Genomic DNA, 115,343 nt, shown 5'->3' on the forward strand with positions numbered 1-115,343 from the left:
ATACCTGGTCTACTACAACTGGGAACGGCCTCACCAGGGAATCAATGGCAAAAAACCTATCGATATGGTCACCTTAAACAACAAATAAAAACACCTGATTCTGTTACCGAATTACTAAACCCTTACAATTGCGAGGAGTGAAACGACAAAGCAATCCCGTAGCCAATGCATTACCGCTTATCATGCGACGAGATTGCCATGCTATCGCTCGCAATGACAGTTATAAAAATGAGTTACTTACTTCTTTAAAAAACTATTTAACGCATGCTGCGTAAACTCAGATAGTACTAATTCGCCGCTTGTAGCAGCACGTTCCGTTAATAGCTGGTCCCAATTCCCGGTACCCTCCCAAAGTATTTGTTTGAGGCCAACTAAAGCCTGCGGATGATAGGAGGCAAGCTTTTGAGTAAGCGACGTTAACTCTTTATCCATTGATAAAATATCAGCATAAACCTCATTATATAAACCCTTTTCTTTAGCCCATTGCGCGGTTTGGAAATCAACTGCGCGGATGGTAAGCTGCGAAAATGCCGGCAAACCTATCTTACGTATCACCGCCGGAGATATTACAAACGGGCCTATCCCTATGGCCAGTTCACTTAATTTAATGGATGCGGCTTCTGTAGCCAGGCAATAATCAGCTGCTGCGGCTAAACCTACACCGCCGCCTACTGCCTTACCCTGTATGCGGGCTATTATTATTTTTGGCGATTTACGGCACGCGTTAATTACATTGGCAAAGCCCGAAAAAAATTCGGCACCGGCTTGCTTATCTTTTATCAGCAGCAGTTCGTCAAAACTTGCACCGGCGCAAAAAGTACGGTCGCCCTCGCTCTTTAATACGATAATACGGGTTTCGGTGTTGTAACCAGCGGTCTCAATAGTGTCGGTAAGCTTGCGCAGTAAACCTGCCGGTAATGAATTTTGTGCAGGATGATAAAAACTGATGGTAGCAATGCCATCGGCACTGGTTGTAAGCGTTACATTTCCGTTTGATGTATCGGTCATAATTTGTTAAGCTGAATATTGCCAATATCAGCACTATTTAATTTACCTGCAAGGTTAAACGGTAATACTTCAATTAGGGGGCTGTAACCCGCCTGGTTATTTCCGCGTCATAACCACCAAAGCCTCTAATAAACCCAAGCCGTAATGGAAAAGAAACTATACATAACATCGCTGATACTTGGCCCGCTGTTTTATACGTTGTCGAGTTTTTTTTGGCTGGATAATGGCCGGTATAATGCAACCGGCGGCACATTGATTGTAATTGGCAGTGTTTTTTGGATATTTGTATTCAACGGATTGTTTGATGCCATTAAGGCTAAAACACCGGCCTATGCAGCCTGGGGGAAATTTTTGGCGGTTTATGGCTGCGCATGCGGAGGCGTGGCTTTTGGCTTACAAGATCTGTTTGCCGATATGTTTCAAATTTCGCATCAGCGTATGTTGCAGGAACTGGGCCGGCACCCAATAATAGCCAACCTTATTTTCTGGATAGGGGGGCCGCTGTTCCCGCTGAGCATTTTTGTACTGGGGATTGTACTGGTTCGTACCAAAGCGGCAGCCTTATGGGCCGGTGTATTATTATCACTCGGCGGAATTTTATTCCCTGTATCACGAATATTAAGAATTGAACTGATAGCTCACGCTGTAGACCTGTTAATGCTGATACCTCTTTATTACATTGCATGGCAAACGTTAGCCCAGCAAAACACCGATAAAAAGGAGTTGGGTATAAAATTATCTGCCTAAAGGCAACTCGAAGTAAAAGGTAGAACCTTGCCCCATTTCGCTTTCAACACCAATAATGCCATCATGATTATTGATGATCTCTTTAGATATGTATAAGCCCATGCCCAGCCCGCTGGTCATGTTCAGTTTATCTGCAACTCGGTAAAAACGATCAAAAATTTTATCTTTTTGATCGGGTGATAAGCCAATGCCGCTGTCAATAACCTCAACACGTACATAGTTACCAACTTGTTGGGAAGTTATAATAACCGTTTTATTAACCGGCGAATATTTTACCGCATTGTTAATAAGGTTCATTAAAACCTGTTCTAAGCGTTCATGATTGCCTTTAATAATGTAGTCGTTATCCAGCTTACTATCAAAAATATATGCCGGGTTTATATGCCGGGCATTTTCAATACACTGGTTCAAAAGGTCTGATATATTTACACTGCCCAGGGCGTACTCTAAACGGCCCGCTTTTATCTTGCTAACATCAAGCAGGTCATTAATTAAACTTTGCAGCCTGTTAATTGATGTACTCGCTTTGGTTACATATTGCCTAACTATGGGAGGGAGCTCTTCCTTTTTATAGCCGGCTATTAATTGCAAATAACCTTTTAAACTGGTTAGGGGAGTTTTTAATTCATGGCTGGCAATACCAATGAATTCGTCCTTACGTTCCATTTCCTGTTTCTGGTCTTCAATGTCAGTAGCGGTGCCTACCCAAAAAATAATATCGCCCGCGTCATTTTTTAACGGTTTTGAACGGTTAAGGTGCCAGCGGTAAACGCCGTCATAGCGCTTGTAGCGGTTCTCTATCTCAAACAATTCACCGGTTAGCAGGGATTTGTTGTACAGCTCAAGCGTTTTTTTCAGGTCATCCGGGTGAACTACCATTTCCCATACAATTTCATGGTCATCATCAAGTGTAAGGCCTGTATAATCATACCAGCGCTGGTTGTACGAAGTGAACTCGCCTGTTGGCAGGTTGGTCCACGTCATTTGTACAATGTTGTTGGTAAGCAGCCTGAAATGCTCGCGGCTTATTACCAGGTCATGTGTGCGTTGCCTTACGGTAGCTTCTAAATTGTTATTAAGTTTTTCGGTAGCCGCTTGTGCTTCTTCCAACTGGTAATTCCTTACCTGCAGCTCTTGTTCTGTATTTTTTAAAACAGTTAAATCTGTAATAATTATACTGAGGGCAAGGCCGCCGTCTAACTCAATAGTATTGCAGGAGAACAGGCAATGCATATCCCTGCCGCCACCATCTTTTAACATGATCTCTTCACGGCAATCTTGATTCCAGCTACTATTAATAATTTTCTCAAGCTTGCTTTTTGATGCATCAGGCACAAAAAATGATAATGGCTGCCCAATGGTTTTTTCGAGCGGGGTAGCAGCCATATGGGCAAAGCGGGTATTACAATATAAAATTATGCCTTCGCGATTAATAGTGACCGCGCCCTCACTCATCTTCTCAATAAAGACACGATAGGTTTGGTCGGCAGTTTTTAGTGTATAAAGCTGGTGCCCGTTATCATCCTTAACAACAAGGGCATCAACCTGCCCGGTTCTGATGGCATTGATGGTATCACGAGCCTCCTCCAGTTGGTACCGCAGTTCTTCAATCTCGCTAATTAAGCTATTATTTGAATTTTGCTGTTCCATTTTTAATTATTAGTCAGCCCTAAGCCTTTTAAGACCCTCGCGGTATCAGACATATCACCAATCATGCGCCTTTCGGGGCCGGGATATTTCTTGATCAGTAATGGCAGGGCAATAACATTTTCGTTTTCGGCAAGCTCTCTTTGCTGATGGATGTCAATTATTTCTAATTTGTACCTGCCGGCCAAATGTTTTTCACAAAGGGCTTTTAAATTTTCAACGGCGCGGATAGAGTTGGGTGAAGCTCCGGTAATAAATAAGCGCAGTATGTATTCTGTTGCCATTGCATCACTCTTGTAACCTTTTAAAAACCCTTCCTGATCGGCCATATCTACTTTATTATACAATTAAGCAGGGCGAATGTTCAGACCAACCAGTACCTTTTCTTCGTTAGAGAGGTCGCCAATGATCTTTCTGATAGGTTCAGGCACCTTGCGCACAAGGGTTGGAATAGCAAGTATCTGGTCACCCTCAGCCAGTTGCGGCTGCTCAAGCAGGTCAATTACCTCAATGCGGTATTGTCCTTTTAAATGTTCTTCGCAATATTTTTTAAGGTTTGTTAATGCGGTAACTGATTTTGGGGTTTTGCCGGCTACATACAGCCTCAATTCCCATTTTTTATCAACTCTTTTCATTTGGATCCTTTATCGCCTTTCTTATCATCCTCAGTCACTTCGCCCTTTCTCAACCTGATCACTTCAGCACGGCTTTTGGCTAATATTTGTTTTTTAAGTTCCTCTTCCAGGTAAAATTTATTCAGTTCTTCTTCAACAGATTCATACTCGCTGTTTAGGGTGGCAATTTTAGCTTCCAGCATCTTGCGTTTACGCATAATTTCGCGGTCTTTACGGCCTATTGCCTGCGAATGTATAGCGGCGCCGGTTTCTTCAAGCAGCATTTGTTGCTGCCTTGCAGAGCCGGTAAGTACGCCATCAGGGCCTAAGTACACCTCTATCAGGTTTAATCCGCTGTCGGTTATTACAAATTCGCGTACCTGGTTAGAGTGCTTCATTCCGCGGGATTTCATTACATACAGGCCGCGGTTACGTTCGCCGTTAAATTCAATATCGCGTACCAGGAGCCAGGCATCAACCAATGATGAAACGCCTTCATCTGTTTGTTCGTTAACGATAGTATTGAGGGATAACGCGGTAAACATTACAGAAATTTGCTCTTCCTGCAAGAAATCTATCATCCGCACCAGCATGTTCTTCACCTCACTTACAGACCCGATATTAATGAAATTAGTAATAGGGTCAATAACCACAACGCTTGGCTTGTATTTTTTGATGCATTTGTGCATGGCTACCAGGTGCATTTCAAGCCCGTATAAATTTGGCCTCGACGCGTTAAAGTATAGCAGGCCGCTATCTATATGCTTTTTCAGGTCAATACCTATAGAGCGCATGTTACGAATGATCTGGTTAGGCGATTCTTCCATTGCGAAGTACACGCACCTTTCACCACGGTTACAGGTTTCATTGGCAAAGGATGCCGATAAACTGGTTTTACCCGTACCAGCGGTACCTGATACCAAAACGCTGCCGCCACGGTACAGGCCTTTGCCACCCAGCATATCATCTAAAGCCGGTATACCGGTTGAGATCCGCTCTGAAGAAACGCTGTTAGCCATTTTAAGTGAAGTAACCGGTAATACCGATATACCGTCCTCATCTATCAGAAAAGGATATTCGTTAGTGCCATGAACTGTACCACGGTATTTGATAATGCGCAGCCTGCGCGTTGATATTTGGTTGATAACGCGGTGGTCAAGCAAAATAACACAGTCTGATACGTATTCTTCCAACCCCTGGCGGGTGAGGGAAGCGCCTTCGCCGCGTTCGCCGGTAATAATGGCGGTAACACCTTTATCTTTTAAAAAGGTAAATAACCGGCGGATCTCTGCACGCAGAACACCCTGGTTGCTTAAACCCGCGAACAGGTTTTCAAGTGTATCAAGCACCACGCGTTTAGCGCCAATGCTGTCAATGGCATACCCCAGGCGTATAAATAATCCTTCAAGGTCGTACTCGCCGGTTTCTTCTATCTCGCTGCGGTCAACATGTACATGATCTATCTTTAAAAGATTCTCCTTTTGCAGTTTTTTAAGGTCGAAACCAAGCGACGCCACATTCATGGCCAGTTCATCGCTCTTTTCTTCAAAGGCTATAAAAACACCGGGCTCATTAAACTCAACCGCGCCCCTTACAATAAATTCTATTGCCATTAGGGTTTTACCGCAACCTGCTTCACCGCAAATAAGGGTGGGCCTGCCGGTTGGCAATCCTCCTTCAGTTATTTCATCCAGTCCGTTTATCCCTGTTAAGGTTTTTGGCAAACTTGGATGAGTTATTTTATTTGGTTTTTTTTGAAATTTGCTCATTTAATTAGGTCGTTAATCAATAAGTTTTCTTATTAAAATTATCTTCCAATAACTAAGCAGTATTGTATTTGTTTGATTTGTAATAATTTATTATAAAAAAATTACAAACACTTTTTAAGCATTAATTTGTTGCAGCGGCAGGGATACAAAGAAAGAAGTTCCCATATTTTTCCCTTCACTTTCGGCCCATATTTTGCCGTTGTGCAGTTCTACCAGGATCTTGGCTATAGATAGGCCCAGCCCGTTACTGGTTTCTTTATTGGTGGGTATAGCGCTTAGGCGCGCAAATTTTGTAAAAAGCTTTTGCATATCATCGGCAGTAAGGCCTTGTCCCTCATCGCGAAATTCAACTATCAGGTTGCCGTCCTGCTCGTTAGTAAGAATATTGATCCAGGTGTTATGGTTGGAGTATTTAATAGCGTTGCTCAGCAGGTTCTCAAAAACCTCCAGTATGCGGCTGCTATCAAATTTGGCGGTTTTTAAACAGTTTAGCTGTAATAATATTCTTTGATTTTTTTGGTTAGCCAGTACCTGCAAATTGTTAACCGCTTTAGTGATCAGTTTTGCAGTATCGACCTCCTCAAATTCAAGCATCATATTACCATTATCGGTTTGTGCATGGCTGAGTAAATCGTCCAGATCGCCCATTATTCGTTTAGCGGCATTAGATATTTTACCAGCCATTGACTTAACCGGCTCCTCGGTTGACCGCTGTTCTATCAAGGTTGAATAAAGGGAGATAGCCGTAAGCGGATTTTTAATGTCATGTACCGCAATGTTCATCAAATCGGTTTGTACGCGTACAATATTGCGGGTGGTTTGACGCAGTTCAAGCTCGTCAACAATAATTTCTGACAAGTTCTTAAGCATTTCCAATTGTTTTTCTGTAGCGGTACGCGGTATAGCATCAACAACGCTAACAGTACCTAAATGGTAACCATCTAAAGTTTTAATGGGCGCACCGGCATAAAACCTTACGGCATTATCAGGCACCACCAATGGGGTGTTCTGCAAAGTTGGTACCTGGTGTATATCATGAAAAACGGTAGTATCGGCACTTAAAACAGCAAGTGCGGCAATAGTGTCTTCGGGCAGTTCATCAAGGCCGTCAACAGTGCCTATTTTGGCTTTAAAAAATACACGGTCATGGTCAACAAAACTTACAAAAGCGCTGGGAGTATCAAATATTTGCGCGGCCAGTATGGCTATTTTGTCAAATGTTTTATCGGCAGGTGTATCAAGTATTTCGTACTTATATAATTTCCTTAGGCGCTCTTCGTCATTTAGCGGAATAAGGGATACCTGTTTAAAAAAAGGTTCCATATTATTATTAATCAAGAGTAACTAAGTTGTATAAAAAAAGGTAGATAAATGTACTATTAATAACGATGCAAATATTATTTTAAAAATTGTTTTAATAATTTATAATTAATGTTTGTTGCGGTATACGAATTAATGAGTTAGTAATGTTAATTTCGCATATACATAACAGCATGCCCCTGATGCTGCTACCTGAACATTAAAGTTTTTTGCCCCCAAATGGATAACCACAGTTACCAGAATTACCTACAAAACAATACTATTTTCCAGGTGCTTATAGAGGAGTCTGTTTGGCCGGTGGGCCTTTACATTGGCCGCGAAATGGTAATTAAACTGGCTAACCAGGCAATGTTAAATGTTTGGGGTAAGGATAATTCCATAATAGGCAAAACGTTGAAGGATGCACTGGCCGAGCGGGACGGCCAGCTTTTTTATACGCTTTTAGATAATGTATACACCACTGGTATTGCTTATGAGACGTATGGCGAAAGGGTTGACCTTTTGGTTGATGGCCACATGCAAGCCTTTTATTTTAATTTAACCTATAAGCCGCTTAAAGATGATGAGGGCGAAGTTTGGGGCATATTAAATACAGCTTTAGATGTTACCGAACTGGTGCTTACCCGCCAAAAGCTTGCAGAGACTGAAGAACGGTCGGATTCTGCCCGGATAGATGCATTACTGCAAAACATTACAAGCGCATCGCCAACGGCATTGTGGATGTCTGACGATAAGGGGCTGATTATTTATACCAACCAAACCTGGCAGGATTGGACGGGGCAAACATTTGAGGAAACACTTGGCACCGGCTGGCTGGAATGTATTTTGCCCGAAGACCAGGAACGTGCAGCAGAGACATTTTTGAATGCTTTAAATAAAAGGCTCCCATATGAGGTTGACTTTAGGCTGAGGCGTAAAGATGGGGGTATTCGCTGGTGCATAGCAACGGGTAACCCCCAACATATAAATGGTGTTTTTACCGGTTACGTGGGTGCCTGCACTGATGTTACCGAAACCATTAAAACTGATATTAAACTGCAATTAAAAAATGCGGAGTTAAATGACCAGATAAGACAGTTTGAATTTGTGACCGATTTTATGCCGGTACAACTATGGACCGCTAAGCCAACCGGCGAACTGGATTATGTGAATAAACAAACCACAGATTTTTTTGGCCTGCCTGTTAATGAGATCATTGGCCCTAAATGGCTGGATCTGGTTCATCCTGATGACAGGGAAGGATGCATTACCAAGTGGGCGCGATCATTACAAACAGGAGAACTGTATCAATTTGAGTTTAGGCTGAAAGATAAAAACGATGACTATAAATGGCATTTGGCGCGTGCCCTGCCCTTTATGAGTGATGGCACTATTGCAAAGTGGTTTGGTATTAATACCGATATTGACGAGCAAAAGCAAATGCAGCGGCAAAAAGACGACTTTTTGGGTATTGCAAGCCATGAGTTGAAAACACCTGTAACCAGTATAAAAGCTTACGCCCAGGTACTGGGTGCTATGCTAAGCAAAGAGGGCGAGGAGAAAAAGGCCGAAATGGTTATGAAGATGGATTCACAACTGAACAGGCTTACCAACTTAATAGGCGATCTGCTGGATGTGACCAAGATAAACTCGGGCAAGATACTGTTTAACAAAACCTGGTTTGATTTTAATAAAGCCATACAAGAAAACATTATGGATCTGCAGCACACTACCAATAAGCATATTTTGGTGATGGATTTTGAGGATACAGGAAAAATTTATTCTGATAAAGACCGTATTGGCCAGGTAATAACCAACCTGATAACCAATGCTGTAAAATATTCGCCACACTCCAACCGTATTATTATCAGCACAAAAAAGGAGAGTAATGAAGTTATCGTTTGTGTGCAGGATTTTGGTATTGGCATACCCGATGATAAGAAGAGCAAGGTGTTTGAACAGTTTTATCGCGTTAGCGGAAACAAACAGCATACTTTCCCGGGTTTAGGGTTAGGATTATACATTTCAAATGAAATAATAAGGCGCGAAGGCGGCAAAATGTGGGTAAACAGTATTGAGGGGAAAGGATCTACCTTTTGCTTTACGTTACCGGTTAATAATGACAACATACCAGAAACAAATGTTAAAAATTAATTATCAGTTAAACCTGCCCGCGGTTTTAGTATCCAAACTGTTATAATGATGAAGCGAAAAAAAATAATGATAGCGGACGATGATCCGGGAATTGTGGATGCTGTGGGAATGCTGCTTGAATTTGAGGGCTATGCAGTTACCACTACAGTTGATGGATCAACCGTGCTGGATATGCAGGAAGAACTGCCTGATCTGCTTCTGCTTGATATATGGATGAGCGGTGAAGATGGCAGGGATATTTGCAAAAGGTTAAAAAGCGGAGATATCACCAAAAATATCCCTGTAATAATGATATCGGCCAGTCGGGATATCAAAGAATCGGCCCTGGCCGCCGGTGCCGACGATTTTTTGGCAAAACCCTTTGAAATGGATGAACTGCTGAAGAAGATAGAATTGCTGACGCAGAAATAAGCCGCTTGTTGCTGTTATTTCAAGCACGCTATCTTTACGGATGCTGCCATCATCTTTTGTGAATTGAAGAAAATAGCCTTATCGCCTTATTTTCATATACCGGGAGAATTAAGGGCGAATATAAACTATGGTATCAGACAGTTTTTTGTTAATGAGCACCATGCGGGTGGCGGTAATTTCCAAAACAGAATCTTTGCGTAATTTACCGTCAGTGGAGATTATTCGCAGTTCATGCCCGTTATTAATAAAGTTCCACTTACCGCTTTGTTTACGTTCTTTTGATTGCATATTGAAAGTATGATCGGCCTTGAAGTTCATTCTTAAAGCTTGCACCATCTCCACTACCACTTCTTTATTATTATCTACTTGTGATGCCATGGCCGGGTTTGCCTTATCCACCCGCTCTATAGCCCCCTTCACCGTTTTATCAACCGTCTTTTGGTCAAGTTTCCACTCGCCAATAATATCTGTATCTGGTGTAAATGAGGATAGTACAACTACTATCGCCAATGATAAAATAGTTTTAACGCTCATGCTTTGTTTTTTTGGCAAGATAGGTTTTGAGAAGGTTTTTCTCACCAAAGGCTCGTAAAATGTTTATTACTCAACTCAAAAAAGCTTTCATTTCGTGCGGCAAGGGGTAGGTACCAGCCATGCGTCGCATTAAAATTACTTCGCCAACGTGGAAGGATAAATGTACCGACTGGATAGTGATTTTTTGAACACAAAGCAAAATAAGTTTCTATTATTGTAGCATTATAATAAGCCTGAAATAAGATGGGTAATTGACATATAATCCACTACGCTTAATGAATGCCCGTTTACCCGATATGATGGTGATTTTTGATTATATTTTTTACAGAATAGCTAAACGTTTTTATAAAAAAGATGGCATAGATGCGGAGAGAGCTTTGGTAATTCTTGCAGTGATTCATAGTTTATTAGTAGCCACTATTTTGATCATACCTTATAAACTTTTTATTTCCTACAATGAATTTAAAATACCTAAAAATATCCTTCGAATTGAATGTGCTTCAATATTTATTATATGTTATATTTTTAATAGATATCGATATAAAGGAATGTACTGGAGTTTTTCTGAACGATGGAAAGATCGGGAGTCGTACAATCAATATGTATTGAATGGGTATTTAGTAATTGTTTCTATTTTTATACCGTTTATTATACTGGCTGCAACTTTGCATTTTCTTTATGCAAAATAATTGCGGTGGTTTAACTCAAAAAAGCTTTCATTTCATGTGGCAAGGGGTAGGTACCAGCCATGCGTCGCATCAAAATTACTTCGCCTATATGGAAGGATAAATGTACCGACAGATCCTGAATCAACTTTAATTTTAACACAATATCATTATCGGCTATATCAAACTTCTCTATTCCGCTTTTTAATTGGGATAGCTGCTCTTTAAAAAGAACAACTTCACTGTTAAGCTCATCCTGATTAGTAGCGTTACCAGCGTTTACCCAGGTCGCTTCTTCATCTATATCAGTTACCTGGCCAATATCTTTTATCTGGTTAAGTTGATGGCCTTGCCAGGCGGTTAAGTGGTTAAGTATTTGCCAGATGGTTTTAGGAGCATTTGAAAGGGTATTGCCCGTTTCGTTAACGTTCAGGTTGTCAAATACCTTAAAAGTATCAAATGAGTTATGAAAAAGCGTTTTAAAATAGCTTTGCTGCATCTGCGTTTTGCTGGCTTGTGATCTGACAAAGTATTATATCATCCCCAGGTAAATCTGCTAAAACTAATGCTGGCCTTCTTTTTGAACCTGACAGATCAGAAAATGGAAAAGGAATTACAACTACGTCTCCTTTTATAAATTTTGCCATGCAATATCCTCGTCAGGGGTAAGCCAATCTTTAGCTAAAGTTTTTTCACTTGCGTGGTGGGTTTGTATTTCATCTAAAACCACTTCTTTAGTTTCGGTCTCGTCAATAGTAAAAGCGATAATTTCTACCCGTTTACCTATAAAGTTTTTAGGCACTTTGAGTAAAACACTTTGATTATCTGGTTTTAAAATTGTTCTTACCATATATCAAATATACAAATTATTTAAAATCTCTATCACATCGCTAAAACCTCGTTCTCTTTTTTGATGCGCACGGTAAGCATTATAGCGTTAAGTATGGTGAACGCAACAGCCGTATAATACAGGTGAAAAGCCAGCGGGATAATAGCTATTTCACAAATAACAATAATGTAGTTTGGATGCTTTACGTATTTGTAAATGCCGGTAGCAACAGGGCGTGTACCCGGCACTTTATAAATTTTAGTATTCCAATAATGGCCCAGGGTTGATATTACAATAACTTTAATAACAATGAGGACGAAAAATAGTATGATAAAAAAATAGTTCACCCCGGCATCTGTGCGCCAAATATATTCTGTTATCAGCGATATAATAAAAAGCGTATGCAGCAGCACAATGTAGGGGTAATGTTCTTTCCCATATTCAATAGCGCCGTTTTTGAGCAGCCATTTTTCGTTTTTTGATGATACGTATAACTCAGATAAACGCTGAATGATCAGGAAGCTGATAAAAAATATAAAGGTCATCGGTTTAGTTTTGCATTTTTAAAAGGATCATTTCACTGCTAAAGCCCGGCCCCATGGCCAGCATTAATCCGTAACCGTCATTATAACCTTCGGTCATGAATTTTTCAAGCACATATAAAACCGTTACGCTGCTCATATTGCCATTATCATTCATAACCTCGCGGGTGTACTTTAAAAAATCACCATCAACCTGCAGGGCATCCACATAAGCATCCAATACTTTTTTCCCTCCGGGATGAAAGATAAAGTTCTTAATGTCGCTCAGTTCCAAGCCATGCTTGCCCAGGAACTCGCTTATATCCGCCTTAATATTGGTATGAATAAATGTAGGAATGTCTTTTGAGAAAACTACCTTAAAACCATCCTCTTGAAATTGCCAGCCCATTACCTCAAGCGAATCAAAATACAGCTTACTGCTTGCCGCCTCAAAAGTTATTTGTTTTGCGGGTGCAGCATGGTTATCGCCTTTAACAATACAGGCCGCTATCCCATCAGAGAACAAACTGGAACCAATGAAATTACTTTTGCTGTAATCACTTTTTATGAGTGTTAATGAGCACAGTTCTACCGCTACCAGCAGCACAACAGCATTGGGGTTAGCCTTTGCAGCCATGTTTGCCTTAGCCATGCCTGATACCCCGCCTGCGCAGCCTAAGCCCCAAACAGGTGTGCGGTTAATATGCGGACTTAATTGTAGCTGGTTTATAATAAGCGCATCCATACTTGGCGTAGCCAGCCCTGTTGTTGACACGAAAAGAATATCGGTTATATCGTTTTTATCAACCCCGGCCTTCGCAATAACCTCATTAACAGCATCTACAGAATATTGTAATGCCAGCCTTATGTATTCATCATTACGCTGCTTAAACGTGGTGGTTTCGGCGTAATAACTTAAGGGTTTAACAAAGTTACGGGTAACTATGCCGGTGTTGTCAAAAGCTTGTATCAGCCTGTCAACCTGCGGAAAATCTACCGAGAACATTGCGCGGGCCTGTTCCTTTACTTCTTGTTGCACAACCCTGTCGGGAAGGTCAATTTTAGATATTGATGCTATAAATGGCATTTAATTAATTTTTGGTTCGGCAATAAATACTCCGTTTAAACTATACGGGGGAAAGTATCAATTGGTTGATAACTTTTATTAATTACTATTGTTTGATATGCACTAAGCTTTTACATTCGACAATATAAAAATTATACACCATGCCCGAACTACCCGACCTGCAAGTATTTAGCCGCAACCTTGATAAAAGGCTGAGCGGTAAAACCGTCAAAGAAGTTATCGTGCATAAAGCACCCAAATTAAATGTTACACATGCAGTGCTGCAGGATACGTTGCAAGGTCAAAAACTCAGTTCTGTTTATCGTGATGGGAAGGAGCTTTACTTTAAATTTAGCAAGGGTGATATTTTAGCATTGCACCTGATGCTGCATGGCAAACTTTTTTTGTTTGAAGGCAAAAACGAAAACAAGTACAGTATTATTGAAATACTTTTTACTGATGATACCGGCCTTGTGTTAACAGATTTTCAGGGGATTGCCAACCCAACCCTTAACCCGGCCGATAAAGACGCGCCCGATGCCGACGCGGCAGATCTGGAGTATTTGAAGCAAAAGCTGGGCAAAACAAAAACAAATGTTAAAACCGTTCTGCTCGATCAAAAGATAATTCGGGGTATTGGTAACGCTTATGCCGATGAAATTTTATGGGATGCCCGTATATCGCCATTTTCGGCGAGTAATAAAATACCTGATGATAAGGTTAAGGAGCTGCTGAAATCTATCCACTCTGTATTGAAACATGCCGAAGAACAGATCATCAAATCAAACCCTGATATTATTGCCGGGGAGGTACGCGATTTTATGCTGATCCATAACTCCAAAAAGAAACAAAGCCCAACCGGCGCGGAGATCCTGGTAAAAGAAGCCGGACGAAAAACCTATTATACCGAAGAGCAGGAGTTGTATAGTTAACGGTCATACTGAACGGGGTAGGTATAAAATCCGAGGCCTCTGAAGGGGAAATGACATTTGCGGGGTCATCCTGAGCTTGTCGAAGGACGTGCGCAAAGGCCCTGCCCGCAATGTGGTTCGACAGGCTCACCATGACAAGACAAGCTCAGCATGCCCCAAATCCTCAAATATGTCATAGGTAATAGGGGAGGTCAAGAATTGCCGAACTATAGCGGGTTAGGTCGTAACCTCCTTGCCGGTAACTCACCCCGACTACGCTACGCTGGTCTCCCCCTCTCTCCGCAATCGGAAAGAGGGGAAAAGTTAATGGAGCTAAAACCCTCTTTGCGCGCAGCGCAGAGAGGGTGGTCGAGCGAAGCAAAGACCGGGTGAGTCTATTTTGCTAACTGCCTCGGCATACCCTTGAAACAAGCCTATTTTCCCTGAAATTAAAACATTTAACTACAATATCTTGTTTCTGATAGAAAATAAACAAGATATTGCCATGGGAACACTACAGCACATACAACACCAGATCTCGGCTTTGAACGATCTGATAAAAATAAATAATGATCGTATTACCGGCTATCAGAAAGCCCTTGAAGGCACAGAAGACCAGTCTCTGAAAGACATTTTTGAAGGTTATATTGATCAAAGCAAAGGGTATGTTAACGAATTGAACGACTATATTCACTTATTGGGCGGTTCGCCGGCTGATGGTACCACGCTTTCGGGTAAGTTTTACCATGCCTGGATGGATGTTAAATCAGCCTTTACTAAAAAAGATGCTCATTCTGTATTAGCCGACTGTGAATATGGTGAAGATGTTGCCAAGAGTGCTTACCGTAAGGCTTTGGATGATAAAGAATTGATTTGGGAGGACGAAAAAGTTGTTAACCTGTTAACCAACCACATGAACGGGTTAAAAATGGCACATGATTCTATTAAATCCCTGCGCGATTCAAGTAAACAAACAGCATAATTATGGATAATCCGGATCAGGATTTTTTAGACGAATATAAGCCCCTGCACGTACCGCATAAGTACGATGCAGCGGCTTCATTGCAAGATAATGTAGTATACGCGCTTGCCCAGCTGGAGTATGCTACCACCCCGGAAGTGGCCGCCAAACTAGCCGAATTTGACCCGCAAACCGCTGTGGAGACCCATCAGCAGAATGCGAGGAATATTTTAGAAGGCCTGTTTAATAAAGGCCTCATAAAAGGCGATGACGAGCAGGAAAGACAATATAACCTGAGCAAGATATTGGTACCAAACTCCGGCAAAACTGATAAGTAGTTATAAACCGTCGCAGTATTCCGTTAAGTGAAGCCAACTGATCAAGTTAGGATAAACCCCATCGGGGTTAAAGCTTTGTAGAAAAATAATCAGGTACGCCAGGTAGCGTACCGATGGCACGCTAAAATGTTTAATTAATGATTTCTACAAAGCTTTAGCACCTAACGGCGCTATTTATAAAATATTCTCTTCTCAAGAGGGATATAAGGATGTGTTCTTTGTGCGCGAATACCCCCTGCAGCCCAACGTCGTTATTTAAGATAAACCCCATCGGGGTTAAAGCTTTGTAGAAAAATAATCAGGTAACAATACCGTGCCATCGGTACGGAACCACGCCAGGTAGCGTACCGATGGCACGCTAAAATGTTTAATTAATGATTTCTACAAAGCTTTAGCACCTAACGGCGCTATTATAAAATATTTTCTTCTCAAGAGGGATATAAGGATGTGTCCATTGTGCGAATAGCCCAATGTCGTTATTTAATAATAAACCCCAGCGGGGTTAAAGCTTTGTAGAAAAATAAAGTAAATAGAGATACCGTGCCATCGGTACGGTACCATGTTATGTTGCGTACCGATGGCACGCTAAAATGTTTAACTAATGATTTCTACAAAGCTTTAGCACCTAACGGCGCTATTATAGAATGCTTCTTAAGTTTTCCACAACGCTTTTGCTCTTTAAAGAACGGCATAGTCCTTTGTCTTTACTCTTTCTATCCTTACTCCATTAAGGGGCCATGGGCGATACCGGCCTTACTGACATTACACTATCCACCACAAAGTTGCTTACTCCGCGCCATGGCAGGGTATGCAGGTACTCTTTATAATGCAGTTCAAGCATGGCCCCGGCGCTGTGGTTAAGTTTATCGGCCACCTTCTCATCAGTTACCGAAAACATAAACTCGTTTGATGATATATTTCCCTGCGTTTGCGAACGGATCCCACTTTGTATCAGCCTGCCTTCGTAGGTTTTAAACATGTAGCCTTTTTTAACAAAATAGTTCATGGTACCGGCCTTGGTGCCTTCGCCAAAAACAAAATAATACCGGTAATAAACTACACCGGTTATTACCAGTATTAATACAATTGCTAAAATGGTTAAAATGCGGCCTTTCATATGTTTTGATTGTGTTAAACAAAGCTAACACATTGGCTGCCTATAAGTTTAAAAAATAATTGGTAAGCGACGTAAAATCGTCAAACTTTAAATCATAATCATCAGTTGTGCCAAAACCGTAGCTTACAAATACAAAAGGGATGCCTGCCAGGCGGCTTTGTTCGCCATCACCCGCTGTATCGCCTACGTAAACCGGGTTTTTTAAACCGTGCTTATCCATCAACAGTTTAATGTTATGCTGTTTAGGCATAAAGTTAATACCGTAAGCAATTTCATCAGTAATATGGTCGTCAATACCGGCCCAGTCAATAAACTGGCGTATAATGCCTTTGGCGCAATTGCTTAGAATAAACAACGGATATTTTTGGGCTAACAGTTTCAGCCCGTCTTTTACGCCATCATACAATATACCACCCTTTTCGGTGATAAGGGTATGGCGTTTCTCGTTCACCATGGCATAGATCTCAAAACGCCTGTCAGATTCAAACTCGGGCATTAAAACTTCTATAACTTTTTTGCCTTCCCAGCCTATCATACCGGCCAGTTGGGTGCGTTCAATGGTTTTATCAATACCTAAACTTTCAAATACCACATTCCATGAATGTGCGTAGGTGTCAACGGCATCCCATAGGGTACCATCCATGTCAAAGATCAGGCTGTCGGGCTTTTGCATATTATCTATCATTGTAGCGGTGAAATTAAATATTTCTGCATAAAATCTTTAAATAATTAAAATCAGTAAAAAATACCATAACAACACCATTCCGTACCATTGCCGCAGGTAATTGTTAAGTATCTTTGTTGTGTAATGAAAAAGGCATTTCCTATATATGATATCTGCGCATTGTCTGACCATCAGCATGAAGATCTGCTGGTGAGCCGTTTTGCCCCTTATCTGCAAAAACACCAAAACCTTAGCCTGCCGCATAAGCACACTTTTTACCATGTGGTGCTATTTACCAAAGGTGGCGGCACGCATGCTATTGATTTTAAAAGTTTCTTGGTTAAACCTTATCAAATTTATTTTATGGCGCCGGGGCAAGTGCACCGCTGGAACTTTGAAGGGCCGGTAGATGGGTATATTATCAACTTTTCGGCATCGTTCTTTCAATCGTTTTTATTGAGACCGGATTACCTGGATAGCTTTCCCTTCTTTACCGGGAACATTGATGATGAAGTGGTAAATTTACCACAGCAGGCACAATCAAAAGTGGTGGATTTATTTGAGCAACTGATACAGGAAAGTGCCCAACTCAATAAAATGGGGATGGATATTATAAGGGTGTTAATGTTGCAGCTGTTTATTTTAGTAGCAAGAGAAAGCCCTAACAGCAGCCTTACAACAGCGCCTAATTATAATTATACGCTGCTGCAAAGTTTCAGAAAATTAACAGATATGAACTTTGCCACGCTAAAGCTGCCAAAAGATTATGCGGCCTTGCTGTATATTACCCCTAACCATTTAAACGCGCTTTGTAATGATCTGCTGGGGATATCGGCAGGGGAGGTGATACGCAACCGGGTGATACTGGAAGCCAAACGACTGCTGGTTAACCTTGAGCTAACCATTACCGCCATAGCCAACAAGCTCAATTTTACCGACAACTCTTATTTTACCAAATTTTTTAAAAAATATACCGGGCTTACCCCCGAAGAATTCAGAAAAAACACATTAAGCCATGACAACATCAGATAATATAAAACCCGCCAAACCGCTGTCAGCATTGCAAGGTATAGTATTGGCCAAGTGCCCGCGCTGCCGCAGGGGCGATATCTATTCAACCCCAACCTATAGTTTTAGCGGGCAAAAAATGCATGAGCGATGCTCGCATTGCGGCTTAACCTATGAGCGCGAGCCGGGTTACTGGTATGTGGCCATGTTTGTTAGCTACGCCTTTAACGTGGCCGAAATGGTAACTTTTGCAGTGGCTACCCACGTGTTAACCGGCTCAAACTCGCCCTGGGTATATGTAGGGGTGTTAATGGCTGTGGTGTTTCTGTTAGCTCCGTTTAATTACAGATATTCAAGGGTGATACTGCTTTATTGGCTTACACCGGGTTTAAATTACGAGCCATGGCGGGGCGAGGACCGTAATAAGGTGGTTTTTAAAGAGCCAAATCCGCCGGTACAATAAATTTTGTTTCACTTATCTGATATTCCCCTCTTGAGAGGGGGCGCGTCGGTGGTGCGGCTGTAGGGGTGTGTTAACCGCTTACAAAGGACACACCCCTCCACCCCTCTCAAGAGGGGAATCGCGCGTCCCGCCGCTTCTTTTTAACACCAACAACGGCGAAGCGGGATGAGTTAAACAAAAAAGCCACTCAGCATTTACACTGAGTGGCTTTTTTGTTGGATAGCTACTTTTTATTGCCTTCCTAAAACAGGGGCGAATTTGGTTGCGTAATCTTTTAGTTGTACAGAAAACTTGTTGCTCAATGCATCCTGGTGGCCTGCTTTACTAAATTCGGTAATACCGTTTAATACCTGCAAACCTATTTGTACATCGCGCACATTTATGTTGCCGCCGCCATTTTGCAGCTGGTAGTAGTTGTAATTTAACTGATCTACCAGGAAGCCGTCAATAGCGTTAACTATTTTATTACCCAATTTATGGTCGCCCAGGCGGTAAGCAATTTGGGCCATAAATAGTTTACGCCCGGCCACATCAATGTACGGGTTAAGATCAGGCAGTTCGTCATCATATTTGTGCAATACCTTTAGTGCCAGGTCTGGGTGGCCTTCCTGTTCCAGGTTACGGGCAAGGTCTAAAAACGTGGTAAGCAGCACCGGGTAAAACATGTTGGTAGATTCATGATCTAAATATTTAGCTGTTTTAAAATTGCCATATTTAAACTTATTCATCATGTTATTATACATTACCAGGCTGTTGGTTTTGCTCAGCTGATCCTGGTTGGCAGTATCGGCTTTAAACGGTATCAGGCGGTAAGTAAAGCCTTCTTTGTACAAGTATGGCTGTAAACCTATAAGGTTGCTGCTGCCAATGGTTGTGGTAAAGCAAATAGGCCTTTTCCAGTTATTATGGGCCAGTATATCTAATATGGCCAGGTTTTCTTTGGTTACATAGTTTGATGTGTAGGTCCACTGCATGGCGGTATCCAGCTTACTTTTTTGATCGGCCGTTATTACGCCATTTTTAAGCACATCATCAGCATTTATTTTTAGTTTGAACTTTTTAGTTGGCAGGTAGTTAACGCTTTCGCCGCCCTGGCTTTGGCCCTGCATGCTCTTATCATCAGAAGTAATAAAGTCAAAAACCTCTTTCACATCGGTATAACCGGGAATTTTGGCATCATTATAATAAATTACATCCCTAACACCTTCCTTATACTTATCATAAGGCATGGTAATAGGCAGCGGCGCGCTCTGGTTCATCGGTTTCTGCATCTGGCGGATATACCAGTCGCCGGTAAACAAGCTCAGGTTAACAATGCGCACATCAGGGCGAATACCTTCCACCTCCTGGTCATACCACAAGGAGTAGGTATCATTATCACCATAAGTAAACAAGATAGCGTTTGGCGGGCACGACATCAGGTAATTATAAGCCATATCGTGCGCGGTCATTTTGGTAGAGCGGTCATGCGCCTTCCATTCTTTAGAGGCCATTAAAACCGGCGCGGCAAGCAGGCAAACACCTGTTGCAATGTAGCCCGCTGTTTTAGCGTTGATCTTTTTGCTCAGCAGATCGGCAATGGCAATAACGGCCAAACCTATCCAAATAGCAAATGCATAAAAGGAGCCTACGTACGAGTAATCACGTTCGCGAGGCTGTACGTTGGCCTGGTTAACATATAATACCACCGCAATACCGGTAAAAAACCACAGCATCAACACAATCAAGGCGTCACGTTTTTTGCTGTTGAAATGGTATATCATCCCAATTAAACCTAAAATTAAAGGCAGGGCATATAGCGGGGTATAAGTTGTACCGTGTATTACACTGTTAGGCAGGTGCTTGCCGCCATCAAATATTCCGCTGGTCCAGTTACCATCATAACCTTCGGTGCTGTTTTGTCCGTCCTGGTCGTTGTAACGGCCAACAAAGTTCCACAGAAAATAGCGGCCGTACATTTGATAGATCTGCCAGCTAAACATCCAGCGCATATTATCGGCAAAAGTAGGTGATTGCCCTTCAGGCAGCTGCAGCCAATCGCGGTAAAACTGTACATCCTGTCCGTCGGTGCTGTACATACGCGGCAATATGGTGGTGCGGTCATAAACATAGTTAGGCCTTTTGCCGGCCACCTCATATTTTTTATCGCCCTTGCGGTAAATGGTGCTGCCCTCTGTTTGGTCAACAATTTTTGAGTCGAAATACGGCCCGGTAAATAAGGGGTTCTCGCCATACTGGATACGGTTTAAGTAACCGTACATAATAAAGGCATTATCGGGATGTGAGTTATTTAAGTTGGTATTTGCCGTTGCGCGGATAGGGATGTAAGCGAACGAACCGTAGCCAAAGTAAATGAAAGTGATACACAAAAATGCCAGGTTAAGCGTTGGCATGTTCTTTTTAATACTGTATTGGATACCGAAAATAAGTACGCCCACTAATAGCAGCAGGAAGAACAAAGCACCGGTACCAAAACCCATTCCAAGCGTGTTAACAAAGAACAGATCAAAGAAAGCGGCAAATTTAACCGTGTATCCCCTGATGCCGTATTGTACAAAAGCCAGTATTGCAACGCTAATTAAAAAGGCGATAAAAGCGCTTTTAATGTTGATGTTTTTATGCCTGCGGAAGTAATAAACCAGCGCAAGGGCCGGGATAGTTAACAGGTTTAACAGGTGGATGCCTATAGAAAGGCCTATTACATAGGCGATGAAAATGATCCATTTATCGGCACGGGGCTCATCTGCATGGGCTTCCCATTTTAATATCGCCCAAAATATAATAGCGATACATAATGATGATAACGCGAATACGATGGTTTCAACAGCCGAAAACCAGAAGGTATCGGTATAGGTAAATGCAAGCGCGCCAACTAAACCGGCACCCATTATGAGTGTGGTTTGTGCCTGGCCAAAATCTTTCTCTCGCCCAACAAGCAGCTTTTTAGCGATGGCTGTAATAGTCCAGAACAGGAACATAACGGTAGCGCCGCTTGCTATAGCCGAGCCCATATTGGTAAAGTATGGCACTTTAGTATTATCGCCCAATGATAAGAGTGAAAAAACCTTGCCCAGCATGGCAAAAACAGGATAACCCGGCTGGTGCGATACCTGTAACCTGTAGGCACATGATATAAATTCACCGCAATCCCAGAAGCTTACAGATGGTTCTAACGTTAAAATATAAGTTGCTGAGGCTATTATAAAGCATAACCAGCCTAAAAGATTGTTAATTTTATTGTATTGCATGTATCTAAGATAATAAGCGGGGCAAATATCAGTAATTTTATAACTTAATTGTAAAAAACACAAATTCGTTGCTGAAAATTAACAGAATTTAACGATTTGAATAGCAGGGCGGGGGACTCACCCCGCCTTCGCTGCGCCGGGTACCCCTCTCTGCTGCGCAAAGAGGGGGTATCAACAAAAGAACTTTGCTAATATTATAAAACCTCTGGCCGCTTCCAAAAGTCAATAAAACATATTTATAATATTTAGGGTTAATGTAGCGCTATGCAATACTTTTACCGTATATGTTTATATGATACTATAATGAGAATATCTATTAAATGTTACAATAATAAATACTTATTTTGCAGAGTATGCGAATGAACTGCTCCCAGGTTGCGGGTAAATATATATTAGTACTAATAATTGTTGTTTTTGTTACCTCCCTTGCGAAAGCGCAATCGGTATATCTGCCGCAATCCTATCAGTTTTATCAAAAGTTTAATGCCGATATCTACTCAAAAAGTAATTCGCTGCATACTTCACTAAGGCCGTTTTTAATAGACAGCTCAATTAATACAAGGTATAATCAGCTTATGAATTTGGGGGTTGATACCAATCGTAAAAGTTGGGTGTCGCGCAAATTGTTTAATGAGCATTTGTTTCAGGTAAATGCTAAAGAATATACATTTTATGCCGATTTCCTGTCTGAGAATATCTGGGCACATGATTTTGACGATCCCAATAAAAAACCCGCTTATTTTAAACCGATAGGCGTTGGCATAAAATCAAAACTTGGCTTAAATACCCGGGGTTTTCAGTTTGGCGGTACCGTTGGCGATAAATTTTCCTTTTATACCAGCGGATATGAGAACCAGGCCGTTCTGCCATCGTATTACAACTACCATGTTGATAGTTTGGGCTTTGTACCCGGCCAGAGTTACGACCGCAGCTTTGGTAAAACCACAAAAGATTATTCGTACGTAACAGCTATACTTTCCTATACGCCCATTAAACAATTGAATATTACTTTGGGGCAGGATAAAACTTTTATTGGCGATGGTTACCGTTCGCTTTTACTGTCAGATTATTCTGCTAATTACCCTTTACTGCGTTTAACGGCCAATGTGGGCAAAGTGCAGTATATGATGATGTGGACCTATCTGCAGGATCTTAACGAAAAAAAGTTTGATAGTTTTGGCAGCAACCGCCGTAAATGGGGCCTGTTCCATTACCTTGATTATAACGTAAATAACAGCCTCTCATTCGGGTTTTTTGATGCAGTGATCATACCGGAGGCCGATGCAAATGGTAACCGCCGCGGCTTTGATATCAACTTTATAAACCCTTTGATATTTATACCGGGTTCGGGCTCATCAGAGCAGCCCGCTAATACATTGGTAGGCTTTACGGGTAAATATAAAGTGTTTGATAAAAATGCGGTATATGGCCAGTTAATGATAGACCAGCTCAAATCAGAGAATGCCGGAGGGAACCGAACCGGTTTTCAATTAGGTGTTCGCGGGGCGGATATTTTTGGTGTAAAAAACCTGAACTATATTTTTGAATACAACACCGTAAAACCCGATACCTATTCCAGCGACCAAACGCTTACCTACTATACTTACTATGGCGAACCATTGGGGCATCCGCTGGGTGCAAACTTTAAGGAGTGGACAGGCATAATGAATTATTCGGCCGGCAGGTTTGATTTTCAGGGGCAACTAAATTATTCTAAATATGGATATGACGGCCGCGTTTTTGATTATGGCAATAACGTAGCTTTACCACCAAAACCAATATCCGGCAAAACACCTTTGGGGCCGGGTGTTACCACCAGTGTAAAATATGCCGAGGGTACTGTATCGTTTATTGTAAACCCAAAATACAATTTCCGCTTTGAGCTGGCCGGCCTTTACCGCGACCAAAAAACAGCGCTCGGCAGCAAAAAAACTGTCATGCTCTCTTTCGGTTTGCGTACAACTTTCAGGAATTTATATCATGATTTTTAATGAGTTGAATTCCGGCGAAAGGGCTTGATCTGATTGAAAATTATTAGCGTTTTTTAGTGAAAATTAGAGCAAAAATGTAAGAAACCGGCATCAATCGGTATCTTTTCATTAACCGGAATTTCCTATTAGTTAATAGCACCCAAACTACATTTCCCAAAAAACTATTTATCTTTGATTTTTGCATTTGGTTAAAAATGCGATCTCTCAATTACAATTATGGCTACAGAAGTTAAGTGCCCAAGCTGCGGCCATTCCTTCCCCATTGAGGAAGTTATGGCCGAGGAATATAAACAGCAGCTCAGGCTGAAAATGCAGGATTATACCCGCCAGAAAGAAGATGAATACCGCAAAAAGGATGAAGATTTTGCCGCTAAAGAACGGCAGCAGCTACAGGCTTTTGAGCAGCGCCTTGCCGGTGAGAAAAAGGCCTTGCAGCTAACGCTGGAAGAAAATCTGCGCAAATCTATCGCTTCAGACTTTGAAAATCAGCTGCTTATGCTGCAAAACTCGGTAAATGCCAGTGCCGAAAAACTAAAAGAATCCCGCCAGAAAGAGCTTGAATTTATGCAGCGCGAGCAATCGCTAAAGCAAAAAGAAGAAGAGCTTGAAATTGCCCTGCAGCGCAAACTACAGGAGCAGCGCGCCGAGCTTACCGAGCAGATCCGTAAACAGGAAACCGAAAAACACAGCATAAAAGATACCGAGCACCAGCTAAAGGTGAAAGAAATGGAAAAGCAGCTTGAAGATCAGAAAAAACTGGTTGACGAGATGAAACGCCGGGCCGAGCAGGGATCAATGCAGTTACAGGGTGAGGCCCAGGAACTTATACTTGAAGAACAGTTACGCAGCTATTTCCCTTTTGATGTGATCAGCGAAGTAGGTAAAGGTGTACGCGGGGCAGATTGTGTACAAACTGTACGTAACCAGTTTGGGCAGGAATGCGGCCGTATTATTTATGAAAGCAAGCGTACATCAGCTTTCGGTGGCGACTGGATAGAAAAGCTGAAAAAAGATATGCGCGCATCAAATGTTGATGTTGCCGTAATTGTAACCCAATGCTATCCGAAAGGAATGGATTGCTTTGGCGAAAAAGACGGGGTATGGATCTGCAGTTTTGATGAATTAAAGGCCGTGTCTTACATACTGCGTGATGGTGTGCTAAAGCTGGCTGCTTTGGCAAAATCACAGGATAACAAGGGCGACAAAATGCACCTGCTGTATGATTACCTTACAAGCAGCGAGTTTTCTGAGCAGTGGAAAGCCATCCGTGAAGGGTATATGAGCATGCGGATCTCTATACAAAAAGAACGCGATGCCATGGAGAAAATGTGGAAAGCCCGCGAAAAACAACTGGAAAAGGTATTGCTGAACGCTGCTCATATTAAGGGATCAATTGAAGGTATTGCAGGAAATGATATGATACAACTGAGTTTGGGTGATGAGGATGATGCATTACTATTAGAATAATTTTTATCTCAATAATTTATTATATTTACTTTTATAGCCGTTTTCCCTTAGATTGTTCCGTTCCTTTTTTTATTTCTTCAATTGGTTTGTTGTAAAATGATTAAAATTATACTTGCCGAAGATCATAACGTGGTACGTAACGGCATTCGCTCGCTTTTAGATAAAGAAGAGGATATACAGGTTATAGCCGAAGCCATTAATGGTAAAATGGCCTTGCAGCTATTAAAGGACGGCAATATTCCGGATATTATACTCGCAGATATTAACATGCCTGAAATGGGCGGCATGGAAATGGTAATGCAAATATCACAGTCTCATCCTAAAATAAAGGTGATCATGCTATCAATGCTTGATCATGAAAAGTATATTATGCAGGCGTTTAAGGCAGGCGCTACAGGCTACATTTTAAAAAATGTTAACGCTATAGAGCTGGTATTTGCTATCAGGCATGTATGTACATCTAACGAAAAATATATCTGTAATGAGCTTTCATTGAGGTTGCTTGAAAAATTGATGCACACGCCTGACAATAGCTTTGAAGTTGAGGTTGAGGATCTTGATATTACCAAGCGCGAAGTTGAAGTGTTAGCACTTATAGCAGAAGGCTACACCAATCAGGAAATTGCCGATAAACTTTTTACCAGTAAGCGTACTATTGAGGGTAACCGCCAAATGCTTATTGAAAAAACAGGTACACGTAATACGGCGGCACTCATCCGCTATGCAATACTGAATAACATCATCAGCTGATTTCCCCAAAAAATCATTACTACATCTTTAATATAACCCTTTGCTGAATAATAAGCACATAATGCGTATTTGTTCGGATGCAATAGGGTACTTATACTTAGTTAATATCAAAACCCTTTATTCAGCTTTGTATACAATCGTCATCCAATGTTAGCTATTCTTACCCCCTCTGTAATGAAATTTTTGGTGTTGCAGGGTTATAGGTATTGCTTATCAAAAACCACAAGCGTTCAAAAAAACGATGCATCGGTGTGCATTACCCTAAAGCCCATAAAATCAAGGCCTGCAACACGTTTTTTGCCGCAAGGATATGATACCTATTTCAGCATTATGCACGAGCCATTGCAAATGGCCCAGGGAATTAATGATACTGAGGTGTTAGTGAAACTGGATGATTATGATCTTAAAAAGTATAAGGGCAGTATAAGTATTGTTTAAAAAAGCTTAAATATATTATGACAAAGCGTTTGCTCATTTTAGATGATGACAAGGATATCCTTGATGTTATGAAAGAGATATTCATTGATGAAGGGTATGAAGTAAAAACAATTGAAAATGGAGATAACATACTCAGTGATGTAATAAGTTACCGCCCTGATATTATTTTGCTCGACTATATTTTACATGGTATAAATGGCGGCGAGTTATGCCACCAAATAAAAACAAATGAGGCAACCTGTACAATACCAATAATTATAGTTACAGCGTATTCAAAAGTGATTAACTCTTTAGGGCACTACGGTTGCGATAGTTTTGTATCTAAACCATTTGACATTACCGAATTGGTTCAGCAGGTAAATGAATTGCTTAATTGTCCAAAAATAGCGTAAAAGGGGTATTTATACCATTGCTAAACTGTATTAATACGGTAAGCAATTCAAAATTATAATTCAAAATTGCAGGGTGCTATTTCACAAAAAAAATATTTACAGATGCTAAGTAATACCGGAATAAACAAGATCATATTATTAGGGCAAATATATCAGGAACCGCAAATGAGTGCGGATGTCAACAGGAATAAATTTTTATACTTCACCCTTGTAACTAATGAAGTAATTAAAAAGGGCCAGGATAGTGTTGAACATAACGAATATCATAATATAAAAATCCCCGAAAAACTCATTACCCAGGATGCATTGTGCCTTGAATTTGGGCAAACACTTTACATTGAAGGGAAAATTCAAACCACATCATTTATGGATGATCTGCATGTAAAAAGGTATAATTTAGAAATAGTGGTTAATAAAGTAGAGGTAGTTAAACCGGTACCATCAATTGTCTGATATTTAATTATAAATTAAATGAATTTATAATTAAATTTGGCCAGAATATGCCGAGACTTTAAGAAAAAACAATTACCAAAGCCGGGTTTAGCCCGGCTTATTTTTTTGGACGGTAATTTAAAAAGCAGCGCCATCTTAATTTATTCGGCACCTCTCAATTAATTGTATCAGATCTATGTTACCCTTATATAAATTAAGGATGAACTTATATTACTCAAATTGCTACCTTTCATAAAAAACCTTACTTTTACCGCTTTACCATCGGGATAGATCCCCGTAACCTATGGCAGATATAACAGCATTGTCGCAACTGGCTTTACAGCTTTTACAACAACTAATTTCTATACCATCTTTCAGTAAGGAAGAAGACCGCACTGCCGATCTGATAGACCAGGTTTTGCAGCAGCACGGTGTTACCACGCATCGTAAACTCAACAATATTTGGGCCTGGAACAAATATTTCGATGCAGCCAAACCCACTATACTGCTTAACTCACATCATGATACCGTTAAGCCCAACTCCGGCTACACCCGGGACCCATTTGATGCCAAAATTGAGGATGGCAAACTTTACGGGTTAGGAAGCAATGACGCCGGCGGTTGCCTGGTATCACTTATTGCGGTATTTCTTTATTTTCATGAAAAAGAGAATTTAAAGTATAACTTTTGCCTCGCTACCACTGCCGAGGAAGAAATTTCGGGCGTGAACGGTCTGGAACTGATCATCCCTGATCTGGGTAAGCTTGATTTTGGTATAGTGGGCGAACCCACCCAAATGGATCTTGCCATTGCAGAGCGTGGCCTGATGGTGCTTGATTGCGTTGCACACGGCAGGGCAGGGCATGCCGCCCGCGAAGAAGGAGATAACGCTATTTACAAAGCACTGGCAGATATTGAATGGTTCCGCAACTTTAAGTTCCCTAAAGAATCGGAAGTATTTGGCCCTATAAAAATGTCGGTAACCATTATTAATGCAGGCTCGCAGCATAATGTAGTACCTGCAACCTGTACTTTTACGGTTGATGTAAGGGTTACCGATGCTTACCGTAATGAAGAAGTACTGGAGATAATTCGCCAGCATGTAAGCTGTGATGTAAAACCACGCAGTATTCGCTTAAAACCATCATCAATAGATAAGAACCACCCTTTTGTACAGGCAGGCGTATTACTTGGCCGTGCCACTTATGGTTCACCAACAACATCAGATCAATCCCTGCTTGATATTCCGTCCATCAAAGTTGGCCCCGGTGATTCAGCACGTTCTCACATGGCCGATGAATTTATTTATGTAGATGAAATAGGCGAAGGGATTGAGCTGTATATTCGGATGCTTAGCGAAATCATTTGATTCGTTTAAAAAGCCCTCCTAGAATATTTACAAGAAAAATCAATTGTGCAATAACCAGCATAATAACCATTCCGGCATACATGAATTTCCAATTTTTCGCATTTTCAGGTTCTACAAACGCGTAATACCTTGTAGGTGGTGTTGAGTATGGTATATTAAAAGTTATTGCTACTACCAAAATAACTAAAGCCAGGGTAGACATAATTATATGAGCCCAGGTAAGCTGTAAAGAAAGCAACATGCCATTTGTGAATATATAAATTAGCCAAATAGCCAATAAACACATAGCCAGTGGTTTAAAAATTCCATTAATTGAAACAATATAATAGGTATCCAGGAGATTAATGTCGACGCTTTTGCTGGATGGAACAAATGATACTATAAAAAATAAAACAGCCATTAATGCAAATATTTCAAATGGCCTCTTTTCTAAGTTTAAAAACGTCAGGTATTTATTTTGCATGCTGTTTAAACAATTTAGTTTAGGTGAGATAAATATAAACGATTGCCATTAATCTTCCCTACTTTGCAACTGTAATAAACCCTGATTTTTGCCCCGGCAGGTGCTACCCATCTACACCATTTAATTTTATATTTGCACCATGAGTAAATTATGGCAAAAAACCACAAACGTTAATAAGCTGGTTGAAAACTTTACTGTTGGCCGCGATCGTGAGCTGGACAGGCAAATGGCCGCTTTTGATGTGTTGGGTTCACTGGCCCATACCACTATGCTGCAATCAATAGGTTTGATGGATGCTGATGATCTTGCACTGGTTCAACGCGAGTTGAAAGCCATATATGCCGATATTGAACAAGATAACTTTACAATAGAAGATGGCGTTGAGGATGTGCATTCGCAGGTAGAAATGCTGCTTACCCAGCGCATTGGGGATGCCGGTAAAAAGATACACAGCGGCCGTTCACGGAATGACCAGGTATTGGTAGATCTGAAACTATTCTTCCGCCATCAGTTACAACAAGTAGTTACCGAAACTGATACATTATTTCGCCAGTTAATAGCACTGAGCGAACAGCATAAAGACGTTTTATTACCCGGCTATACACATTTACAGGTAGCCATGCCATCGTCATTTGGCCTATGGTTTGGCGCTTACGCCGAAGGCTTGGTTGATGACCTGGAGATGGTTTTAGCCGCCTGGAAGATCACCAATAAAAACCCATTAGGTTCGGCTGCGGGCTATGGTTCGTCGTTCCCGCTAAACCGCAGCATGACAACCCAGTTACTTGGGTTCGAGAGCTTAAACTATAATGTGGTTTACGCGCAAATGGGCAGGGGTAAAACCGAAAGGATAATTGCACAGGCATTATCGTCTATTGCAGCCACACTGGCTAAAATGGCAATGGATCAGTGCCTGTATCTGAGCCAGAACTTTGCATTTGTGAGTTATCCTGAAAACCTCACCACCGGCAGCAGCATTATGCCGCATAAAAAGAACCCGGATGTTTGGGAAATTATGCGCGGCAAGTGTAACCGCCTGCAGGCACTGCCAAATGATGTAGCTATGATGACCACCAACCTGCCATCAGGCTATCACCGGGAGCTGCAATTGCTAAAGGAGTTATTGTTCCCGGCCTTTGCAGACCTTATCGACTGCCTGCAAATGGCAACCTTTATGCTGCAGAACATCACTGTAAATAAAAATATTTTAGACGATCCTAAGTATGCCTATCTTTTTAGTGTAGAGGAAGTGAACAAATCTGTACTGAACGGTACACCATTCCGTGATGCTTATAAGCAGGTGGGGCTGGCTATTGAACAAGGTAACTTTAACCCGGATAAAAGCATCAATCACACCCATGAAGGCAGCATAGGCAATTTGCAAAATGAGCAGATAAGCGAAGCAATGGACAAGATGCTGGAAAGCTTCGACTTTAAAAAGGTGGAGAACGCGATAAGCTGGCTGGTGAAGTAACCGGTATAATTGGTATAAAACATGAACGGACAAAATAGGGCGGATATATATCCGGGATTAGAAGTAGACATCATCCTTAAAAAAGATCAGCGCAGCGGCAAGCTTACACGTGGTATAGTTAAAGATCTGCTTACCAGCTCATCTTTCCATTCCCGTGGTATAAAGGTGCGTTTAGAGGATGGCCAGGTTGGCCGGGTTGCTAATATTGTGGAAGAGGATTGATATATTTATAAAATATGCCTCACGTAACCGAACCAAAGAAAAATTTCCTCCTCCGTTTAGATGCGCATTACAGGTTATACCTGTCGTTACTCATAGGGGCGGTTACATTCTTTTTTGCGAGGCATATGCCATCGGTCCCCGAGGTTACCCTTATCACCTGGATAGCCATTGCATTAAGTATTATTATTCTGGACTGGGTAACCATTCTTTGGGCTCACCCAAGAGAGATCCGCAAAATTGCCAGCCTGGAAGACTCCAGCCGGGTTCTGATTTTCTTTTTCGTATTGACAGCATCAATGGTGAGTTTAGTAGCTATTTATCTGCTGCTGAAATCATCAAAAGGCGAGCCGGAAGCTACGGTTACCGGGTACATCTTTTTAGCCATGGCGGCGGTTTTTGTGTCATGGTGGATGGTGCATACCGTGTTTACTATGCGCTATGCCCATTTGTATTACAATACTGATGATGGTAAGAAAACCCCCAGTGGAGGCCTTGAATTCCCCGGAGATGAGAAAGACCCGGACTATCTTGATTTTGTGTATTTTTCCTTCGTCGTCGGCATGACTTTCCAGGTATCTGACGTAGAGATCTCTTCCAAACACATCCGCCGCCTTGCCTGGGCACATGGGCTAATCGCATTCGCTTTTAATACCGCTATAGTAGCGTTAAGTATTAACGTAATATCTGGCCTGGTATCAAAGTAAAAGATGGAACCATCAGCACTTACACTCAGCAGTAATGACCCAAAGGTAATTAACGCATGTTATGCTGAGCATCAGCTGTTTGATTTTTACGGGTTACAGGCAAAAGACCACTATGTTTTTTTACCTGGGCAGGGCATCAAAGTGAGGGTTTCAGAAATTGGTAAAGGAGAACCATTGATAATTGTTCCGGGTAATACCGGCGACGTGTTTCCACTCGCCTCACTACTTGCCGAATTTGGGGACAGGCGCATTATAGCGATCAACCGCCCCGGTGGAGGATTAAGTGAGGGTATGGATCATAACAGCGTTGACATTCGCAGGTTCGCGGTGACAACGCTTGAGACGGTCCTGAATTATTTCGACCTTAAAAATATTGATATCGTGGCTCATTCAATGGGGGCGCATTGGAGCTTATGGTTAGCTATGGACCGCCCTAAATTGGTGCGCAGTTTAACTTTATTGGGTAATCCCGGTAATGTTATGAAAGGCCGGCCACCACTGCTCTTGAGGTTAATTGGTAAGCCTCCGTTAAATAAATTGTTTTTTAAGCTTTTGATGCCCGCAGACAAAAGCAACGCACTCAGGTCACTCAAATTCATTGGGCATAGCAGGCAAACGCTAAGTGAGCTTCCGGAGGAGTTGAGCAGTTGCTATTATACTTTCGGATTGTTGCCACATTACCTTATATCGCTCACAAGCCTTATGGAAAACGCAGCGCCTAAAATTGACGAAGAGCAACTGAAATATCTTAAGCAACCTACGCTGTTTATCCTGGGTACAAAAGATACATTTTGCAGCATTGAAACGGGTAAGCAAATTGCGGCCGCCATCCCCGATTGCCGGTTTAAAGTTATTGAGGGAGCCGGGCATTTGCCGTGGTTAGAAAGTCCCGCTAATTGCGGCTATCTCATTAAAGAATTTCTTGCAGAACGTTAATCGCGCTTGTTGGGATTATTCGCCATCTATCTTAGAATGTTTCTGTGTGTCAATCATGGTAACATAAACAAGGAGAGACATAACAATACAACCTGTAACATACCAGTAAAACCATTCTTCGTGGCCGTTTTGTTTAAACAGCAGGGCAAGATACTCTGCCGAACCTCCAAATGCCGAGACCGCGATAGCATACGGAAAGCCAACGCCCAAAGCACGGATATGTGCGGGGAATAGCTCTGCCTTTACCACAGCGTTTATGGCTGTGTAATTACTCACAATAAGCAGGGCAAGCATTATCAGTCCAAACGCTACCCAAAAGTTGTTGGTATGGCTTAAAAAGGTGAGTATAGGTATGGTGGTGATAGTGCCTAACACCCCAAAAGCTTTTAGCAACGGTTTACGGCCGATCTTGTCAGAGAGTAGGCCATACAGCGGCTGTATCAGCATAAAAACAATAAGGGTAAGGGTTGATATTAAAGTAGCGGTGTTTTTACTGAACCCGTTAGTGTTCACCAGAAATTTTTGCATGTAGGTGGTAAAAGTGTAAAATGCCACTGTGCCGCCTATAGTTAAGCCAATAACGGTAAGCACAGCACGCGGGTGTTGTGCCAGTGCCCTGAGCGAACCACGAGCATCCCTGTTTACATCTTCCTTTTTATCAAGTGTTACAGATTCCTGCAGGCTGCGCCTTAAATACATTACAATAATGGCCAGCATGGCGCCAATTGCAAATGGTATACGCCACCCCCATGAGTGTAATTGATCTTCGGTCAGAAAAACCCGTTGCAATAATATCAGCACCGCCAATGCCAGTAGTTGCCCCATTATCAGCGTTACATACTGAAAGCTTGAATAAAATCCCCGGTGCTTTTTGGTAGCCATTTCACTGAGGTAAGTGGCGCTGGTGCCATATTCGCCGCCAACGCTTAAGCCTTGTATAATGCGTGCAAATACCAATAGGATAGGGGCGGCAATGCCAATATGATCAAAGTTGGGTGTTAAAGCTATGATCAATGACCCGGCACTCATGAGTAATACCGAAAACGTTAACGCGGTTTTACGGCCGTGTTTATCGGCGAAGGTGCCCATTAACCAGCCGCCTATAGGGCGCATTAAAAAGCCAATGGCAAAAATACCTGCCGTATTTAACAACTGCGCATTCTGGTTCCCCTTTGGAAAAAATGCCGCTGCAAAGTATAACGAAAATGCCGAGTAAACATACCAATCGTACCACTCTACCAGGTTCCCTAATGAGCCGCCAATAATTGACCGTACACGGCTCTGGGTGGTTTGAGGCAATGCGGATGTGGCTATGTCCATATGGGTAGATCAGTTTTACCCGCAAGATAAAAAATACATTTGTTTTCCTCTCTTTCTTAATTAACTTGCCTGATGCTTTTCACTGAAGATTTTTTGCATTATGTATGGAAGTTTCGCTTGTTTGATCGTATAAACCTGCAAACAACTGAGGGTGAGGAACTGGAGGTTTACGCTACCGGATTGCATAATACCCATGCCGGGCCCGATTTTCAGAACGCACGTATCCGAATAAATGAAACCACTTGGGCCGGTAATGCGGAGCTGCACCTTTCCTCATCAGACTGGAAACGTCATGGGCATACTGCCGATAATGCTTATGATAATGTGATACTGCATGTAGTTTATCGTGATGATGAACCTTTGATTAGAACAGATGGCCGGCGTGTGCCAACGCTTGAACTGAAAGACCGCATTTCATCAGACCTGTATAACAGGTATCATAACCTTATTTTTGGTGCAAAAACCATTATTCCCTGTGAGGCAAGCATTGCCTCTGTTGATGGGCTGACGATGGAAAACTGGCTTACCCGTATTTTGGTTGAGCGGTTAGAGAAAAAGTCTGAAACGGTAATAACCGCCCTCAACCTAAACCGCGGCGACTGGGAAGAAACCTTTTACCAGTTTTTGGCAGCAAACTTTGGGTTTAAAAATAATGCGCTGCCGTTTGAACTGATGGCGAAATCGCTGCCGCAAAATATACTCGCGAAGCATAAGAACAACCCCATGCAAATTGAGGCCCTGATATTTGGGCAGGCAGGCTTTTTGAATGATGATTTTACAGATGAATATCCGCGAAGCCTAAAAAAAGAGTATGAGTTTCTAAAAAAGAAGTTCAATCTTACGCCAATAGAAAACCACTTGTGGAAGTTCTTACGAATGCGGCCGCAAAACTTCCCTACTATCAGGCTGGCACAGTTTGCCGCGTTGGTGGTGCAGTCTAATCACTTGTTTAGTAAGGTATTAGAAACAAAGGAAATGAAGGCCCTGCGTGATCTGTTTAGCAATATTCAAATAAATAATTATTGGGAAACACATTACCGGTTTGATAAGGAATCAAAACCGGTTGGCAAACATTTGGGAGCGGCATCTGTTGATACCATATTGCTAAATACAGTAGCTTTGTTTTTATTTAGCTATGGCAGGCACTTACAGCAGCAATATTATATCAGTCGTAGTTTAAAGTTGTTGGAAAATATACCCGGTGAGCAGAATAGTATTATGACAGATTTTGCTAACTTAGGACTGAAAATAAATACTGCCTTTGAATCGCAGGCACTACTTGAATTAAAGAATAATTATTGCGATTATAAGAAATGCCTGCAATGTGGCGTTGGAATTAAAATATTAAAACCAGCCTGATATGTTACAACGGATATTTACATTTTTTGAGCGCTACTCCTTTGGGGTATGTACTTACCTGGGCGAACGTTTTAACATTTCTATCTCTAAGATCCGCCTTTTCTTTATCTACACATCTTTTTTGGCTGTGGGTTTCCCGCTTATATTTTACTTTTTTGCAGGTATAGTGCTTGATATCCGCAATTACATTAAGCGCCAGCATACCTATTACAGGTAAACTAAGAATCCCGGTCATGCCGAATTTATTTCGGCATCTCTCTTGCAATATATAAAAGCGCACAGTAGTCAAACTATCCCGAGAGATCCTGAAACAAGTTCAGGACGACAAACACTTATTATTTTTACCCAAACAATCCCTTATCCCTGTCAATAAACTGCGGGCGGTGTACATTGATACTTAACTTTTTGTTCAGTTGCTCAATCACGTAATCGCAAAGTTCGGGCGAATAGCGTTCGTCATGCTGGTGCATAAAAAACCATACGGATTGCAGTCCCATTTGTTTCCATTGAACTATCCTGTCCACCCATTCATCGCAACGGAGATAATCAGTAGGGTGCAGGCTATTACCCACAAAACGGATAAAGGCATGAGGCGTTGGCAACGTCATGTGTACACAATCTCTGCGGCCCGAAGCATCTGTTATCACAGCGCCAATATTTAAACGCCTAAACAGGCTAAACGCAGCTTGTTTGTTTTCGGGAATGGCAAACCAGTCTTTATGCCTTAGCTCTACAAACACGGGTACATCTGTTGGTAATTGTTCCAGGTAAGCGGTTAGCTCAGGAAGGCTTTTAGGGGTAAAATTATCGCTCAGCTGCAAAAATAAAGGGCCCAGCTTATCGCCAAAGGCTAAAATACCCTCGTAGTAACTGGTGGTAATATCTTCCGCGTTTTTTAAGCGCCGTATATGGCTAATGCTTTGCGAAAATTTGGGACAAAATTTAAAATCCGGATTAACATCTGCCTTTTGTTTCCATTTGGCAATGGTATCCGGGCCGTAAACCTGATAAAAGGTAGCGTTTAACTCAATACAGTTAAAATGTTTAACGTACTCATCTAAAAAATTGGCGTCTTTAGTTTTAGGCGGATAGATCTTGCCCACCCATTCCTTGCGGCCCCATTTTGCGCAGCCGGCGTATACCTGTAAAGGCTGGCTTTTATCTTCGAATGCAAGCGTTTCAATAGTAAAGGCAGGATCGGCGGGCAGGGTAAAATCTACTGCTGCTAATTCATCATCGGTTACGCGGCCAAATTCCATAGTAATAGTATTGCTTTATGCCCGAAGATACAGCGATTGTACCAACAAAAAAAGGGAACGCTTAACGCTATCCCCTTTTTTCTTTATGATTTGACAGGCAACTATTCACCACTCACTAATTACAAGAACATGCCGCCCGAGGCTTCTATCCGTTGCGCGTTTATCCAACGGGCATCTTCTGTACATAAGAACGCGATAACGCCGCCAATATCATCGGGCTGGCCGGGCCTGCCCAGTGCAGTGATTGATGATATAAAATCGTGCATCTGCGGGTGACTATCAAAGGCTCTTTTTGTAAAATCCGTTTCTATAATCCCTGGTGCAACCAAATTGGCAGCTATACCGCGGCTGCCCAATTCTTTAGCCAAATATTTGGTAAACACCTCAATAGCGCCTTTCATAGAAGCGTAAGCGGCGTAACCCGGTGTTGCAAATCGGGTTAAGCCGGTTGAGATATTAATGATGCGGCCACCATCGGCAATGGTAGTTAACAATGTTTGTGTTAAAAAGTAAACACCTTTAAAGTGCACATTGAACAGGTTGTCAAAATCTTCTTCAGTAGTTTGCGCAAATGGCGATGCGGCGTCAATACCGGCGTTGTTTATCAGGAAATCGAAGCTATCCCTGTTCCATTTTTGTTGTAATGTAGTAGTTAGTTGCTCGTTAAAACCGGCAAAGGTTGATGCTTTAGAAGTATCCAGTTGCAGGGCAGCTGCTTTTAGCCCCAATGCTTCAATTTCTTTTACAACCTCGTCTGCTTCTTCTTTTTTACTGCGATAGGTAACGATAACATCATTTCCCTTTTGCGCTATTTTTAAAGCAGCGTTTTTACCGAGGCCTCTGCTGCCGCCTGTTATAAGTGCAATTTTGTTTGTGGGTTCCATTTTCTTTTCATTTAAATTGATGGAACAAAGGTGCAGCAAAAACCACCCCAAAAAATGGTGTCAGCAACGGATAAAATGGTGTTACCTTCGGAATATTTAATAATGACGCGTCATAGCTGGTTTTGTCCAACAATATTTAGGATAGTAAAAACTTTTAAGGGAGGGATACATGGCAACTTATTGGTGACAACACCAACAAGGGCAGAGTTTCCATTATAATTTCCTATTTTTTCCTTTTTTTAATAAAATTTTGCCATTATCTTCTATTTCAACGGTATATGCTTTTTCCATCGCACTGTCAAGTTCACCTTCAGCGCCTTCATAAATTTGAATACTTTTATTTGTATCAATATAAAAAAGTCTCAATTCACCTGATGTTGGTTCTTTAAAAGAGTATGAGTGGTATATATTCAAAATAGTAGCTCTTTGTATTTGTACATCGTATAAAACCAAATTTGCATACTCGTAATATAATTTATCAAATGAATTCGCCGTATCCATTAGTTTATATATGTAATCCATTGGCACTCTTTCATATTCAAAATAAACCTGATAACGCCCCATATCAGGTAATTTATATTTAAACTTAGCTTTAAATTTCTTCTCATATTTTAATAAATCTGCATCCTCGCCAATATGAAAATATTTGATGCTTTTTATCGTAGGCGCTTTAACAATTGCTTTCGCGTCGACAAGTTTCCTGTAATAATTTTCGCATTTTTTGAATGCCTTATGAGGATTTGTAAGAAAGTCTCGTTTATCATCATTCTGAAAGTTTTTCCAATTTTTTGGAAATTTATATGAAACCAATAACGGACTACCAAAAGGCAATGATGTGATGGGGGTGCGATTAATTATTGAATCTGATACACTTATATTTTTAATTGCTTGTTTTTGGACAACTTTTCCATCATTAAGATTGTTTTTATTCTCATTCCCCGCTTTGATGGGATAAGAAGAGAATACACACCAGACAAGGCCGGATATGGTAAAAGCTATTTTGTTCATTTTTTTAAATTTTATGCCTTTGTTGGTGTTGTTCCCAACAATATTCAGGACAGTAAAAAACTTTCAAGTGCTATGCAACCTACGGAGTAAGGTTACGCAAATAACCCCGTTTTAAACTTAGGCGCGGCCCTTTTCTTTGATGCCTGCTCGTAAGCATATGCCATTTTTATCAGTTCGCCCTCGCTCCAGGCGGTGCCGAAAAATGATAGCCCCATCGGCAGATCATGCCAGGCACCCATGGGTACAGTAATGTGCGGATAACCCGACATGGCAGCAGGCGAGGAGAACGAAAAGCCGTTATCATAATCGCCATTAATGAGGTCTATGCATACCGCAAAACCATTTGTTGGCCCGGCAATAGCATCCAGCTTATTGTCTTTCAAGATCTTATCAATAGCAGTACTGCTTATCCCGGTTGATTTTTTTAAAGCCTCCAGATACTCTTTACTATTTAAATCGCCTTTGCTTTGTGCCAGTTCAAGTGTTTCTTGTTTAAAGAATGGCATCGCCTTATTTTCATAGGCTTTGTTGTAGGCAATAACATCTTCCAGCGTTTTTACTTTGGCGTTTGCTGCGCTTAAATATTGGTTAAGTCCATCTTTAAACTCGTAAAGTAGCACCGTATACTCGGCGTTGCCAATTTTTTTAAGCTGTTTACCTAATTCTACCTCAACAATTTCGGCGCCTTGTTTTTTAAGTACGGCAATGGCATCCTGTAAAAGCTTTTGCATCCCGGCATTTGGCTTATCCAGTTTTTCAACACCTATTCGCTTGCCTTTTAAGCCCCCCGCATCTAAAAACTTGGTGTAGTCTTTTTCAATTTTGCTTTTTAGCGTATAGCTGTCTTTTGGGTCGATGCCTGCCAGGGCGCTTAATAATAGGGCTGCATCTTTCACTGTCCGCGCCATTGGCCCGGCAGTATCTTGTGTTTTTGATATGGGGATGATGCCTGTACGGCTCAATAAACCAACAGTAGGCTTAATGCCTACCAGGCCGTTCACTGATGATGGCGATACAATAGAGCCATCTGTTTCGGTGCCAATGCCTATGGCGCATAAATTGGCTGCAATAGCCGATCCTGTACCGGCGCTTGACCCGCTTGGGTTTCTGTCAAGCACATAAGGGTTTTTGGTTTGCAAACCGCGACTGCTCCAACCGCTTGTTGAGCGCGATGAACGAAAGTTTGCCCACTCGCTTAAGTTGGTTTTGCCCAATATTACTGCACCCGCCTCCCGTAATTTATGGGCTATAAAGGCATCCTGCCTGGCAAAATGATCTGCCAGTGCCAATGAGCCTGCTGTGGTATGCATGTTATCGCCGGTATCAATGTTGTCTTTTATTAAAACTGGTATGCCATGCAGCGGGCCGCGCATTTTACCTGCTTTGCGTTCCTTATCCATAGCATCGGCCATGTCTAAAGCGCTTTTATTTAGTTCGATAACCGAATTAAGCTTTGGCCCGGCCTTATCAATTGCATCTATCCTTTTTAAATACAGTTCTGTAATGGCGCGGGATGTATGTGTGCCGCTTTTCATCTTTTTCTGCAGGTCATCAATGGTGGTTTCATTAAGCTCAAAATCATCTGCAAACTCAGCACTTCCCTCAGTTTTTTTATCGGCTGATGGCTGGCTGCATGATGCTGTTACTAATGTGGTTAAGGCTAACCCGGCTAATGATCCTGTTTTTAAAAAGTTTCTTCGTTGCATGATAGGGAGGGTGTAAAATCATCCCAATTTAAAAATTTAAAGCTGATTTGGAAAGCTAATCCACGAAATATACCGGCTTGCCTGATTGGGGGATAACCAGTTCGTTGTTAAAGTTGGGGAGTAGCTTATGCAGTATGGCAGGTGGCATGCTGCCTACATCTAAAAACTTCCAGTTTTTACCCTTGTCGTCACTCACGCCTAACAGGTAAGATTCACCTGCATAATGCCCTTTAGGCATTTTGAATACAATATATTCGGGTATAAGGCAGTGTATTTGCGTGCCGGCTTTGTAGAATTTACCGGGCGAACCAACAGAACCATCAAACTTAGTGATGCCCCGTTTTCTTATGGATTCTATTTTGTCGGTGATGAGTTTTTGCATCATTTCCCGGCCGCCTGATAGCTCAATTAAAGCAGGATAGGTGAGGTCAATAACCGTTTTATGATCGCCATTAAAAGTAGCGGCGGCAAAACGTGCAGCTTGTTTTTTAAAAACAGTAGTATCCTGCGCAAGTAATTGAAAAGGCAGGAGTAGCAATACCAGTAATTTGTAATACTTAGAAAAGGACATTATACTTTGCAGCTAAAACCATATGCAATGTTAATTATTATTTATAACGATTGACAGTCAATTTCATTGCCGCCGACTAAAGCAAGGGCAATGGCTCATTGTAATCCTGGTGCTGTAGGCTCAGGTATTTTAAGGTCCTTATTAAAATTGGGGAACAGCTTGGGGATAGAAGCAATGGTGCCTTTATTTAAATCTAAAAAAGTCCAGTTCTTACCGCCATCCTGGCTTATTGCTAACAAATTACTATGAGTAACTATACTGCTATTGGGTGTTTTAATTCTTATGTTATCTGGTACCAGGCAATGGATCTCGGTACCGGCCTTGTAAAATTTACCCGGCTCACCAACCGTAGCGCTTTGGAATGAAAAGCCTTGCGCTTTTATTTGGGCCATGCCCGCATTCATCATTTGCAGCATTTTTTGCTTACCCCCGCCAAATTGTAAAACTTTTGGGTGCGTATACTTCAAAACAGTAACACAGTCGCCGTTAACCATGGCTTTGGCAACAATGTCGGCTTGTTTTTTGAGCGTAACTGTGCTCTGCGCGAATAGTGTTGCCGGGAATAACAGGAGAATGATTAATTTGAAATATAACCTCATTTTTTAACAGCTTTCTTCACTAATATCTTATCTGCAAGTTGTTTGGTGCCATCTACCTTTTCGGTGATCTTTAAGCCCAGGATCTGGCTTATCATATTGTAAACATCAACATTCTGGAATGACGGAATGTTCAGGTTCTTTTTAAATGCCGGCCCCCATGCATAAAATGTAGCGTGCATATCTTTAATCACGGTAGGGTCGTACCCATGCCAGCCCATGTTAATGTTTTTGCGGTTTGCAAGATTAAATACCCTAGGCCACTCGGGTATCAGTAAAATATCGCCAATACGATTATGCCAGTCATCGGTAACGCCATAATGTAGTTTTGCCGGTACATTTGTTTTCAGGTAAACCTGGTAGTCTTTGGCCTCGGCTTTCAGCGCATCATAAGTGGCCTGAATGTATTGCTTATCCTTCGCGTAAAGCTCAACCAAAATTCCATCACCCGAGATCACAAATTTTGAAGTATCAATAGCAGCAGGGATCTTTATTGGGTTTTGCGTATCAACTTTGGTCATACCGTGGTCTGATACAAACACAAAGTTTACATCCAGTCCGGTGGGTTTAACGGCCTTGTAAAGCTCGTTCACTGCCGAATCTACATAATGTACCTCGTGCCCGGTTTGCGGTGCATCGGGGCTGTAAACATGCCCGGCATGATCAACCTGCGGGAAGTAAAAAGTAATTAGATGCGGGCGCTCTTCAGGTGGCAGCTTAAGCCATTTTACTATGGCGCCTATACGGTCATGAATATCAATTTTCTCGTTATAAATATAATAATAGCTTGGGCGGGTATCCTTAATTGCTGCCTCTGATGCTACCCAGTAAAAACTGGCCGATAGCATGTTTTGCTGCTCGGCCAACACCCAAAGCGGGGTGCCGCCATACCAGGTACCATCTGCAACTTTTTTCTTGTTACCCATCGAGTAAAAATCCTTACGATCGCGGTCAAAGAATGTGTTGTTAACCAGGCCGGAGTGTGACGGGTACAAGCCGGTAACCATTGCATAATGATTTGGGAAAGTAACAGATGGGTAAGATGGCACCATTGATGCCGCGTTTACGCCTTCTTTTCTCAGTCTTATCAGGTTCTCCGCATGATATTTATCAGCATAATCCCAACGGAAACCATCTGCAGAGATCAATATAACGTATGGTTTTTTTTGTTGCTCCGCGCTGTTTTTGCGGCCGGTAATTATTTTTTGTGTAGTGTCAATAACCGGCGCTGCTATCTGGCTAAAGCCGCTAAGGCAAAACAAAGTAAGAATAAGGAATAAGCTATATTTTTTCATGCCGATTTTTATAGGGCGTAAAAATATACAATCTAAGGTTAAGCGTGGGATAGCATATTGTAAAATGTTACACGTATATAGCAAGAAACTTACAAATAAGTGTCATTTAACCACGCTGATAATGGCTATCTTGTGTCAGCATAAAATTCAAAAAGTGATGTTAGCCGGCAGGTGGGTACTTATTCCTTTAACCGTTACGTTGTTGTTGCATGCCTGCAGTCAGCGTAAAAACATTTATACCAGTGAATGTTCTGAAGGGATCATATATAAGCGTGTTAACTTTTCTCACCTGGTAGATAGCATTAAATATTACGATAAGCAATATGTAGAAGTGACGGGCAAATATGTTGAAGGGAAAAACCTTTCTGCTTTGCTCAACGATAGTAATGTTATTGACCGGGGTAACAGCCATGCCCTGTGGGTAAATTTCTCGCAGGATTGCCCATTAATTTTAACAGGTACGCATACCGGCTTATTTGAATATGGCGACGGTAACTTTTCAAAGATCAACAATCACATCATGACCGTTCGGGGCAAGGTTGATAGACACCAAAAAGGTCATTTAAAATCATACAGGGGCGCTATTGATATAGTAAGCTATGTAGAGCTGCGCTGATGCTATATTTCAAGCATTAAACCATCATAGGCCAACTCAATTCCGGGAGGAAGTTCTTTCATAATATCGGCATGCTTACCCAGACGGTGACTTATATGGGTGAAATAAGTTCTTTCGGCATTGATATCTTGTGCAAAGGCAATGGCTTCATTCAGCGTAAGGTGCGAAATGTGCATTTCTTTCTGCAAAGCGTTTATCACCAGTATTTTTGACCCGCGGATCTTTTCTTTTTCAGCGTCTGATACCGTTTTGGCATCAGTGATGTAAGTAAAATCATTTATCCTGAACCCCAGTACCGGTAGTTTGTAATGCATCACCTCAATTGGGATAAAGTGCACGCTGCCAATATCAAACGGGGTTAGGTCAATATTGTGCAGGTTTATCTGCGGGATACCCGGATAACCTTTATCTACAAAAATATATGGGAATTCCCTGCGGAGCGCCAATTGTACACGTGCATCAGCATAAACTTCAACCGGGCCATGCTGTTTAAAGTTAAACGCGCGGATATCATCCATCCCTGCTACATGATCCTTATGTTCATGCGTAAAAACAATGGCGTCCAGGTGTTTTACTTTAGCACGCAGCATCTGGTATCTGAAATCGGGCCCGGAGTCTACAACTATGGTCTTATCAGTCGATTCTATTAAGATAGAAGTGCGCAGGCGGTTGTCGTGCTTATCTGTTGATGTGCATACTTCACAATCGCAGGCAATTACGGGCACACCCTGCGAGGTTCCGGTTCCTAAAAAAGTAATGATCACAGCTGCAGTTGGGTTTGTTTAATCTGATGCAAAAATGCAGCTTGTTTTTCATCAAGCAATTTATAATCTATCTCTAAGGTGCGCGCCAGATCGGCAACTGATGCTATTTTACTTTCAAGGTTAGCAAACTTATTCACTACAATAACGCGGCTGTTTTGCAGCAGGCATGCACCGGTTTTGAAATTTCCTTTCTCATATCTAACGCGGTAACCGGCTGTTTTTAAGAGCAGTTCCAGTTTTTCAAGCGTATGGTTAGTTATGGTAAGCATTCAATCTCAAAAATAATAACATTTAAGCATTTGAAAAGCCTATTCTGCTAACTGATTTTAATTAATTTACATTAATTAAACTTTTTAAAATATTTTAAAAACATTTGACAGGTTAATACTTACATTTAAAATAATTTATATCTTGTACCTGTATTCCTAATTATTATTAACCTTCTTATTGACTATGACCCAAAAGCCCGACAGGTTTCTTTCGCTGGATGTTTTTCGCGGAATGACCATTTGTTTTATGATCATTGTAAACACACCCGGAAGCGGGGCACACCCGTTTGCACCGCTTGAGCATGCCGCCTGGTTTGGCTTTACCCCAACAGACCTTGTATTTCCGTCTTTTTTGTTCGCGGTAGGTAATGCTATGAGCTTTACCACGCGTAAGTTTGATAGCCTGAGCACCGGGGCTGTACTTTTAAAGATCTTTAAAAGGGCGATACTCATATTTTTAATAGGGTACCTGATGTATTGGTTCCCGTTTGTAGAATCTCATAATGGTGTTTGGTCAATTAAACCATTTAGCGGAACACGTGTAATGGGTGTTTTGCAACGCATTGCGCTTTGCTACCTGTTTGCATCATTACTGGTTTACTTTATCAAATCTAAAACCACAATTATTGTCATCAGCATACTGCTTTTAATTGGTTATCAGGTAATACTGCTGATGTACGGCGACCCTGCCGCACCTTATGGTATGTTGACCAATGCCGGTACTTATTTTGATAAGTATGTTTTAGGCGACGCGCATTTATACCACGGCGAAGGGATGGCATTTGACCCGGAAGGTATTTTAAGCACTTTACCTGCTATAGTTAATGTTATCTGCGGATACTTTGCCGGTAAGTTCATACAGGAAAAAGGCAAGGGTTACGAAACTATATCTAAGCTGCTTTTAACCGGCTGTTTGTTCCTGTTTATTGCCTGGTCATGGAATATGTTTTTCCCGATAGGAAAAAAATTATGGTCGAGCCCCTTCACGTTGTTAACTGTTGGTTTGGATTTGATCATTATATCGGCCCTGATCTACGCGCTAGAGATCCGCTCGTGGAACGGTGCTAACTGGACATCATTCTTCACCACGGTAGGCAAAAACCCATTGGCAATTTATATTCTTTCAGAGATTTTGATCATAGCCTTCTGGATGATCCATATTACCAAAGAAAAAAATCTTTTCGACTGGTTAAACAGTACCATATTCCAGGTAGTTGCCCCAGGTGCCATCGGCTCACTGCTTTTTGCTATTAGCTACATGCTGCTTTGCTGGACGGTAGGGAAGATATTAGATAAGAACAAGATTTATATAAGGGTATAGTACCCGTTGACTCACCCGGTCTTTGCTTCGCTCGACCACCCTCTCTACGCGTTGCGTAAAGAGGGTTTAGCCACATTGTTTTTTACCCTCTTTCCGCTTGCGGAGAGAGGGTCGACCAGTGTAGCGTAGTCGGGGTGAGTCCGGAGCTATATTTAAAAAATCACATCATGAAAAAACTAACCTTATTCTTTATCACACTTGGTTTTACGCTAACCGCTGCCGCCCAGCCATCTCAAACCTATGCCGAAAAATTGGGCTGGCCTAAGGGTGCCCGGGTGATCATTCTGCATGTTGATGATGCGGGCATGTCGCATGAGTCAAACCTGGGGGTGGAGAAGGCTACAAGTGCCGGGGTGGCTAATTCAACCAGTGTGATGATGCCCTGCCCGTGGGTGCCGGAGTTTAAAGCCTATTTAGATAAACACCCCGCGTTGGATGCCGGTTTGCATTTAACCCTAACATCTGAATGGGATAATTACCGTTGGGGGCCGCTGGCCGGTAAAGCTGCCGTACCGGGCTTGGTAGATAAGCAGGGTGCCATGTATTCATCGGTACAGGCTGTTTATTTTACGGCCAAAGCTGATGAAATTGACCAGGAGATCCGTGCACAATATGACCGGGCTATTACTATGGGTTTTGTGCCAACCCATCTGGATTCGCATATGGGGACATTATTTGCTAAGGATGCTTTTATGGAAAAGTATCTTCAATTGGGTATTGAGAAGAAAGTACCTGTAATGTTTCCGGGTGGCGATGACCTGTTCTTTCGTGCCGAAGCAAAAGCAGCGACCATAGCCGAACTAAAGAAACAAGGGAAATATCAAGAAGGAATGGCTATACCCGAAGTTGCTGCATTAGGTAAAGCCAAAGAAATAGGGGAGATGCTTTGGAAAAACGGATTACCTGTATTGGACGACCTGCACAACAGCAGCTATGACTGGAATATGCCCGATATTGATCATAAAACAGATAAACAAATCCAGAAATTTTACACCGATCATTATATTGAAAGCATTGGCCGCCTGTCGCCGGGGCTTACTATGGTTATTATGCACTGCACCGATCCATCGCCTAATTTTGACCGCATATCTGACACCGGCAAAAAGCGCAAAGGCGATCTGCTTGCCATGACTGATCCGCGCCTAAGAGCGTTCCTGAAACAGAAAGGCTTTATTTTAACTACCTGGAGAGAAGTTATGGAGCGGAGAATGAAGGTTCAGTAAAGTGGGTCATGCCGAATTTATTCGGCACCTCTCGGGACAAGTAATAAAGAAGTAAGTAATCCTAAACAAACCAGTCATGCCGAATTTATTTCGGCGTCTCTCGGGACAAGTAATAAAGAAAGCAACCCTAAACAAACCAGTCATGCCGAATTTATTTCGGCATCTCTCGGGACAAGTAATTAACAAGTAATAAAGAGGCAAGTAATCAACTAAAATGCTGTACAAACAGGGCCATGTGTACATCATGTCCAATAAATTCCGCACAACATTCTATATCGGCGTAACATCAGACTTAAAAACAAGGGTGTGGCAACACATTAATAATCAAGGCTCAGCATTTGTGAAGAAATATCACTTATACGATTTAGTTTTTTATGAATATTTTGAACGCATTACAGATGCAATAGATCGTGAAAAGCAGTTGAAGAACTGGCATAAAGACTGGAAGGTAAACCTAATTCAATCTGTAAACCCCGAAATGAAAGATCTGAAAGATGAATTGGAGCTCCCCAATTAAAAGCGGGCTATATTGCATGAGGGATGCTGAAATAAATTCAGCATGACATTCTCATTCCTCCCTGATTAATGTTGGCTACATTGCATGAGAGGTGCTGAAATAAATTCAGCATGACATTCTCATTCCTCCCTGATTAATGTTGGCTACATTGCATGAGAGGTGCTGAAATAAATTCAGCATGACATTCTAATTGTACAGACTTCTCACACCTTCGCTTTTAGCAGCAACCGCCATGCCCAGCGGGTGGCTGTATTGAAACCGCCCCAGCTATCAACAAATTCAATAATAAGGCCCAGGCAGTTTTGGGTGAATTTATCGCGGAAATTTTTGGCCGCGTCTTTATAAACAGCATCCGGGTTGGGTACGCCAATGCGTTCATAGATCTCTTTTCGTACGTACATGGTACGCACAAAGTAAATATTCATTAGTATTACAAAGCTGTAAAGGGTCTTTTTGATATAGCCGGCTTTAGCTGTATAACGTTCTAATAAGCCTTTAGTGAAATGGATATGCCTGCCCTCCTCAATGTTATGCAGCTCAAATACCTTTCTTAAAACATTATAAATTTCAGGTGCACGGCGACTGTAGTTACCATACATATCAGTTATCAGCTCAACAGAGAGGCTGCCCATAAACAGATAATCGGCAGGCAGATATTTGGTGCTCACGTGCCCGCTAAACCTGTGCATAGGCGTTTGTTTAAGCGGCTGGCCCTGCAGTAATGTTATAGTTTGCGCAAACATTTCCTGGTGGCGGTACTCTTCAATTATCTCCCTTATCAAAAAACGGTGTTCGGGGCTATCAGGCGGCAGCTCAAGGATAAACTTAGACATGAATACACAGAACATAGCTTCGCCCCAACCATAAGAATACAATACCTGTACAACCTCGTGGCGGCCTAAATCTGTTTTTTGTTGTTGTGTTAATGTATCATAAACAGGCAGGCCTTGTAAAGAAGTAAGAACTTCGGGCAGGTACAAGTCGTCAGCAGCGGGCATTTCATGCCAGGGCACATAAGTTTCGGGCATAAGAGGCCTTTCTTTACTTATCTTTATTAAGCGCTCAATCTCTTCCGCCTGCATAACATATTCACTGTGACATTGAACAACATATATTGTTGCAATTAAGTTTTAATAGTAACGTTGCATATTAGATTGAGGTTGCCTTGTGGCGTTCCCATCGGCAGTCAGAAGGGTTGATAATTGATTTTATTGTTCAGTTTCCAGCGTAAGTTCTTCATTTGTAGCCTGAATATTATTGTTAACTGATGTATACTTGCCACTTTTTAGTTTAATTAAAACAATGATTGCTCCTATTGGTACACCGAATATCCAAAAGGAATCAAGATAGTCTGAGATAGCAAAGCTGAATCCTAACATGATCTGAAAGTTCAGGTACTTAATAAAAAGACCTGTTACAGCATTGTAGCCAATTGCCGGTACATTTAAAAATACAATAAAAAGGTATTTTTGCCACTTGCGTCGCATATCACTTCGTTTAACTTGCACTAACATATAGATATTAAATATCGGGATGCAAATGGCAAGTAATCCAAATAACCAAAATGGCAACATGTTAGGGATATTCTCTTTTACATTTAATGTTTTAATGTCAAGTATCTTTCCGGATTTATCATCAAACAAAGCCTGGATAATTCCAAATTGCTTTTTATTAGAAAATTGTACATATACAAGTGTAGTATTAGGCGGAGTATTGTTTTCAGCAATCGTGGAATAATTTTTTTCGGATTTAATGAATGAATATTCAAGTTTATTGCCAAAGTTACGGATTACTATATCACTGAATTTAGCTAAAGTAGCTTTTACCGTATCTTGGTTAACATTGTTATCAATTTTTAATAGACTAATACATTTTGCGTAATTTTTTTCCACCAAACTGGTTGTAAATTCTTTTGTGATATCACCATATTTAAAACTATTAGTCAGAAGGTTACAGCTACTTAAAACAACTATTGCGATGAATGTGAAACTGATCAGTAAATATTTTTTCATTTATGCTAAGGATTGGTAAAGCCAATATAAGCAATTGCCATAAGCAACCACAATTAAGTAAAACAAAAAGGCGATAAGTTAAAACCCATCACCTCTCTATCGTCCTATAATTCCCTTTAATTTCTACCTCAGATCCACAACCTCAACACCCGGGTGTGATTTTTTATCGAAAGCGAATGTAGTTTCCGGGGCTTTAAAGTTGGGGGTAAATGTGCGTAGCGTATAATTTAGCCTGCCTCCGTTCTTGTCAAATATTTGGGCGCTGTACAGTTGGTTCTTCACCTTGTCAATCATCAGCCTCACTTTAAAAAAGCTTTTCTTACTATCTTCGGGGGTAAGGTCAACCACCTGGTAAACTTTGCCTGCAATTTTCTGCTGACCGGTATACAGATATTTGTATCCCTTTTCATACATGGTAAATATCTGCGCCGGATTAAAACCTTCGTCGCTGTTATCGGCATCGCTTAGCTGCACTTCGTTGGCGTCTTTTAAGAAGGTCCACTGGCTTTTACCATCGCTTATAATTTCTTGTGTAAGCGTTGGTTTTGCCTGGGCTGCAGCATATAAGGTCACTTTGTATTTGTTGGTTTTTGACCTGGCTATTAAAGTACCTGTTTGCTTTTCCTGTATGCCGGCCTGCTGGTTATCAATTGTTAAATTGAAATCGGTTTTTATGGCATCATAGCTACGGTATTGCTTGCTCAGCTTGTTTAATATAACCTTGGCATCGGCATCTTTTTGGGCAGAAGCACTTGTAATGGCTAACGCCGATGTTAGTATCAGTAAAAATAATTTCTTCATTTTGTTAGATGTTTTAAGTCCCAAAGCAATTAACTATTGCGGCTTGTAATAGTTTAGAGCAATTTTACTTAAATAAGTTTAATCGCGGGGTTTTTGAAGGCTTTCCAGATGGCGTTCCAGGCTGTATTCGTCGGGATAAAGCACGTCGCGGGCTTTGCTGCCTTCAAACGGGCCAACAATGCCAGCTGCTTCCAGCTGATCAATGATACGCCCTGCGCGGTTATAACCCAATTTCATTTTACGCTGAATGAGCGATGTTGAACCTTGCTGATGGAGCACAATTAAACGGGCTGCATCCTCAAACATCGGGTCGCGGTCATCCGGGTCAAACTCTTTGGCACTGCTGCCTGCTTCGCCTTCGCCTACATATTCCGGCAGGTACATGGCGGTAGGGTAGCCGCGCTGGTTACCAATAAAGTCTGATATTTTTTCAACCTCAGGCGTGTCTACAAACGCGCACTGCAGGCGTATCAGGTCGCTGCCTGTTGATAACAACATATCTCCGCGCCCGATCAACTGATCGGCACCGCCGGCATCCAATATGGTGCGCGAATCTATTTTAGACAGTACCCTAAAGGCAAGCCTTGCCGGGAAGTTGGCCTTAATAGTACCTGTAATAACGTTAACCGATGGCCTTTGCGTTGCTATAACCAAATGGATACCCACCGCACGTGCCAGCTGCGCTATACGGGCAATAGGCTGTTCCACCTCTTTACCTGCGGTCATCATTAAATCGGCAAACTCATCAATTACCAGTACAATAAATGGCAGGTAACGGTGCTTTTCGGGGTCGCTGATCTTGCGGCTTACATACTTCGCATTGTATTCCTTTAAGTTACGTACCTGCGCGTCTTTCAGCAAGTCATACCGCTGGTCCATCTCTATACAAAGCGAGTTAAGCGTGTTTACCACCTTCTTGGTGTCGGTGATAATAGCATCGGCCTCATCAGGTAGCTTGGCTAAAAAGTGCCTTTCTATTTTGCGGAAAAGCGTCAGCTCCACCTTTTTAGGATCCACCAAAACAAACTTCAGTTCTGACGGATGTTTTTTGTACAGTAAGGATACCAATATGGCGTTTATACCAACCGATTTACCCTGGCCTGTAGCACCTGCAACCAGTAAATGGGGCATTTTGGCCAGGTCGGCAATAAATACTTCGTTTGAGATGGTTTTACCTAAAGCAATAGGCAGGTCCATAGTATTGTTCTGGAATTTTTCGGTAGCCAGAACAGAACGCATTGATACCATTTCGGGGTGCTGGTTTGGTACCTCAATACCAATAGTTCCCTTGCCCGGCATAGGGGCAATGATACGGATACCCAAAGCCGCTAAACTCAAGGCAATATCATCCTCTAAATTCTTGATCTTGGAGATCCGTACACCCGGCGCCGGAATTATTTCATACAAGGTCACCGTTGGCCCAATGGTTGCCTTGATCTTGTCAATTTCTATATTGTAATGGTTTAGCGTTTCAACAATTTTGTTCTTGTTCGCTTCCAGCTCGGTGGAGTCTACCGATATTTTGTTTGAACCATGATTCTCTAACAAATCCAGCGTTGGGTATTTGTATGATGCCAGCTCCAGTTTGTGATCATAAGTGCCGAATTGCTCAACCAGGCTTTTGGCCTTTTCATCATCACTTTTCTCAATGTTCATGATCGGGTTTGGCCTGGTCACATCAATAGTTAGCGGGATCTCATTGTCTTCTTCGGGTTCGTTGCTAACATATGGATCTGGTGTTAAAACCAGGGGTTCATGAAACACCGGGTTTTGCACCATGGGTTGCTGTGTAAGCGGAGCAGGGTTAACCGTTTTTGGCTGGTTACCCTCTTTTATACGGTTGCCGTTTCTTGGCCATTCTACAGGTAATGAAGGCTCTTCCTCAACCAGTTCAACCGGCTCCGGCGATACACCTCCGTCTACATGCATTGGCTCAACTGAGCCGCCGTGTAGTTTAGGTAGTTTAAAATCTATATTATAAGCGATGATCAACACGGTTAAACCGGCGAAGATGAGGATGCCGCCGGTGCCTGGTTCGCCTACCTGGGCGCTCAATAACCGGTTACTCCAAAAGCCAAATTCGCCCTCTAAAAAGTGCGGATAATCTATAATGAATGCATGGAAAAAACCTATGGTTATTGATAAGAAAACCATAGAGAACAGGGTATAAGCCAGCATTTTGCTAACCGAAAAAAGCTTTATCTTGAACAGTAAACGGTAGCCTATAATAAAAAAGATAAACACAAACCCAAACGATGCTATGCCAAACCACTCAAATATAAACTGGTTAGAAAGCAGTGCCCCAAATTTGCCCAGCCAATTGTCAACCATGGGGTTATTTACCCCATTTTCCATTAATTCTTTGGTGGTTTTAAACAGGTTGCCCCAGCCCCCGTTAGCTTTAGATACATAGCTTTGATCTTGTTGCCAGGTGAACAGGTAGGAGGTAAAAGCGATAAGAAAAAATACCGAAAGCACCAGAAAGAACAGGCCAATGATCTTAATAGCACGGCCATCGCGAAGGTCAAATAATTGCAAACGCTCCCCCGGCTCTTTTACAGGCCGTTCCCTTTTAGGTTTAGCACCGGGCTCGCGCGGTTGGTTTTCTTCCTTAAAACTGTTTGATCTAAACTGGTTTCCTTTAATCGGCATCCTTAATATTGGCGTTTAATTGCAAATATAAAGTTATTAGATTAAACAGATATTTTTAATTTTTTGAAAGCTTAATTTAACTAAACCGATATCCTGAAAAACATAGGAGTAATATATTTTCGATATAGGGTACATCAGAGAGTTGTGACAGGTATAAATTCAATTGGGTGGGTAATTGACCTGCAGCCGATTCAGGTTTTTAATATGAAGACGGACGGATAATGATTGAATAGTTGCTACACTAACCAGTATTTAATGTAACCTTTAAAAATCATATCCGTATTAGTATTTAATAAGATTATTAACTGGTTAATATTGAATTAGTAATGAAATCCCGGTTTATAGCCGGGTTTTCTTTTATTTATAAAATCAACTAAATCTCTCTCATATAAGCCCCGGTTTAAACAACCGGGGTTTCTTTATTAAGTGAACCCGGCAGCTAAGGGGTTTTAACATTTTAAAACAAAAGCCCCGCACAATGAAGTGAAGAGCTATCAGAAATTATATTGTTTAATTAAAGACCAAAGCCATACGCTACACGTAAACCTAAAAGCCCATGATATAAAGTTGGGAAATTACCGGTTTGTTATTCAAATTGCAGTTCCCATTTATCCTCACCGGCATCTACTACGCGGAAAATGGTTTTTTGTACCGATGCGTCACTGTCAGATGATGCAATCGTGATGGTTTCATGATCGTGGTATTCATCCGTTTTTGGTACCATAATGGCTGTCATTGATGCCGGATCGCCTGAAATAGTTATTGTTTTCATCTTATTGTTATAGGTTTTAAGATGGTTTAACAAAGCAGGTATGAATTAGTTTCTATGTATTAGTAGGATGATGTCCTTTATTCGAGGGTCATGGTGAGCCTGTCGAACCATGTAGGGCAGGCCTTTCCGCACCCCCTTCGACAAGCTCAGGGTGACCCAGCTTTGTGTCATGAATGCTCTATCGTTATTCCTTTCCTGATTCCGGCTCTAATCTCTTGCTTCTTTACTAATGCTTTTTCCGTTTCAGTAAACCACCGGTGGTATCATCAACGCTTTGCTGTACAATAAATGCGGATGGATCTATCCGCAGTATTTCTTTTTTAATGAGTGGTACTTCCAGGCGGGTGGCTACGGTGAAAATAATTTCGCGCGGGGTGTTAATGTGCCCGTCTTTCCCATAACCGCTTTTGCCCTGGTATACGGTTACCCCGCGGCCAAGGCTTTGGGTAATGGCTAAACGTATGTCTTCGCCTTTGGCGGATATTACTGTAATGCCGGTATACTGCTCCAAACCATTAAGTATAAAATCAATCATTTTTGAAGCAGAGATATAGGTAAGGATGGAATACAGCCCCGATTCGACACCTAATATAAATACTGCCGCGGTAAAAATAACCACGTTCAATATCAGTATTACATCGCTTACGCGCACTACCTGCGTTTTCTTGCTTACCAGCAGGGCTGCAATTTCGGTGCCATCCAGCACGGCACCACCGCGTATGGCCATACCAATGCCTGCACCTATGAACAATCCGCCAAAAACGGCTGTCAACAATTTATCGGGCGTAACATCAGGGAATTTTACAAAGGCCAGGCAAAGTGATAGTCCGGCTATGGCTAATGTGCTTTTCAAAGCAAACACGCCACCCAACTTACGGTAGCCTAAAAACAAAAATGGAACGTTTATGATAAAGATAAGAACTGACAGGGGCAGCGAGGTAATATTAGCAAGCAATATGGATATACCGGTAACCCCACCATCAATAAAATGGCTGGGCAGCAGAAATCCCTTTAATCCCATGGCGGCAGAAAATATTCCTAAAATAATTAATGTAATATCAATAAAGTGGGATCTGAGTTTCATAGCACAATAAGTATGATGTGGGGTTAAGATAATAAAAATTAGGAAAAGCGAAGAACCCTCTTTAAAATCGGTAGTGTATCAGTTTAAAAAATAATTTTTTTTAACAGCAGGAATTAAAATTATACTTTTATGTCTAAAATTTAAACAAAAACAATAATGGAAAAGCTAAATAGAGAAGAACTGATTGAATTATCAGAAGAACTTAAGGAGAAGATCACTAACCGTACAGGTTTGACTCCCGAGGAACAGTGCAAAAAAGATCATGCCGGCAAGTGCGGAGTATGTGACAAGGATGGTTACTTTACCCCTTGTGCATAGCCATGAAGATAATAGCCATGTGCTGCCTGTTTTTGATAAGTCGACAGATCTACTTTTTGGCAATTCAGGGTAGTCATACCGGTATATATTATTTAATTTGCAATAATCTAAAGGACATTTCGCAATATCTGTGTATTTACATGTTTTTAGGGCAAGTAAATACAACCGATAGAAAAGCTGGTTATTTGATAAAATACTCAAAATTGTACTGCCTTAGCTTCTCTGTCTTAATGCTCTATCCGTTCCTGCCAAAAGAGTTGATGGATTTATATGTAACCCCTTTATTGCTGGGTTATAATATGTTTTGGCTGTTACTACTTTCGGGTTTATTATTATACGCATTTATACCTGATAGATACATTAAGAGGCCAAATGCTGGGTAGTGTATCAGTTTGAAAAATAAATTTGCGGCCAATTTAATGTCATTTTAAAAGTCTTCATAATTTTCTATACGCAAAATCTAAACCGTAATGAGCGGATTTTAAATGGTTTGCTTTTTAAAATAAGGGCAAAACAGATTACCAACCACTCTTTAATCCCTCTTTGAGCGCCGCCTGGTAGTTTTCCAGATCAAAGGAGTACAGGTAGGGGGCTTTGTGGGCGCCGCCTTTACGGGTTTGAGATAGCTTATTTAATATACCGAAGCCCAGCATACGGCGCTGAAAGTTTCGGCGGTCAAGCTTTTTATCAAGAATGGTCTCATAAAGCTTCTGCAGTTCGGGCATTGTAAATTGCCTGGGCATTAGGTTGTAACCTATTGGCTGGTAGTTTAACTGCAAGCGTAGGGTATCTAAGGCGGTCCGGAATATCAACTCATGATCTAACTGAAATTTAGGCAGTTCATTCAAATCGCGCCAGGTGCATATTTCAGAGAAAGCATCAGGCGTGGGGGTAACGTTAAAAAAATCTACCAGGGCGTAATATCCTATAGATATAAAACGGCGGCCAAAAAAATTATTTTCGGGCGGCAGCATATCCTTATACATCTCGTTATGGATCTTGGAACGGTCCGGGTCGCCAAAAACATGAAACTGCTTCAGGAAGATCTCATCAATGCCGGTACGCACTTTTAATATACGGTTAGCAGCGGTTTCAATAGGCTCTTGTTTCATAACAAAACCGCCGGGCAGGTACCAGGCATCTTCGTTGTTACTCTTGAGCATCAGCACTTTCATTTGCCCTTCATGAAAACCAAATACTACACAATCAATTGATATATGGTCAAGATATATTTTATTAGCCTCAACCCAAAAATCTTCCAGTTCCTGCTTAGTTAACATTTATGTTATTCTATAAAAATTACTTTGATTCTTTAAATTTAATATCTACAATTGTGTACCAATTACACCAAATAGTTTACATTGTTTTAATAATCAATTATAGTTAATAAGTTTAACATACTTTAACAATGGACAAATTAACCCCTGTTTTATAGTGTTCTGTCGTAATATAAATCATTTACCCCAATGAAAAACTTATTTACAAACAAACTTCTTTTTAAGATAAGCGCTGTTGCGCTGCTTACCATACCTGTTAAAAGTGCCATAGCGCAAAAGCAAGCTGTTGACACAAAAATGAACACATTTATCAGTACGCTGATGAAGAAGATGACCACAGATGAAAAAATTGGTCAGCTTAATCTGGTAACAGGGGGGATGGCTATTACCGGTTCAGTTACTAATAATGGTATTGATAATAATATAAAAAAGGGGAACATAGGGGGCATATTTGGTTTATATGGTACAGCCAATGTACGTAAAGCCCAGGACGAAGCTGTTAAAAACAGCCGCCTGCATATCCCTATGATATTTGGGTTGGATGTTATACATGGCCACCGTACTATATTTCCTATCCCGTTGGGCATGTCAACCACCTGGGACCTGGGTATAATTGAGCAGGCGGCGCATATTGCCGCTAAAGAAGCCACTGCCGAAGGGCTGAATTGGGTGTTTTCGCCAATGGTGGATATTGCCCGTGATGCACGCTGGGGCCGTATATCAGAGGGAAGCGGTGAAGACCCATGGTTAGGCGGTCAAATTGCCGGTGCTATGGTTAGGGGTTACCAGGGTACCAGCATGAAAAATGCTGATGCTGTGATGGCTTGTGTAAAACACTTCGCTTTATATGGAGCGGCCGAAGCCGGCAGGGAATATAATACTGTTGATATGAGCCGCTTAAGAATGTATCAGGATTACCTGCCACCCTATAAAGCAGCGCTTGATGCGGGTGCCGGAAGTTTCATGAGCTCTTTTAATGTGGTTGATAATGTACCGGCAACAGGTAACAAATGGTTACTTACCGATCTGTTACGCAAACAATGGGGTTTTAAAGGTTTTGTAGTATCAGACTATACTGCCGTAAACGAAATGACGGCCCATGGCATGGGCAACCTGCAAACGGTATCGGCCCTGGCATTAAAAGCCGGTTTGGATATGGATATGGTAGGAGAGGGTTTTTTATCGACGCTTAAAAAATCATTAAGTGAAAATAAAGTAACTATTGCTGATATTGACCTGGCTTGCCGCCGTGTGTTAGAGGCTAAATATAAATTGGGCTTGTTTGATAATCCTTACAAATCTATTGATGCAGAAAGAGAAAAGAAGGATGTTTTTAATGACGAGAACCGCAAGGCTGCACGTATTACTGCCGAACACTCATTTGTATTGCTTAAAAATGCCAACCAGATATTACCGCTAAAAAAATCAGGCGGAAGTATTGCTGTGATTGGCCCGCTGGCAGATAATAAGAGAGATATGCTTGGCACCTGGGTTATTGCCGGTGAGTGGGAAAAATCTGTAAGTGTTTTAGAAGGTGTAAAACGTGTGGTTGGCGATAAAGTAAATGTTAGTTATTCAAAAGGATCAAACATTACAGATGATACCACCTTTATGAGGCGCCTTAACTTTGGCCCCGGTATGGTTGGCCTTGATACGAGATCGCCTGCTGATATGATAGATGAGGCGGTTAAAAGTGCTGCCAAAGCCGATATTATAGTGGCAGTTGTTGGCGAATCGCAAAGTATGAGCGGCGAATCATCAAGCCGGTCAGATATCAGCATACCTGAAAGCCAAAGAAACCTTTTAAAGGCCTTGGCCAAAACAGGTAAGCCTATAGTTATCGTACTCTTTAACGGCCGGCCGCTTACCCTTAGCTGGGAAAATGAAAATGCAGCTGCTATATTAGACGTATGGGCGCCGGGTACAGAAGCAGGTAATGCCATAGCCGAAGTATTGTTTGGCAACTATAACCCTGCAGGTAAGTTAACCACAACCTTCCCGCGCAGCGTTGGGCAAATACCTATTTATTATAACCACTTAAATACAGGCCGCCCTTATACAGATGGCCCAACCAAGTTTAAATCAAACTACCTTGATATTTCAAATGATCCGTTATATCCGTTTGGATATGGTTTAAGCTACACTAAGTTTACCTACAGCGGTGTTAAGTTAAGTAAAACACAGCTTAAGGGTAACGAAACATTAACAGCTACAGTTACGGTAACCAATACCGGCCAGTATGCGGGCGAAGAAGTAGTACAGTTGTATATAAGCGACCCGGTAGCAAGTGTTAGCCGTGCTGTAAAGGAACTTAAAGGGTTTAAAAAGATTAATCTACAGGTAGGTGAGAAAAAAGATGTAACCTTTAGCGTAACCCCGCAGCAACTGAAATTTTACAACAGCCAGTTAAAATACGATTGGGAGCCCGGCGAATTTGTGATCCAGATAGGAACCAATTCTGCCGAAACAAAAACAGCCAAAGTGCAGTGGATGAGGTAGTAGGCAGGAGCCGGTATATACAGAATTTCTTTAAAATCTGTTTATACATAAATAATAGAAATATGCCGTAGCAATAAACTACGGCATATTTTTTTTATACAATATTTATATATAGTGCCTATAGCATAATAATTCAGCCAACTTTTTTTGTTGGGAAGGAATTAAATACGATATAATTACCGGTAACAATTTATTAACAAATAGTTAATAGCATACTTATTCGGTAAGGCCTTTATTTAGAAACTTTATGTAAATTTTTAAAAAGTTTTTGTGGCCGGACAAATCTTGAAGCTTTATTAAAATAAAAAATGGCTTTTTATTCCAAAAAGTGTTGTATAACAAGATTTTTACATTGCTAACTTTTTACTAAAGCAATCATTTTATTAATATTTATTTAATGGAATATTAATAAAATATAAAGTAGCGTGGTTTTTATATAAAATAATAAATAATTCATAATTCTATTATTTGCACTTGTGTAACCTATACACTCTATTTATATTAGATGCATTACCATTATAAACTTTTCTGTTGAAGGAAAAGCTAACAAAACTTAACGAACAAGCAATAGCAACGCCCCTACTAAAAATAGGCCCGTTGTCAAGGCAGCCTAAAATGAATTTTAAACAGGTAGTTGTCGGTGTATGATAAAACTTTTACATTTTTTTCTTTATAACAATTTTTCGTTCAAAGGGTGTCTCGCCCCTTTCTTTAAAGAAAATCTTTTAAGTTTTTCATTATCGCCTCTCCCGGTGCGTGTCAATTATTATATCCGGCATTGAAATCAAGATCTTAAATCAAATATATTAATCAACTAAATCTCAATCTCATGTTTAAAAGTTTACTCCTTAAAGGAAGAGCACTATGCCTGCTATTATGCTGCATGGTGTCTTCATTGGTAGTTACAGCTCAAACAAAGCACACAGGCCGTGTTACTGGCAGCGACGACAAGTTGCCGGTAGTTGGCGCCACAGTGCGTGTTAAGGGTACTACTATCGGTACACAAACAGACGTTAACGGACAATTCAGCCTGAATGTTAGTCCGGGTAACGTATTGGTGTTCTCATATCTGGGATACATCACACAAGAAGTTACGGTTGGCGCAAGTGACAACATCCCGGTTGTTTTGCAAGCAGGTAACAACACACTGAACGAAGTAGTTGTAACGGGTTACACATCGCAACGGAAAAAGGACATCTCTGGTTCGGTATCGACAGTGAATGTTTCTGAAGCAATTAAAATCCCTACAAGTAATGCTGAGCAATTCCTGCAAGGCCAGGCCTCGGGTGTTACTGCTATCACACAAGGTGCCCCGGGTGCAGGTGCACAAATCCAGATCCGTGGTATCTCTAACTTTGGTAATTCATCTCCGTTAATAGTTATTGACGGTGTACAAGGCGGTAACTTAGGTAACTTAAACCCAAATGACATCGAATCTATTACTGTATTGAAAGATGCCGGTGCAACAGCAATTTATGGTGTTGCGGGTGGTAATGGTGTTGTTTTGGTTACAACCAAAAAAGGCAAGCAAGGTAAATCTGTATTTACTTATGATGCTTATTATGGCACAACCCGCCCTGTTGGTGGTAACCCATTTAATGTTTTAAATGCTAAAGATTATTTAACACTTGTTAAACAGGTAGATCCGGCCAACGGTTTATTTTTACCAGGCGGCGGTTTAGCTGATTATGGTGTACAGGGCAGCTTTAACGGTACTAACGTAAAAGGCCAGTTTGCAGCCGGTGCTCCGGAAGTAGACGCATCTCGTTACAAACTTGATGATAATAACCCTGCTAATGATTATCTGATACAGAAGTATGATAACAATATTGGTACCGATTGGTTCCATGCTGTATTTAAACCTGCTTCTACACAATCTCACACAATCTCAGCCAGTGGTGCTAACGACAAAAACTCTTACTATTTTTCTGCAGGTTATATCGATCAAAAAGGTACTTTGATCAATACTTACTTTAAAAGAGCACAAACACGTATTAACACAACCTTTAATATTAAAGATCACTTCCGTGTTGGTGAAAATGCAACCATATTCTATACGTTATCTCCAAATGGCCAGGGTAACTTGCCAAGTGGTAACCAGAGTGAAGGTAACGCAATATCTATGATATACCGTATTGAGCCACAGATACCTATATATGATATTGCAGGTAATTATGGTGGTACTTATGCTGGTCCAACCCAGTTAGGTAACGCTACCAACCCTTTTGCTATAATGCAAAGACAAGCAAACAACCAAAACAAATACTGGAATATTGAAGGTACCGTATTTGCTGAGGCTGATTTCTTAACTCACTTTACAGTTCGTACTGCATTTAGCGGTGTTGTTAAAAACTTTTACAACACAGCTATTGGCTACAGGCCTTATGATAGTGGTGAAGGCCATGGTGGTAACAACTCATTCAATGAGTTTTCACAATACGAAAACTATTACAACTGGACTAACACTGTTAACTACACCCAAGTTTTTGGAAAACACAACGTTAAATTCCTGGCCGGTTATGAGCAAAAACAATACTCTGGCCGTAACTTAGGTTCAACAGTAAATAACTTACCATCATTAGATCCTGCTTTCGTAACAATTTCTAACGGTACTGCACTTACCGCACCTTTTAGCACCAACTTCCAGCCAACTGCTACTCAATCATTATTTGGCCGTTTAGATTATATCTACAACGATAGATACATCTTAGGTGCTACTATCCGTCGTGATGCTTCATCTGTATTTTCGCCAAACCAAAGAGTTGGTTACTTCCCATCAGTATCATTAGCATGGCGTATATCTCAGGAAAGCTTCATGAAAGGTGTTACCTGGATAAATGATCTTAAACTACGTGGTAGCTACGGTACATCTGGTTTCCAGGCTAACGTACCGGGTGCAAATGCAGCTACCTTATTTGGTTTAGATAAAGGATCATCATTCTATGCTATAGATGGTTCTATCAACAGCATCCAACAAGGTTACTTTAACAGAACTATAGGTAATGCTGCTACCACATGGGAAACAGATAAAATCTTAAACTTTGGTTTTGATGTTAGCTTGTTTAACAAGTTAGATGTAACTGCTGAGTACTATATCAAAAAATCATCAGACTTATTATTCAACCCGGCTTTACCTGCAACAACTGGTGGCGCTTCACAGCCATTTGTTAACTTAGGTGAAGTTGAAAATAAGGGTGTTGACGTATCGGTTAACTACCGCGATAAAATTGGCAGCGACTTAGGCTTCAATGTTGGTATTAACTTCACTTCATTTAAAAACAACATCAATTCAGCACCATATAGCTTTACACAAGTTGGCAGCCGTATTGGTGATATCGTAAGACAAACAGTTGGCCATCCAATTGGTTCATTCTACGGTTATGATGTTATAGGTTACTTTGCATCTGCAGCAGATGTTACTGCTTCACCTACCCAGGCTGATGCTGCTCCGGGCCGTTTCAAATATAGAGACGTTAATAGCGATGGTAAAATTACCGATGCTGACCGTACCTACTTTGGTAAAGGTAGCCCTGATTTTACCTATGGTTTAAACTTGGGCCTTAATTACAAAGGTTTTGACTTTAGCGCTGTATTCTATGGCTCACAAGGTAACGACAACTTTAACTACATTAAATACTGGACCAACTTCTACAGTTCATTAACAGGTAATAAAGGTAACGACCTGTTATTTAACTCATGGTCTCCTACAAACTTAAACCCTAAAGCGCCAATTGCCGAAGCTGCAAGTACATTCAGTTCTGCAGGTGTTGTTAACTCTTATTATCTGGAGAATGGTTCATTCCTTAAAATGCGTGTAGCACAATTGGGCTATACATTTGGTAATGGATTAAAGAAAATAGGTGTTGATAAATTAAACGTTTACATACAGGGTACCAACCTATTCACAATTACTAAGTACACAGGTATAGATCCTGAATTACAGTCAGTTGCTGGTAACAGCCCTGGTGTTGATTTTGGTAACTACCCTAACAATGAGCGTAAATTTATATTAGGCGCTCGTTTAACATTTTAATTACGGAATAAGTAAAAAAATATAAGATGAAAAAATTAAATTATAAATTAATCATTGTAGGCTCCGTAGCTACGCTTGCATTCTCAATGTCTTGCAAGAAGTTTCTGGATAAAACGCCTACCGGATCATTAAATACAGTGGTTTTAGCGAACAAAGCCGGTGTTGATGGTTTATTAATTGGTGCTTATGCATTAGTTGATGGTGTATATAATGGCCAATTGGGAGATCCATGGCGTACGGGTACTGATAACTGGATATATGGTAGTGTTGCTGCTGATGATGCCCACAAAGGTTCAACCCCGGGTGATCAGCCATCTGCTGCTGATATTGAGGCAAGAACAATGGGCGCGGTAAATGATTATCTTGACCCAAAATGGAGAATGAATTTTGCAGGCGTACAACGTGCAAATGATGTTATTCGTGAAATACCTATGGTAAAAGATGGTTCATTAACTGCCGATAACATTGCACAGGCAACTGCCGAAGCACGCTTTTTACGTGGTTTCTACCACTTTGAGTTAGCTAAGTTATGGAGAAATGTACCTTACGCTGATGAAACAGTTACCTATGATGCAGGTAACTATACTATTGGTAACCCAACCCCAATATGGGACAAAATTATAGCAGACTTTGCAGCAGCAGCAGCAGTATTGCCTGCTACCCAGCCACAGGTTGGCCGTGCAAATAAATGGGCTGCTAAAGCTTTCCAGGCTAAAGCGTTAATGTATGATCATAAGTATACCGAAGCCTTAGCTATATTTAAAGACCTTATTGCTAATGGTGTCACCGCTGGTGGGGCTAAGTATGCGTTAGGTAAATTCTCAAATAACTTTAATCCGTCAACTAAAAACGGCCCTGAGGGTGTGTTTGTAGTACAAACATCTGTAAAAGACGGTGCTAACGGTTTAAATGGTAATGCTGGTAGTACACTTAACTTCGGCGCTGGTGGCCCTGCTACCTGTTGCGGTTTCTTTCAGCCATCGTTCAGTTTAGCAAATGCTTACAAAACTGACGCGGTTACCGGTTTACCTTTGCTTGATACTTACAACAACTCTGATATTAAGAATGATCAGGGTGTTAGCGAGGCATCACCTTTTACGCCAACAACTGAAACCTTAGATTCACGTTTGGACTGGACAGTTGGCCGTAGGGGCATCCCTTTTCTTGACTGGGGTTTACACCCGGGTAAAGCATGGGCACGTGACCAGGATGACGGCGGCCCTTATACTGCTATGAAGAACATTTACTACCAGGCAGCACAAGCTACAACCTCAGATACTTACGGTGGTTGGGCAGCTAACCAGTCAACAGCTAACAGCTACAACGCTATTCGTTATGCCGATATCATTTTATGGGCGGCTGAGTGCGAAATAGAAGTGGGATCATTGGAAAATGCACGTATCTACGTTAACCAGATCCGTACGCGTGCTGCTGATGCAACCGGTTGGGTACATACTTATATTGATGCTACAAAACCTACAGGCGGTTATACCAGCACACCTGCTGCTAACTACAAAGTTGGTTTGTATCCAGTAACTTCATTTACCGATAAAGCTGCTGCACGTAAAATTGTTCAGTTTGAGCGCAGGCTTGAGTTCGGTATGGAAGGTCACCGTTTCTTTGATTTACAACGTTGGGATGGCATCACTGGCGGCCCTATGGGCGCAGGTTTCATGGGTACACAAATCAATGCTTATTTAGCACATGAGAATGCTGTACCAAACTTCCCTATCTTGTTATTAAAACAGGCTAAATTTACCGTTGGAAAGAACGAATTATATCCTATACCGCAAGCGCAGATAGATATAACAGCAGGTAATATCAAACAAAACCCTGGTTATTAATAACTGGTAAAATTCCATAAAAAAAGAGGGGGAGATTTTAATCTTCCCCTCTTTTTTATTATATATTTGTTTCAGACCTATTGTAATGAGAGCTTTAAAACACCCCTTATTAATCGCTATCGCGGTATTTACTTTTTCGTGTAAAAAAGCAACCCTTTTTGAAAAGGTTTCTTCGTCGCACTCTAATATTCATTTTAATAATGAGATAGTTGAGAATGATTCTATCAACCCGCTTGATATGCTTAACATATACAATGGCGGCGGGGTAGGTGTGGGCGATTTTAATAATGATGGCCTGCAGGATATTTACTTTATTGGTAACGCCGTATCAAACCGTTTATACATCAATAAAGGCGATATGAAGTTTGATGATGTTACCGATAAGGCCGGGGTAGCCGGTAAAGGTGGCTGGGGCAGGGGGGTAGCCGTTTTTGATATTAATAACGACGGGTTAAAGGATATATACATATGTAATACCCTTTTAAACAGCCCTGTTAAGCGCATGAACCTGCTATACATTAATCAGGGGCCCGATAAGGATGGCGTTCCGCGTTTTAAAGAAGCCGCAAAAGAATATGGGTTAGATATCAATATCCACTCCACCATGGCATCATTTTTTGATTATGATAATGATGGTGACCTGGATATGTACCTTACAGTTAATGAGGCCCAATCAACCGATAATACAAGCTCTTTCAGGCCTATACTTAAAGATGGGTCAGGTAAAAGTACAGGCAGGCTTTACCGGAATGATTATAACCCGGCATTAAAGCATGGCGTTTATACAAATGTATCTAAAGAAGCGGGCATCCTTATTGAGGGTTATGGCCACGCCGCAAGTATTGTTGATATGAACCGCGATGGCTGGAAAGACATTTACGTAACCAACGATTTTTTGCCAAGCAATATTTTATACATCAACAACCACGATGGTACTTTTACCGATCGTACAAAGGAATATTTTAAGCATACCGCCACAAGTGCAATGGGCCAGGATATTCAGGACATTAATAATGATGGCCTTGCTGATGTTTTTGAACTGGATATGGATCCGGAGGATAACTACCGTAAAAAGATGTTTATGCCCGGTACATCATACCAGTTATATCAAAATTTCGACCAATACGACTATCAATATCAATATAACCATAATACATTACAGCTTAACCAGGGGCCGCGTTTAGGCCAGAATGATTCTATAGGTGCGCCAATATTTAGCGAAATTGCTTTTTTGAGCGGTGTGGCACAAACCGACTGGAGCTGGGGCCCAATGATAACCGATTTTGATAATGACGGTTTCAGGGATATTGTAGTAACAAACGGCTATCCGCGTGATGTTACCGACCACGATTTTATAATTTTCAGGAATGAATCATACGCAGTAGCAACCAAGAAACAGATATTGGATCAGATCCCTATTGTGAAGATCCCTAACTATGCGTTCCGGAATAGTGGTACATTACAGTTTGAAGACGTATCTAAAAGCTGGGGCTTAGATATCCCTTCGTTCTCAAATGGTGCGGCCTATGCCGATCTGGATAATGATGGTGCAATGGATATGATCATTAACAATATTGATGATGAGGCCTCTATCTACCGCAATACTTTAAGAGAAAAGGATAAAAACAATAACCATTATCTGCATATCCAGTTCAAAGGATCGGCCCAAAACAGGGATGGTATAGGTGCCTGGGCCGATATTTATTATGACCATGGCAAACACCAGGTGTACGAAAATACACCGTTTAGGGGGTACTTGTCAACCATACAAAACATCGCGAATTTTGGTTTGGGTAAGGTTGATAAATTAGATTCGGTGGTTATTAAATGGCAAAACGGAAAGCAGCAAACCCTCCAGAACGTTAAAGCCGACCAGACGCTTAAAGTGGATATAGCCAATGCGAACAGCACTTACAGCTTTGACGGGCCAAAAATAAATACACAATCATTATTTACCGAGGTTACCAAAGCTGTAGGCATCAACTACATTCACAAATCAGATGATTTTGTTGATTTCAACGTCCAGAAGCTTATTCCGCATAAATTATCAGAATACTCACCCGCGGTTGCCGTAGGCGATGTTGATGGCAATGGCTTTGATGATATGGTTGTTGGCGGTACATCAAAGTATCCGGCGCAATTATTTTTACAGCAGGCAACCGGCAAGTTCACACAGCGGGACATGGTGGCATCTGCAACAACCCCTGACAAGTTTAAAGATGAAGGCCTGTTACTATTTGATGCTGATGGCGATGGTGATCTTGACCTATACGCTGCAAGCGGCGGTTATGAACAGGAACCCAGCTCAAAATCATACCAGGACAGGGTTTATATGAATGATGGTAAAGGCAACTTTACCTTACAGCCTGATGCTTTGCCGGCCAACTTTACCAGTAAGCTATGCGTTAAAGCGGTTGATTATAACAAAGATGGTTCACTTGATCTGTTCGTATCCGGCAGGGTAGAGCCCTGGAATTATCCTAAACCGGTATCAAGTTTTATTTTACGTAACGATAGCAAGAGCGGTCATATCAAATTTACTGATGTTACCCCAACCGTAGCAAAAGGGCTTACCAATATTGGTTTGGTGTGCGATGCCGCTTTTACAGATTACGATAACGATGGCTGGCCAGATCTGGTAATAACCGGCGAGTGGATGCCTGTTACTTTCTTAAAGAATGATCATGGCACATTTAAAAATGTTACTGCTACTACCGGTATTGCCGGCCAGTTAGGCTGGTGGAATACTATTACAGGTGCCGATTTTGACCGTGATGGTGATATTGATTACATAGTTGGTAATACGGGTTTAAACACCTTCTATAAAGCTACAGAGCAATATCCTATGTACATTACCGCTAAAGATTTTGACAATAATAATAGCTATGATGCATTCCCATCGGTGTTTTTGAAAGATCAAAAAGGGGTGATGCAGGAGTTTCCGGCGCATACGCGTGATGATATTGTTAAACAGGTAATTAGCATGCGTGTAAAGTATCAAAACTATAAATCATATGCTTTAGCAACCATGGATAGTGTACTTACGCCAGAAATGCGCAAGGGCGCTTTAAGGTTAAAGGCAAATACGCTTCTATCTTGCTACCTGCGTAATGATGGTAACGGTAAATTCACAACGATACCGCTGCCCGAACAGGCCCAGATATCGCAATTAGCCGGAATGGTGGTAGATGATTTTGATGGCGATGGCAACCTTGATGTAGCGCTAAGCGGTAATGATTATGGTACGGAAGTAAGCACAGGCAGGTACGATGCCTTTAACGGCTTAATGCTAAAAGGCGATGGTAAGGGTAACTTTAAACCGTTAAGCATACAGCAAAGCGGGCTTTATATTCCCGGCAATGGTAAGGCGCTGGTTAAGCTGCGGGGTGCTAAAGGCCAGTATATGTTGGCTGCCACCCAATATAAAGACGCCATAAAGTTATTTGAATTAAAAAAACCTGTCCACACTGTTAAACTGCAGCCATTGGATATGTTTGCCTCTATAAAATATAAGAATGGTAAAACAGCCAGGCAGGAGTTTTATAATGGCGGATCTTTCTTGTCGCAATCGGCCAGGTTCTTTAACATCGATCCAACAATGGCATCAGTAACCGTTACTGATAATTACGGTCATACAAGGAGTGTACCTTTAAATTGATATATTGCCCAAACCAATTATGAAATACTTTAAGATCTTACTTGCCGCGGCCTTTGTGTTGGTTGTTGTAAGTTGTAAACAAAAAAATAAAGCCAAATTGTTAAGCGATGCCGAGGTTTTGCATGAAAACGTAGACCAGCTTACACAGGTTATAATTTATGATGTTTTTAGTCCGCCGGTTGCGAGCCGTATTTACGGGTACACTGCACTTGCTGCTTATGAGGCTATGCGCTTTGCCAACCCAAAGTACAATTCAATTGTGAGTCAGTTAAATGGTTTTAAGCCATTACCTCAGCCCCAAAAAGATAAAAAGTACAACTTTGCACTGGCTGCTACAAAAGCATTTTTTACTGTAGCACATAAAGTAACTTTTTCTGTTGATACGCTAAAAAAATACGAGAACAAGGTATTTGCCATGTACCAGGATAACCTGGACGACTCCACCTATGTACGTTCAATGGATTTTGGCGAAAAAATGGGTAAAGCAATACTAGCCAGGTCCGCATTTGATAATTATCCGCAAACAAGGGGCAAACCTCGTTTTCTGGGTAGTAACGCTGACGGAAAATGGCGTCCAACCCCACCAGATTACCTGGATGGTGTTGAGTTTTGCTGGGGAACAATGGAAACCTTCGCCGTAAAATCATCTTCAGATTTTGCTTTGCCGCCGCCACCGCCATTTAGCAATGACAAGAACAGCGAGTACTTTAAGCAAAATCTTGCGGTATACAATCAAAGCAAAAACAACACAAAAGAGCAAATTACAATAGCCAAATTTTGGGATGATAACCCCTTTGTTATACAGCATAATGGCCACATGATGTTTGTAAATAAAAAGATCACCCCGGGTGGGCATTGGATAGGCATTGCCGCTATTGCCTGTAAAAAAACAAAAGCCGATGCTGTCAAAACCGCTCAGGTTTACGCGCTAACATCAATTGCTTTATATGACGCGTTTATTTGCGGCTGGCAGGTAAAATATGGTACGGAATATATAAGGCCGGTTACTGTTATTAACGATAAAATTGACCATAACTGGCTGCCCTTATTACAAACCCCACCGTTTCCTGAATATCCGAGCGGGCATAGTGATATAAGCGGGGCAGCGGCAGTTATTTTAACCCACATTTTTGGGGATAACTTTGAATACATGGATACCAGTGATTTACGTTATATTGGTATGCAGCGCCATTTCGATTCGTTTTTAAAGGCAGCCGATGAGACTTCTATAAGCAGGTATTACGGCGGCATACATTATAAAATAAGCGTAGATGCCGGTGCCAAACAAGGCAGGCAAATAGGCGAATATATTTGGAACAAGCTAAAGTTGCAGAACTAAAATAATTAACAAGTACTAACGTTTTTATGAAACCAAATAGAACTTTTTTATTTACATCATCTATACTATCATTTGTTTTATTGCTATCAGCAAGTACATTGTTCAATGGCTGTAAAAGCAAATCGTCAACCACATCCACTTATGAATTAACCGGCGATACGTTAACAGACGGCAAGAACCTGGTACAGTTGCATTGTACAAAATGCCATTCGCTTGTACCTGTAAATGCGCTTACAAAAACCGTTTGGGCGGTGCATACCTTACCGGCAATGGCCCATTACCTGGGAATATCAACTTACGGTACAGATTACTATAAATCAGATAAGGATACCGCGGGTTTATCTCTTTTAGAGTGGCAGAGCATAGTTACTTATTATAAAAAATTAGCCCCGGACACGTTAATGCCTGCAAAAGCACCATCGCCTTTATTGAATGATTGGGCCGGGTTCAGCTTAATTAAACCGGCTAAGGTTAATGATATATGCTTTACTACCATGGTTGCTTCAAGCCCAACTACCGGCAAAATATATACCGGGGATGTGGTGTCCGGGTTTTTGACAGAATGGAGCAAAGACCTTAAAATAACTAATCAAACCAAGGTGCCATCGGCAGCAGTAAATGCCGATTTTATAAAAGATTCAACAGGCGCCGAACAGGCTATCATATCCTGCATTGGCCGTTTAGATCCTATCGACTTCCCAAATGGCAGGATCTACAATTTAAGTTTAACAGGTGGTAAAAGTCAGCAATTAACAGAAGTTGCATCAGATCTTCCGCGCCCGGTACAAACCCTTAATGCCGATTTTGATAAAGATGGCACAAATGAAATTGTAATATGCGGCCAGGGCAATTTAAAAGGGGGCGTATTTATACTGAAACCAACTGCCGATCATAAATCATACAAGCAATTCACTATTACAGACAGGCCGGGAGCAGTGCAGGCGGTAACAGGCGATTACAACAAAGATGGCTGGCCAGATCTGATGGTGTTATTTGGTAGTAATAATGAAGGTTTATCACTGTTTTTGAATGACCATAAAGGTGGCTTCACATCAAAAGAGCTGTTGGCTTTTCCACCGGTAAATGGTTCAACCAGTTTTCAGCTAACAGATATTGACCATGATGGCAACCTCGACCTGATCTACACCTGCGGTTATAACTATCGCGATTCAAGGATCTTAAAGCCTTACCATGGTTTATACATCTTTAAAAACCTTGGCGATTTTAAATTTAAACAAACCTGGTTTTACCCGATAAATGGTTGTACCAAAGCCATAGCCACTGATTTTGATAAGGATGGCGATTTGGATATTGCTACCATCGCCTTTTTTGCTGATATGAAGAATAAGCCAGCCGAAGAGTTTATCTATTTTGAGCAGGACAAGCCTATGAGCTTTAAAGCGCATGCTATACCGGTAAGCGAGCACGGCAGGTGGATGTCAATGGAAGTTGCAGATCGTAACAACGATGGCAAACCCGATATTATTTTGGGCAATTACGCGAGCGGACTATTGTTCCAGCCTAATTTTACGCCAAATTGGGACGAGCACACGCCATTTATAGTGCTGCAAAACAACATTAAAAAATAGTATCCTTGTATGATAACGAGTTAAATATTAATGCCTAACAAATACAGCTTATCGGCCAATGGTTTAGCCTTTTTAATTGCCGCAGTTACAACTGCGGCAATTTTTATGCTTAACGGTTGCGGTGAAAGCAAAACACAAAAGGCCGGAAACGCGGCAGCCGAAGGTAAAGCACTTTCTAAAAAATACTGCGTAAGCTGCCATATATACCCCGAAGCTGCTTTACTGGATAAAACAACCTGGGAGCGTGGCGTGTTGCCTGTTATGGCCGGTAAATTGGGCATACAGCAGGAAATGGGCGGTTACTACATGGATACCCGTTCACAGATAAGCCTTGATGACTGGAATAAGATCATCAAATATTATAAAGACGCTGCTCCAAAAAAATTAACGCTCCCTAAGCAAGACCCTGTTAAGGACTGGGCGGTATTTACTTTAAAACTGCCCGCAAAGGTAGATAAGAACGCCCCGCCTGCCATGACCAGCATGATCAAATTTAATCCACTTGATAAGCTGTTGTATACAGGTGCCGGGGACAATGTTTATAGCTGGGACAGCAAACTAAATGCCCGGCTGATAAAAAAACTGCCATCGCCGGTTACAGCGGCTAACTTCTTTAAAACCGCCGACGGAAAAAATGCGGGAATGTTTACCTGTATAGGCATACTGCCCCCTAATGACGAGCTAAAGGGCAGCATGGTGCAATTAACATTAGGCGATAAAGACACATCATCAACCCTGATAACAGACAGCTTGCCAAGGCCTGTGCAAACAGCCGCGGGCGATTTTAATAAAGATGGCCTTACCGATTATATTGTTTGCGGTTATGGTAATAACACCGGTGGCTTGTTCCTGGTACAGCAACAGGCCAATCATTCGTTTAAGAAAAAGATGATCCGCGCTATGCCGGGTGCTATTCAGTTAGAAACCGGTGATTTTAATAATGATGGATGGTTAGATGTGCTATGCCTTTTCGCACAGGCGGACGAGGGCGTTTGGATGTTCCTGAATGACAAAAAAGGCGGCTTTACTACACAGAACATAATGCGCTTTCCACCGGTAAACGGCAGCAATAGTTTCCAGCTGGTTGATATGAATAACGATGGTAAAAAGGACATCATTTATACCTGCGGCGATAATAACGATTACTCCAGCATATTTAAGCCCTACCACGGGGTTTATATATTCACCAACCAGGGTAACTGGAAATTCAAACAAACTTTCTTTTACCACATTAACGGCGCCTCAAAAGCAATGGCTGCTGATTTTGATGGCGATGGCGATATGGATATTGCTACCATCGCTTTCTTCCCCGATTTTGTAAACAAGCCATCAGAAGGGTTTACTTATATAGAGCAAACGGGGCCGGGCAAATTTAAACCGCACGAGATCCCGGTAAGCAAGTATGGCAGATGGATAGCTATGGAAGTAGCGGACATTGACGGTGATGGCGACCAGGACATTATATTGGGCAACTTCTCTATTTACGGTGATAAGCTGATCAACCAAAAGAATTTTAAGCCTAACTGGGACCTGCATGGCCCTATCATTATGCTTGAGAATAAAACACGGAAACGGTAGCAGTAAGTGTCCCCGCATTGTAAGGATCGGGTAAGAAAAAATTCAAAGTATTTCCTGTGTTTATCCAATGTACGAAACCGTACGTAGAACTGTCCGTTATCGTACACCCGTCGAATTTAAAGTGGCTTAATTGCTATAAAAATGGATGTTTTATGGTTGGCATTGGCTTTGAACAAATAATGTGTTCCTTTAAAAGCCGTCAAATTAAACCTATCTGTTATGTTAAAAAATTTATTTAAAACCGCCTGGCGTAATGTATCCCGTCACAAGTCGTATACATTTATCAATATCATAGGCTTAGGGTCGGGTATTGCTATTTGCCTCGTTATTTTTGTGCTGATACAGTTCCATTCCAGTTTTGATACTTTTCATACCAAAAAGGACAGGATATACCGGTTGCTTACAGAATACCACCATGCCGATTCAAAGGATATCTTTTACGGATCGGGTGTAGCACGTGCCATACCTCAGTCGCTAAAAACTGATATGCCGGAGATAGAACAAACAGCACCTATCTATCATCAAACCAATGAACAATTACAGGTATTAAATGCCGAAGGACATATCGAGAAGAAATTTAAAGAAACCGGGGGCGTATTTGCTACCAACCCTGCATTCTTCAAGATCTTTGATTTTCCGTTGCTGGAAGGCACTGCCGCATCATTAAAAGACCCCAATACGGTTTTATTGAGTAAAGAAACTGCCGAAAAATATTTTGGCGACTGGAAAACCGCAATGGGTAAAACCATTAAGTGGAACAATACAGATTTATTAAAGGTAACCGGGATACTGGCATCTATGCCCAAAAACACCGATTTTCAATTGAAGGTTGTAATATCAATAGGAACAGGTTTTACTGCGGATATACTTAAATCAAAAGATTGGGACAGCACCGGGAGTAATTTTGGCTGTTATGTATTATTAGCTCCAAATATAACAGAGGCACACCTTACCCAAAGGCTGCGTGCCCTTGTAAAAAAATATCATTCGCCTGATAATAAAGACAGCGAAGTAGCGCAGGTATTGGGCAGCGTGCATTTTGATGGTAAAACCGGCAACTATTCCAACCAATCCATCACTCCGCAAATGATTAATATGCTGTGGATGATAGCTTTATTTATATTGGTTATTGCCTGTGTAAACTTTGTAAACCTGGCAACAGCACAGGCGGTTAACCGTGCAAAAGAAGTAGGCGTACGCAAAGTACTGGGCGGGAACCGCGGGCAGCTGCAAATGCAGTTTTTAGCCGAAACATTAGTGATTGTTTTACTGGCATTAGTGTTATCAGCAGGTATAAGTGCTTTAGCTATCCCAATGATAGGTAAAATAATGGATCTGCCTTTGTCAGCAGGCATGCTGTTACAATTTAAGGTAGCGGCTTTTGTAATAGCATTAACAGCGGGGGTAACACTCATCGCGGGTTTTTATCCATCCTTAGTACTTTCGGGCTTTAACCCTATAAACGCTTTAAAGAGCAGGGTAGCTTTTAAATCCTCAAGAGGTATCTCATTAAGGCATGCGTTAGTGATATTTCAGTTTGTTATTGCCCAGGGACTCATCATTTGTACCATTATTATTGTAAAGCAAATGAATTACTTTACCCATGAAAGCATGGGTTTTGCAAAGGATGCCATTGTGAATGTGCCTTTCCCGTCTGATAGTGTGAGCATCAGCAAACTGGATTATCTGAAAAAGAGACTAACCGATATAAATGGGGTTGAGCAGGTGAGCCTAAGCTCGAATGTGCCGGTAGGAGAGGATGCAAACTGGACCATGTTTACCTATGAAAACGCGGCTAAGCCGGTAGATTTTTATTCGATCATAAAAATGGCAGACGACCAGTATTTACCAACTTATAAATTACAGCTTGCCGCAGGCCGCAACGTTTCGGCATCAGATACCATAAGGGAATTTTTAGTTAATGAAGCCCTGGTTCAAAAGCTTGGTATAGCAAACCCTAAAGATGCCCTTAATAAACAAATGGCATTAGGGAAATTTGCAAAAGGGCGCATAGTAGGGGTACTAAAAAACTATCATAACCGGTCATTCAGGGATGATTATGCGCCATTGATAATAACCACCTTTAAAAAGCAGTATGAAGTAAGCAATATCAAATTAACATCGGCTAACATCACCTCATCATTAAAAGGGGTAGAAAAATTATGGAACGAGGTTTATCCCGATTATGCATTTGAATACCAGTTTATGGATGAGCGTATAGCAGGCTTTTACAAACAGGAAAACCAGCTGGCCAGTATTTATGAATGCTTCGCGGCGGTTGCTATACTATTAAGCTGCCTTGGTTTGTATGGGTTGGCATCGTTTATGGCTGTGCAGCGGATAAAAGAAGTGGGCATCCGTAAGGTGCTTGGCTCTTCGGTATCTGGTATAGTTTATCTGTTCTCTAAAGAGTTTGTGGTGATGATAGCAATTGGGTTTGTTATTGCAACGCCAATTACCTGGTACTTCATGAATAAATGGCTGCAGGACTATATTTACCGGATCAATATCCATTGGAGCATATTTTTACTGGCAGGAGTTATAGCCATTGGAATAGCATTAGCCACAGTAAGCTTTCAGTTGATTAAAGCTGCACTTGTAAACCCCGTAAAAAGCTTGCGAAGCGAATAGTTAAAAGAAATATAAAATTATAATATTGGTTATCAGATAGATATAAATATGTTTGTTATTTTAATAGTACTATGTATTGCATATTACTATGTAATGTTTATTTTTGTTGAACAAATCAACCAAACATGAAAAAGTTCATCAGTAAAAACATACAAACAATTGCATTAGTATTATTAATGTTAATGAGTTTTGTGTCATGCCGCAGGAGTAATACAACCACAATAGTAACCAGTGATGGTTCTACATCGCAAAAAATTGAATATGTAGGCCGGATAGTATTTAGCCAGGATCAAACCCGGATTGAAAATATTGCAAAAGGTGGTTATGTTAAGTTTACCCGCGATGACAGAAGTGTAGAGGCAGAACCAGGATGGAATGGGAAAATAGCCTACAGATTTAATGGCGATAGCAAAGTGGACGTACTGACTGACGATCAAAAACAGTTTTTAAGCTATGCTATTAAAACCATCATTAAAGAGCGTGCTAAGCTAAGGGCGGTCAATAAAAATTAATTATCCGGATATAAATTACAAGGCTTTTTATTTATTAAGTAAAGTGTTGGGCGGGTATCCAAAATGATTTTTAAACGCATGCGAAAAGTGCGAAAGATTCTCAAAGCCCGCTTCCACATAAATATCATTGGGTTTTCGTTGTTTTTCTGCGATCTGATAATGTGCCAGTTGCAGCCGTTTTTCTGTCAGCCATTTTTGCGGATTAATGTTATAGGCTTTTTTAAAATCCCTTCTGAAAGTTGCCAGGCTGCGGCCGGTAAGATAGCCAAACCTATCTAACGGCATATTGAACATATAATGCCGTTCCATAAAATCGGTAAGGTTTATTTTGCCGGGCTCTTCAAATTTAGCCAGTACGCCATCTATATCCTTATCAATAGATCTTAATATACTTATGGCTTCTTCAATTTTGATATCCGCTATATCTGAAGGCAAATTTTCGCCGAGATCAAAATAGGGGATCAACGATGCCAGGCAGCTTTCCAGCAGAGGGTGTTTGGAGAAAAGAGATATTTTTGAATGAGGTTGTACCCTGCTAATAGCTTTATGCCTTGAATAATAGTCCTTTAACCGTTCTTTGGTCAAATGCATTGCCACAGATTTGTGCGACATCCCATCTTTTGGGTAATTGATAATAGTAGCCAGTTGGTTACGTGGAATAAGAAATATATCGCCTGCCTTAAAGGTGTAAGTAGCTTCGGCCTGTATGATTTTTGTTTCGCCGGATATAAACCAAACCAGAATATGATGCTCAAACATCACTTCTGTTTTAAAGAACTTTCCATTAAATTCAGAAAGCTTAATATCCGGGGTAATATATTTCGTTTCAAATTCCATTGGGTCGGGAGTAAATTTACAAAATAAAACAAGCCGAATAAATGGGTCCGGCTCGTCATAACAGATTTAGCTATTAGCCCGATCAGTTAACCGGAAACGATACACTTGTCATGCTTTCGGTTAGTGTCCACAATTTCTTCGCGTTTTCAGCATCAACAGAATAGGGTTGTACGCCATATAATGATGAAGGGTCATCATAATTATGTTCAATATTTCCTTCGTCCAGTTCGGCCACGTCTGCATTTTCGCAGTATACACCACCAATATCATTTAATTGCGGACTGCTGGCACACCAAACTGATGTAGCGGCACCTTGCTCAACGTTTTTTAATTTGGCTGCCACTTCCGGGAATATGTTTCCGTCTGCATCATGCGTGCCCATTTGTTGAAATAAAGCCATAGGTGCAACACGCCCAAGGTCGGTACCAATTACAGACCCCGGATGCACAGAAAAGGCACGTACGCCAAACGCTTTGGCCCGGTGGTCAAGCTCTACCGTAAAAAGATTATTGGCCGTTTTTGATTGCCCGTAACCTTGCAGCGTTTCATACTCCCTGTTTGTAAAATTAGGATCGTCAAAGTTGAAAGGGGCCATTTGATGGCCGAATGAAGATAAATTTATAACACGTGCGTTACCGCTATTCTTTAATGCCGGCCAAAGTTTTGCAGTGAGCTGAAAGTGCCCTAAATGATTGGTAGAAAGCTGAGATTCATAACCCCTTTTATCGCGTTGCAAGGGCACCCACATAATGCCCGCATTATTAACAAGAATATCAAGTGAATTATTAGCGGCAAGAAACTTTTCTGCAAAAGCATTTATAGATTCCGGATCGGCAAGATCCATTTTTTCGATTGTTATGTTGGGCAAACCGGCTAAGTTATTTGCTGCCTTGCGGGTATCACGGGCCGGTATAATAACTGTTGCGCCGGCGGCAACAAAGGTTTTCACTGTTTCTAAACCTATGCCTGCATAGCCGCCTGTAACAATTGCGGTTTTACCGGTCAGGTCAATTCCTTTTATAACATCCTGAGTAGTTGAAGTTGCGCCAAACCCCGAATTAAGGGGTTGTTGTAATGCGCCGTTGTAATTGTCGTTCGTTTTCATCTTTAAATTTTATAAGACAAATCTACCGACAACCTAAGAAGGGGGCTTTGTTTAAAGCGTCAAATTGCTTTGTTTAAAACGTCATTTTTTATTGTGTGCTGCTTACAACTTTAATTGTATGCGTTAACTGTTCCCGGCCGCCCTGCCAGCCCTGGTGGCCCGGAATAAGGTAATTAACCTGTTTAAATTTTGCATATACCTTACGGATGCTTTTTGGCCATTCTGTAACGTTGGCATCGGCTAAATAGCCCTTGCTTTCGGTATCCATACTTTTAACCAGGCATCCGCCAACAAGAATTTTATCCTGCGGAAACCAAACTACAATATTATCGGCTGTATGCCCCGGCCCCGGGAAATAAGTTTGAAGTTTAATGCCTCCAACGGTAAATGTGGTATCGTTCTTAAATGTAAATTCGGGAACTTTCAAACCCTTTGTTTTGGCAAGGGTTTGTGTAAGCTTAGTGCTGTACGTTTTAGTCCCGTGTTTTTTTAAAACAGCCACACCGCCGGTGCGGTCGTCATGGAAATGGGTAGAAATGCAAAGCACTATGTTTTTATTAAATCGCTGCTTTACAGAATCTATTAATTGTTGTGTCTGGTTTTCGTCCCATGGGGTATCTACTAATACTATACCTGCATCAGTTACGGCAAACAGGCTGTTGGCGGGAAAGGGTGTTGGCCCGTCCGGCAAACCATATGAGGTACACACATAAAAGTTTTGCGTAAGATGTTTAATGCTGATCTTAAACGCCGGGGTTTGTGCCTTCGCAATAACAGAGACTAACAAAAACAATATAGAAATTTTGATCTTCATCTTTACAACCTTTACAACCTTTACAACCTTTACAATTCTTTCAACATTTCCAACGTCATCATATCCAGTCCGCTAATCACAATATTAGCTTCTTTAAGCAATTCAGGCGAGCCAATGCCTACTGTTTTCATGCCGCCGTTTATGGCTGCTTCTACGCCGGCTATAGCATCCTCAAACACCACGCATGCAGCGGGGGCAACCTGCAAAGCTTCGGCACCTTTTAAAAACACTTCCGGATCGGGTTTGGGGTTAGTTACACTGTTGCCATCTATAATCGCGTCAAATAATGGTAACAATTCCAGCTTGGCCAATATGGTAGGTGTGTTCTTACTTGCCGAACCAATAGCGGTTTTGATCCCGGCATCGCGGCAGCTTTGTACAAATTCACGTGCACCGGGCAAGATCTCCGCTGGTGTCATTTTATTGATCATTTCGGTATACCAATCGTTTTTGCGGGTAGCAAGCTGCAGCTTATCGGCTTCAGTTTTATCGGTAACGTTTCCCCAGCCTAATATCAGGTTAAGCGATGCCATACGGCTAACACCTTTTAATTGCTCATTCTGGTGTTCTGTAAAATCAAAGCCCATATCATTGGCCAGGCGTTTCCATGCTTTATAATGATATACTGCTGTATCAACAATTACTCCGTCCAGATCAAATATGCAGGCTTGTATGTTTTTCATAAGCCGTAAAGTTATAAGTTGACTTGTTAATAATCATTATAAATAATTGTTAACATTATTTGGATTAATTATAAATAACCTTACATTTGTAATCAGATATGGTTACAACCCTAATAAATTCTCAACAAAACACTTGGTCTGATGTGTTTAGTACGCAAAATGGTGCTGTATATCAAAGCGATGCAGAGCGTTGCTGGTATGTTGATTTTGCCGGTAAAGTTGCCAAATTTGATTACCGTTGTTTGCTAAAACTAAAAAAAGCGGTTTATAACGTTGATATTGAAGCCAAACTGCTCGAAACATCCAAAGACCCTGATGTTGAGATCCTGTTTATCTGCGCCTGTGACCATTGTTACATTCTTTCCCTTTTACAGATCATCGCCCTTAAAGAATTATTAGAAGGCACATTTGTAATGCTCCAGCTAAACCACATTTTACAGGATAAGCTGTATCGCCTTGCTGTTTAGTAATTTAGACTGAATTCATATTGTCTTTATTTTCTCCTTTTGCTCGTTTATAGCGTTATATTGTATAATTATTTAAGTCGGCACGTTTGTTGCCTTATCATAAATAGGTTTAAACATATACAACATGAAAGATCTTATCCGTATAAGAAGTTTGATCTCTGCCGAGGTAGAGGCGCTTTTAAATCAGCAAGTTAAAAAAGAAGCAAATTCATCAGCGGTATATTTGTCAATGGCATCATGGTGTAACCGTAACGGTTACGACTATTCATCTGAGTATTTTTTTAAACAAGCGGATGAAGAAAGACAACACCAATTGAAATTTTACAAATACATTTTAGATATGGGCGGTAACGCTATATCGCCGGATGTAACAGGTATAAAACAAGAATATAACTCTTTCCGCGAAGTTTTTGAAGAAGCGCTTGATCAGGAGATAAGCGTTACCCAGTCTATCAAAAACATTTACGCCCGCTGCTTAAAAGAGCAGGATTTTGTTACCAATGAATTTTTAAACTGGTTCCTGAAAGAACAACGCGAAGAAGAATACAAAGCACGCCGCGCGCTGGAATTGTTTGATGTTATTGGCGAAGAAGGTACCGGCAGATGGCAGATTGACAAGCACGTTGGCGGTATTAAATACGACAGCGAAGCTTAATACTAACTGTTTAAAAGCTTTAACACATCTTTCTCCGAATATTCTTTTAACCAGATATTTCCGGGAGATAAAGTACAGACCGGTGCATAATCACACCGGTCTGTGCATTCTATACGAAATACCTCAATATCTTGCGGACTGTGTTTAGCAAACTTTTTAGCGGCTTTATACATATCTTTTCCGCCCTTTTTGCCGCATTTGCTTCCTGTACATACAAACAGCACTTTATCCGGTACAGTAAATTTACTCATCTCAAAAAAATTTCCTAACTTATAATTAAACTAACAAATATCAGATTTATTTTTGATACAGGTTGTTATTATAAAACCATGAACAATTAAACCAGATTAATCATGAAATCACTTGAAATTATATCTATACCTGTTACCGATCAGCAGGTTGCGAAGGAGTTTTACCTTAAAATAGGTTTTAACATAATTGTTGAAGCACCTTTTCAGGGTGGCAGCAGTTGGATCCAAATGAGTTTGCCCGATGCCCAAACATCCATAACGCTGGTAAACTGGTTCCCTGAAATGCCCGCGGGCAGCGTGCGTGGCCTGGTGATAAAATGCGATGACCTGGATAAAGAAATTGAAGAGCTAACCGCCAAAGGTGTTGTTGTTGCCCCTGCAGATAAAACACCCTGGGGCCGTTTTGCATCAGTAAAAGACCCGGATGGCAACACGCTGAGCCTGCATGAGAAATAGAGGGGAGCAGTTAACGGTTTGCAGTAAGCATCAGGTATGTTATTGCCGGAGCGCAGCGACGTGGCAATCTCGTCGTTAGTGTATTGGCCGCCTTTGCGCGAAATCCTAATTTGAAAATGCTATTATTGCACCCATGCTCAAAAAGTCCTTTCTCTTTTGTCTTTTCATCATTACGCTTACCACCGCCTGTAACAAACAGGAAACCTTATACAAAGTAGTAAAAATAAAAGATGGCGATACGGTTGAGCTGCTATCGCCAGATCATCAGAACATTACCGTTCGTTTCGCTGAAATTGACGCACCCGAAAAGAGCCAGGCATTTGGGCAGGCCGCTAAGCAATTTACCTCTGATCTGTGTTTTGGTAAGATGGTAAAGCTGGTTGGTAACCAGCATGACCGCTATGGCCGTACAGTTGCCCAGATTGTGCTGGAGAACGGCATCAACGTAAATTATGAGATTGTAAAAAACGGCTATGCCTGGCAATACCTGGCCTACTCGCATAATATGGAACTGGCCGGACTGGAGCAGCATGCCCGCGAAAATAAACTGGGACTTTGGCAGGATGCCAACCCAACACCTCCCTGGAATTTCAGAAAAGGAGAGAAGCAGCAACGGGTGGAGAAAAAAGAAAAAAATCAGAGAAAAACAAAACGTCACTACAAAAAACGCAAGCCAAAACAGCCAGAAACCGTATCGTTTTGATAGGAATCCGTATCTTTTTTTGATGGGTTTTTAATCAGAAAACTATTCCCAATTATTACTTATCTTGCCTAACCTATTCGTATCTGATGAAAATATTTAAGGCATTTATTTCCGTTGCGATAACTGTGGCGCTCATATGGGCAATGCAAACAAAATTTGGCGATATACCGCCTGTCGGGGCCTTTCTTAACCCCGCTACCGGTTTCTGGCAAAATGCCGAAAGTAAGAATATTGAGCCGTCAGGAAGCTTGAAATTGAAAGGTTTGCAGGGCAAGGTAACTATCCAGTATGATGAGAACCGCATCCCCCACATCTTCGCCGAAAATGACCATGACCTTTATTATGCCCAGGGCTATATAACCGCGCAGGAACGCCTTTGGCAAATGGATATCCAAACCCGCAGTGCAGCGGGCCGCCTGTCAGAAGTGGTTGGTGCTAAGGCATTAGAGCTTGACCGTTATCACCGCCGCATGGGTATGGTTTACGGTGCGGAAAACACCCTTCGCGGAATGATGAAAGACCCTGTAATGAAGGTAGTTATCAACGCGTATGCAGAAGGTGTAAACGCTTATATCCACCAGCTTTCTCCGCGCCATTATCCTATTGAATTTAAGTTGCTTAACTATGCCCCGGAGGAGTGGAAACCCATCAATTCGGCGTTTTTGTTAAAGCTGATGTCAGAAACATTATCGGGTGGCTCAAACGAGCTGGCCATGACCAATGTATTGAACAAGTTTGGTGCTAAGGTAACCAGCGATCTGTTTCCTGACTATCCTACTCGTGAAGATCCTATTATCCCGGCAGGTACAAAATGGGATTTTAAACCGTTGCCCATACCACAACCGCCCGCAAGCTTTAAGGCACAGATGGTTGCCGGTATGCAAACAAAGGATAGGGTAGAAGGCATAGGCAGTAATAACTGGGCCATCAGCGGCTCAAAAACGGCTACAGGCTTCCCTATACTGGCCAATGACCCGCATTTAGATCTTACTTATCCATCTATCTGGTATCAGGTACAGCTATCGGCACCCGGTGTAAATGTTTACGGGGTAAGCCTGCCCGGCGCGCCTTGCATTGTCATTGGCTATAATCAAAAAATTAGCTGGGGCGTAACCAATGTTGATGCCGATATACTGGATTGGTACCAAATAAAGTTTAAGGACGGTAGTAAGAATGAATACTGGTACAACAATAAATGGAATAAAGTAACAAAACGCATAGAGGTTATAAAAGTACTTGGGCAGCAACCAATTGTTGATACCGTTTTATACACCGTGCATGGCCCGGTAGTTTATGATAACGCGGGTATAGCTAGTGAAGACAGGAAAAATGTTCCGGTTGGTAATGCCCTGCGCTGGGTGGCACATGACGAATCTGACGAGTTTAAAACCTTTTACCTGCTTAACCGTGGTAAGAATTATGCCGATTATCGCGAAGCTTTGCGGTACTTTTCGGCTCCTGCACAGAATTTTGTTTTCGCATCCGCGGATAATGATATCGCCATTACACCAAACGGTAAGCTGCCTTTAAAATATAAAGACCAGGGCAAATTTATTATGGATGGCAGCGACCCGGCTAATGACTGGCACGGCTTTATCCCTTACGAGCAAAACCCAACGGTTAAAAACCCACCGCGTGGCTTTGTAAGTTCGGCCAACCAATCATCAACAGACCAAACTTATCCATATTATATTAACTGGCAGTTTGCGCCTTATGAGCGTGGTAAGCGCATAAACGACCGGCTGGGCGCCATGCAAAAGGCCACTATTGATAGTATGCGTGTTTTGCAAACCGATAGCTACAGTATCCGCGCGCAAGACCTGTTACCGGCCATGTTGAACAACCTGGATGCCAGTAAGCTGGATGATACGCAGCTAGCGGCTTTAAAAGAATTAAAAAGCTGGAACAAAGATTATAGCCCTAACTCAATTGGTGCCAGCATTTTCGCCACATGGAGCAACCGGTTTTACAGGCTTACCTGGAATGATAGCTTTAACGATAAAAAAACCTTGCTGAATATTCCAACTATGGACCGGACGGAAGAACTGCTGATAAAAGATCCAAATTCTATTTGGTTTGATGACAAGCGTACACCTGTAAAAGAAACGGCGGCAGATGTGCTGAGCAGGTCGTTCAATTCCACAATTGACGAACTAACCCGTACCCACGGTAAGCTTGGCACCGGTTGGGCCTGGGGGAAGGTAAGGCCATTTGAAGTTAGGCATTTGGCTAAGCTGGCGGGCTTTGGCTCCGGTAATTTTGAAAGTTCGGGTACAAGTTCAACCATAAACGCGCTTTCAGAAGGGCATGGCCCCTCATGGCGTATGGTGGTGCAAATGGGGCCGCAAACCAAGGGCTACGGCATTTTACCGGGCGGGCAATCGGGCAACCCGGGTAGCTTTTTTTATGACGATATGCTGCAAACCTGGAAGGATGGAAAGCTGAAGGAGCTGCTGTTCCTGAACTCGGCAACTGAAAAATCACCACGGATAAAAACAACATTAACATTAAGTAAATAACCTATGTTATTCCCCCTCATTTTATTTTTAGCATTTGTTAGCGGCTACCTTTTGCCATGGTGGGCAGCTTGTATCCTTGCATTTGCCGCCGCATTTTTCTTCGGCAAAACGTCGGGGCCAAGCTTTTGGTCGGGTTTTGCGGGATTTGGATTGGCCTGGATTGCACTTGCATTATTAAAAAGCTTCCCTAATGAGCACATTCTGGCCACACGTGTAGCGCATCTGTTCCATTTACCCAACTGGTTATTGCTGCTGGCGGTAACCGCGCTTATAGGTGCATTGGCAGGAGGGATGTCGGCATTGTCTGGTGTGTTGGTGAAGCGGGTGTTTGAGAAATAGTATTCATAAGTAATAACATGATTGATAATGCCACTGATTTTGAAGATTTTTTTACAACGATTTTTGGAGATATTAATCGAAGTACATTAAGTTCAGTTAATGAGAACAGAATAAGATTTGAATTAGGCGGTGAAGAAGTGGATTCAAAGAGAATTGCACAGGCATTAGATAGGAGTAATCAAATTTTACAATACTGTTTACATAACCTGGATGTATGGCTAAGAATTGTTTTATGGAGTGACAAGGAAGAAGCATTTTTAGAAAAAGCCGGATTAGTTATTCAGTCAGCTAATAACATTTTCAGACAAAAGAATAACGAGGAAGCATTATATCTGTATTATGATAGATTTTCAAAATCCATAGTGAAACCGGTAATTACTTCCATAATTAATTATGATATAGGCGAAGAACCATCAGCAAATATCACGTGTTACTTTATCAATTTTGAAAAGCAGATTGTAATAAATATTTATGATGATAGAGGAATGGATATTTATTCTACAAATAAAAAAATCATTGAGCGTACCTCAGATAAATTCTATACCTGGCTTATAGCTCCGGCTGGCATACCGTTCATTTAGATATTATATTACAGTTAACTTACTTTTAATCTGTCTATCCAATAAATAATTTTTAATCCGTTTGTGATTATTCCTCGCTTCCAACGAATAATGGTGTAAATAATCAACCCAATGAGTTTGCAGGCAAACAAAGATCAATTCTTACACCTAATACAACATAATAAAAAGCTCATTTTTAAAGTCTGCAATACCTATTGCAGCGATCCGGAAGACCGTAAAGATCTTGTACAGGAAGTTATCATTCAGCTTTGGCGCTCATACGGCAGTTATAACGATAAGTACAAACTCTCCACCTGGATGTACCGTATAGCGCTAAACACTGCCATTTCTTTTTATCGCTCTGATAATAAAAGGCGCAATAATACGACATCCATGCATGAAAATATTATCGACATTCCCGATGATGATAATTCGCAGGAATTGAATGAAAAAATTGCGATGCTTTATCAATTTATTGGAAATATGAACAAGTTGGATAAAGCCCTTATGATACTTTATTTAGACAATAACAGCTATAAGGATATGGCCGACATACTTGGGATTAGCGAAACCAATGTGGCTACCAAGATCAGCCGGTTAAAACAATATTTAAAACATCAATTTGTAAAAGCTTAAACATGGAACTGCAAGAATTAAAAAATATATGGGCCGAGTACGATAGGAAACTGGACCGTAACCTGCATTTAAATATGCAACTGCTAAGGCAAATGAATTTTGATAAAGTAAAAAACAAGCTAAGTAAATTGCTTTTCTATAAAGTTATTGAAATGATCATATTTGGCTCTGCTATTATTTATCTGGGGCGGTTTACGGTCAACAATTGGTCGGTGCCACAATTAAGCATATCGGCAATTATAATCGGTGCCCTATTTATGGTGTTTTTTGTATATGATATAAAACAGGTATCAATTATTATACAGTTACAAATGGGTTATAGTAGTGCTGTAGCGCCTATCCAAAAGAAAATAGAGCAGCTTAAATTAACGATAGTAACCTATGTTAAAATTACCTTACTGTTGTTTCCTTTATATCCTTTATTGTTGCTGTTGGCTGGTAAAATGATTTTTAATATGGATTTCTTAGATAGCAGGCACAAAACATATTTCTTATCAAGTGCCAGTTTAGGCCTGGTGCTTTTAATATTGGCCATTTGGTTTCTGAGGCAGCTAAACAGTAAAAATATAAATAGTACAGCAGCAAAAATTTTATTAACAGGCTCGGGGTGGTACCAGGCAAATTCAGCGTATAAGTTTTTGGGAGAGATAGAAAAATTTGAGCAGGAAGCTTAAGTTAAAAAGGAGGCCGTCTCATAAATAAAAAACAAATCTGGTAAGAAGAAGAAAATTTGGTGTCAATCTCTCTTTGTGCCCTGTGCTTAATTTATCACCACAGAGAACACAAAGAGAGAGAAAAACACAAAGATCACAGAGATTTATATTGATGGTAATTAGAAATGCTTTGTGGTCTTTGTGCAAAATCTTAGCGCCCTTTGTGGTTAATTTTACCACAGAGAACACAAAGAGAGAAAAATACAAAGATCACAGAGATTTATATTAATGATAATTAGAAATGCTTTGTGGTCTTTGTGCAAAATCTTAGCGCCCTTTGTGGTTAATTTTACCACAAGGCACTAAGGAAGGAATACAAAGAAGACTAAGCCAAACAAAATTCTGCTCTCTTTTTGTAAATCATATTTATGATACAATCTCCTTTTTAATTTAGTGGGGATTTATAAACTACTCAGGGTTGTTTTTAACTCAACAACCGCTGGTGAGGTACTCTTAGATGCTTCAAAGATCTGGGCTGATGTTGCATCGTTGCCGTAAAATGCCGCGTTGGCACTTTTGTTTATAGACAGGTTTGAACCATGTATACTAATACCCGCAAATAAGCCTTTGCTGCGCGAGTAGGAATAAACTTCGGCCTCTAGTTTATAATCGGTGCTGGCTGTTGAACTGCGGCCAACCGGTCCGGCTGCTGCAGAAATGTCACCACCAATAGTAAAATCGCCATTCTTAACCTTGGCAAGCACCCCTTTATGGCGGAATACCAAAATCATATCAACAGATTGTACGCCAATTTGTAAACCAAAACTGCCACCTGTTAGGGTTACAAAAACAGGATCACTCCACTTGCCGTTAGCTAATTTAACCATAGCGATGCCTTGTCCGCGCTTGCCCCCAACCACAAAGCCCGCGTTTATCAATTTTGGGATAATTACAATGCCCTGGTACTCTTCCAGTAACTGATGCGGGATACTTTCAGACATCTTAGTAAACTCCTTTAATATATTGGTGGAATTATTTATCCTTTCGGTGCCTTTGTCATCTTGCGTTTTAGCTGATGCCAATAAAAAAAACGCGCTTATTAAAAGCGGTAACTTTAAAAATTTTAATATTTTCATGAGATAGCTGTTGTTTATGAAGCTCTATATCAATTAACTCTAATTTGGGGTTTTTGTTGCAAATAAAATGGGTATCTGCGCATCTGTGTGATACTAATTTTCAGGTCCTTTCAATTTTGCATATATAGCAACAGGCCTGGGCATTACGGGCGTGCAGATATTCAACCTGGGGGTGCTGATCAAATAGCTCAACTATCAATTCATCAACATCATTATCGCCTACAAGTTTAGTCAGAACCATCATCTGATCCTGATTATAACCGATAAGCGACAGCGGAAAACTTTGCTTATTAGCCTTTATCTCCGGTGGAAAACGATGCACATCGCTGTACTCGTCCACGTCTTTGCTGTTTATAAATATGGGGCCGGGCTGGTTGTATGCATTTTCAGTTTCAAAAGGGGAATGCTTAAATAGTAATCGCTTATCTACACCTTTTTCAAAGGGTTTTAATGAAACGCGGCAAGGCCCTAAGCCTGTAGCAAGCTGTTCAACAACCGGGTTCCCAAAATCATCTATCTTGTTAGCCTTGATCTTTTGTGCGAATGCTTTTGAAAGCGGAACAATTTTAAATTTATTCATGATCTTATATTTTTTACCAAATCTCCGCATATCCATTACCCGTTAAAAGCCGAAACTTGCGGCATATTCGCACATCTTACATATTCACATTATCTTTGCAGCAGCATGATCAAGCCGGATAAAGAGCAGGTATTCGCCATAAATAATAAAGCAGCTTTTGAGGAAACCGCATTGCAGGTATTTAGGTACCAGGCGGCTAATTGCGCGGTTTATAAAGAGTTTGTTAAAGGTATCCGTGTTAATACGGCTGATGTAGAATTTATTGAGCAGATCCCTTTTTTACCTGTAGAGCTGTTTAAATCGCACAAAATAACTACCGGTGATACACCGGCTGAAGTGATCTTTACCAGTTCGGGCACTACGGGCATGGTTACCAGCAGTCATTATGTTACCGATGTGAACTGGTATGTACAAAGTTTCCGAAAGGCGTTTGAGTTGTTTTATGGCGATGTAAAAGATTATACCGTGCTGGCGCTGCTGCCATCTTACCTGGAACGGGAGGGTTCATCACTTATTTATATGGCACAGGACCTGATCACGCAATCGGCCAATCCGGTAAGCGGTTTTTTTCTGTATAACCATCAGGAGCTTTATGATATTTTATTACAGCAAAAGGCCGCGAATAAACCAACCTTATTGATAGGCGTAACCTTTGCCCTGCTTGATTTTATAGATAGTTATACCATTAATTTCCCCCAACTTATTGTGATGGAAACGGGGGGGATGAAAGGCCGCCGTAAAGAAATGATCCGTGAGGAACTGCACAATGCATTATGTACCGGTTTTGGTGTTGATGTCATTCACTCCGAGTACGGGATGACAGAGCTTTTGTCGCAGGCTTATTCAAAAGGAGAAGGTATATTTAATTGCCCGCCCTGGATGAAGATAATTACCCGGGATACCAATGACCCGTTTACATTGATAGGTGAGGGTAAAACCGGCGGCGTTAATATTATAGACCTGGCTAATATTAACTCGTGCGCCTTTATTGCTACACAAGACCTGGGAAAGGTTTATCCCGACGGCTCTTTTGAAGTGATAGGCCGCTTTGACAATTCAGATATCCGTGGTTGTAATTTACTCATTGCGTAAAATAGATATGCAACTGGCATAATATTCTTATTTTTGCACCAATCAGAATTCTTAATATAATGATAGATAAATTTTTGCGCGACGAGCAAGACCCAAAAGCGGTTGAGAAAATATATACCCGGTTAGTTGACCTGCTGACCACCGGCGAAGAAATTTTATACATTGCGGTACAAAAAAAGCCCATTGTAAATCTTTTCCCGGATTGCATAGCGCTAACCAACAAACGCATACTTTTCTTTTCACCTGCAAACCTTGGCCTATCTATAAAGTTTGTTGAGTTTGTTTGGAAAGATATTGTTGATGTATTTACCAAAGAAGAAATTATAGGTGCCGTTTTTAGTGCTAAAACTACAAACGGTGTTGAAATGGGGGTTGATTACCTGCCTAAAGTACAGGCACGTAAACTATACCAATACGCACAGGAACGTAAAGAAGCCGAGCGTGAAGCCCGCCGCCTGCGCGACCTGGAAGAGAAACGTGCGGAATCTGGCTCATTGCAAATTGACCAGGCCGCACCTATAGCGTTTCAACCTCCTGTACCACCGGTAATACAGCAACCTGTGCCAACACCGCCAGCCCCTGTTGAAGAGCCCAAAAAGGATGAGTTAACCGAAAAACTAAAACGGTTAAAAACGTTGTTCGAGAATGGACTGATATCGCAGGAAGAATACAACCATAAAAAACTGGAGCTGCTAAGCGACTTTTAAATTGATACAGAAACCCGCCGCAAGCGGGTTTACTTTTTTTCGGGCAGTTCTATAGGGTTGTTATTTAATTTTGAATTAGCATCAGGCGATTTTACTACGTTAATGGACTGGATCTTACTTGGGTCAATATTATCCATAGGCATGCCTGTTATTCTGGTTTTACCACCACCTCCCATTGATGCTTTGCTAAAGCCTCTTGGATCTTTCGCTCTTGCTTCTTTTAGCCTGTCGAGGTCTTTTGGTGAAGTTTTTATATCATCAGCAGGCGGCAAAATGGTTTGATTGGTTTTACTGATATCCTCAAAGCTGTTAAATTTAAATATAACCTCCTTTTTAGTGTCTGATGCTTCCAGTATCAATCCCGGTAAACCATTCAGTTTCCATGGGCCGTTATGAAAGGGGAGGTCTATACAAAACCAGGCTTCGTAATCCCGGCCTTTAAAATGGCAGGTGGCCTTTTGGCAATGTAACGCGCCAAAGCTTAAAGTGTCTTTTTGTATTTTCCAGTTAATAACAGGCAAAGGTTCTTCAACTAAATAAAAATTAATAACCTGTTCTTCGGTATAAAGCTTTTTATCGTTGGTGTACTGGTAATATTCTTCGCTGGTTACCGCGCCTCCGCCAGTAATAGTTAAATTAAGGTGATTAGGGTCTGATGCATTTTTAACCTGGTTAGCTATTTGGTTAGCCATCATTTCTTCCTGTTGCTGCTTTGTAATGCTGCGGTACACGCTTGCATTACGCCCCAGTATTAAAGCCATGGTTTCTTTATAAGGCTTATTGCGGTTGGCAGTGTCACTGATATGGATCATTTCATAAATGGCCTTACCAATGGCTACATCAGCTTTTTGCGCAACAGATGCAATGGTAAATAGCAGTAAACAAGCAAAGGTTAGCAGTGGCGTTTTCATGGATAGCATAATTGATATCCTGTAAAACTAATTATTTAGTTTGAAATTAGAGTGCCTTTGGCGGAATTTATTTATTGCAGCGGGATAGGGTTAGGCTGTAGTAACCTCCCATCAAAGTTAAATGGCTGAGTGCTCAGTAACTTGACTTTTTTGATGTCCGGATGAAAAGGGTTGAGCAGATAGTTAAATTCCTCGGGTACAACTGATGACGGCACCTTCATCATCAGGTACTTTGCTTCTTTAATGAATTGGTTGCCAATCTGTTTTAATTCGGCTGGAGGAGAATTAGATACCCAGTGATCAGGCAGGGACCTTACATCGAGTGTTAAAATGCTGTTGTCAGGTACTTCTATTTCTGCCAGGCAAAAGTTTGCAGGGGTAAATAATGGTTGCAGGTGCACCAAAACTTCTAACACTGCCAGTGCCCGCGATGATGCAAGATATACAACCGCATTGCCATTACTGTTCCAACGTGCCCCGTACAGGCGTGCGCCCATACCATCAAGGGTAGTGATATAATTACAATTAGCAATACGGTAAAGTATCATTTAAACAAAAATTCCGTGCTCTATACGGCCCAGCTCATTAAAAACCATATCAAAGCCGGCAGATGTATCTAAAAAAGTGACAGGTGCTTCACCGTTAAATACAAGGCTTGGTGCTTTTACCCAAAGTTTAAACTTATCCATAGAGCCAAAAACTTCTTCGCCACGAGTGTAAAGGCGGGCAAGTTCAACGGCTTTCTCGGCATACTCGGTTTTAATAATGGCATCATCCTCATAGCGTTGTAAAGTACGCTCAGAGATATGGAGTATGTTAGCCAACTCCTGGATGTTTAAGGATATTTTTTTAGCTAAGGCCAGTAACGCTTTTTTAGGAAAGCCCTGCCGTGCAAGGTTAATAATGTCAAAATCAGAAGAAGATTTTACCCCACCTAACAAATTATAAAACGGGGTTGATGAAGCCTGTGTAATGTACATTGCCATAGGTTCATTAACCTCGTTTTTTGCAGTATGCTTTATTTTATACGACATATATACAAATATATAGCACAAATGTCGCAATAGCAAACTATTCGGCAATAATTAAAAAATAATTTTTCTTGCCTTTTTGCGCTACTAAATACTTGTTATTGATGAGTTTATCGCTTTGATAAATGTCTTCGGCAGTGTTGATCTTTAATTTATTTATAGCAACACCACCACCTTGTATCATTTTTTTAGCCTCACCTTTTGATGCGAATATTGCTGTTTTACCGGCAAGAAGATCTGCAGCGTTTATACCGGCTTCTAATTCTTTTGCATCAATAGTATAATTAGGTACGCCGCTAAATAAAGCTATAACCTCATCATCATTCAATTCGTTTAAAAACTCAATACCAGTATTGCCGAACAAAAACTCAGTAGATTTAATGGCCTTTTCATATTCGGCCTCTCCGTGCACGCGGATGGTAATATCTTTTGCCAATGCCTTTTGTAACACACGGGTGTGCGGTGCTGCGTCCTGCTCAACCTCTAAAGCTTCAATAATATCACGTTCAAACAAGGTAAAAATACGGATGTACGCTTTGGCATCAACGTCGCTGGTATTTAACCAAAACTGGTAAAACTGATATGGCGATGTGCGCTTGGCATCCAGCCATACTGCACCACTTTCGGTTTTGCCGAATTTGGTACCATCTGCTTTTTTTATTAGCTGGGTGGTTAAAGCATAAGCTTCTCCCTGATCTTTCCTGCGGATCAGTTCTGTACCGGTAACAATATTGCCCCATTGGTCGCTGCCGCCCATTTGCAGTACGCAGTTCTTATGTTTCCACAAGTAGTAAAAATCATAGCCTTGTACCAGCTGGTAAGTAAACTCAGTGAAAGACATGCCGGTATCACCCTCCAGGCGTTTCTTAACCGAATCCTTCGCCATCATATAATTTACGGTGAGGTGTTTACCCACATCCCGTATAAAATCTAAAAAAGTGAAGTTTTTAAACCAGTCGTAATTATTTACCATTTCGGCACTGTTGGCGCCGGTATTAAAATCAAGGAAATTTTCCAGTTGCTTTTTTACCGATTCCAGGTTATGCTGCAATACATCTTCAGACAGTAAATTACGCTCCTGCGATTTGCCCGATGGATCGCCAACCATACCGGTTGCACCACCTACCAAGGCATAAGGTTTGTGGCCCGCCCGCTGAAAATGTATCAGGGTCATGATCTGGGTTAAGTGGCCCACATGCAGTGAGTCGGCAGTGGGGTCAAAGCCAATATATCCCGATGCCATACCTTTATTTAACAGGTCCTCGGTGCCGGGCATAATATCATGGAGCATGCCCCTCCAGCGTAATTCTTCAACAAAATTCATTAGTAGTATATCTGTTACAAAAAGGGCAAATATAGCAGAATAATCTGTTGCATGGATGCTTGTGCTAATTGAGTTTTAAAACATTAAACGGTCATAGCTGTCTAATATCTGTAGCACTGATTGTTTTTGTTGCCCTATTTTTGTATTTTGTACCAAACAGGTGATTAGCCCCAGAACCTCTATGAATTTTCTTTCTCATTATTATTTTGACCGGGATACAACAGATTGCTACTTTACTTTAGGTACGGTATTGCCCGATCTTTTAAAAAATGCGGATAAATCGATCATCCTGCACCCCGAAAAGTTAGTACACTCAAACCCCAGTGTTAATTCTATTATAAAAGGCTGGAACAAGCATTTACTTGTTGATAAATTTTTTCATTCGTCCGCGTTTTTTTTAACCCATTCGCATCAGCTAAAAAAGGAACTAACCCCGGCTATTGCAGGCTCACCTGTAAAGCCATTTTTTTTGGGCCATGTTGCTATTGAACTGATCCTGGATAATTTATTGATCACCAACAATGAAATAAACGTTACTGATTTTTATAACCACCTGGATAGCTGTAAGGAAGGTACTATCCGTACGTTTCTGGAATTTGCAGGTATGAAAAACCCGGATGTGTTTTTTAAATTTTATGACGAATTTAAGCGTAGCCGATATTTAAACACGTATATTAATATAGACCAGATCACCTATGCCCTTAAGCGTATTTGCATGCGCGTGTGGAGCAACCCGTTTACCCCGCAACATGAGCAGGATATGACAGACATATTAATTGCTTACAGGTTAAGTATAATGGATGTTTATAAAAGCATTTACCGGGAAATATCGGGCCAGCTGATATAAGTTGCTTCCTGTGAGGGGCAGAGGTATACCAAAACCACTCAAAAATTACAAAAAGTGTCTAATTCTCTTGTTTTTACATTAAATATTATTTTTCCGATAAAAATTATATCCGTACCTTTGCAGTCCCAATTAAGTGTTGGGAAAAAGGAGTAAAATTATTTAATGGCAAAAAAACAAGAAGCAGAAAAAGAATTAAAAGCTAAGGAAGCTGAACTGGGGACAGTTACGGCAACCGCAGAAAAAGAAACTATTGAGTCAGAAGCTGATTCAATATCAATTGAAGAAATCAAATCACAGATCGCATCAGCACCTCGCGAGGATTTCGACTGGGATGCAGATGACAAAAAATTTGGTAACTACAGCGATAGCGACCGTGAGCAATTAGAGAAATTGTATGATGGAACATTCAGTTCAATCACCAAAGGCGAAATTATCTCAGGTACAGTTGTAAATATCAATAACAAAGATGTGGTATTAAACATCGGATTTAAATCTGACGGTTTGGTATCTGTTTCTGAATTCCGTGATACACCAGACCTTAAGGTTGGTGACACAGTTGAAGTATTTGTAGAATCACAGGAAGATGCTAACGGTCAGTTAGTTCTTTCACGTAAACGTGCAAAAACTCAAAAATCATGGGAGCGCATTAATTCAGCTCTGGATAACGATGAGATCATCACAGGTTTTGTTAAGAGCAGAACTAAAGGTGGTTTAATTGTAGATATAATGGGCGTTGAAGCCTTTTTACCAGGTTCACAAATTGACATTAAACCTATCAGGGATTATGACATTTATGTGGGTAAAACAATGGAATTCAAAGTTGTTAAGATCAACCACGAGTTTAAGAACGTAGTGGTATCGCACAAAGTGCTGATTGAAGACGATTTAGAAAACCAAAAAACTGAAATTGTGGCCAAACTTGAAAAAGGCCAGGTATTGGAAGGTACCGTTAAAAACATTACCGACTTTGGTGTATTTATTGACCTTGGTGGTGTTGACGGTTTACTGCACATTACAGATATATCTTGGGGCCGTATTGAGCATCCGAGAGAAGTTCTTGGATTGGATCAGAAGATCAACGTTGTTGTTCTTGATTTTGATGACGAGAAAAAACGTATCGCTTTAGGTTTAAAACAATTAACCCCACACCCTTGGCAGTCATTGGATGAAAACATCCAGATTGGTTCAAGAGTGAAAGGTAAAATTGTTACCGTTGCTGATTACGGCGCTTTCTTAGAAATTATCCCGGGTGTTGAAGGTTTAATTCACGTGTCAGAAATGTCATGGTCTCAAAACCTGCGTAACCCTCAGGAATTCCTTAAAGTAGGTGACGAAGTTGAAGCACAAGTATTAACACTTGATCGTGATGAGCGCAAAATGTCATTAGGTATTAAGCAATTAACTCCTGATCCATGGCAAAATGCCGGCGAGAAATACGCTATCGGTACAACTCACGTTGCTACAGTTAAAAACATGACCAACTTTGGTGTGTTTGTTGAACTTGAAGACGGAATTGACGGATTGATCCACATCTCTGACCTATCATGGTCTAAAAAAGTAAACCACCCTAACGAATTTACTAAGGTTGGCGAAAAATTAGATGTAGTAGTTTTAGAGCTTGATATTGAGAACCGTAAATTAAGCTTAGGCCACAAACAGCTTGAAGAAAACCCTTGGGATACTTTTGAAAGCATCTTCACTATTGATTCAATACATGAAGGTACTGTGATAAAAGTAACTGACAAAGGTGCTATTGTAGCTTTACCTTATGGTGTTGAAGGCTTTGCCCCAACCAAACATTTGGTAAAAGAAGATGGTAAAAGCGTTAAAGCTGAAGAAACTGCTGAATTCAAGATCATTGAATTTAACAAAGAGAACAAGCGTATCGTAATTTCACACTCACGTATATGGGAAGAAGCTCGTGCTGACGCTCGTGTACAGGAATTCGAAAACCGTAAAAAAGAAGCAAAATCTGCTAACAACGCGGTTAAGAAAGTGAAAGAATCTGTAGAGAAATCAACTTTAGGTGACCTTAGCGTACTTGCTCAGTTAAAAGAGCAAATGGAAGGTGCAGAAAGCAAAGCTGCTAAAAAAGCTCCTGCTGCTGCCCCGGCCGCTAAAAAAGCAGAGCCTGAAGCTCCTGCTGCTGAAACTGAAGAAGAAGAAGCTAAATAAGCTTTCGATATTCTAATACAAAGCCCTTCCAAGCAATTGGAAGGGCTTTTTTGTTGCGTTGGATTTTGTGTTGATGGCTACTTAACCGGCTTGGCTTTTACCCCGGTTTGTGATGTTATACTGATCTTACCGGTTTGGTAACCAAAACCACCCTGCATGTTTGTGCCTTCAATATTAATAGTATAGGTTGATGGCTTATCGGCAGCATAAAAGGATAGGGTGGCATTGCCATTTTCGTCGGTGACTAAATTGGGCTCCCAAAATATGGTTGTGCGTGTATCGGGTAAATCATTTTTAACTGCATAACGCGGACTATAAAACTGTTTAGGGAAAAGCATAGGCAACGGCCTAAAAGCCAGGGAACCGGGCGATGTGCGGGTAAATACGCCTGCCCCGCTGCGTGTGGTAATAGTCATAAACGCGTGGACGCCTTCTACCAGTTTTACATCTTTTATATCGTCGGCACCTATATAATTAAAAAATGTCCTTAAAAATCCATTGTAAGAGGTTGAATCACCGGTAACGGCCACACCATAAATACTTTGAACACTTTGCCCGTCAATAAGTACATCAGCAATAAACAAACTCCCTGATACATATTCTGAAGTAGTATGCATTGCAGCTCTCTTAAATACATCACCACTATAATAATTGGTTGTTTTAACACTTTTAAACCTTTGGTATATCAATTCAAATAAGCTTTTTTTGCCTGCGGCAATTAGGTCTTTTTCATTGATCTCCGCCTTTGAATAACCAAACTCATCTCCAATTTTTATTGGTTCTTTTTTAGCCTTAACAATCACCTCTTTTAATAATGTTCCTTTAACATCCTGCGCATTTATACCCGGTAAAGCGGTTTGGTTTGGCCTGTTAAAGTATTTTATCATCAGGCTGTCGCTGCTATGTGCATACCAGGGCGTAAGGCGGTAGTCATTATTGTTTGCAACAGGAGCGGTTTTAAACGGATCTAAAACGATGCCCGCTCCAATTTCCTTGCCTTTTGCATTGTGTACCTTTATAGTATAGGCAATGGTATCAATTAAAGGCAGGTTCTCAAATACAAACCGCCCATTCTCATTGCTTAGGGTATCAATAAGTATTACTCCGTACTTTTTGCTTGAAGCAAACAGGCTAACCTTTGCATTTGCAATGGGTTTTTTAAAGAAGTTTTCCAGTTTGCCCGAGATCCTGCTGTCAATCCCGGCTTCAAACTTAGGCGGAGTAGTGGGCGTTCCTTTCCAGTCATAGCCGGTCCATCCCTGGGTAAGCATCAGGTTGTCAAGCGCTTTTTCCATATTTATGCCACCCTGACTGAAATACCATCCCGGTTCTTCTACATTGCCTTTAAGCTCAGAAGTGAGCAGGAAACGGCTTGCTATATTGTCGTTGTAGGTTTTGTCAGTTACAGCACCATCATCCGTTACCGAAACTGAGAAATTACCAGGTACAGGTTTACCTGTTTTATCCTTTACACTAACGTTAACAGCAATACTGTCTTTAGGCTGATAGGTATTTTCACTATTGCTAAGGGTTAGCTGCAGCTGGTCATGCAGGTTAACAAATATGCGGCGCTCGTTAACGGGCTGGTTAAGATCACTCAGTATCATAAAGCTTACAATGCCCGTATTAAATTTGTTTTTAGCTATACGCAGGTTGTTAAATCCATTATCTAAATTAAAAGCTGTACCAAAATGAATCACGTCTTTTGATTGTGCTATTAGCGTGTAGCTCTTTTTTGCAGCCGCGATATCCGGGGTGGCAGTAATATATATATTAACCGAATCGGCCCGGCTAATATTATCAACCCGGATGGCTATACCTGCAGCTTTGGGCAGGGGGAGATCAACCGTTTTGGTGGTGCCATCAGCCGTGGTAATGCTGGCTGTGTATTTTTCACCGGCCTGTGGCAGTAGCATAAAATTACCCATGCCGTTATGCAAGGCTTGAAAAGTGGTTACCTCTTCATTTTTGCTATCGCGGATGCTGCCTTTAATGGCCAGGCTTTTACCATCATCGCCAATAATTTTAAAGCCAACCTTATTGTATAACCCCACTACCATATTGCCCCCTTCGGGCATAAACTGCAGATCGATATTTTGTGCCGGGCCGTTAGGGTAAAAAGGAATATTTAGTTTGCTGTTTTTACCGGCTTTATCTGTGATAACTAAGGTGAGATTAGTATTATCTGTTTTAGTGGGCAGTATAAAACTGGTATTAAAAGCGCCGGCATCTGAGGTGGTGTGGTTTGTACGTATCAGTGTTTTGTTCCCTGCGGTTAGTTTAATTTCCACATCACGATATGGAATAACCTTGCCATCCAGGTCATTCATTTGAATAGCTAAATTAACCTGGTTGCCCGTGGCGGTGGTTTTTACCGTATGCTGCTCGTTAACCATCCAACTGCCCTGCTGCGAAGGCTTACCTATATAAAACTGCTTATTAAAAAAGGTTCTCTGGTCAAAATTCTGCATCCAACCGGTATAAGCCCTTATCTTATAACTACCATCGGTTACCCTATTATCAAGCACAAAATAACCCTGCCCTAATCCTGCTGAGAGCGGTATTACCAGTTGGGTAATTAACCTGCTGCTATCATTAATAAGCTCAACATACAGCTTACTGCTTAAAACCGACGCTGTATAACTGGCAGAAGTAAGCAGGTAACCCTTGAACCAAAGTGTATCACCTACAGAATAATATGGCTTATCAAAATGAAGGTATAACTTCTCTGATGGCATTTTTTCAAAGTAGCTTTCGGTGGTTTTTATGAGTTTGTTTACCGCAGGGTTCTCCTGACTATAAACTTTGTTGCTGATAATGCCTGTTAACAAAATGCAGGTTAGAAACAGCATGTAGAAATTAAATTTCATAGATAAGGTTAGATTGTGTGGGTAATTTAACTGTTTGACTTGAAAAATTCTATAAGTTTATTCTGTTTGATAAATTAATTTGTATACGCTAAACACCAAACAATTTTTTACCTTTGCCCAAATCCACCCATACGATGCAAAATCTAACGCTGCTCGACGGTCAGAAATTTCAAATCACAATTCAGCGTTTATGTCGTCAGTTAATTGAAAATCATAACGATTTTTCCCGCTCAGTTTTAATAGGGATACAGCCGCGTGGCATTTATCTGGCTAAGCGTGTAGCAGATGAACTGCGCAAAATATTACCTGAAAGTACAATTGAGCAAGGCGACCTGGACATTACCTTTTACCGCGATGATTTCCGCAGGCGCGATTCACCGCTGGTTCCTAATCAAACCAAAATAGATTTTATTATTGAAGGTAAAAAGGTGATCATGATGGATGATGTGCTTTGGACCGGCCGTACCATTCGTGCTGCTATGGATGCCATGCAGGCATTTGGCAGGCCCGAAAAGGTAGAGCTGCTGACACTGGTAGATCGCCGTTATTCAAGACATATACCCGTTGCGGCAGATTATGTAGGTATTGAGGTAGATTCCATTGCATCGCAAAAAGTTGTAGTAAGCTGGAAGGAAACCGACGGCGAAGACAGGATAGTACTGGTATCGGAAGCAAAGTGATTTCGAATTTTCGATTTTGGATTTGAAATTAGAATAACAAAGCGTCATTGCGAGGAACGAAGCAATCTCACGATAGAAGGTAATAAATAGGCATACAGAAAATAAATAAATCCGATATCGCAAATCCGATATCCGAAATAGAAAAACATGGCTCTTAGCACACGGCATTTATTAGGTATAAAAGACTTGAACCGGGCAGATATCGACCTGATATTTGAAACGGCCGATAATTTTAAAACGGTTTTAAACAGGCCAATAAAAAAGGTGCCATCATTACGTGATGTTACCATTGCCAATATCTTCTTTGAAAACTCAACCCGTACCCGTTTATCTTTTGAGCTGGCCGAGAAAAGGTTGTCTGCAGATGTGGTTAATTTCGCGGCGTCGTCCTCATCTGTTAGTAAAGGCGAAACCCTAATTGATACCGTAAACAACATATTGGCCATGAAGGTAGATATGGTAGTAATGCGTCACCCTTATGCCGGTGCCGGTATCTTTTTATCAAAACACGTAAAAGCCCAGATAGTAAATGCCGGCGACGGCGCGCACGAACATCCCACACAAGCTTTATTAGATGCTTTTTCAATAAGGGAGAGATATGGTGAGGTAGCAGGTAAAAAAGTAGTGATAGTTGGAGATATTCTGCACTCGCGTGTGGCGCTATCAAATATTCTTTGCCTGAAACAATTAGGTGCCGAGGTTATGGTTTGCGGCCCAACCACATTGATCCCAAAATACATTGGCGCGTTAGGTGTTAAGGTTGAGCATAACTTAATAAAAGCCCTTAACTGGTGCGATGTAGCCAACATGTTGCGCATTCAAATGGAGCGCCAGGATATTAAATACTTCCCGTCGTTACGTGAATATACCATGCTTTACGGTTTAAATAAACAGATCCTGGATGGCCTCGACAAAGAGATCACCGTTATGCACCCCGGCCCAATAAACCGTGGTGTAGAAATTACCAGTGACGTTGCCGATAGTAAGCAATCCATCATCCTTGATCAGGTAGAGAATGGCGTGGCTATCAGGATGGCGGTGCTGTATCTGCTGGCGGGGCAGGCAGGGTAATGGTTATCCATTATTGTTAATTATAGTATCAAGGTGTTCCGTTTTTGTTCCGCTTTGTTCCGCTTTTAGCGGAACGGAACAGTTGGCCAATAGTATACTATTTCAGCATCTTTTTCGCCGCTTCTTCACCATTAGTTAAAGCGGCTTCAACAGTACCCATTGCTACACCCTGGTACAAATATTCGCCACAAAAATAAATTGTATCGCTTATAGGCGTATTTAAAAGCTTTCGGGCTTGTGGCGCTTCAACGGTATCATAAGCATAGGAGCCGCGGGTAAATGGATCTGCTGTCCAGTTCATTATCTTGCAGGCTATCAGTTTGCTCTTTAACTCATTCATATCACGGTTAAAAATATTTGCTAACGATTGTAGTCCCTGTTCTAATATTTCTTCATCAGGCATAGCTATCTTATCTGCTGCTGCCGGGCCGCCTATCCAGCCTGTGAATACTTTTGATTGGTCGGGCAACTGCGTCCACCATGTAGGGATCTCTTCGTCAGAGAACAGGTACCCCATCTTTTCTACATCCTTACCTGTCATCGCCTTTGTTTTTTTGTCGAGCCAAAAAGCGTCGGTAAATTCCAGCAATATTTTTATTACAGCGCCAAAGCCCATTTGTTGTATCGCCCGGCCGTACTCCGGAATTTCAGGATGAAAGGTTACTGCACCTTGTTCTTCTTTATCAGCCTGTAAAACACCAAGGGGCATTGCTATCAAAATTTGTTCGGCTTCATATGTTGCACCATCTTCACAAATGGCTTTAACATTTCCTTTTTTCCAGCGGATCTCTTTTACAACAGAGCTCAGCAACACCTCACCACCTTTTGCCTCACACTCGTTAACCAGGTAATTGATCATAGAACAATACCCGCCATTTACCCGGTGCTGGGCATTTTCCTCCTCGTGCTGCCACTCTTTGCGTAATGCAGAAGTACTGGCCTTATGTGGGTCGGCGGTGTCATAGCCGGATACGAATTTCCATGCGGAGTCACGTAGCTCCGCATATTTATCACCAGGGAACTCCATTTGCAAAAAGTTGTAAATATCAGTATCCTCTTGCAGCTCATTCAGCTTTTTAATAAGCAGGTCCCAGCCCTCTATTATCATACTATTTTCCTCAAATCTGCCTTTTTCATAACGCCACATTTCGGCATCGGCAGAACGATAGGGGAGTTTGGCCTCTTTCAATAACTTGAGGGTAACAGGCAGGTCGCCATGTACAAATTCGGCACCCAGTTCGGTCTGGTTAAAAAAGGTGGTATCGTTTAAGGTATAAATACGCCCGCCGGTGCGGTTACGTGCTTCTAATACGGTAACTGCTTTGCCGGCTTTGCACAGGGTATGTGCCGCCATTAAACCGGCGGCCCCGGCTCCAATTATAAGGACAGTATTTTTCATAAAATAGGTAATGCAATTTAAAGGGAATAGTTGTAAGGTGCAAATAGCCTCACCTAAATCCTCTACAAAGGAGAGGACTTTAAAATTTAATTCCCCTCTCATTTGGAGAGGGTCGGGGTGAGGCTTCTTCGCCAGCGGGGTGAATAAACTTGCAGCCCCGCAAAAGCCAAGTATTTACATAAGGCTTTAATAAATGTTTGTATTATTTTAGCGCAGGGTATTACAGGCAATATTATACCCTTATAGCATGAAGGATTATTTTAAAGTTGACGAGTGGAAGATCATAGAAGATGGCTTTGACCCACATTACAATAAAGTTGCTGAGAGCGTATTTAGTCTGGGCAATGGCCGGATGGGGCAGCGGGCCAACTTTGAGGAAGCTTACAGTGGTGATACCCTGCAGGGAAACTACGTTGCCGGCGTTTACTATCCCGATAAAACCCGTGTAGGCTGGTGGAAAAACGGCTACCCTGAATACTTTGCCAAAGTTTTAAATGCCGCCAACTGGATAGGTATTGACGTTTGGATAGGTGATGAACAACTCGACCTGGCCAAATGCGAAGTGCTCAATTTCCGCCGGGAACTGAATATGAAAAAGGGTTATCTGAAACGGAACTTCCGCGCCAGAACTGCTTCGGGCAAAGAAGTGGAGGTTGAGGCGATCCGCTTTTGCAGCATGGCCGATGACGAGACCGGGGTTATTAAATATACCATCACCCCTGTAAATTTTGAGGGAGAGATAACATTGACCCCCTTTATTGATGGCGACATTGTAAACAAGGATTCTAATTACGACGAGAAATTTTGGGACGAGGTAAAAAAAGAGGTCAGTCATGATAACGGTTTTGTGCAGCTGCGCACAAAAAAGACCGGCTTTGAGGTAGCTACTGCAATGAAGTTTACGGTGTTGCAGAATGGTATCCCTGTTGAATTTGAATCGGCACCTGTCCAAAAGGAGAAATATATAGCAGCTGAAATTAAGCTGCAGGCCAGTCAAGGACAAAGCATTACGCTAATAAAATACGCGGCCAATCTTTCATCGCAAAATTATGGGGCAGATGAACTGGCAGAAAAAACGGCCGATATTTTAACTATCATCAGCAACAAAGGCTTTGATACCATGCTGGCCGAACAAGCCGCTGCCTGGGCCGATAAATGGCAATATAACGATATTATTATTGAGGGCGATGCCGCTGCACAGCAGGGAATCCGCTTTAACATATTCCAGTTGAACCAAACCTATACCGGTGAGGATGACAGATTAAACATTGGTCCGAAAGGTTTTACCGGCGAAAAATATGGCGGCTCTACTTATTGGGACACGGAAGCATATTGTGTGCCTTTCTACCTCGCCACAGCTGAACCTAAAGTAGCCCGTAACCTGTTATTATACCGCTATAAGCAATTAGGCAAGGCTATAGACAATGCCAAACTCTTAGGCTTTAAAAACGGAGCTGCATTATACCCCATGGTTACTATGGATGGTACCGAATGCCATAACGAGTGGGAAATTACTTTTGAAGAGATCCACCGCAATGGGGCAATAGCTTATGCTATTTATAACTACACCCGCTACACCGGCGATGAAGCTTATTTGGCAGATTACGGACTGGAAGTGCTTATTGCTATATCCCGTTTCTGGGCGCAGCGCATTACCTGGTCGGCCGAGCGGAATTTATATGTGATGCTGGGTGTTACCGGGCCAAACGAGTACGAGAACAACATAAATAACAACTGGTACACCAGTACTATTGCTATCTGGTGTTTAAAATATACGCTGGAGGTTATTGGTAAAGTAAAAGATACAAAAGCCGCTAAATACAATGAGCTTATTGGCAAAATTGCATTCAACGAAGAAATGGAATGTGAAAGGTTTGCGGATATTATCGCTAAAATGTATTTCCCTTATGATGATAAGCTGCAGATATTTTTACAGCAGGACGGTTACCTGGATAAGGAACAAATACTGGTTAAAGACCTGCCTGCTACAGAACGCCCGCTGGTGCAAAAATGGAGCTGGGACAGGATCCTGCGATCGGTATTTATTAAACAGGCCGATGTATTGCAGGGACTTTACTTTTTTGAGGATAACTACGATATGGATACCATCCGTCGTAATTTTAATTTTTATGAACCGAGAACGGTGCATGAGTCGTCACTCTCGCCTTGCGTACACGCGATATTAGCGGCTAAGCTGGGCGATGTAGACAAAGCCTATGAGTTTTACCTGCGGACTTCCCGGTTGGATATAGACGACTATAATAACGATACCGACGATGGTTGCCACATTACCTCAATGGCCGGCACCTGGATGGCAGTAGTTGAAGGTTTCGGCGGGATGCGGGTAAAGGATGGTGTGTTATCGTTTAATCCGCTATTACCACCAAAATGGAACGCGTTTTCTTTCCAGGTAGGTTTTAGAGGAGCATTACTGAACGTGAGGGTGAGTAGGGAAGGAATTAATATCAAAAATACATCCGACCAAAAGATTACTGTAAAAGTTTACGGCGCAGCGCATAATATAAATGCGAATGACGCGGTACTTGTTAAATCAAACGAAATTTGAATGCCTGACCATAAATTAATTATATACCAACTGCTGCCCCGCCTATTCGGCAATACTAATACAACCAACAAAATCTATGGTTCGGTTGAGGAGAACGGTGTTGGCAAACTGAATGACATAACCGATAAGGCCCTTACAGAAATTCAAACAATGGGTTTTAGCCACGTTTGGTACACCGGAGTTATTGAGCACGCCACCATGACGGATCATTCGGCATTCGGCATAAAAACTGACGACCCCGATGTGGTAAAAGGCCGGGCAGGTTCGCCGTATGCTATAAAAGATTATTATGATATAGCGCCGGATCTGGCGGTAGATGTGGATAACCGGATCAGCGAATTTAAGGAACTGATTGACCGGACGCACAAAAGCGGAATGAAAGTTATTATTGATTTTGTGCCTAACCACGTGGCGCGTACCTATGCATCAGATGCCAAACCAGCAGGTGTGCGGGATTTTGGTGAGGACGATGATAATACTATGCATTTTGCGCCCTGTAATGATTTTTACTACATGCCCTGCTATCCCTTTGTAGTACCCGGAGGTTACAACCCCGGTGGCGATGAGTTTAAATCTCCGCTAAAGGACGGCAAGTTTGATGAGTTCCCGGCTAAAGCAACGGGTAATGATGTATTTAATCCGGCTCCGGGGATTAACGATTGGTTCGAGACCATCAAACTAAATTATGGCGTTTATTATCTCGACGGTAAAAGATCATACTTTGATCAAATACCACCCCTGTGGAACAAAATGCACCATATACTAAGCTATTGGGCTGATATGGGGGTTGATGGTTTCCGCTGCGATATGATAGAAATGGTGCCGGTTGAGTTCTGGGCATGGCTCATCCCCAGGTTAAAGGAAGTTTATCCCGGCCTTATTTTCATCGGCGAAGCCTACGATAAAAATCAATATTGCAATTACATACAGAATGGCCGGTTCGATTATCTGTACGACAAAGTTGGCCTATATGATGCTATCCGCAGGCTTACCTGTAACGAGCCGGGCGCCAACACCTGGCAAATAAATGATGTTTGGAATAACCATACCCGTGATATTGACCAGCATATGCTGCGTTTTATGGAAAACCACGATGAACAACGTATAGCCAGTAATAATTTTGCAGGCGATGCATTCCTGGCCGTGCCGGGTATGATAGTGAGTGCTACATTAGCCACGGGGCCGGTAATGATCTATTCGGGGCAGGAGGTAGGCGAACCTGCTGCAGGTGCATCCGGTTTTAGCGGCGATGATGGGCGCACCACTATTTTTGATTATTGGGGCGTACCCGGGCATCAAAAATGGTTAAATAACGGCAAGTTTGATGGAGGGCAATTATCGGCACAACAAAAAGAACTGCGCGGCTTTTACAGCAAGCTCCTTAACACGGTTAAAGGAAATGAGGCCCTGCGAAACGGCAGCTTTTATGAATTGATGATAGCCAATGAGCAGCAGCCGGGTTTTGACACCATGTTGTATACTTATTTGCGCTATACTTCGCACCAGCGCGTGCTGGTTATTGTTAACTTTAGCCGGCAGGACAAGTCTATCAAACTAAAACTGCCCGATGATCTTTTAAGTAAATGGAATTTACAAGGTGAGGTGATTTTTACAGATCTGTTAAGTAATAAAGTTTTTAAAACTAATAATATGCAAGCAGGTGTGGATATAACAGTGCATGCTGCAAGCGGTTTATTGCTAAATTTGTAATTCTTTTAAAAATTAAAAAGCCAATAGCTTTTTGGCTTAATTATCGCTTGGATATTCATTAATAAATCGTTTATTAGCTACTTAACACTTAGCCGACTTAATAATTGTGCTTTATACAGTTTTGATCTGTAATAAAGTATTTGAACTTTTTGTATTTTTTATGGAATCAAACGTACCAAATCCAAACCCTGAGCTTTTGACAGCCAAGCTTTTAGAAGCCGATGAGCTGATGGAAGATGAAGAGTTTCATCATTTAAATAACCCTGCGGAGGGAATAAAACCTATTGTAAAAAAATACCTGGGTACCCCAAATCACGCGGAACAACTGGGGAATAAATTCTACTTTACTGATGGCGATGCCAGTGTTGAAGTTATAGTAGCCACAAACGAAATTATCCGCATACGGTTAGCACCCCACAGTGTTTTTTTAGATGATTTTTCATATGCCGTTCCCAAATTGCCGCATCAGGCAGTTGAATTTACCTTGTTTGAAAATGAGAAGGAATTCAGGGTAAGTACACCGGCTGTTAATTGCCATATTCGCAAACTGGATTTTTTTATATCTTTTTCTGATAAAAATGATCATTTAACCAGTTCTGATGCTGTGCAAATGCATTGGGAAGAGAATACCCAATTTGGTGGTTACTATGTATTCTGTACTAAAACCTGCCATGATCAGGAAAGCTTTTTTGGCTTGGGAGATAAAGCGACCGAGTTTAACCTGCGCGGTAAGCGTCTTGTTAACTGGAATACAGATGCTTATTCATTCAGCTTTAACCAGGACCCGCTTTACCGCTCAATCCCGTTTTATATTAGCGTTAATGAAGGTATAGCCCATGGTATTTTCTTTGATAATACCTTTAAAGCGCACTTTGATTTTGGCGCAGAAGACCGAACTAAAACCAGTTTTTGGTCTGATGGTGGCGAACTGCAATATTACTACATCCACGGGCCGCATATGATGGATGTGGTAAAGAACTATCACTTGCTTACCGGTACGCATCCTATGCCTCCGCTTTGGGCGCTGGGCTATCATCAGTGCCGCTGGAGCTATTATCCCGAGAATAAAGTAAAGGTTATTGCCAATGGCTTTCGTCAAAACAGGATACCATGTGATGGTATTTACCTGGATATTGATTATATGGATGGTTACCGTTGCTTTACATGGAGCCCCAAATACTTCCCTAATCCAAAGAAAATGATAGCTGAACTGGCTTCGGCAGGTTTTAAAACGGTGGTTATTATTGATCCGGGCATCCGTGTGGATGATAACTATTGGGTATTTAAAGAAGGTAAAGAGAAAAGATATTTTTGCCGCCGCAGCGATGATTACTTTATGGAAGGCCATGTTTGGCCGGGCCGTTGCCAGTTCCCTGATTTTACCAACCCGGAAGTACGCGAGTGGTGGGGCGATCTGTTTGATGACCTGGTAGAAACAGGTGTTGCCGGCGTTTGGAATGATATGAACGAGCCTGCTGTGTTTGGTTCAGGCACTTTCCCTGATGATGTGCGCCACCAGTATGATGGTTACCGCGGATCGCATCGTAAAGCGCATAATGTTTATGGTATGCAAATGGTACGGGCTACTTATGAAGGTTTGCGCAAGCAAATGAAAAATAAGCGCCCATTTACTATAACCCGCGCGGGCTACTCAGGCGTTCAGCGTTATTCATCCGTTTGGACTGGCGATAACGTGGCATCATGGGAACACCTTAAATTGGGAAATATTCAGTTACAACGCTTATCGGTTTCTGGTATTTCTTTCTGCGGGACTGATATAGGTGGTTTTAGCGGCGAGCCTGATGGGGAACTGTTTACCCGTTGGATACAAATGGGCGCTTTTTCACCGTTCATGCGTGCACACTCTGCAGGTGATACCAAAGAGCGCGAGCCATGGAGTTTTGGTGAACCATACACCTCCATCAACCGTAAATTTATAGAGCTGCGTTATCGCTTATTACCATACTTATACTCCGCTTTTTGGGAGCATCACCGTTACGGATTCCCTATATTGAGGCCTGTGGTAATGCTTGAGCAGGATACAATGGCTAATCATTTCCGCCAGGACGAATTTACTTATGGCGATAAAATACTTATTTGCCCTGTATTAGAACCAGGCCAGCAAAGCCGTAAGGTATATTTACCTAAAGGTACATGGTACAACTGGTGGAGCTTAGAGGTAGTTGAGGGTGGTAAAGAGGTAATTGTGCCCACACCTTTAGATGTCATTCCGTTATTTGTTAAAGCGGGATCAGTAATACCCGAATATCCGATAATGCAATACACCGGCGAGCGTGAAATTGAGGAAGTTAAACTGAATATTTACTATAGCGGTTATGAGGTAAATTCTTTTCTGTTTGAAGATTATGGCGAAACATTTGCCTATGAGCAGGATATTTACCTGGAGAAGAAATTTGTAGTAAAGGGCACAGCCGATAAATTGACTATACAGCAAAGCATGGAAGGTTTATATACGCCACGTTATGAAGGTTATCACTTTAAAATAAACGGCTTACCATTTAAACCATCAAAAGTGGTGGCCGATGGTAAGGATATTGCCACTATAAGTTCTAATCCTGATAAGACATATGAGTTTAAGTTTAGCAAGAACTTTAAGCAAATAGAGATATTCAAATAAGAAAAAGGCAGTTTTAAACTGCCTTTTTTGTTTAATATAAACATCTATCCGTATTGTATGTTCAATAATGATATATTTGAATAACAGGGATTTTTCCCGCAACCAATTAACCTGAGCGCTCAAGCGCTACATATTATGGCAAAGCAAACTAAGAAACCCGCTGCTGAATTAACAGAATCTAAACCTATAAAGGCTAAAAAAGAAACCAAGCCAAAAACTGACAAAGGTGCCTGGCCGGAATCTGAGGATATTACAACATCTAAAAAGCCGGTTGCTAAAAAAAACACATCGGCCAAAAAGTCTGTCCCTGTTGAGATCATTGAAAATAATGAGATGAAATCTGTTGAACCGTATAGCCGTTTTACTGATTTTGACATCGACCTGTTTAAATCTGGCAAGCATTTTAAGCTTTATGAAAAACTGGGTTCGCACGTGGTTGAGTATAAAAACGTTGTGGGTACTTATTTTGCTGTTTGGGCGCCAAATGCACAGTACGTATCAGTAATTGGCAATTTTAATGGTTGGAACAAGGGTTCACACACCTTAAACTACCGCTGGGATGCCTCTGGTATTTGGGAGGGCTTTATTCCAAATGTTGGTGTTGGCGAAACTTATAAATATTACATCAAATCATCTACCGGTGAAGACCTGGAAAAGGCAGATCCGTTTGCCCTGCGCTGGGAGCTTCCGCCGCATACGGCATCAATTGTTGCCGATACTTATTATGAGTGGGATGATAAACAGTGGATGGCCGATCGTTATCAATACACCGCTTTAGATAAGCCATATTCGGTATACGAAATGCATATTGGCTCATGGGCCCGCAGTCCGGAGAGTCCCGATGAATTTTTGAGCTATAGGCAGCTTGCCGATACATTGGTGCCTTACGTTAAGGAAATGGGCTTTACACACGTAGAGTTTATGCCGGTTATGGAGCACCCTTATTATCCAAGCTGGGGATATCAAATAACGGGTTTCTTTGCCGCCTCATCCAGATACGGCACCCCGCAGGACCTTATGTACCTTGTTGAGCAATTTCACAAAGCCGGGATAGGGGTAATATTAGACTGGGTACCTTCGCATTTCCCGGGTGATGCACACGGGTTATATAATTTTGATGGTACGCATTTATACGAGCATGCCGATGTGCGTAAAGGGTTCCATCCCGACTGGAAATCATACATATTTAATTACGGCCGTAATGAGGTCCGCGCGTTTTTAATAAGCAACGCATTATTTTGGCTGGAGCGCTACCATATTGATGCGTTACGTGTAGATGCGGTAGCTTCAATGCTTTACCTTGATTATTCGCGCAATCATGGCGAGTGGGAACCAAACGTTTTTGGCGGGAATGAAAATTTAGAAGCGATATCCTTCCTCAAAGAATTTAACGCCACAGTTTACAGCAACTTCCCGGATGTGCAGACGATTGCCGAAGAATCAACCTCGTTTACAGGTGTGAGTCGCCCGGTTTATACAGGTGGTTTAGGTTTTGGAATGAAATGGATGATGGGCTGGATGCATGATACTATTGATTATTTCTCACACGACCCTATATATCGCAGGTATCACCAAAACCAGTTTACGTTTAGTTTGATATATGTCTTTACAGAAAACTTTATGCTGCCGTTCTCGCATGATGAGGTAGTGTATGGTAAAGGTTCAATGTTAGGGAAAATGCCGGGCGATGACTGGCAGCGTTTTGCCAACTTGCGCTTAATGTATAGCTATATGTTCACTCATCCCGGAAGCAAATTATTGTTTATGGGCGGCGAGTTTGGGCAAAGCGCTGAGTGGGACTACCGGAAATCATTAGATTGGCATTTGCTGCAATATGAGAGCCATCAGGGGATAAAAGAAACGGTAAAGGCACTAAATACCTTGTACAAAACCGAACCTGCACTTTATGAAAAAAGCTTTGACTGGACAGGCTTTGAATGGGTAGATGCCAGCAATTTAAATGACTCGGTTATAGCTTACATCCGTAAGGGGATTGATAAAGAAAACGACCTGCTTATCGTATTTAATATGACCCCGGTTCCGCATTATAATTATCGTGTAGGCGTGCCTGCAGCGGGTGAGTGGCAGGAAGTATTCAACTCAGACCACGAAAAATATTGGGGCGGTGGATTGATTAATTTCGACCCTATTGCATCTGAACCGGAAGCATGGCATGGTAAGGATAATTCAATCAGCATTACTACTCCGCCATTAGGCACAGCTATATTTAAGAAAGTAAGTGCTAAACAATTAGAAACTAAGAAGGTAAAATCAGCCAAGGCTAAATAAATACTGACAATATGAGCGGAAAGTTTTTTTACTTATACCTTATTGGCGGCACTGTTGCCCTGGCATTATTAATATACGAAATAATTGCCGCTTACCCCAATGTTAAAAGCCAGGGTGCGTTATTTTATATTTTACCCACAGTGCTGTTATACTACATGGCCTATAAAACGTATCATGTAAAAAAGGACGGGGAGTTGATGTAAGGTTATTTCGGCGATTTTCGGTGAGGACACCGAAAAGGAGAATATTTCCGGGGTGGCGGTGTCCTCACCGCCACCTTGCTTAACGAAAAGTAAGTCGGTTGTTTTCGGTGGGGACACCGAAAAGGAGAGAAAGTTATTCTCGGGTGGCGGTGTCCTTACCGCCACATTGCTTAGCGAAAAGTAAGTCGGTTATTTTCGGTGGGGACACCGAAAAGGAGAGAAAGTTATTCTCGGGTGGCGGTGTCCTTACCGCCACCTTGCTTAACGAAAGGTAAGTCGGTTATTTTCGGTGAGGACACCGAAAAGGAGAAAAAGTTATTCCGGGTGGCGGTGTCCTCACGCCACATTGCTTAACGAAAAGTAAGTCGGTTATTTTCGGTGGGGACACCGAAAAAGAAAAAAGCTATTTCCGGTGGCGGTGTCCTCACCGCCACATTGCTTAACGAAATATAGGTCGGCGATTTTCGGTGGGGACACCGAAAAGAAAAATTATTCCCGGTGGCGGTGTCCTCACCACCACCTTGCTTAAAAAGTATCCCTATAATCTGTTAACCAATCAAATCGTTTATCTTCTTGTTCGTAAAATGAGCAGGATGAAAAATAATATTCATTAGGATCAGTCACTAAATTCCAATGGGCTTGCAATGGATTTAAATGCATGTAGTTTAACTTTTGTTCTACTACTTCTTTATCATGCATTATTTTACTTAACCCTTTCTTTTGCCAGAACTGATGTTCCCTGTCATCACCGGGGATCTTGAATTTGTTTAATAAATGGTTTGAGTAGCTGAGCTCTTCTAAGAACTGATGCCCGGTAAATTTCATAAAACTTATATATGGCATTTCTTTTCCGTTCAAAGCAATGTTTTCCCAAATAATGTGAATGTGATTCGGCATTATTACAAACCCATATACTTTTAATTTATTCTTTTTGATGAGATAGATAAGGCTATCTATAACAATATGCTTAAACCTATCTGTATTGATAAGTGGCACCCAATCAACTATGGCAACGGTATAAAAGTAAACCACGTTTAATTCCATAAACTAAAGTAATAATTATTTGCTTCAGGAAACTAAAAGATACAGGCAGGCTATAAACAGCAAAGCCTCCCGAAACTCGGGAGGCTTTGCAATATAAAGGCTTGTTTAATTAAATTTTGCCGATCTCTTGAACTAAGTCGATCAGTTTGTTTGAGTAGCCCCATTCGTTATCGTACCATGATACAACTTTAACAAAGTTGTCATTTAAAGCGATACCAGCTTTTGCATCAAATATTGATGTGCGTGAATCACCTTTAAAATCTTCAGATACTACATCATCTTCGGTATAACCTAAAATTCCTTTAAGTTCGCCTTCTGATGCTGTTTTCATTGCAGCTTTGATCTGCTCATAAGAAGCACCTTTTTTCAAACGTACAGTTAAGTCAACTACAGAAACGTCAGCAACCGGAACACGGAATGACATACCTGTTAATTTACCTTTAAGATCAGGGATAACCAAAGTTACCGCTTTAGCAGCACCTGTTGATGAAGGGATGATGTTTTGGTAAGCACCACGGCCACCTCTCCAGTCTTTAGCAGACGGGCTATCAACAGTTTTTTGAGTTGCAGTTACAGCGTGTACTGTGCTCATTAAACCTTCTTCAATACCAAAAGAATCATTTAATACCTTAGCGATAGGTGCTAAACAGTTGGTAGTACATGATGCATTTGATACAATAGTTTGATCAGCTTTTAATTCTTTATGGTTAACACCCATTACAAATGTAGGGGTATCATCTTTTGCAGGGGCGCTCATAACAACTTTCTTAGCACCTGCATCAATGTGTTTTTGTGCAGTTTCCTGTGTTAAAAATAACCCGGTCGACTCGATAATTACTTCCGCGCCAACTTCGTTCCATTTAAGGTTCGCAGGGTCTTTTTCAGCAGTAACACGGATGGTTTTACCGTTTACTACCAAGTGGCCGCCTTCAACAGCAATAGTGCCTTTGAATGGTCCGTGGGTTGAGTCGTATTTTAACATGTAAGCCATGTAATCTGGCTCAACAAGGTCATTAATACCAACAACTTCAACGCCTTCTCTTTCAATTGCAGCTCTGAAAGCTAAACGGCCGATACGGCCAAAGCCGTTAATTCCTATTTTCATGATTTTCTAATTTTTATTTGAATAATACGATAATAAATTGTTTATAGGTTCTTTAATAATAGCAGCTATTTTAACACCTGCACCTTCGGCTGTCTCATACAGGTGCTCCTGAAAATTTGACGCTACCGAGCCTGCAAAATGTACAGGGGCATTGGGGTGCTGCTTTTGTAAGGGTAGTATATATGTATCAATCAGCTTACCAAAGCCGGTTTTTATGATATTACCCAGGTAAGCATCATCTTTGTTATCTAAATAGAAATCGCTGAATGAGCTTAAGAACAACGCTGGCTGTTTTTGGCGATATACTTTTTCCAGCAAGGTTTTGCGATCGGCATCATAGCGGTGTATAAACTTTTTCCGCAGGTTAGCAGGTAGTGTTTCACTCATAAAGCTTTTTATCAGCTGCCTGCCCAGCCAATTGCCTGAACCTTCATCAGCTAATATATAACCCAAACCATAATTATTTGGTGTAACCTTTTTTCCGTCATACCAGGCAGCGTTTGATCCGCTTGCACAAATACTTACAATACCGGGGTTATTGCGGCAACAGGCAATAGCAGCAGCTGCTATATCATGATCAACGCTGATCTTTGCAAATTTAAAAAATGAAGCTAAGGCGTTATAAATTACCTGCTTTAACTCATCTGATGATGCACCGGCACCAAAAAAATAAATTCGTTTTATTTCTTCAGCGTGATGAATGAGGTTAATGTTTTTGTTAAGCAGTTGCGTGATGTATTTCTCATCATTAAAATAGGGATTGATGGCATTTGTGTTAAAAGAGGCTACAGTACGTCCCTTGTAGGCCAGCCGCCAGCCGGCATTGTTTGATCCACTATATACAACTGCAATCATTTATATAGATAATATTTCTGACATCTGCATCAAGTCTTCTTCTAACTTAAACTGATGATGATTTAGCGCTTCTTCAAGGCTTGTCAATTTAATATGGTTGGCTTCAAGGCCCACCATCATTTGTGTTTTACCGGCAATTAGCGCATTTACAGCAGCAAACCCTAAACGGCTTCCCAAAATCCTGTCAAATGCCGATGGGCTGCCCCCGCGTTGCAAGTGGCCTAATATAGTAACTTTTATATCGTAAAATTTAACCTGTTTTTTAACTGCCTCTGCTACATCATAAACGCCGCCGCTCTTATCACCTTCGGCAACAATCACAATGCTTGACGATTTTTTGTTGTATTGGCCGGCCTTTAAGTTATCAATCAAATTCTCAATAGCTGTGGCCCTTTCAGGCAACAGGATAGCCTCTGCTCCGCATGATATACCGGCACGTAAAGCAATAGCCCCCGAGTCGCGGCCCATTACTTCAATAAAAAACAAACGGTCATGCGCATCGGCAGTGTCGCG

General features: G+C 41.4%; 106 protein-coding genes (1 of these 106 running past the window's edge). 56 read left to right on the forward strand and 50 right to left on the reverse strand.

Annotated elements, in window-relative coordinates:
* Nucleotides 1–237 precede the first annotated feature (237 nt).
* The gene (locus WC743_RS08845; RefSeq protein ID WP_373011567.1) at nt 238–1,008 is read right to left on the reverse strand and encodes an enoyl-CoA hydratase/isomerase family protein; all 771 of its coding nucleotides are present in this window, start codon (nt 1,006–1,008) and stop codon (nt 238–240) included.
* Between the two features lie 144 nt (nt 1,009–1,152).
* On the opposite strand from WC743_RS08845, the gene WC743_RS08850 reads away from it, so the two are divergent.
* Nucleotides 1,153–1,755 carry a hypothetical protein gene (locus WC743_RS08850; RefSeq protein ID WP_373011568.1) on the forward strand — a complete coding sequence of 201 codons (603 nt, stop codon included), beginning with the start codon at nt 1,153–1,155 and terminating at the stop codon, nt 1,753–1,755.
* Here the strand turns inward: WC743_RS08850 and WC743_RS08855 are convergent.
* From WC743_RS08855 to WC743_RS08875, 5 genes are all read right to left on the reverse strand, one after another.
* A complete protein-coding gene (locus WC743_RS08855) occupies nt 1,744–3,405 on the reverse strand; it encodes an ATP-binding protein (protein WP_373011569.1) in 1,662 nt (553 codons plus the stop codon). The genes WC743_RS08850 and WC743_RS08855 overlap by 12 nt on opposite strands.
* A gap of 2 nt (nt 3,406–3,407) precedes the next feature.
* Nucleotides 3,408–3,749 (reverse strand): circadian clock KaiB family protein, encoded by a 342-nt coding sequence (locus WC743_RS08860; protein WP_373011570.1) that lies wholly within the window; start codon nt 3,747–3,749, stop codon nt 3,408–3,410.
* On the reverse strand, nt 3,750–4,037 hold the full coding sequence (locus WC743_RS08865) for a circadian clock KaiB family protein (RefSeq protein ID WP_373011571.1): 288 nt from the start codon (nt 4,035–4,037) through the stop codon (nt 3,750–3,752).
* Entirely contained in the window at nt 4,034–5,785 is a 1,752-nt protein-coding gene (gene kaiC, locus WC743_RS08870) for a circadian clock protein KaiC (RefSeq protein ID WP_373011572.1), read from the reverse strand. The genes WC743_RS08865 and kaiC overlap by 4 nt, the downstream gene beginning before the upstream one ends.
* 114 nt (nt 5,786–5,899) lie before the next feature.
* Nucleotides 5,900–7,108: an ATP-binding protein gene (locus tag WC743_RS08875; RefSeq protein ID WP_373011573.1), complete on the reverse strand. Its 1,209-nt coding sequence runs from the start codon at nt 7,106–7,108 to the stop codon at nt 5,900–5,902.
* A 216-nt stretch (nt 7,109–7,324) separates the two neighbouring features.
* On the opposite strand from WC743_RS08875, the gene WC743_RS08880 reads away from it, so the two are divergent.
* Nucleotides 7,325–9,238 (forward strand): PAS domain-containing protein, encoded by a 1,914-nt coding sequence (locus WC743_RS08880; RefSeq protein WP_373011574.1) that lies wholly within the window; start codon nt 7,325–7,327, stop codon nt 9,236–9,238.
* A gap of 45 nt (nt 9,239–9,283) precedes the next feature.
* Nucleotides 9,284–9,649 carry a response regulator transcription factor gene (locus tag WC743_RS08885; RefSeq protein ID WP_373011575.1) on the forward strand — a complete coding sequence of 122 codons (366 nt, stop codon included), beginning with the start codon at nt 9,284–9,286 and terminating at the stop codon, nt 9,647–9,649.
* A gap of 108 nt (nt 9,650–9,757) precedes the next feature.
* Here the strand turns inward: WC743_RS08885 and WC743_RS08890 are convergent, their stop codons facing one another.
* Nucleotides 9,758–10,183: a lipocalin family protein gene (locus tag WC743_RS08890; RefSeq protein ID WP_373011577.1), complete on the reverse strand. Its 426-nt coding sequence runs from the start codon at nt 10,181–10,183 to the stop codon at nt 9,758–9,760.
* 275 nt (nt 10,184–10,458) lie between these two features.
* Between WC743_RS08890 and WC743_RS08895 the strand changes: the two genes are divergently transcribed.
* Nucleotides 10,459–10,872: a hypothetical protein gene (locus WC743_RS08895; RefSeq protein WP_373011578.1), complete on the forward strand. Its 414-nt coding sequence runs from the start codon at nt 10,459–10,461 to the stop codon at nt 10,870–10,872.
* 10 nt (nt 10,873–10,882) lie between these two features.
* Here the strand turns inward: WC743_RS08895 and WC743_RS08900 are convergent, their stop codons facing one another.
* The 5 genes from WC743_RS08900 to WC743_RS08920 are packed head-to-tail and all read right to left on the reverse strand — an operon-like array spanning nt 10,883 to nt 13,285.
* Nucleotides 10,883–11,347, reverse strand: coding sequence for a hypothetical protein (locus tag WC743_RS08900; RefSeq protein ID WP_373011579.1), 465 nt, complete (start codon nt 11,345–11,347; stop codon nt 10,883–10,885).
* The gene (locus tag WC743_RS08905; RefSeq protein WP_373011580.1) at nt 11,328–11,495 is read right to left on the reverse strand and encodes a hypothetical protein; all 168 of its coding nucleotides are present in this window, start codon (nt 11,493–11,495) and stop codon (nt 11,328–11,330) included. The genes WC743_RS08900 and WC743_RS08905 overlap by 20 nt, the downstream gene beginning before the upstream one ends.
* Nucleotides 11,480–11,698: a hypothetical protein gene (locus WC743_RS08910; protein WP_373011581.1), complete on the reverse strand. Its 219-nt coding sequence runs from the start codon at nt 11,696–11,698 to the stop codon at nt 11,480–11,482. The genes WC743_RS08905 and WC743_RS08910 overlap by 16 nt, the downstream gene beginning before the upstream one ends.
* Nucleotides 11,699–11,730: 32 nt before the next feature.
* Nucleotides 11,731–12,222: an isoprenylcysteine carboxyl methyltransferase family protein gene (locus WC743_RS08915; RefSeq protein WP_373011582.1), complete on the reverse strand. Its 492-nt coding sequence runs from the start codon at nt 12,220–12,222 to the stop codon at nt 11,731–11,733.
* A gap of 4 nt (nt 12,223–12,226) precedes the next feature.
* Complete coding sequence (locus tag WC743_RS08920; protein ID WP_373011583.1) at nt 12,227–13,285, reverse strand: type III polyketide synthase; 1,059 nt, start codon at nt 13,283–13,285, stop codon at nt 12,227–12,229.
* Nucleotides 13,286–13,425: 140 nt separating this feature from the next.
* Between WC743_RS08920 and WC743_RS08925 the strand changes: the two genes are divergently transcribed.
* The 3 genes from WC743_RS08925 to WC743_RS08935 all read left to right on the forward strand — a co-directional run bounded on the left by WC743_RS08925 (nt 13,426) and on the right by WC743_RS08935 (nt 15,474).
* Nucleotides 13,426–14,196 carry a DNA-formamidopyrimidine glycosylase family protein gene (locus WC743_RS08925; RefSeq protein ID WP_373011584.1) on the forward strand — a complete coding sequence of 257 codons (771 nt, stop codon included), beginning with the start codon at nt 13,426–13,428 and terminating at the stop codon, nt 14,194–14,196.
* 484 nt (nt 14,197–14,680) lie between these two features.
* On the forward strand, nt 14,681–15,157 hold the full coding sequence (locus WC743_RS08930) for a PA2169 family four-helix-bundle protein (RefSeq protein WP_373011585.1): 477 nt from the start codon (nt 14,681–14,683) through the stop codon (nt 15,155–15,157).
* A 2-nt stretch (nt 15,158–15,159) separates the two neighbouring features.
* Nucleotides 15,160–15,474 carry a hypothetical protein gene (locus WC743_RS08935; RefSeq protein ID WP_373011586.1) on the forward strand — a complete coding sequence of 105 codons (315 nt, stop codon included), beginning with the start codon at nt 15,160–15,162 and terminating at the stop codon, nt 15,472–15,474.
* A gap of 727 nt (nt 15,475–16,201) precedes the next feature.
* On the opposite strand, the gene WC743_RS08940 is transcribed toward WC743_RS08935, so the two are convergent.
* On the reverse strand, nt 16,202–16,591 hold the full coding sequence (locus tag WC743_RS08940; protein ID WP_373011587.1) for a hypothetical protein: 390 nt from the start codon (nt 16,589–16,591) through the stop codon (nt 16,202–16,204).
* 40 nt (nt 16,592–16,631) lie between these two features.
* Nucleotides 16,632–17,276, reverse strand: a complete 645-nt coding sequence (locus WC743_RS08945) for an HAD family hydrolase (RefSeq protein ID WP_373011588.1) — start codon at nt 17,274–17,276, stop codon at nt 16,632–16,634.
* Nucleotides 17,277–17,399: 123 nt separating this feature from the next.
* Here WC743_RS08945 and WC743_RS08950 point away from each other — a divergent pair, with 123 nt between their 5' ends.
* Nucleotides 17,400–18,287: a helix-turn-helix transcriptional regulator gene (locus WC743_RS08950; protein WP_373011589.1), complete on the forward strand. Its 888-nt coding sequence runs from the start codon at nt 17,400–17,402 to the stop codon at nt 18,285–18,287.
* Nucleotides 18,271–18,726: a DUF983 domain-containing protein gene (locus tag WC743_RS08955; protein ID WP_373011590.1), complete on the forward strand. Its 456-nt coding sequence runs from the start codon at nt 18,271–18,273 to the stop codon at nt 18,724–18,726. Before WC743_RS08950 ends, WC743_RS08955 begins: the two co-directional genes overlap by 17 nt.
* Nucleotides 18,727–18,956: 230 nt before the next feature.
* Here the strand turns inward: WC743_RS08955 and WC743_RS08960 are convergent, their stop codons facing one another.
* Nucleotides 18,957–21,974: a protein O-mannosyl-transferase family gene (locus WC743_RS08960; RefSeq protein WP_373011591.1), complete on the reverse strand. Its 3,018-nt coding sequence runs from the start codon at nt 21,972–21,974 to the stop codon at nt 18,957–18,959.
* Between the two features lie 359 nt (nt 21,975–22,333).
* On the opposite strand from WC743_RS08960, the gene WC743_RS08965 reads away from it, so the two are divergent.
* The 7 genes from WC743_RS08965 (at nt 22,334) to WC743_RS08995 (ending at nt 28,813) form a co-directional block, all read left to right on the forward strand.
* Nucleotides 22,334–23,965, forward strand: a complete 1,632-nt coding sequence (locus WC743_RS08965) for a capsule assembly Wzi family protein (RefSeq protein WP_373011592.1) — start codon at nt 22,334–22,336, stop codon at nt 23,963–23,965.
* A gap of 216 nt (nt 23,966–24,181) precedes the next feature.
* Complete coding sequence (locus WC743_RS08970; protein WP_373011593.1) at nt 24,182–25,432, forward strand: DUF2130 domain-containing protein; 1,251 nt, start codon at nt 24,182–24,184, stop codon at nt 25,430–25,432.
* A gap of 96 nt (nt 25,433–25,528) precedes the next feature.
* The gene (locus WC743_RS08975) at nt 25,529–26,182 is read left to right on the forward strand and encodes a response regulator (RefSeq protein ID WP_373011595.1); all 654 of its coding nucleotides are present in this window, start codon (nt 25,529–25,531) and stop codon (nt 26,180–26,182) included.
* 147 nt (nt 26,183–26,329) lie between these two features.
* Nucleotides 26,330–26,620, forward strand: a complete 291-nt coding sequence (locus tag WC743_RS08980) for a hypothetical protein (protein WP_373011596.1) — start codon at nt 26,330–26,332, stop codon at nt 26,618–26,620.
* 17 nt (nt 26,621–26,637) lie between these two features.
* Entirely contained in the window at nt 26,638–27,012 is a 375-nt protein-coding gene (locus WC743_RS08985; RefSeq protein ID WP_373011597.1) for a two-component system response regulator, read from the forward strand.
* Between the two features lie 102 nt (nt 27,013–27,114).
* Nucleotides 27,115–27,465 (forward strand): single-stranded DNA-binding protein, encoded by a 351-nt coding sequence (ssb, locus tag WC743_RS08990; RefSeq protein WP_373011598.1) that lies wholly within the window; start codon nt 27,115–27,117, stop codon nt 27,463–27,465.
* A 283-nt stretch (nt 27,466–27,748) separates the two neighbouring features.
* On the forward strand, nt 27,749–28,813 hold the full coding sequence (locus WC743_RS08995; RefSeq protein ID WP_373011599.1) for a M20 family metallo-hydrolase: 1,065 nt from the start codon (nt 27,749–27,751) through the stop codon (nt 28,811–28,813).
* Here WC743_RS08995 and WC743_RS09000 read toward each other — a convergent pair.
* Entirely contained in the window at nt 28,806–29,276 is a 471-nt protein-coding gene (locus tag WC743_RS09000; RefSeq protein WP_373011600.1) for a hypothetical protein, read from the reverse strand. The two genes, WC743_RS08995 and WC743_RS09000, sit on opposite strands and share 8 nt — an antisense overlap.
* Nucleotides 29,277–29,415: 139 nt before the next feature.
* Between WC743_RS09000 and argH the strand changes: the two genes are divergently transcribed.
* From argH to WC743_RS09020, 4 genes are read left to right on the forward strand one after another with little or no spacing between them, the layout of a single operon-like run.
* Nucleotides 29,416–30,750 (forward strand): argininosuccinate lyase, encoded by a 1,335-nt coding sequence (gene argH / locus WC743_RS09005; protein ID WP_373011601.1) that lies wholly within the window; start codon nt 29,416–29,418, stop codon nt 30,748–30,750.
* A 21-nt stretch (nt 30,751–30,771) separates the two neighbouring features.
* Nucleotides 30,772–30,972 (forward strand): YwbE family protein, encoded by a 201-nt coding sequence (locus WC743_RS09010; RefSeq protein WP_373011602.1) that lies wholly within the window; start codon nt 30,772–30,774, stop codon nt 30,970–30,972.
* Between the two features lie 14 nt (nt 30,973–30,986).
* Entirely contained in the window at nt 30,987–31,676 is a 690-nt protein-coding gene (locus tag WC743_RS09015; RefSeq protein WP_373011603.1) for a DUF1345 domain-containing protein, read from the forward strand.
* A gap of 3 nt (nt 31,677–31,679) precedes the next feature.
* Nucleotides 31,680–32,612, forward strand: coding sequence for an alpha/beta fold hydrolase (locus WC743_RS09020; RefSeq protein WP_373011604.1), 933 nt, complete (start codon nt 31,680–31,682; stop codon nt 32,610–32,612).
* A gap of 15 nt (nt 32,613–32,627) precedes the next feature.
* On the opposite strand, the gene WC743_RS09025 is transcribed toward WC743_RS09020, so the two are convergent.
* The gene (locus WC743_RS09025; RefSeq protein WP_373011605.1) at nt 32,628–33,932 is read right to left on the reverse strand and encodes an MFS transporter; all 1,305 of its coding nucleotides are present in this window, start codon (nt 33,930–33,932) and stop codon (nt 32,628–32,630) included.
* 72 nt (nt 33,933–34,004) lie between these two features.
* Here WC743_RS09025 and WC743_RS09030 point away from each other — a divergent pair, with 72 nt between their 5' ends.
* Nucleotides 34,005–35,291, forward strand: coding sequence for a DUF2851 family protein (locus tag WC743_RS09030; protein WP_373011607.1), 1,287 nt, complete (start codon nt 34,005–34,007; stop codon nt 35,289–35,291).
* Between the two features lies 1 nt (nt 35,292).
* Nucleotides 35,293–35,508, forward strand: coding sequence for a PspC domain-containing protein (locus WC743_RS09035; RefSeq protein WP_373011608.1), 216 nt, complete (start codon nt 35,293–35,295; stop codon nt 35,506–35,508).
* A 124-nt stretch (nt 35,509–35,632) separates the two neighbouring features.
* Here WC743_RS09035 and WC743_RS09040 read toward each other — a convergent pair whose 3' ends face one another.
* The 7 genes from WC743_RS09040 to WC743_RS09070 form a co-directional block, all read right to left on the reverse strand.
* Complete coding sequence (locus WC743_RS09040; RefSeq protein ID WP_373011610.1) at nt 35,633–36,550, reverse strand: DUF72 domain-containing protein; 918 nt, start codon at nt 36,548–36,550, stop codon at nt 35,633–35,635.
* 119 nt (nt 36,551–36,669) lie between these two features.
* Nucleotides 36,670–37,434 carry an SDR family oxidoreductase gene (locus tag WC743_RS09045; protein ID WP_373011611.1) on the reverse strand — a complete coding sequence of 255 codons (765 nt, stop codon included), beginning with the start codon at nt 37,432–37,434 and terminating at the stop codon, nt 36,670–36,672.
* A 213-nt stretch (nt 37,435–37,647) separates the two neighbouring features.
* Nucleotides 37,648–38,442 carry a hypothetical protein gene (locus tag WC743_RS09050; RefSeq protein ID WP_373011612.1) on the reverse strand — a complete coding sequence of 265 codons (795 nt, stop codon included), beginning with the start codon at nt 38,440–38,442 and terminating at the stop codon, nt 37,648–37,650.
* 92 nt (nt 38,443–38,534) lie between these two features.
* The gene (locus tag WC743_RS09055) at nt 38,535–40,148 is read right to left on the reverse strand and encodes an amidase (protein ID WP_373011613.1); all 1,614 of its coding nucleotides are present in this window, start codon (nt 40,146–40,148) and stop codon (nt 38,535–38,537) included.
* 55 nt (nt 40,149–40,203) lie between these two features.
* Nucleotides 40,204–40,719 (reverse strand): hypothetical protein, encoded by a 516-nt coding sequence (locus WC743_RS09060; RefSeq protein WP_373011614.1) that lies wholly within the window; start codon nt 40,717–40,719, stop codon nt 40,204–40,206.
* Between the two features lie 95 nt (nt 40,720–40,814).
* A complete protein-coding gene (locus WC743_RS09065) occupies nt 40,815–41,318 on the reverse strand; it encodes a hypothetical protein (protein WP_373011615.1) in 504 nt (167 codons plus the stop codon).
* Nucleotides 41,315–42,610 carry an ectonucleotide pyrophosphatase/phosphodiesterase gene (locus WC743_RS09070; protein ID WP_373011616.1) on the reverse strand — a complete coding sequence of 432 codons (1,296 nt, stop codon included), beginning with the start codon at nt 42,608–42,610 and terminating at the stop codon, nt 41,315–41,317. The genes WC743_RS09065 and WC743_RS09070 overlap by 4 nt, the downstream gene beginning before the upstream one ends.
* Nucleotides 42,611–42,731: 121 nt before the next feature.
* On the opposite strand from WC743_RS09070, the gene WC743_RS09075 reads away from it, so the two are divergent.
* Entirely contained in the window at nt 42,732–43,226 is a 495-nt protein-coding gene (locus tag WC743_RS09075) for a hypothetical protein (protein WP_373011617.1), read from the forward strand.
* Between the two features lie 2 nt (nt 43,227–43,228).
* Here the strand turns inward: WC743_RS09075 and WC743_RS09080 are convergent, their stop codons facing one another.
* Together WC743_RS09080 and WC743_RS09085 are read right to left on the reverse strand one after the other, a co-directional pair.
* A complete protein-coding gene (locus WC743_RS09080; RefSeq protein ID WP_373011618.1) occupies nt 43,229–43,990 on the reverse strand; it encodes an MBL fold metallo-hydrolase in 762 nt (253 codons plus the stop codon).
* Nucleotides 43,987–44,259 (reverse strand): hypothetical protein, encoded by a 273-nt coding sequence (locus WC743_RS09085; RefSeq protein ID WP_373011620.1) that lies wholly within the window; start codon nt 44,257–44,259, stop codon nt 43,987–43,989. The genes WC743_RS09080 and WC743_RS09085 overlap by 4 nt, the downstream gene beginning before the upstream one ends.
* A 184-nt stretch (nt 44,260–44,443) precedes the next feature.
* Here WC743_RS09085 and WC743_RS09090 point away from each other — a divergent pair, with 184 nt between their 5' ends.
* The 3 genes from WC743_RS09090 to WC743_RS09100 all read left to right on the forward strand — a co-directional run bounded on the left by WC743_RS09090 (nt 44,444) and on the right by WC743_RS09100 (nt 47,320).
* Nucleotides 44,444–45,580, forward strand: a complete 1,137-nt coding sequence (locus tag WC743_RS09090; RefSeq protein ID WP_373011621.1) for an acyltransferase family protein — start codon at nt 44,444–44,446, stop codon at nt 45,578–45,580.
* A 167-nt stretch (nt 45,581–45,747) separates the two neighbouring features.
* The gene (locus WC743_RS09095) at nt 45,748–46,803 is read left to right on the forward strand and encodes a polysaccharide deacetylase family protein (protein ID WP_373011622.1); all 1,056 of its coding nucleotides are present in this window, start codon (nt 45,748–45,750) and stop codon (nt 46,801–46,803) included.
* Nucleotides 46,804–47,017: 214 nt separating this feature from the next.
* Entirely contained in the window at nt 47,018–47,320 is a 303-nt protein-coding gene (locus WC743_RS09100) for a GIY-YIG nuclease family protein (RefSeq protein ID WP_373011623.1), read from the forward strand.
* Nucleotides 47,321–47,523: 203 nt separating this feature from the next.
* Here WC743_RS09100 and WC743_RS09105 read toward each other — a convergent pair whose 3' ends face one another.
* The 6 genes from WC743_RS09105 to WC743_RS09130 all read right to left on the reverse strand — a co-directional run bounded on the left by WC743_RS09105 (nt 47,524) and on the right by WC743_RS09130 (nt 54,641).
* Nucleotides 47,524–48,402, reverse strand: coding sequence for a diiron oxygenase (locus WC743_RS09105; RefSeq protein WP_373011624.1), 879 nt, complete (start codon nt 48,400–48,402; stop codon nt 47,524–47,526).
* Between the two features lie 126 nt (nt 48,403–48,528).
* Entirely contained in the window at nt 48,529–49,332 is an 804-nt protein-coding gene (locus tag WC743_RS09110) for a hypothetical protein (protein WP_373011625.1), read from the reverse strand.
* A 123-nt stretch (nt 49,333–49,455) separates the two neighbouring features.
* Entirely contained in the window at nt 49,456–50,133 is a 678-nt protein-coding gene (locus tag WC743_RS09115) for an outer membrane lipoprotein carrier protein LolA (protein WP_373011626.1), read from the reverse strand.
* A 78-nt stretch (nt 50,134–50,211) separates the two neighbouring features.
* Nucleotides 50,212–52,785, reverse strand: a complete 2,574-nt coding sequence (locus WC743_RS09120; protein WP_373011627.1) for a DNA translocase FtsK 4TM domain-containing protein — start codon at nt 52,783–52,785, stop codon at nt 50,212–50,214.
* 586 nt (nt 52,786–53,371) lie between these two features.
* On the reverse strand, nt 53,372–53,557 hold the full coding sequence (locus tag WC743_RS09125) for a hypothetical protein (protein WP_373011628.1): 186 nt from the start codon (nt 53,555–53,557) through the stop codon (nt 53,372–53,374).
* Nucleotides 53,558–53,783: 226 nt separating this feature from the next.
* A complete protein-coding gene (locus tag WC743_RS09130; RefSeq protein ID WP_373011629.1) occupies nt 53,784–54,641 on the reverse strand; it encodes a YitT family protein in 858 nt (285 codons plus the stop codon).
* A 156-nt stretch (nt 54,642–54,797) separates the two neighbouring features.
* Here WC743_RS09130 and WC743_RS09135 point away from each other — a divergent pair, with 156 nt between their 5' ends.
* Nucleotides 54,798–54,959 (forward strand): hypothetical protein, encoded by a 162-nt coding sequence (locus WC743_RS09135; protein ID WP_373011630.1) that lies wholly within the window; start codon nt 54,798–54,800, stop codon nt 54,957–54,959.
* 518 nt (nt 54,960–55,477) lie between these two features.
* Here WC743_RS09135 and WC743_RS09140 read toward each other — a convergent pair.
* Nucleotides 55,478–56,239 carry an NUDIX domain-containing protein gene (locus WC743_RS09140; RefSeq protein WP_373011631.1) on the reverse strand — a complete coding sequence of 254 codons (762 nt, stop codon included), beginning with the start codon at nt 56,237–56,239 and terminating at the stop codon, nt 55,478–55,480.
* Between the two features lie 186 nt (nt 56,240–56,425).
* Here WC743_RS09140 and bglX point away from each other — a divergent pair, with 186 nt between their 5' ends.
* From bglX to WC743_RS09185, 9 genes are all read left to right on the forward strand, one after another.
* Nucleotides 56,426–58,735 (forward strand): beta-glucosidase BglX, encoded by a 2,310-nt coding sequence (gene bglX, locus WC743_RS09145; RefSeq protein ID WP_373011632.1) that lies wholly within the window; start codon nt 56,426–56,428, stop codon nt 58,733–58,735.
* Between the two features lie 829 nt (nt 58,736–59,564).
* Complete coding sequence (locus WC743_RS09150; RefSeq protein ID WP_373011633.1) at nt 59,565–62,768, forward strand: SusC/RagA family TonB-linked outer membrane protein; 3,204 nt, start codon at nt 59,565–59,567, stop codon at nt 62,766–62,768.
* 26 nt (nt 62,769–62,794) lie between these two features.
* Nucleotides 62,795–64,612 carry a RagB/SusD family nutrient uptake outer membrane protein gene (locus tag WC743_RS09155; protein WP_373011634.1) on the forward strand — a complete coding sequence of 606 codons (1,818 nt, stop codon included), beginning with the start codon at nt 62,795–62,797 and terminating at the stop codon, nt 64,610–64,612.
* Between the two features lie 85 nt (nt 64,613–64,697).
* On the forward strand, nt 64,698–68,270 hold the full coding sequence (locus WC743_RS09160; protein ID WP_373011635.1) for a VCBS repeat-containing protein: 3,573 nt from the start codon (nt 64,698–64,700) through the stop codon (nt 68,268–68,270).
* 19 nt (nt 68,271–68,289) lie between these two features.
* The gene (locus WC743_RS09165) at nt 68,290–69,609 is read left to right on the forward strand and encodes a vanadium-dependent haloperoxidase (RefSeq protein ID WP_373011636.1); all 1,320 of its coding nucleotides are present in this window, start codon (nt 68,290–68,292) and stop codon (nt 69,607–69,609) included.
* A gap of 26 nt (nt 69,610–69,635) precedes the next feature.
* On the forward strand, nt 69,636–71,198 hold the full coding sequence (locus tag WC743_RS09170; protein WP_373011638.1) for an FG-GAP repeat domain-containing protein: 1,563 nt from the start codon (nt 69,636–69,638) through the stop codon (nt 71,196–71,198).
* 30 nt (nt 71,199–71,228) lie between these two features.
* Nucleotides 71,229–72,776 carry an FG-GAP repeat domain-containing protein gene (locus WC743_RS09175; RefSeq protein ID WP_373011639.1) on the forward strand — a complete coding sequence of 516 codons (1,548 nt, stop codon included), beginning with the start codon at nt 71,229–71,231 and terminating at the stop codon, nt 72,774–72,776.
* Between the two features lie 219 nt (nt 72,777–72,995).
* Nucleotides 72,996–75,407, forward strand: coding sequence for an ABC transporter permease (locus WC743_RS09180; RefSeq protein WP_373011640.1), 2,412 nt, complete (start codon nt 72,996–72,998; stop codon nt 75,405–75,407).
* A 125-nt stretch (nt 75,408–75,532) separates the two neighbouring features.
* Complete coding sequence (locus WC743_RS09185; RefSeq protein ID WP_373011641.1) at nt 75,533–75,919, forward strand: hypothetical protein; 387 nt, start codon at nt 75,533–75,535, stop codon at nt 75,917–75,919.
* Nucleotides 75,920–75,946: 27 nt separating this feature from the next.
* Here the strand turns inward: WC743_RS09185 and WC743_RS09190 are convergent, their stop codons facing one another.
* The 4 genes from WC743_RS09190 to pgmB form a co-directional block, all read right to left on the reverse strand.
* On the reverse strand, nt 75,947–76,756 hold the full coding sequence (locus WC743_RS09190; RefSeq protein WP_373011642.1) for a helix-turn-helix domain-containing protein: 810 nt from the start codon (nt 76,754–76,756) through the stop codon (nt 75,947–75,949).
* 82 nt (nt 76,757–76,838) lie between these two features.
* Nucleotides 76,839–77,861, reverse strand: a complete 1,023-nt coding sequence (locus tag WC743_RS09195; RefSeq protein WP_373011643.1) for an SDR family NAD(P)-dependent oxidoreductase — start codon at nt 77,859–77,861, stop codon at nt 76,839–76,841.
* Nucleotides 77,862–77,949: 88 nt separating this feature from the next.
* Nucleotides 77,950–78,675 (reverse strand): subclass B1 metallo-beta-lactamase, encoded by a 726-nt coding sequence (gene bla / locus WC743_RS09200; protein ID WP_373011644.1) that lies wholly within the window; start codon nt 78,673–78,675, stop codon nt 77,950–77,952.
* Between the two features lie 29 nt (nt 78,676–78,704).
* Complete coding sequence (gene pgmB, locus WC743_RS09205) at nt 78,705–79,358, reverse strand: beta-phosphoglucomutase (protein ID WP_373011645.1); 654 nt, start codon at nt 79,356–79,358, stop codon at nt 78,705–78,707.
* A 98-nt stretch (nt 79,359–79,456) separates the two neighbouring features.
* Between pgmB and WC743_RS09210 the strand changes: the two genes are divergently transcribed.
* Together WC743_RS09210 and WC743_RS09215 are read left to right on the forward strand one after the other, a co-directional pair.
* Nucleotides 79,457–79,825 carry a hypothetical protein gene (locus WC743_RS09210; protein ID WP_373011646.1) on the forward strand — a complete coding sequence of 123 codons (369 nt, stop codon included), beginning with the start codon at nt 79,457–79,459 and terminating at the stop codon, nt 79,823–79,825.
* A gap of 124 nt (nt 79,826–79,949) precedes the next feature.
* Nucleotides 79,950–80,480: a ferritin gene (locus WC743_RS09215; protein ID WP_373011647.1), complete on the forward strand. Its 531-nt coding sequence runs from the start codon at nt 79,950–79,952 to the stop codon at nt 80,478–80,480.
* A gap of 2 nt (nt 80,481–80,482) precedes the next feature.
* Here the strand turns inward: WC743_RS09215 and WC743_RS09220 are convergent, their stop codons facing one another.
* On the reverse strand, nt 80,483–80,731 hold the full coding sequence (locus tag WC743_RS09220; protein ID WP_373011648.1) for a (2Fe-2S) ferredoxin domain-containing protein: 249 nt from the start codon (nt 80,729–80,731) through the stop codon (nt 80,483–80,485).
* 102 nt (nt 80,732–80,833) lie between these two features.
* On the opposite strand from WC743_RS09220, the gene WC743_RS09225 reads away from it, so the two are divergent.
* The 7 genes from WC743_RS09225 (at nt 80,834) to WC743_RS09255 (ending at nt 86,618) form a co-directional block, all read left to right on the forward strand.
* Nucleotides 80,834–81,187: a VOC family protein gene (locus tag WC743_RS09225; protein WP_373011649.1), complete on the forward strand. Its 354-nt coding sequence runs from the start codon at nt 80,834–80,836 to the stop codon at nt 81,185–81,187.
* Between the two features lie 133 nt (nt 81,188–81,320).
* Nucleotides 81,321–81,890: a thermonuclease family protein gene (locus tag WC743_RS09230; protein ID WP_373011650.1), complete on the forward strand. Its 570-nt coding sequence runs from the start codon at nt 81,321–81,323 to the stop codon at nt 81,888–81,890.
* A gap of 86 nt (nt 81,891–81,976) precedes the next feature.
* The gene (locus tag WC743_RS09235; RefSeq protein WP_373011651.1) at nt 81,977–84,409 is read left to right on the forward strand and encodes a penicillin acylase family protein; all 2,433 of its coding nucleotides are present in this window, start codon (nt 81,977–81,979) and stop codon (nt 84,407–84,409) included.
* A 3-nt stretch (nt 84,410–84,412) separates the two neighbouring features.
* Complete coding sequence (locus WC743_RS09240; RefSeq protein WP_373011653.1) at nt 84,413–84,748, forward strand: hypothetical protein; 336 nt, start codon at nt 84,413–84,415, stop codon at nt 84,746–84,748.
* A gap of 17 nt (nt 84,749–84,765) precedes the next feature.
* Complete coding sequence (locus WC743_RS09245) at nt 84,766–85,329, forward strand: DUF3885 domain-containing protein (protein ID WP_373011654.1); 564 nt, start codon at nt 84,766–84,768, stop codon at nt 85,327–85,329.
* A 111-nt stretch (nt 85,330–85,440) separates the two neighbouring features.
* On the forward strand, nt 85,441–85,944 hold the full coding sequence (locus tag WC743_RS09250) for an RNA polymerase sigma factor (protein ID WP_373011655.1): 504 nt from the start codon (nt 85,441–85,443) through the stop codon (nt 85,942–85,944).
* A gap of 2 nt (nt 85,945–85,946) precedes the next feature.
* On the forward strand, nt 85,947–86,618 hold the full coding sequence (locus WC743_RS09255; RefSeq protein ID WP_373011657.1) for a hypothetical protein: 672 nt from the start codon (nt 85,947–85,949) through the stop codon (nt 86,616–86,618).
* Between the two features lie 440 nt (nt 86,619–87,058).
* Here the strand turns inward: WC743_RS09255 and WC743_RS09260 are convergent, their stop codons facing one another.
* On the reverse strand, nt 87,059–87,733 hold the full coding sequence (locus WC743_RS09260; protein WP_373011658.1) for a lipid-binding SYLF domain-containing protein: 675 nt from the start codon (nt 87,731–87,733) through the stop codon (nt 87,059–87,061).
* A 100-nt stretch (nt 87,734–87,833) separates the two neighbouring features.
* Nucleotides 87,834–88,313, reverse strand: coding sequence for a DUF1203 domain-containing protein (locus tag WC743_RS09265; protein ID WP_373011660.1), 480 nt, complete (start codon nt 88,311–88,313; stop codon nt 87,834–87,836).
* A 105-nt stretch (nt 88,314–88,418) separates the two neighbouring features.
* On the opposite strand from WC743_RS09265, the gene WC743_RS09270 reads away from it, so the two are divergent.
* Both WC743_RS09270 and WC743_RS09275 read left to right on the forward strand, forming a co-directional pair.
* The gene (locus WC743_RS09270; RefSeq protein ID WP_373011661.1) at nt 88,419–89,405 is read left to right on the forward strand and encodes an acyl transferase; all 987 of its coding nucleotides are present in this window, start codon (nt 88,419–88,421) and stop codon (nt 89,403–89,405) included.
* Between the two features lie 59 nt (nt 89,406–89,464).
* Complete coding sequence (locus WC743_RS09275; RefSeq protein WP_373011662.1) at nt 89,465–90,112, forward strand: PH domain-containing protein; 648 nt, start codon at nt 89,465–89,467, stop codon at nt 90,110–90,112.
* 29 nt (nt 90,113–90,141) lie between these two features.
* Here the strand turns inward: WC743_RS09275 and WC743_RS09280 are convergent, their stop codons facing one another.
* From WC743_RS09280 to tyrS, 4 genes are all read right to left on the reverse strand, one after another.
* Nucleotides 90,142–91,023 carry a GLPGLI family protein gene (locus WC743_RS09280; protein ID WP_373011663.1) on the reverse strand — a complete coding sequence of 294 codons (882 nt, stop codon included), beginning with the start codon at nt 91,021–91,023 and terminating at the stop codon, nt 90,142–90,144.
* Nucleotides 91,024–91,094: 71 nt separating this feature from the next.
* Nucleotides 91,095–91,571: an RES family NAD+ phosphorylase gene (locus tag WC743_RS09285; RefSeq protein ID WP_373011664.1), complete on the reverse strand. Its 477-nt coding sequence runs from the start codon at nt 91,569–91,571 to the stop codon at nt 91,095–91,097.
* On the reverse strand, nt 91,572–92,057 hold the full coding sequence (locus WC743_RS09290; protein WP_373011665.1) for an antitoxin Xre-like helix-turn-helix domain-containing protein: 486 nt from the start codon (nt 92,055–92,057) through the stop codon (nt 91,572–91,574).
* Between the two features lie 37 nt (nt 92,058–92,094).
* Nucleotides 92,095–93,378, reverse strand: a complete 1,284-nt coding sequence (gene tyrS, locus WC743_RS09295; RefSeq protein WP_373011666.1) for a tyrosine--tRNA ligase — start codon at nt 93,376–93,378, stop codon at nt 92,095–92,097.
* A gap of 181 nt (nt 93,379–93,559) precedes the next feature.
* Between tyrS and WC743_RS09300 the strand changes: the two genes are divergently transcribed.
* A complete protein-coding gene (locus WC743_RS09300; protein WP_373011667.1) occupies nt 93,560–94,225 on the forward strand; it encodes a hypothetical protein in 666 nt (221 codons plus the stop codon).
* A gap of 162 nt (nt 94,226–94,387) precedes the next feature.
* Nucleotides 94,388–96,400 (forward strand): 30S ribosomal protein S1, encoded by a 2,013-nt coding sequence (rpsA, locus tag WC743_RS09305; protein WP_373011668.1) that lies wholly within the window; start codon nt 94,388–94,390, stop codon nt 96,398–96,400.
* A 77-nt stretch (nt 96,401–96,477) separates the two neighbouring features.
* Here the strand turns inward: rpsA and WC743_RS09310 are convergent, their stop codons facing one another.
* A complete protein-coding gene (locus tag WC743_RS09310) occupies nt 96,478–99,270 on the reverse strand; it encodes a hypothetical protein (protein ID WP_373011669.1) in 2,793 nt (930 codons plus the stop codon).
* A gap of 134 nt (nt 99,271–99,404) precedes the next feature.
* Between WC743_RS09310 and pyrR the strand changes: the two genes are divergently transcribed.
* A complete protein-coding gene (gene pyrR, locus WC743_RS09315; protein WP_373011670.1) occupies nt 99,405–99,950 on the forward strand; it encodes a bifunctional pyr operon transcriptional regulator/uracil phosphoribosyltransferase PyrR in 546 nt (181 codons plus the stop codon).
* A 147-nt stretch (nt 99,951–100,097) separates the two neighbouring features.
* Nucleotides 100,098–101,021 carry an aspartate carbamoyltransferase catalytic subunit gene (locus WC743_RS09320; protein WP_373011671.1) on the forward strand — a complete coding sequence of 308 codons (924 nt, stop codon included), beginning with the start codon at nt 100,098–100,100 and terminating at the stop codon, nt 101,019–101,021.
* Between the two features lie 97 nt (nt 101,022–101,118).
* Here the strand turns inward: WC743_RS09320 and WC743_RS09325 are convergent, their stop codons facing one another.
* Complete coding sequence (locus tag WC743_RS09325) at nt 101,119–102,420, reverse strand: flavin monoamine oxidase family protein (protein ID WP_373011672.1); 1,302 nt, start codon at nt 102,418–102,420, stop codon at nt 101,119–101,121.
* Between the two features lie 247 nt (nt 102,421–102,667).
* On the opposite strand from WC743_RS09325, the gene WC743_RS09330 reads away from it, so the two are divergent.
* The 5 genes from WC743_RS09330 (at nt 102,668) to WC743_RS09350 (ending at nt 111,826) form a co-directional block, all read left to right on the forward strand.
* Nucleotides 102,668–104,986, forward strand: coding sequence for a glycoside hydrolase family 65 protein (locus tag WC743_RS09330; protein ID WP_373011673.1), 2,319 nt, complete (start codon nt 102,668–102,670; stop codon nt 104,984–104,986).
* A complete protein-coding gene (locus WC743_RS09335; RefSeq protein ID WP_373011674.1) occupies nt 104,987–106,696 on the forward strand; it encodes an alpha-amylase family protein in 1,710 nt (569 codons plus the stop codon).
* A gap of 229 nt (nt 106,697–106,925) precedes the next feature.
* Nucleotides 106,926–109,334, forward strand: coding sequence for a glycoside hydrolase family 31 protein (locus WC743_RS09340; protein ID WP_373011873.1), 2,409 nt, complete (start codon nt 106,926–106,928; stop codon nt 109,332–109,334).
* Nucleotides 109,335–109,667: 333 nt separating this feature from the next.
* Nucleotides 109,668–111,623, forward strand: a complete 1,956-nt coding sequence (gene glgB, locus WC743_RS09345; protein ID WP_373011874.1) for a 1,4-alpha-glucan branching protein GlgB — start codon at nt 109,668–109,670, stop codon at nt 111,621–111,623.
* A gap of 11 nt (nt 111,624–111,634) precedes the next feature.
* Nucleotides 111,635–111,826 carry a hypothetical protein gene (locus tag WC743_RS09350; RefSeq protein WP_373011675.1) on the forward strand — a complete coding sequence of 64 codons (192 nt, stop codon included), beginning with the start codon at nt 111,635–111,637 and terminating at the stop codon, nt 111,824–111,826.
* Nucleotides 111,827–112,351: 525 nt separating this feature from the next.
* Here WC743_RS09350 and WC743_RS09355 read toward each other — a convergent pair.
* From WC743_RS09355 to pfkA, 4 genes are all read right to left on the reverse strand, one after another.
* A complete protein-coding gene (locus WC743_RS09355) occupies nt 112,352–112,870 on the reverse strand; it encodes a transposase (protein ID WP_373011676.1) in 519 nt (172 codons plus the stop codon).
* 109 nt (nt 112,871–112,979) lie between these two features.
* Nucleotides 112,980–113,975 (reverse strand): type I glyceraldehyde-3-phosphate dehydrogenase, encoded by a 996-nt coding sequence (gene gap / locus WC743_RS09360; RefSeq protein WP_373011677.1) that lies wholly within the window; start codon nt 113,973–113,975, stop codon nt 112,980–112,982.
* 6 nt (nt 113,976–113,981) lie between these two features.
* Nucleotides 113,982–114,830: a hypothetical protein gene (locus tag WC743_RS09365; protein ID WP_373011678.1), complete on the reverse strand. Its 849-nt coding sequence runs from the start codon at nt 114,828–114,830 to the stop codon at nt 113,982–113,984.
* Nucleotides 114,831–115,343, reverse strand: the 3' portion of a protein-coding gene (pfkA, locus tag WC743_RS09370; RefSeq protein ID WP_373011679.1) for a 6-phosphofructokinase. 474 nt of this gene lie beyond the right edge of the window; the window shows 513 of its 987 coding nt (coding positions 475–987); its start codon lies beyond the right edge, outside the window; the stop codon is at nt 114,831–114,833.

The sequence above is a fragment of the Mucilaginibacter sp. genome, from assembly GCF_041660805.1.
GTDB lineage: Bacteria > Bacteroidota > Bacteroidia > Sphingobacteriales > Sphingobacteriaceae > Mucilaginibacter.

Bases quoted from the DNA above. Each gene is read 5' to 3' on its own strand.
- WC743_RS08845 (WP_373011567.1), bottom strand. From the start codon at position 1,008: ATGACCGATACATCAAACGGAAATGTAACGCTTACAACCAGTGCCGAT.
- WC743_RS08850 (WP_373011568.1), top strand. From the start codon at position 1,153: ATGGAAAAGAAACTATACATAACATCGCTGATACTTGGCCCGCTGTTT.
- WC743_RS08855 (WP_373011569.1), bottom strand. From the start codon at position 3,405: ATGGAACAGCAAAATTCAAATAATAGCTTAATTAGCGAGATTGAAGAA.
- WC743_RS08865 (WP_373011571.1), bottom strand. From the start codon at position 4,037: ATGAAAAGAGTTGATAAAAAATGGGAATTGAGGCTGTATGTAGCCGGC.
- kaiC (WP_373011572.1), bottom strand. From the start codon at position 5,785: ATGAGCAAATTTCAAAAAAAACCAAATAAAATAACTCATCCAAGTTTG.
- WC743_RS08875 (WP_373011573.1), bottom strand. From the start codon at position 7,108: ATGGAACCTTTTTTTAAACAGGTATCCCTTATTCCGCTAAATGACGAA.
- WC743_RS08880 (WP_373011574.1), top strand. From the start codon at position 7,325: ATGGATAACCACAGTTACCAGAATTACCTACAAAACAATACTATTTTC.
- WC743_RS08885 (WP_373011575.1), top strand. From the start codon at position 9,284: ATGATGAAGCGAAAAAAAATAATGATAGCGGACGATGATCCGGGAATT.
- WC743_RS08890 (WP_373011577.1), bottom strand. From the start codon at position 10,183: ATGAGCGTTAAAACTATTTTATCATTGGCGATAGTAGTTGTACTATCC.
- WC743_RS08895 (WP_373011578.1), top strand. From the start codon at position 10,459: ATGAATGCCCGTTTACCCGATATGATGGTGATTTTTGATTATATTTTT.
- WC743_RS08900 (WP_373011579.1), bottom strand. From the start codon at position 11,347: ATGCAGCAAAGCTATTTTAAAACGCTTTTTCATAACTCATTTGATACT.
- WC743_RS08905 (WP_373011580.1), bottom strand. From the start codon at position 11,495: ATGGCAAAATTTATAAAAGGAGACGTAGTTGTAATTCCTTTTCCATTT.
- WC743_RS08910 (WP_373011581.1), bottom strand. From the start codon at position 11,698: ATGGTAAGAACAATTTTAAAACCAGATAATCAAAGTGTTTTACTCAAA.
- WC743_RS08915 (WP_373011582.1), bottom strand. From the start codon at position 12,222: ATGACCTTTATATTTTTTATCAGCTTCCTGATCATTCAGCGTTTATCT.
- WC743_RS08920 (WP_373011583.1), bottom strand. From the start codon at position 13,285: ATGCCATTTATAGCATCAATATCTAAAATTGACCTTCCCGACAGGGTT.
- WC743_RS08925 (WP_373011584.1), top strand. From the start codon at position 13,426: ATGCCCGAACTACCCGACCTGCAAGTATTTAGCCGCAACCTTGATAAA.
- WC743_RS08930 (WP_373011585.1), top strand. From the start codon at position 14,681: ATGGGAACACTACAGCACATACAACACCAGATCTCGGCTTTGAACGAT.
- WC743_RS08935 (WP_373011586.1), top strand. From the start codon at position 15,160: ATGGATAATCCGGATCAGGATTTTTTAGACGAATATAAGCCCCTGCAC.
- WC743_RS08940 (WP_373011587.1), bottom strand. From the start codon at position 16,591: ATGAAAGGCCGCATTTTAACCATTTTAGCAATTGTATTAATACTGGTA.
- WC743_RS08945 (WP_373011588.1), bottom strand. From the start codon at position 17,276: ATGATAGATAATATGCAAAAGCCCGACAGCCTGATCTTTGACATGGAT.
- WC743_RS08950 (WP_373011589.1), top strand. From the start codon at position 17,400: ATGAAAAAGGCATTTCCTATATATGATATCTGCGCATTGTCTGACCAT.
- WC743_RS08955 (WP_373011590.1), top strand. From the start codon at position 18,271: ATGACAACATCAGATAATATAAAACCCGCCAAACCGCTGTCAGCATTG.
- WC743_RS08960 (WP_373011591.1), bottom strand. From the start codon at position 21,974: ATGCAATACAATAAAATTAACAATCTTTTAGGCTGGTTATGCTTTATA.
- WC743_RS08965 (WP_373011592.1), top strand. From the start codon at position 22,334: ATGAACTGCTCCCAGGTTGCGGGTAAATATATATTAGTACTAATAATT.
- WC743_RS08970 (WP_373011593.1), top strand. From the start codon at position 24,182: ATGGCTACAGAAGTTAAGTGCCCAAGCTGCGGCCATTCCTTCCCCATT.
- WC743_RS08975 (WP_373011595.1), top strand. From the start codon at position 25,529: ATGATTAAAATTATACTTGCCGAAGATCATAACGTGGTACGTAACGGC.
- WC743_RS08980 (WP_373011596.1), top strand. From the start codon at position 26,330: ATGTTAGCTATTCTTACCCCCTCTGTAATGAAATTTTTGGTGTTGCAG.
- WC743_RS08985 (WP_373011597.1), top strand. From the start codon at position 26,638: ATGACAAAGCGTTTGCTCATTTTAGATGATGACAAGGATATCCTTGAT.
- ssb (WP_373011598.1), top strand. From the start codon at position 27,115: ATGCTAAGTAATACCGGAATAAACAAGATCATATTATTAGGGCAAATA.
- WC743_RS08995 (WP_373011599.1), top strand. From the start codon at position 27,749: ATGGCAGATATAACAGCATTGTCGCAACTGGCTTTACAGCTTTTACAA.
- WC743_RS09000 (WP_373011600.1), bottom strand. From the start codon at position 29,276: ATGCAAAATAAATACCTGACGTTTTTAAACTTAGAAAAGAGGCCATTT.
- argH (WP_373011601.1), top strand. From the start codon at position 29,416: ATGAGTAAATTATGGCAAAAAACCACAAACGTTAATAAGCTGGTTGAA.
- WC743_RS09010 (WP_373011602.1), top strand. From the start codon at position 30,772: ATGAACGGACAAAATAGGGCGGATATATATCCGGGATTAGAAGTAGAC.
- WC743_RS09015 (WP_373011603.1), top strand. From the start codon at position 30,987: ATGCCTCACGTAACCGAACCAAAGAAAAATTTCCTCCTCCGTTTAGAT.
- WC743_RS09020 (WP_373011604.1), top strand. From the start codon at position 31,680: ATGGAACCATCAGCACTTACACTCAGCAGTAATGACCCAAAGGTAATT.
- WC743_RS09025 (WP_373011605.1), bottom strand. From the start codon at position 33,932: ATGGACATAGCCACATCCGCATTGCCTCAAACCACCCAGAGCCGTGTA.
- WC743_RS09030 (WP_373011607.1), top strand. From the start codon at position 34,005: ATGCTTTTCACTGAAGATTTTTTGCATTATGTATGGAAGTTTCGCTTG.
- WC743_RS09035 (WP_373011608.1), top strand. From the start codon at position 35,293: ATGTTACAACGGATATTTACATTTTTTGAGCGCTACTCCTTTGGGGTA.
- WC743_RS09040 (WP_373011610.1), bottom strand. From the start codon at position 36,550: ATGGAATTTGGCCGCGTAACCGATGATGAATTAGCAGCAGTAGATTTT.
- WC743_RS09045 (WP_373011611.1), bottom strand. From the start codon at position 37,434: ATGGAACCCACAAACAAAATTGCACTTATAACAGGCGGCAGCAGAGGC.
- WC743_RS09050 (WP_373011612.1), bottom strand. From the start codon at position 38,442: ATGAACAAAATAGCTTTTACCATATCCGGCCTTGTCTGGTGTGTATTC.
- WC743_RS09055 (WP_373011613.1), bottom strand. From the start codon at position 40,148: ATGCAACGAAGAAACTTTTTAAAAACAGGATCATTAGCCGGGTTAGCC.
- WC743_RS09060 (WP_373011614.1), bottom strand. From the start codon at position 40,719: ATGTCCTTTTCTAAGTATTACAAATTACTGGTATTGCTACTCCTGCCT.
- WC743_RS09065 (WP_373011615.1), bottom strand. From the start codon at position 41,318: ATGAGGTTATATTTCAAATTAATCATTCTCCTGTTATTCCCGGCAACA.
- WC743_RS09070 (WP_373011616.1), bottom strand. From the start codon at position 42,610: ATGAAAAAATATAGCTTATTCCTTATTCTTACTTTGTTTTGCCTTAGC.
- WC743_RS09075 (WP_373011617.1), top strand. From the start codon at position 42,732: ATGGCTATCTTGTGTCAGCATAAAATTCAAAAAGTGATGTTAGCCGGC.
- WC743_RS09085 (WP_373011620.1), bottom strand. From the start codon at position 44,259: ATGCTTACCATAACTAACCATACGCTTGAAAAACTGGAACTGCTCTTA.
- WC743_RS09090 (WP_373011621.1), top strand. From the start codon at position 44,444: ATGACCCAAAAGCCCGACAGGTTTCTTTCGCTGGATGTTTTTCGCGGA.
- WC743_RS09095 (WP_373011622.1), top strand. From the start codon at position 45,748: ATGAAAAAACTAACCTTATTCTTTATCACACTTGGTTTTACGCTAACC.
- WC743_RS09100 (WP_373011623.1), top strand. From the start codon at position 47,018: ATGCTGTACAAACAGGGCCATGTGTACATCATGTCCAATAAATTCCGC.
- WC743_RS09105 (WP_373011624.1), bottom strand. From the start codon at position 48,402: ATGCAGGCGGAAGAGATTGAGCGCTTAATAAAGATAAGTAAAGAAAGG.
- WC743_RS09110 (WP_373011625.1), bottom strand. From the start codon at position 49,332: ATGAAAAAATATTTACTGATCAGTTTCACATTCATCGCAATAGTTGTT.
- WC743_RS09115 (WP_373011626.1), bottom strand. From the start codon at position 50,133: ATGAAGAAATTATTTTTACTGATACTAACATCGGCGTTAGCCATTACA.
- WC743_RS09120 (WP_373011627.1), bottom strand. From the start codon at position 52,785: ATGCCGATTAAAGGAAACCAGTTTAGATCAAACAGTTTTAAGGAAGAA.
- WC743_RS09125 (WP_373011628.1), bottom strand. From the start codon at position 53,557: ATGAAAACAATAACTATTTCAGGCGATCCGGCATCAATGACAGCCATT.
- WC743_RS09130 (WP_373011629.1), bottom strand. From the start codon at position 54,641: ATGAAACTCAGATCCCACTTTATTGATATTACATTAATTATTTTAGGA.
- WC743_RS09135 (WP_373011630.1), top strand. From the start codon at position 54,798: ATGGAAAAGCTAAATAGAGAAGAACTGATTGAATTATCAGAAGAACTT.
- WC743_RS09140 (WP_373011631.1), bottom strand. From the start codon at position 56,239: ATGTTAACTAAGCAGGAACTGGAAGATTTTTGGGTTGAGGCTAATAAA.
- bglX (WP_373011632.1), top strand. From the start codon at position 56,426: ATGAAAAACTTATTTACAAACAAACTTCTTTTTAAGATAAGCGCTGTT.
- WC743_RS09150 (WP_373011633.1), top strand. From the start codon at position 59,565: ATGTTTAAAAGTTTACTCCTTAAAGGAAGAGCACTATGCCTGCTATTA.
- WC743_RS09155 (WP_373011634.1), top strand. From the start codon at position 62,795: ATGAAAAAATTAAATTATAAATTAATCATTGTAGGCTCCGTAGCTACG.
- WC743_RS09160 (WP_373011635.1), top strand. From the start codon at position 64,698: ATGAGAGCTTTAAAACACCCCTTATTAATCGCTATCGCGGTATTTACT.
- WC743_RS09165 (WP_373011636.1), top strand. From the start codon at position 68,290: ATGAAATACTTTAAGATCTTACTTGCCGCGGCCTTTGTGTTGGTTGTT.
- WC743_RS09170 (WP_373011638.1), top strand. From the start codon at position 69,636: ATGAAACCAAATAGAACTTTTTTATTTACATCATCTATACTATCATTT.
- WC743_RS09175 (WP_373011639.1), top strand. From the start codon at position 71,229: ATGCCTAACAAATACAGCTTATCGGCCAATGGTTTAGCCTTTTTAATT.
- WC743_RS09180 (WP_373011640.1), top strand. From the start codon at position 72,996: ATGTTAAAAAATTTATTTAAAACCGCCTGGCGTAATGTATCCCGTCAC.
- WC743_RS09185 (WP_373011641.1), top strand. From the start codon at position 75,533: ATGAAAAAGTTCATCAGTAAAAACATACAAACAATTGCATTAGTATTA.
- WC743_RS09190 (WP_373011642.1), bottom strand. From the start codon at position 76,756: ATGGAATTTGAAACGAAATATATTACCCCGGATATTAAGCTTTCTGAA.
- WC743_RS09195 (WP_373011643.1), bottom strand. From the start codon at position 77,861: ATGAAAACGAACGACAATTACAACGGCGCATTACAACAACCCCTTAAT.
- bla (WP_373011644.1), bottom strand. From the start codon at position 78,675: ATGAAGATCAAAATTTCTATATTGTTTTTGTTAGTCTCTGTTATTGCG.
- pgmB (WP_373011645.1), bottom strand. From the start codon at position 79,358: ATGAAAAACATACAAGCCTGCATATTTGATCTGGACGGAGTAATTGTT.
- WC743_RS09210 (WP_373011646.1), top strand. From the start codon at position 79,457: ATGGTTACAACCCTAATAAATTCTCAACAAAACACTTGGTCTGATGTG.
- WC743_RS09215 (WP_373011647.1), top strand. From the start codon at position 79,950: ATGAAAGATCTTATCCGTATAAGAAGTTTGATCTCTGCCGAGGTAGAG.
- WC743_RS09220 (WP_373011648.1), bottom strand. From the start codon at position 80,731: ATGAGTAAATTTACTGTACCGGATAAAGTGCTGTTTGTATGTACAGGA.
- WC743_RS09225 (WP_373011649.1), top strand. From the start codon at position 80,834: ATGAAATCACTTGAAATTATATCTATACCTGTTACCGATCAGCAGGTT.
- WC743_RS09230 (WP_373011650.1), top strand. From the start codon at position 81,321: ATGCTCAAAAAGTCCTTTCTCTTTTGTCTTTTCATCATTACGCTTACC.
- WC743_RS09235 (WP_373011651.1), top strand. From the start codon at position 81,977: ATGAAAATATTTAAGGCATTTATTTCCGTTGCGATAACTGTGGCGCTC.
- WC743_RS09240 (WP_373011653.1), top strand. From the start codon at position 84,413: ATGTTATTCCCCCTCATTTTATTTTTAGCATTTGTTAGCGGCTACCTT.
- WC743_RS09245 (WP_373011654.1), top strand. From the start codon at position 84,766: ATGATTGATAATGCCACTGATTTTGAAGATTTTTTTACAACGATTTTT.
- WC743_RS09250 (WP_373011655.1), top strand. From the start codon at position 85,441: ATGAGTTTGCAGGCAAACAAAGATCAATTCTTACACCTAATACAACAT.
- WC743_RS09255 (WP_373011657.1), top strand. From the start codon at position 85,947: ATGGAACTGCAAGAATTAAAAAATATATGGGCCGAGTACGATAGGAAA.
- WC743_RS09260 (WP_373011658.1), bottom strand. From the start codon at position 87,733: ATGAAAATATTAAAATTTTTAAAGTTACCGCTTTTAATAAGCGCGTTT.
- WC743_RS09265 (WP_373011660.1), bottom strand. From the start codon at position 88,313: ATGAATAAATTTAAAATTGTTCCGCTTTCAAAAGCATTCGCACAAAAG.
- WC743_RS09270 (WP_373011661.1), top strand. From the start codon at position 88,419: ATGATCAAGCCGGATAAAGAGCAGGTATTCGCCATAAATAATAAAGCA.
- WC743_RS09275 (WP_373011662.1), top strand. From the start codon at position 89,465: ATGATAGATAAATTTTTGCGCGACGAGCAAGACCCAAAAGCGGTTGAG.
- WC743_RS09280 (WP_373011663.1), bottom strand. From the start codon at position 91,023: ATGAAAACGCCACTGCTAACCTTTGCTTGTTTACTGCTATTTACCATT.
- WC743_RS09285 (WP_373011664.1), bottom strand. From the start codon at position 91,571: ATGATACTTTACCGTATTGCTAATTGTAATTATATCACTACCCTTGAT.
- WC743_RS09290 (WP_373011665.1), bottom strand. From the start codon at position 92,057: ATGTCGTATAAAATAAAGCATACTGCAAAAAACGAGGTTAATGAACCT.
- tyrS (WP_373011666.1), bottom strand. From the start codon at position 93,378: ATGAATTTTGTTGAAGAATTACGCTGGAGGGGCATGCTCCATGATATT.
- WC743_RS09300 (WP_373011667.1), top strand. From the start codon at position 93,560: ATGAATTTTCTTTCTCATTATTATTTTGACCGGGATACAACAGATTGC.
- rpsA (WP_373011668.1), top strand. From the start codon at position 94,388: ATGGCAAAAAAACAAGAAGCAGAAAAAGAATTAAAAGCTAAGGAAGCT.
- WC743_RS09310 (WP_373011669.1), bottom strand. From the start codon at position 99,270: ATGAAATTTAATTTCTACATGCTGTTTCTAACCTGCATTTTGTTAACA.
- pyrR (WP_373011670.1), top strand. From the start codon at position 99,405: ATGCAAAATCTAACGCTGCTCGACGGTCAGAAATTTCAAATCACAATT.
- WC743_RS09320 (WP_373011671.1), top strand. From the start codon at position 100,098: ATGGCTCTTAGCACACGGCATTTATTAGGTATAAAAGACTTGAACCGG.
- WC743_RS09325 (WP_373011672.1), bottom strand. From the start codon at position 102,420: ATGAAAAATACTGTCCTTATAATTGGAGCCGGGGCCGCCGGTTTAATG.
- WC743_RS09330 (WP_373011673.1), top strand. From the start codon at position 102,668: ATGAAGGATTATTTTAAAGTTGACGAGTGGAAGATCATAGAAGATGGC.
- WC743_RS09335 (WP_373011674.1), top strand. From the start codon at position 104,987: ATGCCTGACCATAAATTAATTATATACCAACTGCTGCCCCGCCTATTC.
- WC743_RS09340 (WP_373011873.1), top strand. From the start codon at position 106,926: ATGGAAGATGAAGAGTTTCATCATTTAAATAACCCTGCGGAGGGAATA.
- glgB (WP_373011874.1), top strand. From the start codon at position 109,668: ATGAAATCTGTTGAACCGTATAGCCGTTTTACTGATTTTGACATCGAC.
- WC743_RS09350 (WP_373011675.1), top strand. From the start codon at position 111,635: ATGAGCGGAAAGTTTTTTTACTTATACCTTATTGGCGGCACTGTTGCC.
- WC743_RS09355 (WP_373011676.1), bottom strand. From the start codon at position 112,870: ATGGAATTAAACGTGGTTTACTTTTATACCGTTGCCATAGTTGATTGG.
- gap (WP_373011677.1), bottom strand. From the start codon at position 113,975: ATGAAAATAGGAATTAACGGCTTTGGCCGTATCGGCCGTTTAGCTTTC.
- WC743_RS09365 (WP_373011678.1), bottom strand. From the start codon at position 114,830: ATGATTGCAGTTGTATATAGTGGATCAAACAATGCCGGCTGGCGGCTG.